This window comes from Mesorhizobium sp. 128a (assembly GCF_053848025.1).
The window spans coordinates 22,501-132,680 of the sequence record NZ_JBSPKY010000002.1 but is presented as its reverse complement, the minus strand read 5'-3'; the positions used below and the strand labels follow the sequence as shown (position 1 = coordinate 132,680).

The following is a 110,180-nucleotide window of genomic DNA, read 5'->3' as shown; positions in this document are numbered from 1 at the left end:
GAATTGCTGCGCGAGGCGAATTTCACACCGGCGTCCTGGTCAGACGCGCTGTTCTTCCCGCCATCGCCGCGGCGCTTCATGATGCGGTTCCACAATGTGCTGGAGCGCGCCGGCCGGCGGTTCTGGCCGATCTTTTCCGGCGTCATCGTGGTCGAGGCGCAGAAGCGGCTCTATCAGGGTGTGCCGGTCGCGCAGCGCGCCTCGCGCCGCGTCTTCGTCCCGGTGCTGTCGCCGCACGGCGCGACAAGGCTTGGCCGCCGCGCCGATGGGGTGACGTCGACCAAGCGTCAGGTGACACCTTCGTGATCACGATGAAAACTGGTGTTGCGTGGGGTTTTCCCACCTATCTGTCGCAGATGCATTCGCAGCCCGTTTGAGCGGCGGATGCCTTCTAGTCCCTCCATCCGGTTTCAGCACCGCTGTTGAACGTAAGGACCCCAGGCCATGGCTGATCAACTGGACATCAACACCACACCCCAGCCGGTAACCGTCGAAGCCAGCAGCCTGCGCGACCAGGTGGCAACGATCAAACGGGCGCTGGTGGGCTCGCCGGTACGCAAATGGCTGCTATGGACGTCGGTCGGCATCATGGTGGTCATCGTCGCGACGTCGATCGGCCAGGTTCTGCTCAACCGCTGGAACCAGCCTTTCTACGATGCGCTGGCGCGTCGTGACATGGCAGCCTTCCTGCATCAGCTGATGATCTTTGCAATGATCGCCGGTACGCTGCTGGTGCTCAACATCGCTCAGACCTGGCTCAACCAGATGATCCGGTTGAGGCTGCGCGAGGCGCTGACGCTCGACCTGATCGACCAGTGGATGCGGCCGGCGCGGGCCTTCCGGCTTGCCAATGCCGGGGCCATCGGCGTCAATCCCGACCAGCGCATGCAGCAGGATGCCGCGCATCTCAGCGATCTGACGACGGATCTCGGGGTTGGACTGCTGCAATCCTTCATCCTGCTTGTGTCCTTCGTCGGCGTGCTGTGGCAATTGTCGTCGGGCTTCGTCTTCCACATCAACGGCTGGTCGCTGGCGATACCGGGCTACATGGTCTGGGCCGCGTTCCTCTATGCCGGCATCGCCTCCTGGCTGAGCTGGCTGGTCGGCCGGCCGCTGATCCGCCTCAACAGCGATCGCTACACGCGCGAAGCCGAGCTGCGCTCCTCGATGGTGCGGGTCAACGAGAATGTCGACGCCATTGCGCTCTATCACGGCGAAGCCGATGCGAGGCGCCGGCTCGAAATCGACCTCGGCACGGTGCTGGGCGCGATGCGCAATATCTACAAGGCGCAGATCAATCTGGCGTGGGTGACAGACACTTATGGCTGGATCACCGTCGTGGCGCCGATCCTGGTGGCGTCGCCGGTCTATTTCTCGGGCGATATCAGCTTTGGCGGGCTGATGATGGCGGTCGGTGCCTTCAACCAGGTGCATTCGTCGCTGCGCTGGTTCATCAACAACATCGGCGGCATCGCCGACTGGCGCGCGACACTGATGCGTGTCGCCGACTTTCGCATTGCACTCGATGAAACCGACGTGCTGCATGACAAGGAAAGGCGCATCGAGGTCAGCGACAATGCCAATGGCAGCATGACCTTCGAGAGGCTTGAAGTGGCCTCACCGGAAGGCTGCACCAAACTTGCCGAAAGCCATGTCGAAATCCATCCCGGCGAGCACGTCATGATCACCGGCGAGCCAGGCGCCGGCAAGACGCTGTTCTTCCGCGCCATTGCCGGCCTGTGGCCGTGGGGGAGCGGACGGATCGGCCTGCCGGCGGGAGAGGCCCCGATCTTCGTGCCGCGCGTACCGTATTTCCCGGCCGGCACGCTACGCGAGGTGCTTGACCATCCGAACGGCCTCGCGCCAGCCAGCGATGCCGAAATTTCGGCAGTGCTTGCCGAGGTCGGCCTCGAGCGCCTGTCATCCTCGCTCGACCGTTCCGCACGCTGGGGGCGTGAACTCGGCGATGACGAACAACGCTCGCTCGCCTTCGCCAGGCTCGCCTTGCGAAAGCCAAAATGGGTGATCATCGACGAGGCGATGGATGCGTTCGACGGGCCGTCGCTGCGGCGGGTTCTGTCGATGCTGGAAAAACGCCTGCCCAGGACCGCGATCCTCAACATCGGGCGAGGCCTGCACAGCAATCAGTTCTTCCCCCGCGCGCTGAGCATCGTGAAGGATTCCGGTGCGCCGGCGCTGAAACCCGCCCGCGTCAGGGCCGGCGCTATCGACCCGCCGCCGAAGGCGACTGTACGGCGAAAGACCTAGCCGGGGCTTTATTTCGCCGCGATCGCGGCGAAGATTCGCGGATCGAAACATCCGTGGTGCGGCCATGCTCGATGCGCTCAGCCTGCTAGCCTGCCTTGCTTGCACTCCGGTCACGCCCGTGGCGGCCCCGGCAAACAGCGTTGCTGTCGATGTCGAACTGGTACTGGCCGTGGACATCTCGCAGTCGATGGACGAGAGGGAGTTCGCGCTGCAGCGCGCCGGCTATGTCGAGGCGCTCAGGCATCCCGATTTCATCAAGGCTGTGCGCTCGGGCACGACCGGCCGCATCGCGCTTGCCTATTTCGAATGGGCGGGCGTCGTGCGCGAGGATGGCGTCATCGCCTGGCAGGTCATCGACAGCGCAGAGAACGCCAACGCCTTCGCCGACAGAATAGCCGCGCGGCCCTTCCGCAGCTTTCGCGGCACCTCGATTTCCGGCGCGCTTGCCTTCGGTGCCGGGCTGTTCGACGGCACCGGGTTTGATGCGCCACGCAGCGTCATCGACATTTCCGGCGACGGTCCCAACAACACCGGACTGCCGGTCGCCACCACACGCGATGCCGCGGTGGCCAAGGGCATCGTCATCAATGGCCTGCCGATCCTGATCAGCCCGTCGCCGACCTTCAGCCATCTCGACCAGTACTATGACGACTGTGTCACCGGCGGGCCCGGCTCCTTCGTGCTGCCGATCTACGCCGCCTCCGAATTCGCTACCGCCATACGCCGCAAGCTTATCATGGAGGTGAGCGGTATTGCCGATGCGACCGTGGTCACGATCGACGCGGCCGCACCGATGGATTGCCTGCAGGGCGAACGCGACCGGCGGTTTTATTCCGATCCGTATTTCCCGGAACTCGATAAATGAGGTTTTGAGGCAGTTCCGGAGGGAAGGCCGCTGCGCGGCTTCCAGGGGGCTTCAGGCCGGCCGCGCACCGTATTTGTCGCGAAATTCGGTGTAGAGATCGCGGCGCCAGCGCCGGCCGCCGACATAGCCGCGCAACAGTTGCGGCACCGAATAGCCGAGTGCCTTCGACGACCGGTTGGCCAGATAGCCGGAGAATGCCTGCGAAACCCTGCCCTTGAGCGCGTCGGCGATGAGCTGCCGGGCAATCATGTAGGGCGGAATGTGGGGGTAGCGGTCGGCGATATAGGGGTGCTTGTCGATCAAACTGGCATAGGCTTCGACATAGCCATCGCGCTGTCCGGAGATGGAATTCTCGGAATTGTACTTTTTCCAGTCGATCACTTCGGAGAGTTGCGCGCCGCTGCGGCGGGCAAAGCGCAGCAACAATTCGCGATCCTGCATGCGCGTGACGTCGCTATCGTAGCCGCCGATGGCCAGCAGCGACTCGCGCCGGGCGGTGATTGCCGACCCGGCAATGAAGATCGTCTGCGCGACAAGGGCCCGTTCCAGCGAGTCGCGGCTCAGCAGCGCCTCGCGGTTGACGCAATTGGTGCGGCGATTGCCCTTCAGCGAGACGAAGGAGCTGATCAGCACTTCCAGCGAGGGATTGGCCTCGAACCACTCAAGTGTCCGCTCCAGCCGGTCCGGAAGATAGACATCATCGGAATCGAGAAAGGTCACCACGGGCGCCTGCGCCCGTTCGATGCCGGCATTACGGGCAGCATTGGCGCCGCGCCATTTCGACCCGACATAGACCAGCCGCGGGTCGCGGATTTCGGCAAGGGCTGCGGCCGTGCCGTCGGTCGAGCCGTCATCGACGACAATGTGCTCAAAACGAGTGACGTTCTGCGCCAGAACGCTCTCGACGGCGCGCAGAACCTTGCTCCGCCGGTTGTGAGTCGGTGTGATCACCGTGATTAGCGGAGCGAGGTCGGCAGTCTTCGACATATTGCTTTGGTTCTGCCCTGGATTCCGTGATGATCGGACGAACGGTCGGTTCCGCCTCAGGATTGCGTTCGATTCGACGCTACAAAAATGCAGCAGCAATGTCATCACAAACTGTTGAGCCAGGATTCCCTCAACGATCCGATTACGTCTGACGTAATCGACCAGCTGACGTCATCGCGGCAGATTGCGCCCACGAAGGCCGGTTGGTCGGCTTCGACTACATAGGGAGTTCAGCCATGACCGCCTACGCCGTCGCCCATATGCGCCAAGTCACGATGGGCCCGCAGATTGTCGAGTATCTGCAGAAGATCGATGCAACACTTGCACCGTTTGGTGGCCGCTATCTTGTTCATGGCGGCGAGCTGGACGTGATTGAGAACGATTGGCCCGGGCACCTGATCATCATTGAGTTTCCAGACAAGGAACATGCGCGCGGCTGGTACGATTCATCAGCCTATCGGGAGATTCTGGCGTTGCGTACCGACAACTCCCACGCCGATGTGGTCCTGGCTGACGGTGTCAGGCACCCGCACAAGGCCACGGACGTGCTGGGATAGGTGGGGATCAATCGGCAGCTATCGAGAATTCGATTGCCGCGTAAACCGCAGTTTTGCGATGGTCAGACAGGCGCACGCGGAAACTGCCGCTCCAACTGGGGGCAAACGCCGTCACTGGGAGGCCAGATTTCCATGTCGATACAGACGATTCGCGGCGATCTGCTGCAACTTGCACTCGATGGGCAATTCGATGTCATCGTGCATGGCTGCAATTGCCAGTGCGCGATGGGCAAAGGCATTGCGCTGTCCATTAAGCAGCGCTTTCTCGAGGCCTATGCGGCCGACCGCGCGACCGTGAAAGGGGATCCCGCCAAGCTCGGACGCATATCGGTCGCCGAGATCAGGCGCGGGGACCGAACCTTTCATATCGTCAACGGCTACACGCAATTCCACTGGCAAGGGCAGGGTGTGAAAGCCGACTATGAGGCGATCCGAAAGGTCATGCGGGCAGTCAAGGTCCAATTCACCGGCAAACGCATCGGGTATCCGAAAATCGGCGCTGGCCTGGCCGGTGGCGACTGGGAAAAGATCGCCTCCATCATCGCGGGCGAGCTTGCTGGCGAAGATCACACCTTTGTCGAGTACGCCGGGTAGCGTCTCCGGCGAAATCAGCGCTTCAGCAAGAACACCGCCTGCTGGCCGAAGAAATTCCAGAACCACCATGGCATCGACAGGCCGATCTTCTGGCCGTTGCCGTCGAGCGCGGTCGCCCTTTCCACCGAGGCACCGAGCTCCTCGACCAGGTTGACGAAGTCGCGGATGGTGCAGAAGTGGATGTTGGGCGTGTCGTACCAGGAATAGGGCAGATCCTCGGTCACCGGCATCCGTCCCTTGAAGAACAGCGACAGCCGCACCCGCCAATGGCCGAAATTGGGGAAGGAGACGATGGCGCGGTTGCCGATCCTCAAGAGTTCGTCCAGCACCAGCTTCGGGTTGCGGGTCGCCTGCAGCGTCTGCGACAGGACGACGAAGTCAAACCCCTTGTCGGGATAGAATTCGAGGTCGGTGTCGGCGTCGCCCTGGATGACCGAGAGGCCGCGCGCCACGCACTCGTTGACGCCGCGCTGCGACAGTTCCAGCCCGCGACCGTCGACCTGCTTGGTCTCCTGCAGGAGTTCGAGCAGCAGGCCGTCGCCGGAGCCGACGTCGAGCACCCGCGAGAGCGGCGGGATGAGGCCGGCGACGACCTCGAGGTCGACGCGCTGGGCGCGGTTGACGCTCATTGCTTCGATCCCTGGCCGAAAAGTCTGCAACTTCTAGGGGTCATGCGCTGAGCCCTCTCGCCCTTGCAGCGGAGCCGATGAAGCCGTTGATGGCAGCAAACAGTTCCGGCTCGTCGAGCAGGAAGGCGTCATGGCCGCGGTCGGTGTCGATCTCGACGAAGGAGACGGAAGCGCCTGCGGCGTTCAGTGCATGCACGATCGAGCGGCTCTCCTCTGTCGGGAACAGCCAGTCCGAGGTGAAGGAGACCAGGCAAAATCGCGTCTTTGTGCCGGCGAAGGCATCGGCCAGCCGGCCGCCATGGTCGGCGGCAAGGTCGAAATAGTCCATCGAACGCGTCATGTAGAGGTAGGAGTTGGCATCGAAGCGGTCGACGAAGGTCATGCCTTGGTGGCGCAGATAGCTTTCGATCTGGAAATCGGCATCGAAACCGAAGGTCAGCGCTTCGCGATCCTGCAGATTGCGGCCGAATTTCCTGTGTAGGGCGGCCTCCGACAGATAGGTGATGTGGGCGGCCATGCGCGCCACCGCCAGGCCCTTTTCCGGGCGCGCACCATGCTCGAAATATTTGCCGCCGTGCCAGTCTGGGTCGGCCATGACAGCTTGGCGGCCGACCTCGTGGAAGGCGATGTTCTGCGAGGAATGGCGCGCGCCGGTAGCGATCGGCAGCGCCGAGAAGACGCGCTCGGAATAGCACGATGCCCATTCCAGCACCTGCATGCCGCCCATCGAGCCGCCGAGCACGCAAAACAGCTTTTCGATGCCGAAATGGTCGACCAGCATCAACTGCGCCCGCACCATGTCGCGGATGGTGATGATTGGCAGGTCGAGCCCATAGGGCTTGCCGGTGGCCGGATTGGTCGAGGCCGGACCGGTCGAGCCGAGGCAGCCGCCGATGACGTTGGAGCAGATGACGAAGAAGCGGTTGGTGTCGATGATCCTGCCGGGGCCGATCAGCACCTCCCACCAACCCGGCTTGCCGGTCACCGGATTGGTGTTGGCGACATGCTGGTCGCCGGTCAGCGCATGGCAGACCAGGATGGCGTTGGAGCGGGCGTCGTTCAGGGTGCCGTAGGTCTGGTAGGCGATCTGGAACGGCGACAAAAGCGTGCCGGCGTCGAGCTTCAGCGGCTTGTCGGCGCCGAAATGCAACACCGGGCTCGACGGGTTGTCGGCCTCGTTGTTGGTTTTTGCAGCGCGGAGCGCGGTCATGTGACTCTCCTTGCCCGCCGTCAGGCAATAAAAAACCGGCAATGCGATCGCAAAGCCGGTTACGTCACGCAAACGGCCCTTTAGCGAGTTGTTTAACGTGGCTGCAAGCCGACCGGCCAAATCACCACGGAACGTTGCGTTCTTCTAGAACTCGTGCGGCCCGGCGTCAACGGCAAGCTATTGCCGAGCCTCTCGACATTCGAAGCCACGGCTTGTATTTCCGCTGCGGCCTCCGGACGGCGGCATTTCAGACGGATTTGCGACATGGACAAGACAGCGGACAAGGCACGGCCGACGCCCCGCGCGGGCATCATGGACATAGAAGCCTATGTGCCGGGCAAGAGTACGGCGCCGGCTGGCGTCGCCAAGGTCCATAAATTGTCGTCCAACGAGAACCCGCTCGGGCCCTCACCGAAGGCAATCGAGGCCGCGCGTGAAGTTGCCGCCAGGCTCGACGTCTATCCCGACGGCACCGCAAGGCGGCTGCGCGAGGCGATCGCCGAAGTGCACGGCCTCAACCCGGCAAACATCATCTGTTCCAATGGCTCGGACGAGATTTTGGGCCTGCTGGCGCAGACCTATCTGGCGCCGGGCGACGAGGCGATTTTTACCGAACACGCCTTCATGGTCTACAAGATCTATATCCAGTCGGCGGGGGCCAGGCCGGTTGCGGTCAAAGAGACCGAGGAGCGCGCCGACGTCGACGCGATCCTGGCTGCGGTTACGCCGGCCACGAAGATCGTGTTCCTCGCCAATCCCAACAATCCGACCGGAACCTATCTGCCGTTCCAGGAGGTGCGTCGGCTGCATGCCGCGCTGCCGGGCAATGTGCTTCTGGTGCTTGACGCGGCCTATGCGGAATATGTGCGACGCAACGACTATGAGGCCGGCATCGAGCTGGCGGGCAGCGCGCAGAATGTGGTCATGACCCGCACCTTCTCCAAGCTCGGCCTTGGCGGCGCGCGCATCGGCTGGATGTATGGCCCGCTGCACATCGTCGATGCGATCAACCGCATCCGCGGGCCTTTCAACGTCAATGCAACGGCGATCGAGGCCGGCATCGCGGCGATCCGCGACCGCGCCCATGTCGAGCGCAGTTCGTTGCACAACGAGACCTGGCTTACCTGGCTGAATGAAGAGCTGACGAAGCTTGGTCTCAGGGTGACGCCGAGTGTCGGCAATTTCGTCCTCATCCACTTTCCGCAGGACAAGAAGCATTCGGCAGAGGCAGCTGACGAATATCTCACCCAGCGTGGCTATATATTGCGGCGGGTTACCGGCTATGGCTTCCCCAACGCGCTGCGCATGAGCGTCGGCACGGAAGAAGCCAATCGCGGCGTCATCGACGCGCTCACGACCTTCCTGAAAAGTTGAAGCACATGACATCACCGATGTTCGAGAAAATCGCGCTGGTCGGCATCGGCCTGATCGGCTCGTCACTGGCCCGCGTCATCCGCCGCGAAGGTTTGGCCAAGCATGTCGCCATCGCGACGCGCAGCCCGACCACGCTGGCGCGCGCGAAGGAGCTTGGTCTCGGTGAGTCCTATACTGCAGACGCAAAGGAAGCGGTTCGCGATGCCGACCTTGTCATCGTTTCGGTGCCGGTTGGCTCTTCGGGCGAGGTGGCGGAGGAAATCGCGCCGGCGCTGAAAAAGGGTGCCATCCTCACCGATGTCGGTTCCACCAAGGCCTCGGTCATTGCACAGATGCAGCCGCATGTGCCGGAAGGCGTGCATTTCATACCTGGGCATCCGCTGGCGGGTACGGAGAAGTCGGGCCCGGATGCCGGGTTTGCCGAGCTGTTCGAAAACCGCTGGTGCATCTTCACGCCGCTGCCGGGCACCGATCCGGCCGCGCTGGAAAAGCTGTCGGAGTTCTGGCGGCGCTGCGGCTCGAACATCGACACGATGGACCCGCAGCATCACGACATGACGCTGGCCATCGTTTCGCATCTGCCGCACATCATCGCCTACAACATCGTCGGCACCGCCGACGATCTGCAGTCGGTGACCAAGTCGGAAGTGATCAAATATTCGGCCTCGGGTTTCCGCGACTTCACCCGTCTTGCCGCTTCCGACCCGACCATGTGGCGCGACGTGTGCCTGCACAACAAGGACGCCATCCTCGAGATGCTGGCGCGCTTTTCGGAGGACCTCGCCTCGCTGCAGCGGGCGATACGCTGGGGCGACGGCGAAAAGCTGTTTGATCTGTTCACCCGCACCCGCGCCGTGCGCCGCTCGATCATCGAGGCCGGCCAGGATATTGACGTGCCGGATTTTGGCCGTCAGGCGGTGGAGCATCCTACAAAAGGCTAGTCTGTTTCAGGCAGGCCAGGTTGCGGCGACCATGGCCATTGTCTCGGCCCGGTCCGGCGCGCCCAGCCGGCCGCCGAAGCGCTGGCATTTAAGCGCGGCGGCGGCACTGGCAAAGCGCAAGGCCTGCTCGATCGGCATGGCTTCGGCGAGCCCGACGGCAAAGGCGCCGTGAAAGACGTCGCCGGCGGCCAGCGTATCCACCGCCTTGACCTTCGGCGCCGCGATGTGGCGAACGCAGGCGCTGGACCGGTCATGCCACCAGCTTCCCGCCGCGCCGCCGGTGACCGCGACGAAGGCATCGGTGCGGCTGGCGAGGTCGGCACAGGCGGTTTCAGGGTCCAGCGCATGGCCGCAGACAATGCGCGCCGCCGTCTCCGAAGCGACGATGTGCGAGGCCAGCGGCAACAGACGCTCCAGCACTTCAAGCGGCGCGGTGTCGGCGTCGAGGATCGCCGGGCGGCCGGCGTCGCGCGCGGCGGTCAGGGCAAGGGCGGCAGCGCCCGGCCAGCGGACGTCAACCAGAACGGCGTCGAAGCCGGAAAGATCGGCGACAGGCAGCGCCTCGGGGTCAACCTGCGCCTTCGGGTCGTAGAATGGCACTATGATGCGCTCGCCATGGGCGTCGATCAGGATCGAAGCCAGCGCAGAACGCGCGCCTTTGACGCGGCGGACAAAGCTGCAATCGACGCCCTCGGCTTCGACGCCGGCCAGCAGCTGGTCGCCAATCGCATCGTCGCCCGCACTGGCCCACAGGAACACCTCCGCGCCGAGACGGCGGGCAGCGCAGGCCGCACTTGTCGCCATGCCCGCAGCGAGCTGGGCGCCATCCGATGCGATGAACTTGCCCTGATGCGTGGGCAGGGTTTCCAGACGCAGGATGGTGTCCAACGTCAGCGCGCCAACGCTGAGCAGTTTTACTGCCCGGCTCATGTGTTGGCTTGGCATAGATCTTCCCCCAAAGCGGTTCGTGCTTTGAGATCATGGTCTAATCGACCGGCTTGAGCTTGCCCAGCGGAATGAAGCCGAGCGAGGCCTTGCCCCTCACCACCTTGAGCGGCATCGACGGTTCGTTGCCGAGCAGCGCCAGGCCGGCAAAGCCTTGCTCGATCTGGCTCTTCTGCTCGGGGATTGCGGTGGCGAGGATTGCCGCCACGGCTTTGGGATCCTTGAGCTTGATCGTCAGGTCGGCGTTGATCAGTCCGTTGGCGTCGACCGACACCGGGCCGGAGACGGTGATGCGCGCAGTTCCCGACGACAGGTCGAGCTTGTGGATGTCGGCGGCCTGGCCGCGCAGGCTCTTGGCCTCCGTCTTCATCAACGCCACGCCGTTCTTCAGAGTAGCGTCACCGCTGCCGTCGAGCGGCGGCAGTACGCGCCCGCCGATCGCGTCGGCGTCGATCTCAAGATCGGTGAAGCTTCCGACATAGCCGATGTCCTGGCCGTCGGGCTGCAGCTCTCCCGCTGCAGTGCCGGCACTGAACAGCGAGACCGGGTCGGTGTCATCGGCCGGGTCGGTCTGGCCGGATAGGCCCTCGGCCTGCAACGAAATGCTGCGGGGCAAGGGCCAGGAGAGCTTTGCGTTGGCCTGCAGATTGTCCCAGTCGATCCATAAAGGCATCATCCCCGGCACCGATGTGCGCAGCGGTCCGCGCAACTCGGCGACAGGCGACAACGGCCGGGTGATCTCGGCCATGAAGTTGAAGCTGCCGGTCGAGGCCGCGACGTTCCTGGTGTCGTCCTCGTAAGCCAGCGTGTCACAGGAGACGGCGAAGCTCAGTGGATAGCCACTGACGGTGAGATTGGCGCAGCCGGCCTCTATACCTTTGGTGTTCAGCTCCGCGACCGCCTTGTCGGCTTCGCTTCTAACGCGGCCGGCGACATAGAACCAGGCCGCGCTGTAGACGCCGAACAGCATAACGACCAAAGCGGCGATCCAGAACAGCCGGCGGCGAAACTTCGACGGACGCTCGTCAGTTGACGTCATGCTGCGGCTTTCATTAACGCGGGCGTGTTGCGGGTGGACTGTTGCTTACGCAACAAGCAAAAAGACAGAAGAGCACCGATTCCGATGCGGCGGCGTCACTCTCGTGCAATCAGGCTTGGCGATATGGGCGATTTTTGGGTTTTTGGCTACGGCTCGCTGATCTGGCGGCCGGGATTCGCGCATGTCGAGACCCGCCGCGCCCGGCTTTACGGCTACCGGCGGTCGCTCTGCGTCTATTCCTTCGTGCATCGCGGCACGCGTGAGCGGCCGGGCCTGGTCCTCGGCCTCGACCGCGGCGGGTCCTGCATCGGGCTGGCGTTTCGCGTCCCGGGCGAGTTGCGCGATGAGGTGCTGACCTATCTGCGCGAACGGGAACTCGTCACCAGTGTCTATCTCGAGCGTGTGCTCGATATCAGCCTCGACGGGAACGGCTTGGCCGAGCGTGAGACTTTGAAAGCGGTCGCCTACATCGTCGACCGCCAGCATGAACAGTATGCCGGCGGGCTCGATGCCGCGCATGCGGCAGGCGTCATCCGTGGCGCCGTCGGCCAGTCCGGAAACAATGAGGACTATGTGGTAAGCACGGTCGAGCATCTGAAGGCGCTCGGCATTCGCGATCACTGGCTGGAAGAGGTGGCTAGAGGGGTCGCGCCCAACGCTACATCGTGAAAATCTGTTTTCCCAGATCGGCGCGATCCAGGCTGTTTGCGACGGCAAGCTTGAATTGGGTCAGCGGGTGGATACCGCCGACAGGGATATGGAAGCCGGGCTGGCCGAAGATGTCGACAATCTCGCGCAGCATCGGCCGGTCGGCTTCGACGGGCGGCGAAAAGAAGTAGCGATAAATGTTTGCCCTGATTTCGGCGCCGCTCAGCAGCACGTCGAAATTATGCAGTTCGAAACGCTCCGCGCTCATGCCGCCATTGATGACCATCTGCCCCCCAAGGGCAAGGGTGCGGATCAACTCGCCGCTGACAGGCCCGCCAACATTGTCGATGATGCCGTTCAGTCCTGCGCCGCCGGTCATGTCCATGACGGCCTCCCGGATGTCGCCATTTACGTCCGACAGGTCGAGGATGGCGGTGGCGCCAAGCTCCTTCAAGTCCAGCCTTTGATGCTGACGTCGCACCACCGCGATCACGTTGATGCCGCGCCGTTGGGCGAACTGCATCACCATGGTTGAAATCGAGGAATAGCCAGCCGTGACCGCCAGCCATTGGCCAGGCTGCACCCGGGAATCCACCAGCAGGTCCCAGGCGGTGATCGGGTTCACCATTTGCCCGGCACGTTCGGCGGGATAGTCGGCGGGCAAAGGGATCAGCCATTCAGCGGGAATGGCCGCGTACTCGGCCCAGGTGTTGTAGTGGCTGAAGGCGACAAGCGTGCCGGGTTGCAGCGCGACTCCTGTCCCGACCGCCTCGACGATGCCGGCACCATGATTTCCGGCGATCTGCCGGGGAAAATGCGGCTTCTTCGGTTCGGGATAGAGGTTCTGGATGAACAGAAAGTCGCCTGGGTTGACCGAAGCCGAGACGATTCTGACCAGCACCTCGCCGTCGCCGATCCGCGGCGTGGGGACATCATCGAGATAGAGCACGTCCCGCGGCGAGCCGATCTCGTCGAATACAATTGCTTTCATGTCGGTCTCCACATGGGCCAGCGGCCGGGACGCGACCGGCCAAACACGCCGATACGTGCATCGGCGCGGCGACCTTATGGACGGTCGCCGAAAATCAGAATTGGCAGATTTGACAATCTGTGTGCTAAATTTGCCATATCTTGTTTATGCACGAGGAGGCATCTTGGCCAACCAACCCCTCCACGCCGTAATCTGGCTGCCGTCGACTTTCTATTCCGCAGTCGCCGCCACGCTCGTCGAAATGTTCGACCTGGTGAACACCATCCGCGGCGCACCGGCGATTTCCTTCGAATTCGTGGCGCGGCAGGCTGACGCCACGACGACACCGGGAATTTCGTTTCACACCAGACGCGAACCCTCGCAGCGTATGGACCTGCTGATCCTGCTTGCCATGCCCGGCATGCAGGTGCCGGAACTGGTTGCCGCGTTGGCGCAAGAGAGAGCGGGAATTCATATGGCGCCTGGCTGTGGCGCGATGGCGGCAGCACCAGCAGCTTTCGAACCAACCGCTCTTCCTTGACGAAGCCAAGTTCCTTTAGAAGCGCCTTGCCGAGTTCCAGGCCTGAAAAACCACCGCCGCAAGTATAGATCCGACCGTCCCCGACCAGGACGCGGGAAGCGTCCCAGCGCACTTTCGGAAAGCGGCGCTGGGCATCGTCCTTCAGCCACCAGGAGATAGTTGCGCGTTTTCGATCGAGAAGGCCGGCATCGGCCAGGAAATAACCGGCGCCGCAATGCGCGGCGATAATGGCGCCGTCACGCTGTGCCCTGGTGATCAACGGCGCGGCATGGCGGCTGATTTGCTGCCCTTGCATGAGCCGTTGCGCGACCGCCTCGAAACCCTGGCAAGAAACCAGCTCAGAACGCTCGACCTTGCCTTGCTTGGCGCGCAGCTCGGCCTGTCGCCACGAACACTGGCGCGCCGGTTTGCCGATGAATTGCGCACGACTCCCGGCCGATGGATTCAGGACCAACGGCTCGAGACCGCCAAGACGCTTCTCGAAAGCACCAGGCTTGGTGTTGCGGAGATATGCTATCAGGTCGGCTATCAGGATGCGGCCTCGTTCAGCCGGCTTTTCAACCGCACAGTCGGACTGCCACCCGGCGAATACCGGCGTCAAAGCCAGTAGACAATGGCGAGGTTATAGGCGGGCAGGTCGCGCCTTTGTGACGCGCTGGTCCGCTGGAAAATTGGCTGAGGCCTTTGACCTCGGCGCAGCGAGACCTAGCTTAGCTGCGGCCCGAAGCATTCGGGTTCGCCCGCCGCCGCCAGCATCACGGAGCCCCATCTTGCAGAAACGTCGTCTCGGTCAAACCGACCTTTCCATCGCGCCGCTGGTTCTGGGCGGCAATGTCTTTGGCTGGACCGCCGACGAGAAGACCTCCTTCGACCTGCTCGACCGGTTCGCCGGCGCCGGCCTCAACGCCATCGATACGGCGGATTCCTATTCGCGCTGGGTGCCCGGCAACAAGGGCGGCGAGTCCGAGACGATCATCGGCAAATGGATGAAGAACCGCGGCAACCGCGACAAGATCGTTGTCGTCACCAAGGTCGGGTCGGATATGGGACAAGGCAAGAAGGATTTGTCGGCCGCCCATATCGAAAGGGCGGTTGAGGCGTCGCTCAAGCGGCTGCAGACCGACGCTATCGACCTTTATCTGTCGCATTGGCCTGACCCGACGACGCCTTACGAGGAAACGCTCGGCGCCTATCAGAAGCTGCTTGCCTCGGGCAAGGTGCGCCATATCGGCGCCTCGAACCTCGACGCCGGCCAGTTGCGCGCCGCGCTCGATGTGGCCAGCCTGCGCGGGCTGCCGCGCTATGCCGTGCTGCAACCGGAATACAATCTCTACGACCGCTCTTCCTTCGACGGGCGGCTGCATGATCTGTGCGCGGCGGAGGATATCGGCGTCATCACCTATTTCGCCCTCGCCAAGGGGTTCCTCAGCGGCAAGTACCGCAGCGAGGCCGATCTTGGCAAAAGTGAACGCGGCGGTGGCGTGAAGGCCTATCTCAATGCGCGCGGCATGCGCATCCTGGCGGCTCTCGACAATGTCTCGGCGCGGCATTCGGCCAGCCAGGCTGAAGTGGCGCTCGCCTGGGTGATAGCGCAGCCCGGCATCACAGCGCCGATCGCCAGCGCGACGACGCTCGACCAGGTGGACAGCCTGGTGCGCGCGGCATCGCTGAAGCTCAGCGCGGAGGATCTTGCTGCGCTGGACAAGGCCAGCGCCTAGCCGCGCGAACTTAGCCTTTGTGCCGCCGCACAATCGTTCAAGACGCACTGCGTCGCCCGACATATCGTTTCTCGCATCGTAGCAAGGTGCGGGAAGCCCAGATGGCCGGACAGGTTCTCTCCCAGTCGTGGCAGCAATTGCTGGCTCTGGTGCTGGCGGCGACCGTCGTCATGGGCAGTCCGGGTCCGGCGACGATCAGCGTGACGGCAATAGGCGCGGCCTTCGGCCTGCGCAATTCGCTTCGCTATGCCTGGGGTATCGTTCTTGGCACTGTCGCTGTGCTGCTGGTGGTGGCCACCGGCATCACGGCTATCCTCACTTCGATGCCAGGGGTTGCGCCGATGCTGGCGGTCGCTTCCGCCGCCTACATCCTCTATCTCGCCTTCAGAATAGCGACGGCGCCGCCGCTGGCGGCACGCGACAGCGGCGCTGTGTTGCCAACCTTCCTCGGCGGCTTCCTGCTCGCCGTTGCAAATCCGAAGGCCTATGTGGCGATTGCCGCCGTGCTTGCCGGCTCCGCGACGGCGGCCGGCGCCGATGCGCTCGGCGTTCCGGCAAGGCTGGCGATTCTCGGCCTGATGATCGTCGCCATCCATGTGCTGTGGTTGCTCGCCGGCGCGGCTTTCGCCGTCTACCTGCGCCAGCCGCTCACGTCGCGGATCATCAATCTGGTGTTCGCGGCAACGCTGGTGGTGACCACGGCATTGGCCGCGTGGCCGTAAGCTGAATAGATCAGGCCTTCGCCTTCGCGGCGGCGAGTTCAGCCAGTCGCTTGACCGCCGTCGGCGGCATCGACGGCGAGTTAGGCGCCTGTGACGCCTCGACGAGCAGCTGGTCGCAGGCGGCTTCCGTCTCGCCGATCAGCCGGTCCATGAATTCGTCCTTGCCGAGCCCGGGCGGAATCGGCGGCAGGAAGCGGGCCTTGATGGTGCCGGGAAAGCGCAGGAATTTGCGGCGCGGCCAATAGAGGCCGGCGACATGGGCGACCGGCACCACCGGAACGCCAAGCTGCGCATAGAGTTCGACTATGCCGTATTTGTAGTTCGGCTCATCGCCCGGCGCGCGGCGCGTGCCTTCGGGATAGATGATCAGCTGGCGGGGGTTGCGCGCCATTTCCTGCTTTGTCGAGGCAACGACCTGCTTCAACGCCTTGGAGCGGCTGCCGCGATGGACCGGGATCATCCGCATCTTCAGGATGTACCAGCCGAAGAAGGGGATCCAGGTGAGCTCGCGCTTCAGGATGTAAAGCGGGTCGTGGAGGAACGGAAAGAAAGCGATCGCGTCCCAGAATGACTGGTGCTTCGGTGCCAGGATGAAGGAGCCCTCCGGCAGGTTCTCGACGCCGGTGATGTCGCTCCTGGTGCCGGCGATCTTGGCGTAGAGCCAGAGGCTGGTGCGCGACCAGAATTTCGGCACGAACCATGCGCGGTGGCGCGGCGAGAGGAAATAATACGGGGTCCAGAGGATCATCTGGACGATCAGATTGACATAGAAGACGAAGTTGAACGCCAGCGAGCGGATATAGAGCATGCGGGGAAGGGCCTGTTGAGGAGGTGTGCGTTGGTTACACCAAGCGCAGACAAAAAGGAAACGCCGCAATGGCCTGATATGGCCCGGCTTGCCATCGATCCGCAGTCCGCCTCAGCTCACCACGTCGCCTGCAGCAGCCGTTGCTTCAGCCGCGGGGCGGCGAAATCGAGGAAGGCACGCAGTTTCACCGGCAGCAGGCCCTGGCCGGCATGGACGAGGCTCACCGGCCATGGCTGCGGCTCGAAGGGCCGCAGGACCGGGACGAGCACGCCGGAGCGTACCGCGTCGGCGATCTGGTAGGACAGCACCCGCGTCACCCCGGCGCCGGCAATCGCGGCATCGATCGCCGCTTCCGCGGTGTTGACGCTCAGCCGCGAGCGGATCGGGACGATGAGCTCACTCTTGCCGCCGGCAAAGGTCCAGCTGGCGAGCGCCGGGGGCCCCTCGAAACTGATGCATTCATGTGCAGCCAGATCGTCCGGCGCCTGTGGCATGCCGTGCGCGGCGATATAGCCGGGGCTGGCGCAGACGACGCGGCGGATCGCGCCGACGCGGATGGCGACCAGGCTCGAAGGCGCAAGCTCGCCGATGCGGATGGCGAGGTCGAGATGTTCCTCCGCCAGCTGGGTAATCCGGTCGGCCAGCGTTAGACGGATGTTGACTTGGCGGTAGGCCGCCAGGAACTCGGTGACGACAGGCAGCACGTGCAGGCGGCCAAAGACGATCGGCGCGGTGATGAACAGGTCGCCGGTCGGCGTGCTGTATTCGCCGGCGGCGGTGCGTTCGGCCTCGCTGACCTCGCCGAGGATGCGCCGGCAGGCGGCAAGATAGGCCTGGCCGGCATCGGTCAGCGTCAGCTGTCTTGTCGTGCGGTTGAGCAGGCGCGTCTTCAGATGCTTTTCGAGGTCGGAAACCTTGCGGCTGACCGTCGCCAGCGGGATGCCGAATCGGCGGCCGGCGGCGGAAAGGCTGCCGGCTTCCACGGCGGCGACGAACAGCGACATGGCTTCGAGGCGATCCATAGTTTCTTCCGAATATTGGAAGGGCGGGTTACGTATATGCCATCTACATCCAAAACTTGGAAGTCTCTATCTCTGGTGTACAGCGGCCAGAGGTTCGGCCTAGCGGAGGCTTCCATGAATGCCCATACCTTCACCAGCGATGTCGCCTTCACGCCGACAGTCAAGGCGATCCAAACCCGCAAGGGATCGCGAAAAGGCTATGCAAGCGCCGAGGAGCGTGGCGGCTGGCGCGCCCATATCACGCCGGACCTCGCCGATTTCATCGCGGCGCAGACAAGCGTCTTCCTGTCGACCGCCAATGGTGAGGGCCAGCCCTATATCCAGCACCGCGGCGGGCCTGCCGGTTTCCTCAAGGTGCTGGATGAGAAGACCATCGGCTTTGCCGACTTCTCGGGGAACAGGCAGTTCATCACCCAGGGCAACCTTGCCGACAACAACCAGGCATTCCTGTTCCTGATCGACTATGCGCATCGGCAGCGCGTCAAGATCTGGGGCACGGCGCGCGTCGTCGAGAACGATGCCGAGCTTTTGGCAAAGCTGATGCCGCAGGACTACAAGGCGCGACCCGAGCAGGTCATCCTGTTCACCGTCTCGGCCTGGGATGCCAACTGTCCGCAACACATTCCGCAGCGTTTCGAGGCTGCCGACGTGGCGGCCGCACTTGCCGAACGCGACAAGCGGATTGAGCGGCTCGAACAGGAGATTGCGCGGCTGCGCGGCGCCTCGGACGGCGCGGCCGAGGGATAATCGACTCAGTCCTTCGCGGTCGAAACCTCGGCCAGCGCGACGCTGTCAGGGGTCTGGCGGATCGGGACGATGCCGCGCGCCAGCGCCAGCAGGTATTTGCTGTATTCGGTCAGAAGCACGCGGAGCGCTTCGGGTTTGGTCAGCCAGTCGCCATTGTCGAGGTTGGTGTTGACCACCGGATAGGGTTCAAGCCTGGCGCCGTGCAGCAGTCGGCCCATTTCCAGGAGGCTGCGTGGCATGTGGTAGTTGTTGGTGACGAGGATGACGCTGCCATAGGCGTGGCTCTCCACCCATTTGGCGCTTTCCTCGGCATTGCCGATCGTGTCGAGCGCGGCGCGGTCGATGTCGATGCAGCAGGAAAACAGCGCTTTGTCGCCGCCGGTCGCGGCCTGTAATTGGCGGCGGCTGGCGGAGGGATGGACGCCTGAGATCAGCAGCCGCTCGCCCTTGCCGGAGGCAAGCAGATCGAGTGCGGCGTCGAGGCGTGCCTGGCCGCCGGTCAAGACGATGATCGCATCGGCCTTGGCGGGGTTGGCGGGCGTGGTCATATGGCTGACCTTGCTGGCGAACCAGCCGAAGCCGCCGGCAAACAGCGCCACCAGCAGCAGCAGACAGAGGGAGGCGAGACGCAGTGCTGTCCGCAATCGGCTCGGGCCGGTGCGCACGTGCGAACGCGCACCCACCACTGGCATCTGTCCAGCCGTCCCGGTCGAGTTCCGCGCGTCCATCATCCTATGGTTAATCCTGAAATGCCGCTTTGATAAGGAAAAAAGCGCACATTACGTTACGTCGTTTTTCGATCCGTGATCGCCCCGGTGTTCCTGTCCCTAGGCCCCCGAACTGTTTTCGCTTCTGCTCCATGGTTCAGCCCGCGTCCGGCTGGCGGACGTCGATGTCGCTGAGATAGGCAACGACGGTGGCGTGCGATGTCGCCGCCGTCAGCCCACCGATCACCAGCACCATCAGGCCGACGCCGAGATAACCCGCCGATCCGATGGCGAAATTGCCGAACAAAGCGGTGGCCTGGTCGGCCTGCGGCGTTGCCATGTTGCGCGACGACCACCAGGAAAAGACGATGAAAACGAGGATCGCGGCGGCGCCGCCGGCGGCAGCGCCTTTCATGCCGGTGACGAGGAAATGCCAGCGGAATTCACGCGCGATGAAACGCGCCTCGGCGCCGACGAAATGCAGTACTTCGATGATATGGCCGTTGCCGGCCATGGCGCCCCGGGTGGCGAACACCACCGTCAGCACCGTCGCCGACAGCATCAGCACCAGAACGGCGATGCCGATGGTGACGGTGGTGCGGGCCATGGCGACCAGCCGGTCGACCAAGGTGCGATGATCGTCGAGCGATGCGCTGGGCAGCTTGGGCGTGATCGCCGCGCGGATGGCGGCAAAGTCGGGCGGGCTGGTCTCGTCGATGGTGACGATGATCAGACGCGGTACCGGCAGTTCGTCGATGTTCAGGCCCGAGCCCAGCCACGGCTCCAGCAGACGCGCCGTCGCATCGCGGTCGATGATCCGGGTCGCCTTCACGCCGGGGAATTCGCCGGCGATCTGCGACGCCTGGGCAAGGGCGGCCTCCATGTCGAGGCCGTCGACAGGCTTGATCTGGATGGTTGCCTCGCGCGAGATCTGGTTCTCCCACACCGAGGCGGTGTCGCGCACCAGCGTCACGGCGCCGAAGGTCAGGCAAGACAGGAAGGTCATGATGGCGATGACCAGCACCAAGGCGCGGCCGGCAATGTTCTGCGCCGGCACGATCGGCGCCATGCGGCGCTGGACGCGCTGCGTCGTCGTCGCCGGCTGGGCGGCCTCTTCATGCAGCTGTTCGGCGGACAAGTCAGTCATAGACGTCAAGCCTTCCGCCGGCCAGGATCATGCGGCGCGCGTCGACCTGCTCCATCAGGCCGAGATCGTGGGTGGCGATCACCACCGCGGTGCCGAGGCGGTTGAGCTCGATGAACAATCTGAGTAGCCGGCGCGCCAGCGGCGGGTCGACATTGCCGGTCGGCTCGTCGGCGAGCAGGATCTCGGGCTGTTCGATCAGCGCACGGGCGATGGCGGCGCGCTGCTTTTCGCCGCCCGACAGGACCGGCGGCAGAACGTGCATGCGCTCGCCAAGCCCAACCCATTTCAAAAGTTCGGTGACGTCGGTGCGATAGCTCGCTTCCTCGCGGCCGCGCACACGCAGCGGCAGGGCGACATTCTCATAGGTGGTCATGTGGTCGAGCAGTCGGAAGTCCTGGAACACGACGCCGATGCGGCGCCTCAGATGCGGCAGTTCGGCGCGCGAGATGCGCGAGCGGTCCTTGCCGAAGATGGTGATCAGCCCGCGTGTCGGCTTCAGCGACATGAACAGAAGGCGCAGAAGCGTCGTCTTGCCGGCGCCGGAGGGCCCGCTCAGGAACTGGAAGGAGCTCTCCGGAATGTGCAAGGAGATGTCGCGGAGGATTTCCGGACCCATGCCATAGCGGAGGCCGACATTTTCGAAGCGGATCACGTGCGACGACCTGAAATGTATGGCGGCGGCGTGCCAGCCCTTTCTGTCCAACGACCATCGGCCGCCATGGTTAACCGTCGGTTAATTTTCGCTGTTTTTGAATGCGTCACAAGAGTTCCGGTGGGGAAGCGTTAACCATTTCCATTTACGCAAAAGAAACGAAGAGCGAACAGCGGGGCCGTGATGGCTGACCAAAGAACCGCGCGCCCGGTTTCCGGCGAAATCATGACCGGGCTGTGGACAAATGGCGCGCCGGAATTGCGTCCTGTGGCGACCGACATCGTCGATGCCGATTATGAGGTGCTGCCCCGCCTGGTTCCAAGCGTGGAGGCCGCGTCGTCGCCGGCGCGGGGCATGGCCACGCCGTCGATCGAAGGCATGGACATGCTGCGCAAGCCGGAAGCCGCAACGGTGCGGCCGCCGGCCTCCCGTGGCGGGCCGATCTTCTGGATCGCCGGCGTTGGGGCGGCACTCGCCGCCTTCTGGGTCTCGGGCGGCCACGCTCTGGTGCGCCAGACGCCATTCCTTGCGGCTGAGCAGCCGGCCGGCGCCGCGCTTACCATTGCCGGCGTCACCTCGCGCGTCGATTCATCCGGCGCCACCCCGGTTCTGTTCGTGGATGGCGAGGCCGTAAATGACGGTGTGAAGGCGGGATCATTGCCGCCACTGGAGATACGCGTCACCGGCAATGACAGCCGCATCACGCGCTATACGTTGGGGACATCCAACCGTTCGCTGGCACCCGGCGAAAGATTCGGCTTTTCCAGCCGTCTCGACGTGCCTAGAAACGGTGTAAAGGCCGTCTCGGTCACTTTCGCCGGCTAGGCGACGATCTCTCGGAAAGGTTATTGATGCCAGTTGTGCGCGGCAAGGACATCGAAGTCCTGTTTTCGGCGTCCGCGATCGCGCGGCGCAATCTTGAACTCGCCAAGGAGATCGCCGAGCACGACTATCACGACCTGCTGGTGATTTCCGTGCTGAAGGGCTCCTTCATCTTTGCTGCAGATCTCATTCGGGCCATGCACGATGTCGGGCTGTCGCCAGAGGTCGAATTCATCTTCATTTCCAGCTATGGCGCCGGCACCACCAGCGGCGAGGTGAGGGTGCTGCGCGACATCGACAATGAGGTCGCCGGCCGCGACGTGCTGTTGATCGACGATATCCTCGAATCAGGCAAGACGCTGTCCTTCACCCGCAATCTGATGCTGTCGCGTGGCGCCAAAAGCTGCGCTATCGCGGTGCTGCTCGACAAGCGCATGCGCCGCCAGACCGAGCTCAACGCCGATTATGTCGGCTTCGATTGTCCCGATTATTTCGTCGTCGGTTACGGAATGGACGTCGCTCACGCTTTTCGCGAATTGCCGTTTGTCGGCGTCGTGAAAGGCGACGCCTGAGAAAAGACCTCCGACGTTTCAAATTTTCAGAAAAAGTCAACTTTTGCCCGCCAAATTCCGGCCCATGGCAAAGCTTCTGATCGTCGAGGACGATGAGTCCGTCCGCACCCTCGCCGCCCGCGCGCTCGAACGCGCCGGGCACACTATCGACATTGCCGCAGACGGCGCACAGGGGCTGGCGATGATCAGCGCGGCGGGCGGCGGTTACGACCTCGTCGTCTCCGACATCCGCATGCCGGAGATGGACGGCATAGAGATGGCGATCGCCGCGGTCAGGCTCTTTCCGGCGATGAAGATCCTGCTGATGACCGGCTATGCCGATCAGCGCGAGCGCGCCGAAGAGCTGAACGGCATCATTATCGATGTCGTGCAAAAGCCGTTCACGCTGGCCGAAATCCGCGCGCGGGTCGATCAGGCGCTGGCCTGCTTCGCCTGATACGCCTCACGCGGCATCCTGGCTTGCAGCAAGGACCGGGCCAGTGCTCCTGCGCCGCTCGGTGTTGAGCGCGAGCAGCCCGGCACCAATGATCAGCACCGCACCGATGGCGGTGGTCGAGCGCGGCACCTCGTCGAAGAACAGGAAGCCCCACAGCGGCGACCAGATGATGCCTGTATATTCGAAGGTGGCGACGCGGTTGGCCGGTGCCAGCCGGTAGGCCTGCGACAAAAGGATCATGCCGGCCGAAGCGACGAAGCCGCAAGTGGCCATCTTGAGGAAATCCGGTGTCGTCGGCCAGACCCATGGCCGCACCAGGAATTCGAGGCTGGGATGGACCGCGTGGGTAACGCCGGCAAGCCAGAATGAGCCGGCAACCGCGGCAGCACCCACGAGGTAGGCGCCGTTCTGGTAGAATGCCATGACGGTGGAGGATTCGGTGTCGCCGATCTTGCGTGCCATCAGCTGCGAAAAACCGTAGAGCAGCGCCGAACCCAGCGACAAGAAGGCCGCCCAGTCGAACAGGCCGGCGCCCGGGCGCAGCATCACGACCACGCCCAGCATGCCGATCAGCACGGTCGTCAGCGTCTGCCAGGAGACACGTTCGCCAAGATAGGGTCCGGCCATTGCCATGATGAACAGCGGCGCCATGAAATAGAGCGCCACCGCGTCGGCCAGCGGCAGAGCGGCGATCGCCAGATAGTAGACGGTGTAGGAGCTGAACTGGATGAAGGCGCGGATCGTCAACAGACCAAGCCGCTTCGAGGCGATGGCCCGCAGGCCGACATCGGCGTGGACGAGAACGATCAGGATCGGCAAGGCCACGATCGAGCGGATCCACATCACCTCGGTGACGGGATAGCCGCCCGACACCGCCTTGACCAGCGGGTCCTGGAGCGAGAACACCAGCACGCCAAGGCACAGGCTGATGATGCCGAGAACGATCCGGTTGCGCATGTCGTCTTGCTGGCCCCTTGCGTTGCCTGCCCGCAGCCGCCCGGCTGCGGGGTAAAAAGAACCCGCCACCGTTTCGGGCAGCGGGTATGAGTGAGGACTCTTGATTGGTCCGCAACCGATTTCGCGGCCGCATATCCAATGGGTAGGCTGACTATCATCCGGCGTTTGACATGTTGCAAACGAATTGGAATGATACCAGCGATCAAATTTTCTTATGACGGATTCGATGCGGCCAACCCTCGACAGCGATCTCCTGCGTACCTTCGTCGCCATTGCCGAAGCGGGCAATTTCACCCGGGCGGCGGAGCAGGCCGGCCGTACCCAGTCGGCTGTGTCGATGCAGATGAAGAAGCTCGAAGAGCTGGTCGGCGACAGCCTGTTCGAACGCGGCTCGCGCGGTGTTGCGCTGACGCGCCGTGGCGGCGAGCTGATCGTCAATGCCCGCCGCATCGTCTCGCTGCTCGACGAGACGGCGGCCTCGATGGCGGCGGCACCGCTCGGCGGGCCGGTGCGCATTGGCATTCCCGAGGAATATGGCCACGCCATCCTGTCGCGCGCGCTCGGCGCCTTCTCCAAGCGCCACACCAAGGTCGAGGTCACGGTGCGCTACGCGCATTCGGGCACACAGCTGGCGGCGCTGGCTGCCGGCGAGCTCGACCTCGCCGTGGTGTTCGAATGGCAGGATCCTGGCGGTGGTGAGGTGCTGATGCACGATCCGACGGTGTGGGTGACATCGAGCCTGCATCACATGCATGAGGAACGGCCGGTGCCGATCGCGCTCTACAACCGGGCCGGCTGGTGCAAGGACTTCGCCATCAAATCGTTGGAGCAGCGTGGGCTGGCCTACCGTGTCGCCTATACCAGCGACACCACCGGCGGTCTGAAGCTCGCCGTCACCTCTGGCCTGGCGATCGCGCCGATCTCGCGCAGCAACATTCCCGATGGCTGTCGCGAGCTTACCGCCGCCGATGGGTTCGGCCACATCGATTCCTCGAATGTGGTGATGCACCGCAACCCGAGCGCGTCAGGCGAGGCGATCGACGGCATGCAGGAAGCGATCCGCGACGCTTTCGTCAACAGGTCCGATTTGGAACGGCTCTTTCCTGGAACTGCCTAGCTTGCCGCATCCTCGTAGAAATGCAGGCGATTGCCGAAGGGATCACCAACCGATACCTCGCGGGTCTCCCACGGCGTGGTTTCCAACCCTGGTCGGGCATAGCGGTATTTCTTGCCGATCAGTTCGCGATGCAGCGCCGCAATGTCCTCGACGTTGATGCGCATGGCGATGCCTGGAGCGCCGTCGCCATGATGTTCGCTCAGATGCAGGACGCAGCCGTCGCGAACAACCGCCATGTAAAGCGGTGCATTGTCGTCGAAGCGATGCTCGAACTCGACCTCGAAGCCGAGGAAGTCGAGATAGAATTCGCGCGCCTTGGCGATGTCGAAGATGCGCAGGATGGGCGTGACGGCCCCGAGTTTCGGCATGGCGCTGATACCATTCAGTTCGAAGGATATTGCCCTGGAGGCTACTTGAGCTCCAGCAGCCGCTCAAGGTAGCTGCGCTCGATGTCGGGGCTGAGCGCGTTGCCGAGCCGCTTGCGGATTGCTTCGAGGATCTGCCGGGCGCGCTGCACGTCGATCTCGTCGGGCACCTTCACCGAATCGCCGAAATCGGGTCCGCGGCTGGCGCGTGGCCGACCCAACGGATCGCGGTCGGCGTCCTGTTGGCGGCCGCCTTCCTGGCTACCGCCCTGGTCGCCCTGCATCGCCTGCAGCTGCTTCATCATCTCCTTGGCGCCCTTGCGCAGCGCCTCCAGCGCGCGACCCTGGTGGCCGACTGCCTGGTCGCCTTCGCCTTCCCCAAGCGACTTTTCGGCATTGCCCATGGATTTGCCGGCATCGCCAAATCCCTCGTTGGGCTGCATGCCCATGCCTTCCAGGCCCTTCTTCAGCTTGTCGAGTTCGCTCTGCAACTGGCCCTGGCCTTCTTGCAGCTGCTTCATCGCATCGGCGAATTCCTGCGCCGTCATTGGCTTTTTGCGGGCAAGCGGATCGCGATCGTCACCGAGGCCGGGTTTGTCCTCATCCTGTCCGCCGAGCTGCTGGTCGCCATCCTGCTGCTGGTCCTGATCTCGCTGGCCCTGACCGCGCTGCATCTGGTCCATGCGGTAGGTGTCGTTCATCATCTCCTGCTGGCGGCGCATGATCTCACCCAGCTTGTCCATCTGCTGGCGCATCTCGCTGTCCTGCTCGCCGCCTTGCTGCTGACGGCCAGCCTGCAGGTTGTTCATCATGTTTTCCAGCTGCGACAGCAGCTCCTGCGCCTTGTCGCGGTCGCCCGATTTCGCCAGGTTCTCGATCTGGTCCATCATGCGGTCGATGTCGCTCTGGCGCAGCTCGCGGCCGTTCTGCTGCATCTGCGGCGCGTTCGGGTTCTGCTTGGCGCGTTCGGCGAATTCCTGCAGGAATTCGTTCGTCGCCTCGCGCAGCTCCTTCATCGCCTTTTCGATCTCTTCGTCGCTGGCGCCGCGCTTGATGGCGTCCTGCAGCGCCTGCTGCGCCTGGCGCAGGCGCTTCTCGGCGGCCGAGAGATTGCCTTCCTCAATGCCGAGCGCGATTTCCCAGAGATAGGCAACCTCGTTGCGCAGCTGGTCGTCGCTGTCGGACATCTTCAGCCGGCTGCGGGCGCTCATGATGGCGAGGTAATGCGACATGTTGGCGAAAGTATCTTCGGGCCGAAGCGTGATCGCGTCCATCAACTCGCGCACGCGCGGCTTGGCATTGGCATCGAGCGCCAGCAGACGGCGCTGCTCGATCACGGCCCGCGCCAGCGGGTTGGCGAAGGGCCGCTCGGGCATCACAATAGTCTTGGTTTCGCTGGTCGCGGTGTGTCCGGCATCGTCGGTGGCGACAAGTGACAGCTTGATTCTGGCCCCAGCCCAGACGTGTTCGGTGAGATCCTTGGTGGTCTTGGCAGCGTTCGCCTTACCGCCGCGACGCGGCAGCGTCAGTGGCATTTCAGGCGGGCCGTAGAGCGGATGCGCATCGGGCGCGGCCGGATCGGCCAGCGCGAAAACCGCCTTGGCGGTGGCCGCGCCATAGTCGTCGTCGATCTGGTAGTTGAGCTCGAAGGCGCCGTTGACGGCGCGTTTGGGCTCGCCGACGAAGCTAATGGTCGGCGGCTTGTCGGGGATCACGGCGAAGGCCCACTGACCGAGATCGGCTTCGCCCGATTTAAGCGTCAGCGTGCCGTCGGTGGTCAGCTTGCCGGTGAACTGGCGCAGCTTGGGTGTTGCCGGGTTCACTGCTGCTGCCTTGACGGCGGCGGCCTGCGGCCCGGTCGGGTCAATGGCGCGAGCGTTGCCGTTCTTGTCGGCGAAGTTGAGCGTTTCCTCGCCGGAGCCGCCGGTGACGCGCAGCGAGACGTCGCTGCCTTGCGGCACGGTAAAGGTGGCGGTTGCCTGCTTGGTGTTGCCATCGAGAACTGGCGTGGTCAGGAAAATGGGCGGCTTGCCGGTATAGGCCGGCGGCGTCACCCAGGCATCGATGCGCGGCGGCACGACGTCGCGCGCCGCATGGGCGCGGAAACCATCGGATACCCTGCCGCCGGACGGCCCAAAGGAAAAGGCAAAAGCGGTAACCAACAGCAGCGCCGCCACGGCGCGCAGCCCCCAAGGGTCGCGCTCCGGCACGCGGGTGCGAGGCAGATCGGCGCCGAGGCTGCCAAGCTTCTCGGCCATGCGCTTTTGGTGTTCGCGCCACAGCGCCTGGGAAAAGATGCTCTCCTTGCCGCTCGGACGGTCGGTCTGCACCAACACCGGGCTGTGCTGCAACTGGTTGGCCGCCTCGATGCGGCGGTCGACCTCGGTGGCGGATGGAAGCTTGAAGAAACGCAGCGGATAGAGCGCCGCGAGCGTGGCAATGCCGAACGCGGCGACCATGACAATGCGCGCAATATCAGGCAAGCGGGGAAAGAGGCCGAGCCAGGAGAGGCTGAGAAACAGACTGACGACGATGAGCAGCGGCAGAAGCAGCGGCCACCCGCGCTCGACCGTTATCGAGACCCGTGTTGCCAGCCGGCTCAAGGCAAGCCGCCCGGCCAGGCTGCGATCGCCGCTGGAAATGGGGCGTTCCGTCATCGGCCCTTCCTGCCCGGGCGGAATAGCCCGGACTCAACAAGCGGAAGTTTACCAGCAAACACGGCAAAGGCGAGGCGGTTCCGCAAAACTTGAAGAGCTTTGGCGGGTTTCCGTTCGCAACTGCGTCAAGGCGACGGTTTTAGAATTTCGCCGGATCGGTGTTGGAACCGCAGACCAGCACGGCAACCCGTTCGCCCGGCGCCGGGGTGTAGCGGCCGGACAAGAGAGCCGCGAAGGCCGCAGCGCCGCCCGGCTCAGCGATGATCCGCACACGCTCCCACAGCGCCTTCTGCGCGGCGATGATGGCGTCATCGGTGACCAGGATCGAGCGTTCGACGAAGGCCTCGGCGATTGGGAACATCATTTCGCCGACGCGCTTGGGCGCGAGCGAATCGGCGGCGACGCCTTCGGCAGGCGCATCGACGGGGTGGCCGGCCTCGAAGGCGCGATGCAGCGTTGGCGCACCCTCGGGCTCGATGGCGACGACCCGGATGCGGCCGGCAAACCAGGCGGCGATGCCGCCGATCAGGCCGCCGCCGCCGACAGCGACCAGAAGCGTGTCGATTTCGGGCAAGTCCCGCTCGATCTCGAGGCCGAGCGTGCCCTGGCCGACCAGCGTTTCTTCCTGGTTGAAGGCATGGATCTGCATCGCGCCGGTCTTCTCGGCAAAGGCCTCGCTGGCGGCCAGCGCTTCGGCATAGCGGGCGCCGCCGACGATCAGTTCGGCGCCGTAGCCGCGGATGCGTTGAAGCTTGGCCGGCGGGCTGACTTCAGGGACGAAGATCGTCGCCTTGTGGCCGAGCCGCATGGCGGCATAGGCGACAGCGGCGCCATGATTGCCGCCCGACGCCGCGACGACGCCGGCCTCGGGCACCGGCCGTTCCAGCAGATTGGTGAAGGCGCCGCGCGCCTTGAACGAGCCGGAATGCTGCAGGCATTCGAGCTTGAGGTCGACCGCCAGCGGCGGCCGGTCGAAATCGGCCATGTCGACGCGCAACACCGGTGTGTGTCTGACATAGGGGCGGATGCGTGGCTCCATCGCGGCAATGCGTTCGGGTGTGATGCTCTGTGACATTGCGTTCTCCAAGTCGCGTGCAGGTCCGGCGAGGTGCCGCCTATGTCAGCCAGTCGGGCACCGAATCCAAGCCGATGAGCTCGTCGTAGGTCTGGCGCTGGCGCACGATATGGAAACGGTCGCCATCGACCAGCACCTCTGGCACCAGAAGCCTTGTGTTGTAGGTGCCGGATTGCACCGCGCCATAAGCGCCGGCCGTCGAGACGGCAATCAGGTCACCAGACTTCAGCCGGGGCAGGTCACGGTCGAGGCCGAGATAGTCGCCGGTCTCGCAGACCGGGCCGACGACATCGACCGCCATGCGCGGGGTGTCAGCCGGCGGCTGCACCACAGGCTTGATGTCGTGGAAGGCATCGTAGAGCGTCGGCCGGATCAGATCGTTCATGGCGGCGTCGACGACGAGGAAGTTCTTGGCGTCGCCTTCCTTCACGAAGATCACTTCGGAGACCAGGATGCCGGCATTGCCGACGATCAGCCGGCCCGGCTCGAACATCACCTTCACCCCAAGCTCTGTCAGATGCTTCCTGACGATCTCGGCATAGGCATCGGGCAGAGGCGGCGGGCTGTTGTCGGTGCGGTAAGGAATGCCGAGGCCGCCGCCGAGATCGACATGCTCGACGGCGTGGCCATCGGCGCGCAGCGCGCCGACCAGTTCCGCCAGAAGCGCGAAGGCGTCGTCAAAGGGCTGCAACTCGGTGATCTGGCTGCCGATATGGGTATCGATGCCGATCGGCTTGATGCCCGGCAGTCCAGCGGCGCGGGCATAGACCTGCCGCGCCCTTTGCCAAGGAATGCCGAACTTGTTCTCGGCCTTGCCGGTGGAGATCTTCCTGTGCGTCCTGGCGTCGACATCCGGGTTGATGCGCAGCGAGACCGGCGCCACCTTGCCGAGTGCCGTGGCGCGGGCCGACAGCAACTCCAGCTCCGGTTCGGATTCGACGTTGAAGCAGAGAATGCCGGCCTCGAGCGCGAAATCCATTTCGCGCGCGGTCTTGCCGACGCCGGAAAACACGATCTTGTTGGCCGGGATGCCGGCGGCGAGCGCACGGCGCATTTCGCCTTCCGAGACGGTGTCGGCGCCGGCGCCGAGCCTTGCCAGCGTGCGCAGCACCGCTTGGTTGGAATTCGCCTTCAAGGCGTAGCAAACCAGCGTGTCGAGCCCGGCAAAGGCTCCGGCGAACACCCGGTAGTGTCTGGTCAAGGTGGCCGTCGAATAACAATAGAACGGCGTGCCGACGCCTGCGGCGATGTCTGGTATCGCCACGTCCTCGGCATGGAGCACGCCGTCGCGGTAGTCGAAATGGTTCACGGGAGCGGTTCCGAAAAGTTGGGGTACGGCGAGATCGGGCTGAGAAGACCAGCCCCGGTCTCATCGATCCTAGAGCAGCGGGTCGAGGATGAACTTCTTGTCCACAACCGGTTTTTCCGGCTCCGGCGGCACCGGCTGCTTGGCTCGCTCGGCGTCCTTGCGGGCCTGGACGGCTGCTTCATAGGGCGTGTCGAGGCCGGCCTTGCGGCCGCAGGCGGTCACGGCAGCCATCGCTGCCAGCAGGGTCAGCGTCACCAAAATCCTGCGTGCGGTCATCGATCCATCCGTCCGAAACTTTTATGTGCTGCCGCTTTTAGCCGAGTTTTCGGCGCATTGCACCCCGGCATCATGCCTTGGCGATGCGCTTTTTCCAGGCGCGGATCTGCTTACGCACTTCCGAGGGTGCGGTTCCGCCGAAGCTGGTGCGGCTCTTCACCGAGTTCTGCACGGCAAGCACCGAGAAGATGTCCTCGGTGATGCCCGGGTTGATCGACTGCAGATCCTCCAGCGACAGCTTCTCAAGGCTCACCTTCTTCTCTTCGGCCAATGCCACCGCGCGGCCGGTGACATGGTGCGCCTCGCGGAAGGGCAGGCCCAGCGTGCGCACCAGCCAGTCGGCGAGGTCGGTCGCGGTCGCATGGCCGGAGCCGGCGGCCTTTTTCATGGCGGCGGCGTTCACCGTCATGTCGCGCACCATGCCGGTGATCGCCGCCAGCATCAGGTCGAGCGTTTCGGCGGCGTCGAAGACCGATTCCTTGTCCTCCTGCATGTCCTTGCCATAGGTCAGTGGCATGCCCTTCATCACCGTCAGCAGGCCGACCAGATGGCCGGTGACGCGGCCGGTCTTGCCGCGTACCAGTTCGGCGGCGTCCGGGTTCTTCTTCTGCGGCATGATCGAGGACCCGGTGGAGAAGGAATCCGACAGTCTGACGAAGCCGAATTGCGGCGTCGACCAGATGATGATCTCTTCGGCGAGCCTAGACAGATGCGTGGCGCAGATCGCTGCCAGGCTCAAAAACTCAAGCGCAAAATCGCGGTCGGAAACGCTGTCCAGCGAGTTGCGCATCGGTTCGCGGAAGCCGAGCGCGTTTGCGGTCTGGTGCCGGTCGATCGGGAAGCTGGTGCCGGCAAGGGCAGCCGCGCCCAACGGGCTTTCATCCATTCGCTCGATGGCGTCGCGGACGCGCGACAGGTCGCGCGAGAACATCTCGACATAGGCCATGCAGTGGTGGCCGAAGGTCACCGGCTGCGCTGCCTGCATATGGGTGAAGCCCGGCATGACGGTTGCCGCGTGCTCCTCGGCCCGCTCGAGGAAGGCCGATATCAGACCCTTCAGCGCCTCGGCGACGCGGAAGCACTCGTCCTTGACCCAGAGCCTGAGGTCGACTGCAACCTGGTCGTTGCGTGAGCGGGCGGTGTGCAGGCGGCCGGCTGCCGAGCCGATCAGATCGGCGAGCCTGGCCTCGACATTCATGTGGATGTCTTCCAGCCGGGTCGAGAATTCGAACGTGCCGGTCTCGATCTCTTTCAGGATCGTGTTCAGGCCGTGAGCGATTTTTTCTTGATCGGCTGCCGAAATAATGCCCGTTTCAGCCAACATCTCGCTATGGGCGATCGAACCTCTTATGTCCTGCGCATAAAGTTTGCGGTCGAACGAGATCGACGCGTTGATCGCTTCCATGATCGCGGCCGGACCCGAGGCAAAACGTCCGCCCCACATCTGGTTGCTGGCCTTCTTGTCGCTCATCGCTATAACCCGTGCTCCGGAGCAGTTTTAAAAAAATGGCAGACGGCAATAGATACTTCCCGGCCCCGCGCCTGATCCTTGCCGCATTGGTGGCAGGCGTGCTGGCGGGCGCGGTCGCGGTATATGTCAGCGAGAGCCGTTCTGGCAACAACGCAGCCTCCGGCAGCGCGCCAGCGCAAGCTGCCGCCGGCGGCAGCAAGGACGACGTCGCCTGCGCCGCCAAGAGCGACCGTGCCAAGAAGGTCGCCGCCGCGGCCACGGGCCAGGTTGCCGCATTGTTGCCTGCCGATCCGCCGCAATCGCTGAAAGCCCTTGCCTTCAACGGCCCCGACGGCAAGCCGATGACGATCGCCGACCACGCCGGCAAAACGGTGCTGCTCAATCTGTGGGCGACATGGTGCGCGCCTTGCCGCGCTGAAATGCCGGCGCTCGACGCGCTGCAGAAGGAGAAGGGCAGCGACGCCTTCGAGGTGATCGCGGTCAATGTCGATGCCGGCGACGATGTGAAGCCGAAGAAGTTCCTTGGCGACATCGGTATCGAGAAGCTCGGTTACTACCGCGATCCAACGCTGGCGCTGTTCAACGACGTCAAGACTCGCGGCCTGGCGCTCGGCCTTCCCGTCACCATGCTGATCGACGGCGAAGGCTGCCTGGTCGCGCATATGAACGGGCCGGCCGAATGGTCGGGGCCGGATGCCAAGCGGCTGGTCGAGGCCGCGCTCGAACCTTCAAGTTGAGCGAAGAGCCGCCGCGGGTTCGAGCATCAGGATGCTGCCGCCGCTGCGCGGTTTGATCGTGGCTTCTTCCGGCACTGCCGTCGCGGTGACGCCGGTCAGTTCGCTGAAGTGCTCGATCGCGCTCGGTCGGCCGAGATAATAGCCCTGGCCGATCTCGCAGGCCTCGGCGTCGAGGAATTTCAGTTCGCCCAGCGTCTCGACGCCCTCGGCCAGAACCGGCAGGCCAAGACCGCGACCGAGCCCCAGCACGGCGCGCACGATGGCCGCCACCTGGCCGTTGCTGTCGACCGATTTGATGAACGAGCCGTCGATCTTGATCTTGTCGAAAGGGAAGGCGCGAAGGTTGGACAGCGAGGAGTAGCCGGTGCCGAAATCGTCCATCGCCACACGCACGCCCAGCGCCTTGACCTGCCGCAAGGTGGCGAGCGCGCGCGGCATGTCCTTGACCAGTGCCGTTTCGGTGATCTCGAGTTCGAGCCTGCCGGGCGCCAGGCCGGAGCCGAGCAGGACTTCGTGCACCTTGCGGCTGAAATTCGGGTTGTGGAGTTGCACAGCCGAGACATTGACCGCGACGGTGAGAGGGTTCTTCCAGCGCGCTGCATCGGCGCAAGCCGTCGCCAGCACCCATTCGCCGATCTGGATGATGACGCCGCTGTCTTCGGCCACCGGAATGAAGGTTGCCGGCGACACGTCGCCGCGCTGCGGATGACGCCAGCGGATCAGCGCTTCGAACCCGACCATCCGCCCGCTGCTGATCTCCTTCTGCGGCTGGTAGACGAGGCGAAACTCATTGCGCGCTATGGCCTGGCGCAGTTCGTGCTCCATCACGCGCCTGTCGCGCGCCTCGGCGCCCATCGAGGCCTCGAAGTAACGGTAGGTGTCCTTGCCTTCGGCCTTGGCGCGATAAAGCGCGGTGTCGGCGTGGCTGACCAGGGCTGTCGGCTCGTCGGCGTCGAGCGGATAAAGTGCAATGCCGATGCTGGCCGACACCAGGCCGCCACCGACCGACAGCCGGTTTTCCTCGCGCATGGCCGCCAGCACCGCCTCGGCGATGCGGCCGGCTGCCTGCGGATCAGAAAGGTTCGGGGCGATGATGGCGAACTCGTCGCCGCCGAGACGCGCCAGCATCTGTCCGTGGCGGAGCACGGCGGAGGCGCATAGCGCCACCTTCTGCAGCATGGCGTCGCCGGCGCCGTGCCCGAAAAGGTCGTTCACTTCCTTGAAGCGGTCGAGGTCGAGCAGCAGCAGCGCAAGATACCCGCCCTTGCCGCCGTGGCCCATTGCGGCAATTTCGGCCTCGAGCCGGCCCGAGAAACTGCGGCGGTTGGGGAGCCCCGTCAGCGGGTCGAAGTGGGCGAGGCGCACGATCTCCTGCTCGGCCTTCTTGCGTTCGCGGATGTCGCGCACGGCGATGACGTTGTGCGGCTTGCCGCAATAGTCGATGCTTCTGGCAATCAGTTCGACGGGGATGGCGGTGCCGTCATGGCCTCTGAGTTCCGCCTCCTGTGCCTGTCCGCTGCTGTCGGACATGCTGGCCGCGGTGCGTTCGCCGAAGAGGTCGCCGAGCAGCATCGCGTTCAGCGCTTCCGGCGCCATGCCAGTGAGGGCAGCGATGCTGTCATTGGCGCTGACGATGCGGGCGCCGTCGCAGACGATCAGGCCCTCGACGGCGGCGTTGGCGAGGCCGTGCATGCGCTCGGCCTCGAGCTTGTGACGACGGAAGCGCAGGTCGATCCACAATGCTGCGGCTGAAAGCACCAGGATAGCCAGGCTGACTGCAGCGGCGGCGAAGGCCTGCGACACCGGTTCGACCGTGAACCGTGATATTTCGATTGAGGAGTCCGGGAAGATCGACACTGCGGCCATAGCGATGAAGTGCAGTGTGCAGATCGCCAGCGTCAACAGGACGGCGGCGGCGATGGTCGCCTGCATGGACGGGCGCCGCAGCACGACCAGCAGCGCCATCGCGGCGAGGGTGATGCCTGCCAGCAGGGAGACGGCGACCAGAAGCGTGTTCCAGACGATGCGTCCCTCGACCTCGAAAGCGGCCATGCCGATATAGTGCATGGCGGCGATGCCGGCACCGAGGATGGCGCCGCCGACCAAGGCGTAGTCGATGCGCCGGCGCAAGGTTGCAATCCACATGCCGGCGGCCGTCAGGGCGACGGAAGCTGCGAGCGAAAGCGCCGACAGTTCCGCATTGTACGCGTTGGGGATTCCCGGAGAAAAGGCAAGCATGGCGATGAAATGTGTCGCCCAGATACCGAAGCCGGTGGAAGTGGCTGATATCATCAGCCAGGTATAGCGGTTGCGCCGGCTTGAGCGGTCGACATGGCGAAGCAGATTGACCGCCGAGAAGGAGGAAATACCGCAAATAAGGGCTGCCAGTACGACCAGTCTCAGATCGTGCTGGTGCACGATGCAATTATAGACCGTCAGCATCTCGCGCCACCTGCCCTCCCGCAGCAATCAGCCATGGACTTTGATTAGTACGGGACGGTTGAAGAATCAATTATGCGCACCACAACTATAGCGGGTTTTCCGGGTTGTACCTCGCGGCGATCTTATCTCATACTAGGCGCACGGTCACGAGCAGCGCTTCCTGATCGGAGCTCGGGCAACCATCGGCAAGCACTGCGGGCAGGACCGTAGGGGCGCTTGCCGCAAGGCCACGGGTGAAGAACCAGTCGATGCGGCCGATCGGTGCTGGATCGCCGGCCTCGCGGCGCTGTGTCGGCAAATCGAGATTGTTGACGGCCTGCCAACCATAGCCACGCGAGCCTTCGCGCATCGCCTGGCGGTTGGCGGCGGGCGCATGCGTGATTGCGGGACCAGCATTCATCTCTCCACTCAAGCCCGTCATCTGACCCGTCATCTGGAAAGACATCTTAGCCGGATAATCATTCGTGCGGCTGGGTCTTTACGCCATTCCGAGGCGCCCTAGCTACCTAGAGCGCCGATATGACGGTTTCATGCCGGCGTGGCCGTCGAGGAGGAGAGACCGGCTGTCTACAAGCCCGAAAAGGCACAACAGAACTGTCACATACCTTCTCTATGAGAGCGGCAAGGGACTTGCGCAAAGCCTTATGTCATCAGCCACTCAAGAGGGATAAAATCCATGTCGATCTTCAAGCGGGGCCTTGCGGCCCTTGCCGCCGGGGCCTTCAGCATCGCGCTGGCGCAGCCGGCTGCCGCGGAGCCGGTCAAATTCGATTTCTGGTTCGGCCTGTCGGGCGACCTCGCCCGCGTTGTCGATACGCTGTGCAAGAACTTCAACGCATCGCAAGCCGACTATGAAGTCGTCTGTACCAGCCAGGGCAATTACGACGCCACGCTGCAGAACACCATCGCCGCCTTCCGCGCCGGCAAGCAGCCCGCCGTCGTGCAGGTCTACGACGTCGGCACCGCCACCATGATGCTGTCGGGCGCCTACAAGCCCGCCGACAAGCTGATGGAAGAAAACGGCTACAAGATCGACTACGCCGATTATTTCCCCGGCATCGCCCGCTACTACGCGACGTCGAAGGGCGAGATGCTCTCCTTCCCGTTCAATTCGTCGACGCCGTTGATGTACTGGAACACAAGGACGCCTTCGCCAAGATCGGCAAGACCGAAGCGCCCAAGACCTGGGAAGATGTCGCCACCGACCTTCAGGCCTTGAAGGACGCCGGCTATGAATGCCCGATGGCGATCAACATCTCGGCCAATGAAAGCTGGCAGCTGATGGAGCAGTTCTCGGCCATCCACAACCAGCCGATCGCCACCAAGAACAACGGCTATGACGGTCTCGACGCCCGTCTTGAAGTCAACAAGACCAAGTTCGTGCAGTACGTCACCGATCTGAAGAAGTGGTATGACGCCGGCCTGATCAAGATCAAGTCCAAGGATCTCGGCCAGGATATGGTCCAGGCCTTCGCCTCCGGCACGTGCCAGGTCATCATGACCTCGGTCGGCGACCACGGCACCGTCGGCAAGACGCAGAAGGAAGGCATGAACTGGGATGTCGCCGAGCTGCCGGTCTATGCCGGCACCGAGCGCAAGAACTCGCTCGTCGGCGGCGCCTCGCTGTGGGTGCTCTCCGGCAAGTCGGACGCCGAGTACAAGGGAGCCGCCGCTTTCCTGAACTTCATCCACGACCCCAAGACCGCTTTGTTCTGGTCGACCAACACCGGCTACATCCCGGTGACCAAGTCGGGTTTCGACTACCTGAAGTCCCAGGGTTTCTACGACAAGGCTCCCTACAAAGGTCGTGAAGTCGCGATCGCCAGCCTGACCGCGTCGGAGCCGACCGAAATCACCCGCGGCATCCGTCTGGGCAACTTCACCCAGATCCGCGCCGAGTTCGGCACCCAGATGCAGGCCATCTTCGCCAACAAGGTCAGCGTCCAGGAAGGCCTCGACACGCTGGTCAAGAACGGCGATGCCATCCTCGACCGCTTCCAGCAGACCTATCCGGGCAAGACCCTGCCCTGATCGCCCGAGAACTTGAGGGCCGCCCGTCACTTCCGAGCATCTTGCTTAGGGTCGACGGGCGGCCATTTCGTTATTAACCTCACCTTGCTCTAAGCCAGCTGTCAGGCGGGCGTCGGCGGACCGATGGAAAAACGCGTTACCTTCAGCAGGTGGACTATCGGCATCCTTTTCGCGGTGCCGCAGCTCCTGCTGATCTTCACCTTCTTCTACTGGCCGGCTGGCCAGGCCGTGTACTGGTCATTGACGCTGCAGCAGCCCTGGGGCGGCGGCAACATCTGGGTCGGGCTCGACAATTTCCGCTCGATCCTGTCCAACGCCGACTACTGGAACTCGATCACCGCCAGCCTCATCTTTGCCGGCATCAGCACCGGGCTGGCGATGTTCATCGCGCTTGTGCTTGCGGCGCTCACCGACCGCCAGCTTGCCGGCTCGCGCCTCTACCGCGTGGTGCTGATCTGGCCCTACGGCATCGCAGCCCCGGCGCTGGCGATGGCGTTCCGCTTCATCCTGGCGCCGGAAGCCGGCTTCATGGCTGTCGTCAACCAGGTCTGGCCCGGCTTCTGGGACCCCGGCCTCGACGGCGCCGACGCGATGGCGTCGATCATCGTCGCCTTTTCGTGGAAGTATGTCGGCTATAACTTCATCTTCTTCCTCGCCGCGTTCCAGGCCATCCCGCGTTCGCTGATAGAGGCGGCGGCGATGGACGGCTCAGGCGTCATCAGGCGCTTCTGGGACATCCAGTTCCCGCTGATCACGCCGACCATCTTCTTCCTTTTGGTCATCAACATCACCGAAAGCTTCCAGGATTCCTTCGGCATCGTCGACATCATGACCTCGGGCGGCCCGGCCAATGCCACCAATCTGATGGTCTACAAGATCTATTCCGACGGCTTCAAAGGGCTCGATTATTCGGGCGCCGCCGCACAGAGCATCATCCTGATGCTGCTTATCGTCGTGCTGACCATTTTCCAGTTCCGCTTCATCGAGCGGCGCGTGCACTACAGGTGAGGCGGATATGGTAGAGCGCACCCCATTCCTCAATTTCTTCACGCATGTGATCTTGTTCATCGGCTTCGTGTTTTGCATCGCGCCGTTCGTGATCGTGGTCATCGCCGCGTCGCACAACCTCAAGGACGTCAACGACGTGCCGATGTCGCTGCTGCCCGGCAGCGACTTCTGGCTCAACATCAAAGCGGCGTGGACGACAGCCGACCTCGGCCCCAAACTGTTCAACAGTTTTGTCATGGCGGCCGGCGTCGCCGCCGGCAAAGTGATCATCTCGGCGCTGACCGCCTTCTCGATCGTCTATTTCCGTTATCCCGGCCGCACCTTCATCTTCTGGCTGATCTTCGTGACGCTGATGCTGCCGCTGGAAGTACGCATCGTGCCGACCTATGCGGTCGTCGCCAACGTGCTGTCGCCCTACCAGACCATCCTCGACATTACCGGCCTGACCTGGCTGATCGAGAAGGTGTCGGGCGTCCAGGTTTCGCTCAGCCTCGGCCTGCTCAATTCCTACACCGGGCTGATCTTGCCGCTGATCGCCACCGCCACCGGCACCTTCCTCTACCGGCAGTTCTTCCTGACTGTTCCGGATGAACTGACCGAAGCCGCGCGCATGGACGGCGCCGGGCCGCTGCGTTTCTTCATCGATATCCTGTTGCCGCTGTCGCGCAACAACATGGCCGCGCTCGGCACCATCATGTTCCTGTGGGCATGGAACCAGTATCTGTGGCCGCTGCTCATCACCACCGACCAGTCTCATGCGACGGCGGTGACCGAACTCAAGCAACTCATTCCCAACGTCGGCGGCATTCCGGAATGGAATATCGCCATGGCCGGAACGCTCATCGTCATGCTGCCGCCGCTGGTCGTCGTTGTCGCCATGCAGCGCTGGTTCGTACGCGGCCTGATCGCCACCGAAAAATAAGGAGCAACCAATGGCCTCCATCACCATCCGCGACCTCACGAAGAGCTACGCCAAAATGCAGGTCGTGCATGGCGTCGATCTCGACATCGCCACGGGCGAATTCGTCGTCATCCTAGGGCCGTCGGGTTGCGGCAAGTCCACGCTGCTGCGCATGATTGCCGGGCTGGAGGACATTTCGGGTGGCACGATCGCTATTGACGGCACGGTGGTCAACAAGCTGGAGCCGCGCGAGCGCGGCTGCGCCATGGTGTTCCAGAACTATGCGCTCTATCCGCATATGAGTGTTTCGCAGAACATCGGCTATTCGCTGAAAGTATCGGGCGTTCCCGCCGCCGAGCGCACCCAGCGCATCCAGGCGGTTGCGCGCACGCTGGAGCTCGAACATCTGCTTGACCGCAAGCCGATGGCGCTGTCCGGCGGCCAACGCCAGCGCGTCGCCATGGGCCGCGCCATGATCCGCGAACCGAAGGTGTTTCTGTTCGACGAACCGCTGTCCAACCTCGACGCCAAGCTGCGCGTGCAGATGCGCTCGGAAATCCGCAAGCTGCACCGCCGGCTCGCCGCCACCTCGGTGTTCGTCACCCACGACCAGGTCGAGGCGATGACTTTGGCCGACAAGCTGGTGGTGATGAATGGCGGCCGTGTCGAGCAGGTCGGCACGCCGGCCGAAGTCTACAGCCGTCCGGCGAGCCGCTTCGTCGCCACCTTCGTCGGTGCGCCGGCAATGAACATGCTCGAAGGGACAGTCACGCTTGACGGCCTGTCGCTGCTCGGCGACAGCCGCAAGCTTAGCGTTTCGCGCACGGGCCTGCCGGTTGGTAGCAAGGTCGCGGTCGGCATCCGACCGGAGGCGGTGCGCCTGGTCGCGCCCGGCACGCCGGGCGCTCTGGCAGCGACCGTCGACCTGGTCGAGGAACTGGGCGCTGGACGCGTCGTCTATGTCGATCTCGACGGCGCGCCGTTCTCGGTGGTGACATCGGAGGTCGTCCATCCGGTTCCGGGCAGCGCCGTCGGCCTGCAGTTCTCCGAGGCCGACCTGCATTTCTTCTCTTCCGAGACCGGCAGCCGGCTCGACGTGTTCAAGGCCCGGGTGCCGGAACCGGCGCTCTGACACTTGCAGCTTACAGGTCACATCATGAAAATCATCCAGGTCACGGACGTCCATCTCTGCCGCCGCGGGGAAATCCGTTTTGGCGCGGATTTGCATGAGCGGCTCGACCGCTGCATCGAGCACATCAATGCCCGCCATGGCGATGCGGCTCTTTGTGTTTTCAGCGGTGACCTGACCGAGACGGGTGCGCCCGAAAGCTATGCCGATCTCAAATCGAGCCTGAAACGGCTTTCCCTGCCGTACCGGCTGCTGCCGGGAAATCATGACCGGCGGGCCAATCTCGTGGCGGCATTCCCCGAAAATCCGACCGACGACTACGGCTTCGTGCAGTCTGTCTTCGATACACCGCAAGCATCGCTCGTATTCCTGGACAGCCTGGTCGAAGGCCGCGTCACCGGTGAGCTCTGCGACAAGCGGTTGGCCTGGCTCGACGCCCGGCTTGGCGAGGCGGCGGAAAAGCAGGCCTACATCTTCCTGCATCATCCGCCGGTCGAGCTCGGCCTGCCGCTGCTCGATCCGCTCGGGCTGGAACAGCCGCAGCGCTTCCTCGACCTTTTGACGCGCCACGGCAATGTCGGCCATATCTTCTTCGGCCATGTCCACCGCGACATTGCCGGCACGGTCGCCGGCATCCCGTTCACCGCGCAGCGCGGCCTGCATGCCCGCTTCATGCTCGATCTGGTCGGCGATGAAGTGGTCGAGGAGGCGCCGCCGACCTACGGCATCGTTCTCATCGACGCCGCCGCCCGGCGACTGGTCGTGCACAACAACGATTTCCTTGAGACATGGCCGCTCTGGTCACCGGCAACGGGCCAGAGGGTTCGCTAGCCTTGGGAACTAACTATTCGGCAGGTCCGGCCTATCGACTGGGCGATAGCATCCGCTTCAATGTGCCATCGCGAAGCCAGAACTGATGAAACAGTGCGGCTAAGGCGTGGGTGGAAATCAGCACGACAAAAGCTGGTTTGTTCATAGAGTGAATATCGCCCCACGGATCACCGACATAGAAAGCCAGAAGGCCAAGGATAGGCGTCGCCAGCAATAGCAGATAAAAAAGCCCGTGTGAGCCGCGAGCCGCGATCTTCATCCAGCCAGGGCCGCTCTCGGCCGGTTTGGGTGCACCCGAAACCAACCGCATGACGAGCCTGAGCACAACCAGAGCGAGGATCGCTATCCCTACCCAATAATGGGCTGAGCCTAGCATTTGGTCCGTTGCTGATACTGAGGCTCCGTCCTCGGCGGCATCCACCACCGTTGTCATGTTCTCGCCAAAGAAAAGCTGGAATAACACGAGCGCAGCAATGATCCAGTGCAATGCTATTTGATAAAATAAATAACCTTGTCTAATTTCTTCCACGTCGATATCCCTTTATTACGAAGTGCCAATTCCTCGCAATATTGAATTGGTTGGGGACCGTGGCTTAATTTGGGTAGAAACCTCCCGGAAATATGGCGGAAACCTTACATTTTCGTATTGAGGTCAGCCGTCCGCAGCCAATTCCTGAATGGCTTCAGGCGAAGACATGCGCCTTGCCGGAGACGGTCAGCCGCACGATCTCGCCGACTGCCGGCGCGTCGATGCCCGGCTTGCGCAGCATCAGTGGCGTGTTGCCTATTGCCGCGGCGTCTGGCGGATCGGGGTTGTTCAACAACCGAACCGCGATGGTGCACATCGAGCCGGCGAACTCGGATTCCGTCACCTCGGCGAAGATCGTGCCCGGCGGGCCCGACATGCCTTCGCGCGCGGTGCGGCTCACCTGCACCTGCTCCGGCCGCAGCATGATGCGGGCGACATCGCGCCGCTCCTTCGAGTCGACGGCGATGCGGCCGAGCGAAGAGGTGGCGAAGCCGCCTGAAATCTTTGCCGGCAAGATGATGGCGTCGCCGAGGAACTCGGCGACCATGCGGTCCTTCGGCTGCAGGTAGAGTTCGCGCGGCGTGCCGATCTGCGAGAACTTTCCGTCACGCATCACCGCGACCTGGCTGGCGAAGGACAGCGCCTCGGCCTGGTCGTGGGTGACCAGGATGGTGGTAATGCCGGCGGCTTCGAGCAATTCGGCCACTGCCTTGCGCATCGAGGCGCGCAGACCCGTGTCGAGCGCCGAGAACGGCTCGTCGAGCAGCATCAGCCTGGGTTTCATCGCCATGGCGCGGGCCAGCGCCACGCGCTGCTGCTGGCCGCCAGAGAGCTGGTGCGGTCGGCGTTTGAGGATCGCCTTGTCTAGTCCGACCGTGTAGGCCAGTTCGGCGATGCGCTCGGCGCGCAGGTCCTCGCCGCGGGTGATGCCGAAGCCGATATTGTCGGCGATGCTGAGATGCGGGAACAGGGCGCCGTCCTGCGCCACCAGGCCGATGCCGCGGCGGTGCGCCGGCACCGCATGGCCGCCATTGGCTAGTACTTCGCCGTCGAGCACGACGCGCCCTTGGTCCGGCGCCTCGAAGCCGGCGATCAGCCGAAGCAACGTCGTCTTGCCGCAGCCGGAGGGGCCGACGATCGCGGTGCGGCTGCCGCTGGCGACGCTGAGGTCGACGCCGGCAATTGCGGAGACCGGGCCGTAATGCTTGGTGAGGCCGTTGATTTCGAGAAAGCTCATCGTCCGGCCATCCGTTTCGACTGGACATAGAGCAGCCATGTCAGCGGCAGCGACATCGCCACCATGATGAAGGCGTAAGGGGCGGCCGAGGCATAGTCGATCTCGCCGCTGTAGGACCAGAATGCCATGGCCAGCGTGCGCGTGCCATTGGGCGCCAGCATCTGGGTGGCGGTCAGCTCATTCATGATGCCGAGTGCCACCAGCGCCATGCCCGCCGCGGCGCCCGGCGCCGACAGGCGGATCGTCGTCGACCACAGCGCCTTCAGCGGCGGCCGGCCAAGGCTGGCGGCGGCACGTTCAAGCTCGATCGGCGCCTGTGCGATTGATGCCCGGAGGCTGATCAGGGCGCGCGGCAGGAACATCAGCGCATAAGCGACCAGGATGGTGAACAGCGTCTGGTAGAGCGGCATGGCGATGCGCACGGTGATGGTGACCAGCGCCAGCGCGATGACGACGCCCGGCAGCGAGCCGACAATGTAGTTGCAGCCCTCGAGCAGCCGCTGCAGCGGCCCCGGTGCGCGGATCGAGATCCATGCCATCGGCATGGCGGCGATGGTCGCAAGCAGGGCGCCGGCGAGCGCCAGGAACAGCGTCTGGCCAAGCGCCAGGCCGATCTCGTCGAAACGCCAGACATCGGCGCCGCCGGCGACCAGCCAGCGGCCGATGGTGACGAAAGGCACGCCAATCGCGAGCAGTGTGGTGATGGCAGGCAGAGCCAGGCAGGGCAGCGTGGCGCGTCCGAGCCTGCTGCGCTGCCGGTGGCGCGCGGCGCCCGAGCCGACGCGAGCGTAGCGCTCTTCGCCGCGCACCAGCACCTCCAGCGCGAGCAGCACGAAGCAGCATGTCACCAGCACGCCGGCCAGCATGTTGGCGGCAGGGCCGTTGAAGGTCGACTGGAACTGGTCGACGATCGCGGTGGTGAACGTGTCGAAGCGGATGAAGACGTAGAGGCCATATTCGGCAAGCAGATGCAGCCCGACCAGCAGCGCGCCACCACAAATGGCGAGCCTGAGTTGCGGCAGCACCACGCGTGCGAATACGCGCCACGGTCCGAGGCCGAGCGCTGCGGCTGCGTCTTCCAAAGCGGGATCGAGCCGGCGCAGCGACGCCGCGATCGGCAGATAGAGGAACGGGAAATAAGCAAGGACCGACACCAGCACGCCGGCCCACAGGCCGTGCAGTCCCGGCACCAAGGTAATCCAGGCATAGGAGTGCACGAAAGCGGGGATGGCGAGCGGCGCCACCGCAAGCCAGGCCCACAGCCGAGCGCCGGGCAGGTCGCTGCGCTCGGTCAGCCAGGCCAGCGCTATCGACAACACAAGCGCGATCGGCACGGTGAGCGCCACCAGCAGCACGGTGTTGACCAGGAGCTCGCCGACGCGGGGCCGGAAGATCAGGGCCGAGACGGTGTCCCAGCCGGTCTGCACGGCGATCCAGATGATGAAGGCAAGCGGCAGCAGCGACAACAGCGAGACAACAATGGCGGCGAGCACGATCCAGGACATGGGCTGCCGGCGGGACCGCCTGGCTGCCGTGCTCGGGTCTGCGAGATCGACCGCAGATTGCATCAGCTCGGCCGCGCCACTGCCGCCGGGGCGAGGGCGTCCGTAGCGCCGGAGGCGCGGCTAGAAATGCAATGTGTCGTCATGGACGATGCCATCTCGAAAACAGAGCGCTCCTGCGGAAAGCCCCGCAGGAGCGCAATCGTTGCCCTTTTAGGACGAACACGGACTAAAGCAAGCCGGCTGCCGTCATCAGGTCCGTCACCTTCTTGGAGTTCGGTGTCGCCGGATCGACCTTCGGCGCCTGCAGATCGGCCAGCGGCACCAGCTTCGGGCTGGACTGAGCGTCCTTGCCGACTGCGTATTCGAAGGATGTGCCGGTCTTCAGCACGTCCTGGCCGCCCTTGCCGGTCACCCATTTCAGGAACGCCTGGGCTTCCTTCGGATGCTTGCTCGAGGCCAGCACGCCGCCGCCGGAAATCGAGACGAAGGCGCCGGGATCCTGGTTCTTGAAATAGAGCAGCGCGACATTCTTGCTGTTTTCGCCGGTCTTGGCCTGATCGCCGAAATAGTAATAGTGGTAGATGACACCGCCTTCGATCTCGCCGGCATTGACCGCCTTCATCACAGTGCCATTGCCTTTGTAGGGGGTGAAATTCTCCTTCATCGCCTTCAGCCAGTCGGCGGTTGCGGCTTCGCCCTTGAGCTCAAGCAGCGCGCTGACGATGGCCTGGAAATCGGCACCCGACGGCGAGGCGGCCCAGCGGCCTTTCCAGCTCGGATCGGCGAGATCGAGCATCGATTTGGGCAGCTGGTCGGCGGTGAGCTTGGTCTTGTTGTAGGCAAAGACGGTGCTGCGCGCCGCGACACCCACCCATTTGCCGCTGCTCGGCTGGAATTCAGCCGGGACCTGGGCCAGCGTGTCGGCGTCGACCGGCGCGAAAAGGCCCGCTGCCTCGACCAGGGTCATGGCCGGGGAGTTCTCGGTCAGGAACACGTCGGCCGGCGAAGAAGCGCCCTCGGCGACGATCTGGTTGGAGAAATCGCTGTCGCCGCCATTGCGCAGCGTGACCTTGATGCCGGTTTCCTTGGTGAAACCTTCGACCCACTCCTTGGCGAGGCTCTCATGCTGGGCATTGTAGACGATGATGCCGGCGTCCGCGGCCATTGCCGGGCCGCAAATCAAGCTCACGGCCAGCGCGGCAGCGCCGGTCAAAGTGGAGAGGGCATATCTCATGGGCGTCGTCCTCGATCTGTCTGGTCTGGTTACGCCTGCACCTACCAATACCTGATTAGCATAGTCAACATTGGCGGGCTGCTTCAATCGGTCGCCGCCCCCGCAAACTTTCGTGATTTTGCGGCACTTTGGCTTGGACATTATTTCGTTGGCCACGTAACAAATCAGCGCCGAGGCGCGAAGATCGGGGAGTGAACTCTTGTGAGCGGCAAGGATGAGGCCGAGCTTTCCCGGCTGATGCGGGCCGCGATCGCGGGAGATGAAAGGGCTTACGCCGACTTTCTGCACCGGATCGCCGCGCTTGTTCGCGGCTTTGTCAGGCGCAAGATCGTACAGGGCGGGGTCGATCCCGAGGATGTCGTGCAGGAAACCTTGCTGGCCATTCATGTGAAACGGCATACCTGGCGCCAGGACGCGCCGGTGCTGCCGTGGATCTATGCGATTGCTCGCTTCAAGCTGATCGATGCCTTTCGGCGGCGCGGACGGCGTATCGAGATCGAGATCGACGAGATAGCCGAAACTTTTGCCGAGCCGGAAGCCGAGACCGTCAGCGAACGTGACATCACCAGAGCGCTGGACGGTCTGCCGCCGGCGCAGCGTTCGGTTGTCTCGGCCATATCGGTCGATGGCCGCTCGATCGGCGAGACGGCGGCCAAGCTCGGCGTCAGCGAGACGGCGGTCAGGGTATCGCTGCATCGCGGGCTTGCCGCGATCGCCAAACGTTTCGGGCGGCAGTGACATGAGAACCGAAGATCTCATCAAGGCGCTTGACGCTGACGTGCGCAGCAAGGCGATGCCCCTGCGCTCGGCCTGGTGGATGGCGGCGGCTGCCGCTGCGGTGATCGCCGCGGTGGTCTTCTTCCTTACCATTGGTCCGCGCCCCGACATCATGATCGCAATGCACACGGTGCGGTTCCTGGCGAAATTCGTCTTCACGCTGGTGCTGGCCGCCACAGCCTTCGCACTGATCCGGGCACTGTCGACACCGGGCGCTTCGACGGCGAGAGCGGCAGCCTGGATGCTTGCGGCGCCGCTGCTTGTGGCCGTGGCCGTGGCTCTCGAACTGTTCATGGTGCCGGAGCCGATGTGGAGCACGCGCATGGTCGGTTCCAACATGATGATCTGCATGGGGTTCATCCCGCTGATCGGCATCGGGCCGCTTGCCGTATTCCTGTGGATGCTGCGCTATGGCGCGCCGACACGGCCGGTGCTTGCAGGCGCGGTCGCGGGCCTGCTAGCCGGGGGGCTGGCGGCGACCTTCTACGCCGCGCACTGCTTCGACGATTCGCCGCTTTTCGTCGCCACCTGGTATACGCTCGCGATCGCAGTCCTCGCCGGGCTCGGCGCGCTCGGAGGAAGGTTCTTCGTGCGCTGGTAACCGGGCCGACTGAGATCGCCGGCAATAATCACCGATCCTTAATCATGCCGGCAATTGTTTGCGGGCTAACCGTGTTGCCGATGGCTCTGGCGCAACCTTTCCTTAAAATCGATCATCCAAGATTTTCCGCAGAAATGTGTTGCGCACGGGGTGGCATGCACAGTGACGCGATGGAAACGAAAAAGCCTGCGGGCTGACAGTCACGTGGCTTTGGTGCTCGCGGCCGGCGGTTTTTGCGCCGTCGTCGTGGCGATGCTGCTGTCGCGGCTCGACGTCAGCGCCGAAGTGCTCAAGCTCTGCCTGCTGATATCGGTGCCGGTCGCCGCCGTGGCGCTGATCCTCGCCGCCCTGTTCATTTACCGGATACTGGACGACCGCCGGCAGATCGCCGAGAGCGAGCAGCGCTTTCGTCGCGCCATGGAGGATTCGGCGATCGGCATCGCCATCGTCGGCCTCGATGGCCGTATCCACGAAACCAATCCGGCCTTCGCCGCCATGCTCGGCTACAGCAAGGCAGAGATCGAGGCGCTCACCTTCTTTCAGATCACGCATCCCGATGATGTGCAGATCGGCCGCGAGACGATGGACGGCATACGGGCGGGCACCACCAACGCCTTCCAGTTCGAAAAGCGCTACCTCAAGAAGGACGGCACCCCGGTGTGGGCGCATCTTGCCGGTTCCGTCATCCGCGACGAGAAGAGCGGCCGCCCGCTCTACCTCGTCTCGCAGATCGAGAATATCGACGCGCGCAAGCAATCCGACGCGCGCATAGCCGAAGCCGAAACGCGCTGGAACTTTGCCCTGGCCAGTGCCGGACAAGGCGTCTGGGATCTCGACATGCGCAAGGGCGGCACCACCTACTCCGCCACCTGGGTGAAGATGCTGGGCTATGCCGATGGCGAACTGGACGGCGATCCCGACCGCTGGCTGGAGATGATCCACCCCGACGACCAAGAGAAGGTGGCAGAGGCCGATCGCGCCCATCTGGAGGGCAAGACGCCGTTTTTCGAAGCCGAGTTCAGGATGCGTCACAAGGATGGCCACTGGATCTGGATCCTCGATCGCGGCAAGACACTCGAGCGCGACAGCGAAGGCCGGCTGATCCGGGCCATAGGCAGCTTGACCGACATCACCCAGCGCAAGCAGACCGAGGAAAGCCTGATTGTGTCGGCAGCGGCGCTGGCGGACGAGAAGGAGCGGTTGAGGGTGACACTGCAGTCGATCGGCGACGCCGTCATCTGCACCGATGCCGCCAACCGCATTACCTTCATGAACCCGGTCGCCGAAAAGCTGACCGGCGTTGCCGGCGCCGAGGCGCTCGGCAAGACGCTTGGCCATGTCTACTGGGCAGTGGACGAGGAAACCGGGCAACGAATCGGCATGACGCGGCCGGCGCTCGGCGTCGCCAGCCCCGCCGATCAGAACAGCCGCGCCGTCCTTATCCGCCGCGACGACACGCGCTGCAGCATTCGCCAGGTGGTGTCGCCGATCATGAACGAACGCCAGGAGTTCTGCGGCCTCGTCATTGTCTTCCAGGATTTCACCGATGCGCGCGCCTTGCAGCGCCAGCTGGCCTACGCCGCCGCGCATGACGCGCTCACCGGCCTCGCCAACCGCTCAAGCTTTATCCGCACCATGGAAGAGCTGGTCGACCAGAGCCGCAAGGCCGGCGCGGCAAGACCTGCGGGCGAGCATCATTTCATGTTCATCGACCTCGATCATTTCAAGCTGGTCAACGACACTGGCGGCCATGCCGCGGGTGACGCCCTGCTGAAGCGGGTTGCCGACGCCATTCGCGGTGCGCTTGGGCCGGAGGATATCGTCGCCCGGCTCGGGGGCGACGAATTCGCGGTCATCCTTAAATCCGGATCGAGCCCCGGCGCCAGGATTGCCGCGCGCTCGATCATCGACGCCATCCGCAGCCTGCAGTTCACCTGGGACGGCCGGCCGCATGCGATCGATGCCAGCATCGGTTTGGCGCCGATCCGTGCCAGTAGCGGTGAAGTCGACGAGATCATCGCCCGTGCGGATGCCGCCTGCTATGCGGCCAAGGCCGCCGGCCGCGGCTGTGTTTCCGTGGCAGCTGAAGACAATGGGTCAAAGGACCGGGCCGGGCCGCCGCTCGCGGCGGCGTCCTGAGGCAGCGCTGGCTCTTCGTTCTGGTGGTTAGCGCGTCGGAACCGGGTGTTCGCCGCGATAGTCGTAGAAGCCGCGTCCGGTCTTGCGGCCAAGCCAGCCAGCTTCGACATATTTCACCAGCAGCGGGCAGGGGCGATACTTCGAGTCCGACAGGCCGTCATGCAGCACCTGCATGATCGACAGGCAGGTGTCGAGGCCGATAAAATCGGCCAGCTGCAGCGGTCCCATCGGATGGTTGGCGCCGAGCTTCATGGCGGTGTCGATGGCGTCGACCGAGCCGACACCCTCGTAGAGCGTGTAGATGGCCTCATTGATCATCGGCAACAGGATGCGGTTGACGATGAAGGCGGGGAAATCCTCCGAGACGGTGATCGTCTTGTCGAGTTGCTTCACATAGGCCTTGGCGGCCTCGAAGGTCTGGTCTTCGGTGGCGATACCGCGCACCAGTTCGACCAGCTTCATCAGCGGAACCGGGTTCATGAAATGTATGCCGATGAACCGCTCGGGACGGTCGGTCTGCGCGGCCAGCCGGGTGATCGAGATGGAAGAGGTGTTGGTCGCCAGGATCGCTTCGGGGTTTAGCTGCGGACAGAGCTGGGCGTAGATCTTGCGCTTGACCGTCTCGTCCTCGGTCGCCGCTTCGATCACCAGATCGGCACCAGCGAGATCGGCCATGGCGGGAGCCGCCGAAATGCGCGCCATCGCATCGTTGCGCAGCTTTTCGTCAAGCTTGCCGGAGCCGACCTGGCGGGCCATGTTGCCGCTGACGGTGGCGATGCCCTTTTCGATTCGGTCGGGAGAGACATCGTAGATCAGTACCTTGTAGCCCGAAAGCGCCGACACGTGGGCGATGCCGCCGCCCATCTGGCCCGCGCCGATGATGCCGATCGTCTCGATCTTGGCCATTTACTGCGATCCCGTCGAAAAAGGCCTTTGCGGCCTGCTTTTTGTGCAGTGCAAACTAAAAGGGTGGGGCAGCTTCGTCTACCCCACCCCTTTACAATTTAATACGCTTTGGCAGAGAGCGTCAAAGCGCCTTTTGCAGCTCCGGCAGGATGACGAAAAGGTCGCCGACCAGGCCGTAATCGGCAACCTGGAAGATAGGCGCCTCCTCGTCCTTGTTGATGGCGACGATGACCTTCGAATCCTTCATGCCGGCAAGGTGCTGGATGGCGCCGGAGATGCCGACCGCGATGTAGAGATCGGGAGCCACGACCTTGCCGGTCTGGCCGACCTGCCAGTCGTTGGGGGCATAGCCGGCATCAACCGCGGCACGGGACGCGCCGACGGCGGCGCCGAGCTTGTCGGCGACGGGCAGGATGACTTCCTGGAATTTCTCCGAGGAACCGAGCGCACGGCCGCCCGAGATGATGATCTTGGCCGAGGTCAGTTCCGGACGGTCGTTCTCGGACAGTCTGTTCTCGACGAAGGAGGAGAGGCCGGGATTGGCCGCCGCCTTGACGGTCTCGACCGTGGCCGAGCCGCCCTCGGGCGCCGCCTGGAAGGAGGCGGTGCGCACGGTGATAACCTTCTTGGCGTCGGTCGACTGCACGGTCTGGATGGCGTTGCCGGCATAGATCGGCCGCTTGAAGGTATCGGGCGAAACCACTTCGATGATCTCGGACACCTGTGCGACGTCGAGCAGGGCAGCGACGCGCGGCGCGACGTTCTTGCCCGAAGAGGTCGCAGGCGCAATGATCGTGTCGTAGGCGCCGGCCAATGAGACAACGAGTGCCGCAGTCGGTTCGGCGAGGCGCTCGGCCAGTTCGTCGGCCTCGGCGAGCAGCACCTTGCTGACGCCCTTCAGCTTGGCGGCGGCGTCGGCAGCGCCCTTCGCGCCCTTGCCGGCAACCAGCACATGCACGTCCGAGCCGATCTGCAGCGCCGCCGAGAGCGCCTTGGCGGTCTGGTCGGAAAGCGTTGCATTGTCGTGTTCGGCGATGAGGAGAATGGTCATTTGTCTGTTCCTTTCCCGATCGCTTACAGCACGCCGGCTTCGTTTTTCAGCTTGTCGACCAGTTCGGCGACGCTCTTGACCTTGACGCCAGCCTTGCGGCCGCTCGGCTCCTCGGTCTTGACCACTTTGAGGCGCGGCTTGACGTCGGCGCCATAGTCGGCCGGGCTCTTTTCGTCGAGCTGCTTCTTCTTGGCCTTCATGATGTTGGGCAGCGAGGCATAGCGCGGCTGGTTGAGGCGAAGGTCGGCGGTGACGATGGCCGGCATCTTCAGCTCCACCGTCTGCAGGCCGCCGTCGACTTCGCGCGTCACCTTGGCCTTGTCGCCGTCGAGCACGACCTTGGAGGCGAAGGTGCCCTGCGCCCAGCCGAGCAGGGCGGCCAGCATCTGGCCGGTCTGATTGGAATCATCGTCGATCGCCTGCTTGCCGAGGATGACGAGGCCGGGCTGTTCCGCGTCAACGACGCCCTTCAGCACCTTGGCGACGCCGAGCGGCTCGGTCTGTTCGTCGGTCTTGACCAGGATGGCGCGGTCGGCGCCCATGGCGAGCGCGGTGCGCAGGGTTTCCTGCGCCTGCTGCGGGCCGATCGAAACAACGATGATCTCTTCGGCCTTGCCGGCTTCCTTAAGCCGGATCGCCTCTTCCACCGCGATCTCGTCGAACGGGTTCATCGCCATCTTGACGTTGGCGAGTTCGACCGCCGAACCATCGGCCTTAACGCGAACCTTGACATTCGCATCCACAACCCGCTTCACGGGCACAAGGATCTTCATTTGCCTGTCACCTCTCCTGAGATATTCGGGCGCGCTATAGCAGCGTGCGCCACTGCAGAGTTGTCGAAAGCCGACATTCCTGACTGAATTCCGGCCAAACGGAATTCTGGCCGAACGGAATTCTGATCATCTGCCGCCTAACGGTGGCGCCCTCCGTAGTTGCGGTGACCTTGCGCGTCAATACATGTGCGCCACTCAAATCGGTTCAGTCCTGACCGGAAGCGCCACCGCGGCCCCAGTGCGTCGCCGGTTGCGTGGGCGGGGGATCGGCTGGCGACAGCCCGGTGGAAACGGCCGGCTGATCGGCGGGCTCCGGTTCGTCGTCATCGCCGGCAAGTAGAGGCACGCCCCGGCTGCGCATAATGAGCACCAGCATGCCGCCGGCGATGATGCCGCCAATATGGCAGGCCCAGGATATCTGGTTTTCGCCGCCGGCGGCAAACATCACCACCTGGAAGCCGATCCACAGGATCAGCGGAATGAAGGCCGGGATGCGCAGCGGAATGCGGGCAAAGACCAGCACCCACACCTTCACCCGGGGATAAAGGACCAGATAGGCGGCGACGACCCCGGCGATGGCGCCGGAGGCGCCGATCAGCGGCACTTGCGAATCCCAGGCGACGAGCCCCTGGAAAGCGGCTCCGGCGATGGCGCACAGCAGGTAGAAGATGAGGTAGCGGATGTGGCCGAGCGCGTCCTCGACATTGTCGCCGAACACCCACAGGAACAGCATGTTGCCGCCGAGATGGAAGATATCGGCATGCAGGAAGGCATAGGTGAGGTAGCTCAGGCTCTCCGGAATGACGACGAATTCAGGTGAGAGCTCTGCCGTGTTGTGGACAACCGAAGGAATGAAGCCGAGACCGAGCACGGCTGCGTTGTTGAAATTTTCGCCACCGATCGTGGTGATGAGAAAGACCAGCGCATTGGCCACGATCAGGCAGATCGTCACATATTGCAGCCTTATGTGGCGCAACCTGTTGGTGTCGTACAGCGGGATGAACATGTCCCAGGCCCTCGTCCGCTTTCGAGAAAATTCAGCGGTTCTTGCCGGGCACCCATAACACGTCGGCATTTCCGTTGTCATTGACCGCACGGGCGGCCACGAACAGAAAGTCCGAGACGCGGTTGATGTATTTCAACCCCTCGCGATTGACGTGCTCAGCCGGGTTCTGCGCCAGTGACACCATGATACGCTCGGCCCGTCGCGCCACGGTTCGGGCGAGATGCAAAGCGGCGGCCGCCGGCGTACCGCCGTTGAGCACGAAGGATTTCAGTGGCTTAAGCTCCTTGTTGAGGAGGTCGATGTCTTTTTCGACGCGGTCGGTCTGCGAGGCGATGATGCGCAGCGGCTCGTAGCCGAGCGGCTTGCCGTCATCGGGAACGGCGAGATCGGCGCCGAGATCGAACAGGTCGTTCTGGATGCGGGACAGCATGGCGTCGATGGCCGGATGGCTAGCCGCCGTGTGCAGGCGGGCGATGCCAATGCAGGCATTGGCTTCGTCGACCGTGCCATAGGCATCGACGCGCAGGTCGGATTTCAGCCTGCGCTCACCGGTGCCGAGGCCGGTGGTGCCGTCGTCGCCGGTGCGGGTGTAGATCTTGTTGAGCTTGACCACGCTCTGTCCCCCAATGCCGTCACTTGCGGGTGAAATACACCACCAGAAGGATCAGCGCCAAGGCCAGGGCCTGCAGCAGCACGCGCGCCTGCATCAGCTTGTTCGATGTCACGCTGGAGCCGCCGCGCATCATGTTGATGAGGCCGCGTATAAGCACAATCAGCACGGCTGCCATGGCGAGAGCGACGAGAATTTTCAAGCTAGTTGCCATGGTCTGTTCCCAGTTCTGTTGCGGTCAGGCGCGTCTGGCCAGAACGCGGTAGAGCATCGATGCCGGCAGGATGCGCTTGAGCACCACGCCGACCTTAGCCGGCACTGTTACCACATAGTGCGGGCGCGGGCGCCGCGACAGAAGTGCATGGCGCAAAGCCGCATAGACCACCTCCGGCCCCTTTTTCAGCCGTGACTTGCTGCCGCCGGCCCTGAGCCGCGCCAGTTGCGCGGCATAGGCGACGCGGTGGACTGAAGTCTCGTGATCGATGTTTTTCAGAAACCAGAACAGCCCATTGCTGGCGATTTTCGACGTCACTGGCCCCGGCTCGATCAGCGAGACGTGGACGCCGCTGCCGATCAGTTCCTGGCGCATGCACAGCATCAGGCCTTCCAATGCGTGTTTGGAGGCCGCATAGGCGCCGCGAAAAGGCACCGGCGTCAGGCCGAGGATCGAGGAGCAATGGACCAGGCGACCGTGCCCCTGGAGGCGCATCACCGGCACGATGCGCTGGGTGAGGTCGTGCCAGCCGAAGAAATTGACCTCGAACTGCTCCCGCAAAGCCGCAACGGGCAAGTCTTCGACGGCGCCGGGCTGGGCATGGGCGCCGTTGTTGAACAGGGCGTCGAGGCGTCCGCCAGTACGCTCCAGCACCGATGCCGCAAGGGCTGCGATGGAGTCCGGCTCGCGGTAGTCGAGGTAAAACGCCTCGATGCCGTCGGCCTCGAGCATGGCGATGTCTTCAGGCTTGCGCGCCGTTGCGAACACGCGCCAGCCATCGGCCTTCAGCGCCCGGGCGCAATAGGCGCCGATTCCGGACGAGGCGCCGGTGACGATGATGGTGCGCAACTCTTTCGCCGGCGGGATCGTGGTTTGAGCAAGGGTTGCCATTTGACACAATCCCTTCCCATATTCGCGGCGTCGAGACAATCGAAGGGAACGCGGCTCTTGATGCGGAATATCGTCGTGCTGCGCCGCGTGCTCTATGACGCGCTCGGCCATTTCAACACCGACGACGGCTGGGCTATGGCCAGCCATCTGGCGATCACTTCGCTGATGGCGCTGTTTCCGTTCCTGATCTTTGCAACCACACTGGCGAGTTTCCTCGGCGCGCAGGCGTTCGCCGATACCGCCGTGCATCTGGTGTTCGACACCTGGCCCGAGCAGATCGCCAAGCCGATCGCACGCGAAGTGCTCAACGTGCTGACCGTGCGGCGCACCGACCTTTTGACCTATGGCGTGTTGCTGGCCGCCTATTTCGCCTCCAACGGCATCGAGGCGCTGCGCACCTCGCTCAACCGCGCCTACCGGGTCGCCGAGACGCGCGGCATTATCTACCGGCGGGTGCAGAGCATTTTCTTCGTGTTGATCGCCACGGCAGGGTTCCTGGCGATCAGCCTGCTGCTGGTCTTTGCGCCCTTACTGGCGCGGCTGGCGGAAGCCCATTTCGAGTGGATCAAACCCTATACCGGCACGATCACGCTGTGGCGCTACGTCATCGCCTCAGCGGTCATCATCGGCGGGTTGTTTGCTGTGCATTACTGGCTGCCGGCGGGCAAGCGCCGCTTCGTCTCACTGGTGCCTGGCATCGTTTTCACCCTGGCCGCATGGCTTATCGGCTCGACGATGTTTGCAACCTACCTCGACCATTTCTCGTCCTATGTGACGACCTATGCGGGGCTGGCCTCGATCATGATCGCAGTGGTCTTCCTCTATATGCTGTCGGCGATCTTCATCCTCGGCGGCGAACTCAACGCCGCGATCAGCCGCTTTCTCGAAGCGCGTGCCCGGGTCGGATGAGTCGATACCGGCCGGATTGAGGAACTGGAGAACTGGAGAAGGAGCACACAGCGCCAGATTTCCTCAGGTTCCCCAGTTCTTCAATTCCTCAGTTCTCCCCTTGGCGGGCCGAGCCGTGGCCAGGCCAACGCCGAACGTCGCGATGGCCATGCCGACAATCTGTACGACGCTGAGCTGTTCGCCGAACAGCGCCCAGGCGATAACAGCGGTGACGGCCGGCACCAGGTAGAACAGCGAGGCGACTTTCGACATCTCGCCGTCGCGGATCATCACCATCAACAGGAAGATGGCGCCGATCGACAGCACCAGCACCAGCCAGGCCATGGCAAAGATCAGCTCACCATTGATGATGACCGTGTGTGTTTCGAAGGCGAGCGAAGCCAGGATCATCAGGGCACCGCCGCCGATATACTGCCACATCGTCGCTGCCACCAGGTCGCCGCCCGAGGCATAGCGCTTCTGCCAGATGGTGCCGGCGCTCATGCCCAGCACCGAGACCAGCGAAGCGGTCAGCGTTTCCGGCGTAACGCCGCCGCCGAGCGCGCCGAGCTTCGGCCACAGCACGATGACAACGCCTACGAGTCCGACAGCGAGGCCGGCCCAGTGGCGTGGCAGGATGGCCTCGCCGAGGAACTTGCCGGCAAGCACGGCGGTGATCAGCGGCTGCAGGCCGACGATCAGTGCCGACAGCCCGGCCGGCATGCCCCTGTGGATCGCCCAGAACACCGCGCCGAGATAGACGCCATGCATAAGGATGCCGGCGATGGTGGAGTGAAGCGCTTCGGCCCTTGTGGCTCGCTTCGAGCCAAGCACGAGCATCAGGCCGGCGAGCAGCAAGGCGGCGATGACAAAGCGCACCGCCAGGAAAGTGAAGGGTTCAGCCCAGGGCATGGCATAGCGCGCGCCGATGAAGCCGGTCGCCCACAACACGACGAAAGAGGCGGGGATGAACCGCTTGAGACTGTACATTTTGGGGAAGCCATTTCGCGTCCGGGAGGAGGCCCAATTGGGTGAAGAGTCAACTACGGCAATTGCTCTAATGCGGTTCAATCCGGCAAGCAAAGCGAAACAATTGATCCATAAGCTTGTTGGAATGTAATGGGTGGCCGAATTCACAGGGCGTCGTCGGGGGCAATCGACTTCTGTCGATCGATCCGGCGACACCGCGTTTCGGCTTCGACGGGGAGCGCGCATGCTGTTGCATCTCGACACCAGCTGGCTGTTGATGACGGTTGCGAGCGTGGCCGTGTTCGGCTTCTTCTTCGGCTCGGCGCTCGACGCCATCATGCAGGAGGACGGCTTTGGCTCGACCGGCAACACGCTGCTGTTCACGCTTGGCTTTTTCGTCGCGATCATGGTCGCGAACGAGCATGGCATCGTCCTTAGAGATCTGAAGCTCGCGGTTGCCTGGGGACTGGGCGGTGCCTTCGCGTTTATCGGCGCGTTGGCGCTGCTCAAGGCGGGGCTGGCACGGTTATAGCCAGAGACCGACGAGTTGCCTGACATCGTCCGGCGAAGCGCCGGCCTGCCTGAGCGCGGCAAGGCCGGTGTCGCCAAAACTTTTCGACAGTTTACGCCCGTCCGGTCCGAGCACGAGACGGTGGTGGAAATAGTCCGGCCGGCCGAGGCCGAGCAGTTCCTGCAGCAAGCGCTGGATGCCGGTCGCGGAATACAGATCCTGGCCGCGCACGACATGGTTGACGCCCTGCAGCGCGTCGTCGACGACGACGGCCAGGTGATAGCTGGTCGGGGTGTCGCGACGCGCGAGAATGACGTCGCCCCAGTCCTGCGGCCGCGCCTCTATAGTTCGCGTCGCCGATAACGTCTCGTCGGTGAATTCGCGCCAGGACAAATCCGTGCCGACGCGCGCCCGCGCCGCTTCGACGTCGAGACGCCAGGCGAAGGGCGCATTGTCGGCGATCCGGCGGTTACGTTCGCTGATCGGCAGCGCCTTGTCGGCGGCGGGATAGAGCGGCACGCCGTCGGGGTCGCGCGGCCAGTCGCGGCCGCGCTTTTCACTGTCGGCGATGAAGGCCCTGATCTCGCCACGGCTCATGAAGGCGGGGTAGACGAGTTCCTCGCGGATCAACCGGTCGAGCACAGCCTGATAGTCGGCGAAGTGCTCGGCCTGACGGCGCACCGGTCGTTCCCATTCGAGGCCTAGCCATTCGAGATCACGAAAAATGCCGGCCTCGAATTCCGGCGTGCAGCGGATCGTGTCGATGTCCTCGATGCGCAGCAACAGGCGGCCGCCGGCGGCCTTTGCCAGCTTTCGGTTGAGCAGCGCCGAATAGGCATGGCCGAGGTGCAGTTCGCCATTCGGGCTCGGCGCGAAGCGGAATGTCAGGAGCGTCATCTCTGAGGCGGCAATCCGGTTGTGCAGCGGTTTTGCCAATTGCTACTTTGCTGTTCATCGGCGGACAAGGATACCATGCAACGCATCGCGACACTGGACGACATTGCGCGGGGGCTGGATGCGCTCTGCACAATCGACCCGCGCCTGGAAAAGGTGCGCGGCATGGCCGGCGAGGTGCCGTTGCGGCTGTCGGAGCCGGGGTTTCGTAGCCTTGTCTCGATCATCGTTTCGCAGCAGGTCTCCCGCGCCAGCGCCGATGCCATTTTCGGCCGGCTGGTGAAGCTGGTCGATCCGTTGACGCCGCAGGCCGTCCTTGCCGCCGGCGAGGACACGTTTCGCGAGGCCGGGCTGTCGCGGCCAAAGCAGCGCGGCCTGATCGCGATTGCCCAGGCCGTGGCCGACGGGCTTGACCTGCATCACCTCTGCTCGCTCGACGCCGAAGAGGCGATCGCGGCCATGACAGCGGTACCCGGCATCGGTCCGTGGACGGCGGAAGTCTATCTTCTGTTCGCCGCCGGCCACCCCGATATTTTTCCCGCGCGCGACGTCGCGCTGCAGAGCGCGGTTGGCCATGCGCTTGGCATCGAGCCGCGTCCGCCGGAGAAAACACTCATCGCTCTGGCCGAATCATGGAGCCCGTGGCGAGGTGTCGCATCGCGGCTTTTCTGGTCCTATTATCGCGAAACCAGGGGCAGGGACGCCGCGCCGCCGGCCTGAAACCGCAAAAAAGCATGAAAATCCTGCATTTTTGCCGCTTTTGGCAAGCGACAATCCGCTTCACATCCCTGTCATGTCGGGCTTACAGTATCCGCGCCGATCGGTTACCGCGCCGCGCGTCCAGTGGATGCGCAAAGGACGCGGTAGAGCTTTTGAAGTTGCACATGATCCTTTCCGAAAATCGACTTCGATTTTTGGGGTCATGTGCGAAACGAGGAGGTCAAAAAGGTGACGGTTGCCGTATCTCCGGATGGGCTTCCTGCGCTGGTGCTGAATGCGGATTATCGTCCGCTCAGCTATTACCCCTTGTCGCTCTGGTCCTGGCAAGACGCCATCAAGGCGGTGTTTCTCGATCGGGTCAACATTGTCGCCGAATACGAGCATGCGGTGTCTTCGCCGACCTTCTCGATGAAGCTGCCCAGCGTCGTCAGCCTGAAGGCTTATGTGAAGCCGTCGAGGCATCCAGCCTTCACCCGCTTCAACGTCTTCCTGCGCGACCGCTTCCAGTGCCAGTATTGCGGTACGCCCGAGGATCTGACCTTCGATCACGTCATCCCGCGCCATCGCGGCGGGGCGACGACATGGGAGAATGTCGTTGCCGCCTGTTCGCCCTGCAATCTCAGGAAGGGTGGCATGATGCCGGCGCACGCCAAGATGTGGCCGCTGCAAAAGCCCTATCAGCCGACCGTGCACGATCTGCACAACAATGGCCGGCTGTTTCCGCCCAACCATCTGCATGAAAGCTGGATGGATTATCTGTACTGGGATGTCGAACTCGAACCTTGAGATCGTTCGAGAATTCGGGAGGCAGGCCGTCTGGAGCAATTGTCTGCGCTTCCGATGCTCACGTACTTGCGTACGCTCCGCTTCGGTTCTCGACAATCACTCCATACGACTCAGCCTGCCGAATTCTTTAGAACGATCTCGCGTCGGCGCTCTTGCGCTCTATCAGTCCTTGGCCAGCGCGCCACGGAAGGCGACGGCGGCGAGGATGAAGCTGGCGATGGCGTTCCAGCCGGCCAGCGACAGGCCGAGGATGCGGAGTGCTGCCTTGTCGCAGGACGGCGGCACGAATTTGTCGAGCGCGTCGAGCACGCCCTTGCCGCCGGTGTCGACCGGGCCGGCGCCGGCGGTGCAGTCAGCCGGGCCCTGCCACCAGGCCCATTCGACGCCCGAGTGATAGACGCCGAGATAAAGGCCATAGAGCATCAGCAGGCCACCGATGGCGAGCAGGCCGCGCGTCAGCCATGCAGGCGCGCTGAGCATCGAGGCGATCACGGCCAGAAGCATCAGCGGGGCGCCGATGTAATAGGGCGTGCGCTGCTCCAGGCAGAGATGGCAGGGGATGTAACCGCCAATGTGCTGGAAGGCGAGCGCGGAGCCGACAGTGGCGGCCATGGCGACGGCGAGAAACAAGGCGGTGCGCGTCCGCTGGCGTCCGGTGTCGGCAGTCATCGTAGCTGTCATGTTTCGTCCGTTGAATTCGCCGTCCGCCGGCATGTTCTGAACCACCGCCCGCCTTGGGCGGTCAGAAGGCGTATTTGACCACGATATAGAGCAAAATCAGGGCGGCGGCGCCGGCGCCGACGATCAATCCCAAACGCTTCTCGATGAATTCCTTGATCTCTTCGCCATAGCGGCGCAGCAGCCAGGCAAGAAGCAAGAAGCGAGCGCCGCGCGCCAGGATGGCCGAGATGATGAAGACAACAAGATTGACGTGAAGGGCGCCTGCCAGAATGGTGACCACTTTCATCGGCGGCAGGTGGGCGGCACCGGATGTGACGAGCAGCACCAGCATCAGCCCGGTGCCGGACGACTGCCACCTCTCGAACGTGTCGAGGCCGCCGAAGTGCTCCAGCATCGGCCGTGCTATCGTGTCGTAGGCATAGTAACCGATGAGCCAGCCGGCAATGCCGCCCAGCACGGACGCAACAGTGGCGGTCAGCGCGTAGCGATAGGCGCGTTCGGGCCGTGCCAACGCCATGGGCAGATACAAGACGTCGGCAGGTATGAAAAACACCGAGCTTTCGACGAAGGCGATGAAGGCCAGCCACCATTCGGCGGATTTGCGGGCCGCAAGCGACAGGGTCCAGTCGTAAAGTCCGCGAAGCATCGGCTCTCCTAATGCATGTCGCCCAGACGCAACGCGCTTTGATGCGAGCCTGTCTAGAAAGATTTTCCGCGCCGCACAATGGCAGGAGCTTCATGAAACCGAAAGGCGGGCTTTTGCCGCAAGCAGGGCACGGCGGCGCATTTGGCCTGTTGACGAACAGGCCTCCAACCGTATAGTCCGCGCCCATCCAGGCCGTCCGGCCTGAGCCCCTATGGCGGAATTGGTAGACGCGCTCGACTCAAAATCGAGTTCCGCAAGGAGTGCTGGTTCGATCCCGGCTAGGGGCACCATTGACCACTGACAAGCCCAGTAATCGCAAGGCGTTCAAGGGCTTAGACGTCCCCCGAGGTACATCCTAGAGGTACATCAAGGGATCCAACAATGAGCAGCGTGATCGTGGAACATTGGCAAGAGCGCAAGAGCAAGAATCTGGGCAGTTCCAGCTATCGCTACCGGCGCGTCGAACGGCTGTTGCCGGGGATGGCTGAGGAGATCGCCGCAGCGTTGCCCGTCAGGTTCGTTGAGGTCGGCGCAGAAGGGGGAACAGGCCACTCTTAATACTTCGGTGGCCCCCTGTAGATACACCAGAGCGGATACGCCACAAGACCGAGCAGGATTGCGATCAATCCACCCCAATAAAAGAGCGGGTGTTGGATCCGATCTATGAGATAGATGCCACTGCCATAGATTGCGGCGATGCCTTTCCCCGTCCAAAGGGAGGTGGCCACGGCAATACCACCAATCAGGATCTCTGCTATGAGAATGCCCTTGAGGATTGGTGAGTGCCTACTGCTTCCGGCCATAGGTGTTTCCCCCTGTAAGCGCCTATGCCTGCTATGGCGATCGCGAGGTTGGCGGCAGCGAGCGCTTTGTAAGCCCATGGCAGCGGATGATCATTCATATAGATACCCCCGATAGGCACCAACCGTTGCTGTCGTACCCATTCCATTCACCACGGCTAACACGGCTTGGTTGCACCAGAGTTAAGCGGGCGGCTTGACCCGAGGTACATCGCCGGATACCCGTTGAGGTCCATTGAGACTATCGGACTTCGGGGGCGACATGCCCATAAGGTATTGTTGTTGCTGATAGATTATTCGGTCTAAGCGCTGGTTCGATCCAACCCCAGTACCCTGGTTAGGGGCACCATATCTTTTGATGTCTCCCGACAATTTGAATGGCCTTGATGCGGTTCGATAGGCCGCATTCCGCTCGTCACGCAACCAGTCTGCAAACACGAGTCTGGGACAGCGCGGCGGTCTTCATCCCGCTGGGGATTAGAATGGCCTGCAGGGGCTGCGAGGAGCCAAACGCGGTTCGAAACGTCTCGCCGAAGCCTGCCAGCGGCCTGCCGCAGCGGCGCCTGCAGCGAATGATAATACCGGTATTTCGCGCGCTCCGGCCCTAACCCAACGGGCTGTCATAGGTTCCGCAACAGCCGAAGGCCACAAATCCACACGACAGGGATCTTCGTCCAAGGCCTCCTGAGCGGGGAGTTTTGGCACGTCATGCCCCATTCCGCCGATTGAGCCGAAAGGGCTTTACTTTTCGGAAATTACGGATATTTTGTATCCATAAGGATACTAGATATCCTTAATTAGATAGAGCCGCGACCAGCACCTGAAACCACGTCCGCATGGGTGGCTGCGAACGGGGTACGAAACATTGCCGGTGGAGCCGGCCTCCGTTCCAAACCGGTCAAAGGAGATAAGCATGAACCTGAACAACACCCCCCAACCCGGCAGGGCGGTACCCGAAGAGCTGGTTCCGTCGCGCTACGCGGTACGGGTCGGAGAGATTGACGTGCTGGTGATCAGCGATGGAGTGCTACCGCTGCCAACCAAAATGCTGGGCCATAACGTGGAGACCGCCGTGCGGACAGCCTGGCTGGACGAGATGTTCCTGCCGCCGGACGCTTTCGACTGGTCGCTGAACGCGGTCGTGGTGCATAGCGGCGCGCAGACCATACTCATCGACGCCGGGCTGGGGTTGGACCCTAACCTGAACCTGCCGCGGGCCGGGCAGTTGATCAAGCGGCTGGAGGCCGCCGGCATAGATATCTCGTCCGTGACCGACGTGATACTGACCCACCTGCACATGGACCACGTTGGCGGGCTGCTCGTCGACGGGGTGAAGGAGCGCCTGCGTCCGGATCTGCGGGTCCACGTGGCGGCTGCCGAGGTCAAGTTCTGGGTATCGCCCGATTTCTCCCACGTGGTCATGCCGACAGGGTTCCCGGACGCGCTTCGGGCGACCGCCACCCGGTTCGTGAAAGAGTTCCGCAGCCAGCTGCAAACGTTCGATGACGAATACGAGGTAGCGCCGGGTGTGGTCGCCACGCGCACCGGCGGCCATACACCCGGGCACAGCGTGGTCCGGGTGGCATCCGGCGGCGATCGCCTGATGTTCGCCGGCGACGCTGTGTTCGCGGTCGGGTTCGAACATCCCGACTGGTACAACGGCTTCGAACACGACCCCCAAGAGGCAGCCCGCGTTCGGGTCCGTCTTCTGACGGAACTGGCGGAGACCGGAGCGTCACTGGTGGCCACCCACCTGCCTTTCCCATCCGTCGGCCGGGTGGCGGTCGACGGCGATGCTTTTCGTTGGGTGCCGGCTTTCTGGGACTACTGACCGCTTGTTGGATTAAGATCGAACCGGCGCGCGGAGGCTTCAAGGCCGCGCCCCGGTCGGCCGTCGGCCACAACCAAACCCTTTGCCCCCGGACGTGTCGAACGACGCGCGTCGCACGGGCTGCAAAAACGGAGACAGTCTATGAAAATCGTCATCATCGGCGGAACCGGCCTGATCGGTTCCAAAACCGCCGAACGCCTGCGCAAGCATGGCCATGAAGTAATTGCCGCTTCGCCGAACACCGGCGTCAACACCATCACCGGCGAAGGCCTCGCAGAGGCGCTCAAGGGAGCCGAGGTGGTGATCGACCTGGCAAATTCACCGTCTTTCGAGGACAAGGCCGTGCTCGAATTCTTCCAGACGTCGGGCCGAAACCTGCTTGCGGCCGAAAAGCAGGCCGGCGTAAAGCATCACGTTGCGCTTTCCATCGTCGGCACCGATCGCCTGCCCGACAGCGGCTATCTGCGAGCCAAGGTGGCTCAGGAAAAGATCATCCGGGAAGCCGGCATTCCCTACACGATCGTGCGTTCCACGCAGTTCTTTGAATTCCTCGGCGGCATCGCCCAGGAGGGTACGGTCGGCGATACGGCGCGCCTGGCGACGGGCTATCTTCAGCCGATCGCCTCCGATGACGTGGCCGACTTCGTAACGGACGCAGCCCTTGCCGCACCGGTCAACGGCATCATCGAGATTTCTGGGCCCGAGCGCGAGCGACTCTGCGATTTCGCCGCCCGTTATCTCAAGGCGATCGGCGACAAACGCACCGTTATTGGCGATCCGGAGGCGCGCTATTTCGGCACCAAGCTGCAAGACGGTTCCCTGGTCTCAGACAAGAACCCTCGCATTGGCCGCGTCGGCTTCGATCAATGGTTCGCCACAACAGCCAGAAGGTGACCCACATGCACCTGCCGTATTCAACGGCGCGACAACGGCGCTTTTGCCAGGCGGCCGCTGAAGATGCCCGTTCTTGGTCTTGGCGCGTCGGGAGGATTGGGGGATACGATCGGGATCGTGCTGCGTAACGTCGCAAGCAAGGTGAAGACGGTTATCATCGCGGATTCGGGCCACTGGATCGCGGAGGAACAGCCGAAGCAGGTGATCGCGGCGTTGACCGCTTTCATCCCGGCGCCGCCGAGTTGAACCGCGCCGTCGGCCGCAACGAAGCGCGCTCATCCCGCCCGGTCCAGGACCCATTCAAAAGTGTCGTTCCATAGTGCAGGAAGCGTTTCCCGCGACAGCGTCTCCACCAGCTCGGCGAGGGTGACGCTGCGCAGTTTCTGGCGCCAGGCTTCGTCGGCTTCCCCCATGATGCGCGCCACTGCGCACGGGCCGCTGTCGCAATGACCCTTTGGGCGGCAGGGGTTGTTGGCGCGGATGTTTGCGCAGATGAAGGTCTGCGCTTTGCCTTCCACGGCCTCCACGATATCTAGGAAAGTCATTTTGGCCGGCGGTCTTGCGAGGCGGTAGCCGCCCGACGGACCCAGCGTCGAATGAACAAGCCCGGCCTGAGACAGAGACTGCAATGCCTTGGAAAGATATTCCTTCGGAAGCCCGTGCAATTCCGCCAATGCCTTGGTCGACAGATAGCGCCCCTCCGGCAGGCCGGCGAGGATGGCGCAGCAATGCAATGCCCACTCGACTTGGCTCTTTAGAATCATAAATCCGTTCCGAAAGTGGGAAGTCAATTCATAATACGGATATTAAATATCCCTATTTTGACCGCCTGTAAACGCGGGGTAAACCCTCCCGCTTCCAAGAGCCGCCGAGGTGGCGCGACGCCTACCGCATATTTCCCGTATGGCCCTGCGAATACCGTCCTGGCTGCGGCCAGACCGTCAGGCCGTGCGGCTCGGCGCCGACGCGGGATTTGGTGACCGCTCCTGATGTCGTGTCGATCATGTAGGCGGCGCTGTCGAAGCGGCCGGACAGCCATAGTTGTTTGCCGTCGGCGCTGACATTGCCCATGTCGGGGCTGCCGCCGCCGGGGATCGGCCAATGCGCTACGACCGCGCGGGTTGCGAAGTCGATCACCGTGACGCTGCCCGGACCCTTTGCCGTGCCCTGCTCCATCTTGTGCGAGCCGCGATTCGACACATAGAGCCGCTTGCCGTCGCGGCTGACGACAAAGCCATGAGCCCCGATGCCCGTCGGGATGAAGCCGATTTCCTTGAAACTGTCGCCGTCGACGAGGAAGACGCCGTCATTCATCATGTCGGCTATATAGAACACCTTGCCGTCGGGCGAGAGGCGGATGTCCTGCGGCATGCCCATTTTCGAGAAATCGAGATGGCCGAGCACCTTCTGGTTCTTCAGGTCGATCTTGGCCAGCCCGCCATTGCCGTATTCGCAGGTGAAGATCGCGTAGGAACCGTCGACCGAGAAATCGGCGTGGTTGATGCCGGCGCAGGTCGGTGTCGGCAGGCTCGACTTCAGCGCCATGGTGTGTGGGTCGCGGAAATCGAGCTGCTCCATGGCTTCGTCGACGATGATGGCCGCGCTGCCATCCGGCATGAAGTACAAATTGTAGGGATCGTCCACCGCGATCTGCGGGCCGGGCTTGCCGGTCATCGGATCGATCGGCGTCAGGCTGCCATTCTTGCCTGTGCCATTGTTGGCGACCCAGAGCGTCTTCAGGTCCCAGGACGGCACGACGTGCTGCGGTTTGCTGCCGACCGGAAATCTGTCGACTTCCTTCAGGGTCATGGTGTCGATCACCGTGACGCTGTTGGAGGAGCGGTTGGGCACATAGACGCGCGGCAGTGCGCCCAGCGTGGCCGGGCCGAGATGGCCGGCGCCGGTGTGGCTATAGATGTTGGTGGGCGGCGCGGGCTCGCTGCAGTCCTCGGGACAGCTATCGGCCCAGGCTCGAGCGGGCAGCAGTGCAAGCAGGAGGACGGCCGCACAGGGACCGGCGTGACGCAAAAACGTTTTGATCATTGGATGCTTGTCGTGAAGGTCGGCAGAAATTGCCGCCGCGACCCATAGCTTGGGTTTTGCCATTGATCCAGCGGCTTTTCTCAAGGCTCCCGCGGGGTGCACGGCCTAGCGTCGTCCCAGCAGACTCTTCATGCGGTTGCGCAGGATGCGCGCCATGTTGCGGGTCTCGCGGTAGAGATGCAGCTGCGAGGCGGCCTGGCGGGCGAGGCGGTCGGCATCCGGCGTCAGCCCGATCACCAGCGATCCCATCGGCTTGCGCTCGCTCCACAGCCGGCTCATCACCGGATGGTCGGGCACCGCGCAGGAATCGGTCATCATGATATTGGGGTCGTCGAGATGCTGTCTGGTCACCTCGATCATCAGCAGCGTGCCCGGCGAATAGGTGGCCAGCGTCTCGTCGTAGGCGGTCTTCCAGGTGTAGGCGACGCCGGCCTCGACGAAAACGACCAGGCAAGCGATGGTGCGGCCGTCCAGAGTCAGCGAATGGATGCGGCACATATCGTGTTCGGCCAGCCGGTGCACGGCCTCGCGGGCGAAGGCGGCGCGGTAGCGGTCGATGGCCATGGCGGTGCGCTCGCGGCCCTTCCAGCCGGCGGCCTCCAGCGTCAAAAAACTTTCGATGGCGTAGCGGATCTCGTCGGGGCCACGCGCCACGATGTGTTCCAGTTTGCCGAGATCGCCCAGGCGCCGCTTCAGGCGGCGGAATTCGCGATAATGATGCGCGCGCAGCGATGCCTTCAGATAGGCTTCGCCGTCGGCCTCACTTTCGAGCACCGGCCGGTCCGCCTTGCCGGTGGTGACCATCGTCAGACCGCGCGTCTCGGCAACGGTGGCAAGCACGCTGGCCAACGGGCCGTCGAGCCTTATGTCGGGCAGCACGAAGACTTTCGGCAGCTTCAGGTGCGGCCGCGACAGCATGCCGAAGAAATCCTCGACGACGCCGATCGGGTCGTCATGGTCGACCAGCGGTGTGCCGATCGGGCCGAACGGGCTCGACCATGTGCGCATGACCGGAACGCCGAGCGGCACGGCTGGCCGTTCGACCGAGAACGGCACCAGCAGCCGCAGCCGGTTGCGGTATTCGTCACCGTCGCGGATCACCGCCAGCCGCACCTCGCGGTCTTCCAGCCGGGGCATGGCCGGCGCCAGGAAGCGCGGGTTGAAGAACACGTTGGGCTCGACCGTGCGGGTACAGAGAAAGTCGAGTTCCTCGACCAGGTCGAAGCCGGCCGAGGCCGGATAGACCGCGAGCTTGCGCTGCGGCCGGTTGTTGGCGGGGATTTCGAGATGCGCCGGATCGGCATCACGCGCCAGGCCGGCAAGGCCCGACACCATGGCGCCGGCAGTACCGCCACTGGTTTCCTCGATCAACGGGATGGCGGCCATCAGGCGGCTCGCTTGGCTGCGGGAACGAAGATCAGCATGACGATACCAAGCTTGCGCCAGACGGTGAAGGACAGAGCGCTGGCCTCGAAGACCATGGCAAGGCTGGTGGCGATCGCGGCCCCCCACAGGCCGAAAAGCGGGATCAGCACTATGTTGAGACCGATGTTGAAGGCCAGCGTCATGGCGTAGACGGCGGCACAGATGTTCTGGTTGCCGCTCATCGTCAAAAGGCTTTCGCAAGGGCCGACAGCGGCGCGCGCCACGACGCCGAACACCAGCAGGAACAGCAGCGGGTAGCCGGCGGTGAACTCAGGGCCGAACAGCACCAGCATGGGCTCGCCCAGCGCCAACACCAGCAGTGCCATCAGCAGCGACGGCCAGAACGTCCACGACACCGTCTCGCGGGCGAAGGCGGCGAGCTTTTCCGGTTCGCCGTGGGTGAACTGCGCATAGCGCTGGGCAACGCCGGCCTTGACCGAGAAATAGACGAAATGCACCAGCGCCAGCGTCTTGACGGTGGCGAAATAGACGGCGACGTCGTTGGGTTGGAGATAGGCGCCGACCATCAGCACGTCGGCGTTGGTAAGGAGGAAGAAGAAGCTTTCGACCAGGAAGATCGGCAGCGAGACGATGAACCACACGCCGAAATGCACCTTCATCGGCCCGGCCGGGATATTCTTGCCCATGCGCGAGGTGACGCCGATGAGCTGGCCAAGCGTGGTGGCGTAGGTGGCGGCGATCGAGGCGAAGATCGCCGTCCTGGCATCGGGCGCATAGCCCATCGCCAGCATCAGCGCCATCAGCACCAGGATCAGCACCGGCCGCATGAGGTAGGTCGGCGACAGCGCAAACAGCGCCCAGGAATTGGCCCGCGACTGGCCTTGCAGCAGGTCGCCCATGGCGATCATCGGCAGGCAGAACAGGCCGAGGATGAAGGGGATGACATAGTAGCTCTCGATCCAGTCCGAGCACAGCCAGACGCCCAGTGCGCCAAGTCCAGCGATTGCGGTTGAGGCAATCAGCACGAACAGGCGGCTGGCGACCACGATGCCGCGCAGTTCGGCCAGCATGTTGCGTTCGCGGTATTCGGGGATGAAGCGGATGACCGAGGTATGGAAGCCGAGGCAGGCCAGGTTGCCGACGATGACCATCGTCACCCAGACGAGGACGAAGATGCCGTATTCGAACGAGCCCATCCAGCGGGCCATCAGCACCTGGCTGATGAAGGCGATGACGGCGCTGACGATGCGGATGGCAAAGGCGATCAGCGACATGCGCCCGGCTTCGCCGCGCTCGTCGGCGGTGAACAGCACCGCATCGATGCGGCCAAGCAACGGCCCCACGCGCAGCGCCAAGCGCTGCGGCAAGAACCGCCCGGCCGTCGTCGCCGCGGAAAAGCGCACCCCGATGTCTCTCCGTTTTCCGCTTCGTTTCAAGGTTTTCGGTGTATCGGAAACACCTTAAGAAAGGGTGGGTGGGTGCGGGTGCACAGAGCGGGCAAGCACAGTCGCATGTGCAAGGTACGTCGCTCGTCGTGCTCGTGCAAAACAGAAGGCGAGCGAACGCCGGGGAAGACTGGGGAGCCGGTCGGCGTGCGCTCGCCCCTCCCCCCGCCAAGGGGGAAGGCCAGGCACCGGGGTTTGTCCGGTGCCGAGGTGTCGCATGGGGAGCGTTACATCCCCTTCATCGCATCGCACGACACTTTGGGGTTCATGTCGGCGAAGGCGCCGGTCGGGTTCTGTTTCCAGGCCCAGACATGCAGTTCGTAGAACGGGCCGAGGCCGTAGCGGTTGGGGGCGCTGTTGAAGTTGAACAGCTGGCCTTCGAGCGAGGCCGGCCCCTTCGAGGTGATGTATTCGACCGCTATCAGCTTGAGGCTGCCGTCGGCCATCGGCTCGTACATCACCGCCTCGGGCTTGGCGACATCGACGGCATCGTCCTTGAGATAGGCGCCGTTGACATAGTGGATGCCCATGGCGCCGCCGGTGATGCCGCTGGCGCAAGGGATCGGGGCGTAGCCTTCGGCTGTGGCGGCTGCCACATTCTCGAAGCGGCTGTTGGCGTCGCGCACCTTTTCGGCCAGCGGATTGCCGTCGCGCGCCTGGGCGGTGCCGGCCGCGATCGAGATGGCGGCCAGGGCCGCAAAGCGTGTCGTCCAAAGAGTTATGGTCATGGTGTTTAGTCCGTTTGTTGAGGCGACGGCGGCCGATCGGGCCTGCCGAAACGCCAGCGGCGTTGGGTTGGCGGGACGGTTTTGTTCGTCCCGGTTCATGTGATGGCTATGCGGCGACCGGTTGCCGAACTTCTGGCTGTCGCCGCTAAAAATCGAGCAGAATCAACGATCCCAAAAGTAGTATTGCCAATATTCCTGCGGCACTTCCCGCTCCGCCAGCCCGATGTCGCGCCTCAGATAGTCGCCTTCCGGGGGCAGGCGCCGCCTTTCGGACAGATGCGCAGGCAGCTTCGTCGCGAACCGCCATAGACGGCCGAGCAGGGAATGGCCGGTCTTTCCCAGGACAGGCTCGGCTCCACAGACCGGCAGGCCGTCAGGCAGTTCGCCATGGCTGCGAAGGGCAGTTTGATTCTCATCATTGTAGCGACCGAGCCTGTGATCAGAGGTAAAAGTAAGGGTCAAGAACCCGCACCTCCGTGATCCTGTCGACCGGCAGCGAGTTTTTCTGGGCGGTGCTGCGGATCGCTTCGGGCGAGGGCGCTTCGTAAATGCAGAAGCTGCGCTTCTTGTCGGGTGTGACGAAAGACTGGATCCAGGTGACGCCCTTTTCGGCATTGCGCATGACGACGCCACCCACCGCGGTGGCGCCGATGTCGGTCATCGGTATGTTGAGGCCGTCCGGAAATGTCCGTTCAATCAGATAGCGAGGCATGGAAGGCTTCCTTTTCCATTGATTCACGCTCGATCGGAGCGCAGCTGGACGTTGACCACGCCGTGCCGGCCCGCGCATCGGAACGATTCCCCATATTTGGCGGGACGATTCCCTATGTTGGCGTCGTTCTTTGTGGAGAGAGTCACGGCAATGTGTGCAAAGTCACATTGCGCCGCTCTCTTCCCGGGCTATCGAGAGCGGCCCGCCATGGTGGGAAAACTCCGATCATACGAGACGATGATGATGATGCTTCTGGAACGGCAGACGCAGCTGCAGCAACTGGAGAGCCTGCTTGGCGATGCAATAGGCGGCCATGGCCGCGTTGCGGTGCTGGCGGGGGAGGCGGGGGCCGGCAAGACGGCGCTTGTCGAGGCGTTCGCGGCCCGTGTCGGGCAGAGCGCGGCGACGTTGCGCAGCGCTTGCGAGGATTTGTCGATTCCCGATCCGCTGGGGCCTCTCTACGATCTGGCCCGTGAGGCGCAATGGGCGCTGCCGCGCGCCATCGACACCCGGCATGGACAGAGATTGCCGCTGTTTTCCGATGCGCTCGACGCCTTCGCGGCGAAAGGACCGAGCCTGCTGGTGATCGAGGACCTGCATTGGGCCGACGATGCGACTCTCGATTTCGTGCGCTTCCTCGGCCGGCGTATCGCCAACACCCAGATCCTGCTCCTGGTGACCGCGCGCACCGACCGCAGCGAGGCGCAGGTCAGGGTCCGCCGCGCGCTGGGCGAAATCCCTGCAGGCAGCGTGGCGCGCATCGACGTGCCGCTGCTCAGCGAGGCGGCCGTGCTGTCGCTGGCCGATGCAGCCGGCCGCGACGGCGACGCCATCTACCGGGCGACCGCCGGCAATGCCTTCTTCGTCACCGAACTGCTGTCAGCCGAAAATGAATCGGCGTTGCCGGCAAGCGTGCGCGACGCCGTACTGGCGCGGGCAGAGCGGCTGTCGCCGGGGGCTCGCGCAATGCTCGACGCGGTGTCGGTGTTTCCGCGCCGGGCCGACGCCTGGGCCCTGCAGGGCCTGTGTGGCGTGGCCAGCGCCGGCCAGCTTGCCGAGTGCGTCGCCAACGGACTGCTCGACGATCTGGGCGACAGCTACGCCTTCCGCCACGACATTGCGCGGCGCGCCATCGAAATGATGCTGACAACCTCGCACAGACGGCAGTTCAACCAGCGCGCTTTGGCTGCGCTGCTCGAAAATGGCGACGTTTCCACCGGCCGCCTGGTCCATCATGCGGTCGAGGCGAACAATCTGGAGGCAGTGCGTGCACTCGCACCGATTGCCGCCCGCGAGGCCTCGCGTGTCGGCGCCCATCGCGACGCCGCCGGATACTATGAGGTCGCGCTACGGCATGTGGACTGCCAGTGGGCGGAAGACTGCGCGTCGCTCAACGAGAGTTATGCGTTCGAGTGCCATCTTATCGGGCGGATCGACGAGGCGATTCAGGCGCAGACCCATGCGCGCAATCTGCATCAGGCGAACGGAAACAGGGCGAAGGAAGGCGACAGCCTGCGGTGGCTGTCGCGCCTTGCTTATCTCGCAGGCGACCGAGGCGCCGCCGACAGATTTGGCGAAGATGCGGTCGCGCTGTTGGAAACCGTGCCTGCCGGCCCTGAATTGGCTATGGCCTATTCCAATCTGTCGCAACTGGCGATGCTGGCCGAGAGGCCGGACAAGGCGCTGAAGCTTGGCGAGAAGGCCGTCAGCCTGGCCGAGCGCATGAACAGGCCCGACATCGTCTGCCATGCGCTCAACAACGTCGGCGCCGCCGGGCAATGGCTGAATTTTGCCAAGGGGCGTGCGGATCTCGCCCGCAGCCTGGAAATCGCGCTGGAGCAGAACCTTCAGGAGCATGCGGCGCGCGCCTTCACCAACAGCGCCTGCACCGAGATGAACCAGCTCGGCTTCAGCCAGGCGCAGGCCTTTCTTGAACGCGGCATCGATTACTGCGTCGACAATGATCTCGTGACCTGGCGCGACTATATGCGCGGCGTAAAGGCGCAGCTGTTGCTGCGCCAAGGCCATTGGGAAGACGCTGCCAGCGAGGCGCTTGACGTGCTTTCCAGCGGCCAGACTGCGATGCTGGTTCGCTATCCCGCCGTGGTGGCGCTGGCGAAATTGCGGATGCGGCGTGGCGATCCGTCAGCCGAGCCGCTATTTGCCGAAATGATGCTGTTCCTGGAAAAAGGCACGGAGCTGCAGCGGCTGATGCCTCATGCGGCTCTCATGGCTGAGCAGGCATGGCTTGGCCAGGGCGACAGGGACGCGGCCTTGCTGCTGATCGATCGTGCCGAAGCCATGGCGCCGACAAGGGCGGTTTTCGCCGAGCTGGCCGCATGGCGGCGAATGCTGGCTCCAGACCAGGATCCGGGCGACATATCAGGCATGGCCGAGCCCTACCGCCTGCTGCTGGCCGGCGACTGGCAGGCGGCCGCGGCACTCTGGGACGAATTGCATGCGCCGTACGAACGCGCGCTTGTGCTCACCCAGGGCGACGAGGAGGCGCAGCGCACGGCGCTGGAGATTTTCGAGAGGCTCGGAGCCAGGCCGGTCGCCCAGCATGTGCGTGAAACGATGCGTCGCAACGGCGTCAACAACATTGCCCGTGGCCCACGCCGCTCGACGCGCGCCAACCTGGCCGGCCTCACCTTGCGCCAGATGCAAGTGCTGCAGCTGATCGAACGCGGCCTCTCCAACAAGCGGATCGCCGAGCAATTGACGATTTCGCCCAAAACGGTCGATCACCATGTCTCGGCCGTGCTGGGCAAGCTGGACGCGGTGTCGCGCGGTGAAGCGACGGCGGCAGCGCGCGATTCAGGGTTGTTGTGAGAAGCTTGTTCCAAAGTTTCGACTGAGAGATCAGCGATCCTTCGCGCCCCCCGACCTAGTCTAGTCGAGCGCGGCCGCAGGCAATCACGGCATGAGGCCGGTGGCGCGATACGCCCTGATCGTTCGATCATAGATGCCGATGTCCTGGCAACCGCGCGCCACGAGCTGTGCTCCCTCGATGGCGGCGAAGATCGCCATCGCGTGGTCGCGCAAATCATGCTCGCTCGCCGCAGGGTTTGCCTGCGCCAGAACCTGGGTGATCCAGCCGACATTCGTCTCGGCAAACTTGTCGACCTCGGTTCGCACCTCCGTGGGAAGGTCGGCGAGTTCCGCGCTCATCATCCCGCACAGGCACATGCGATTGTCATTGGCCAACGCCGAGCGAAAGATTTCCGTATATCTGTCCATGCGCCAGGTCGCGTCGCTGGAATTTGCAAGCAGCTCCGACAGATAGTTGGCCCCATCCTCGGTATAGCGACGCGCCAACGCGGCCCCCAGGTCGCCTTTGGTGGGGAAGTGATAGTGCACGCTGGCGCTCTTGATCCCGACCTCTTTGGCAAGCTCGCGAAAGCTGAGGGCGTTGTAGCCATGCGCCTGCACTGTCGCTTTTGCGGCCGCCATAACCGCCTCGCGCATGTCAGTTTTCGTTTTAGCCATCTTCATCCTCTGTCTACCACTCGATAGATAGTTGTTGACGCAGCGAAAGGAAAGGCCTAACTGCTGTGTCGTTATCTACCTATCGATAGACAGCTAAAGGGCCTTTCATGACAATCCTTGATCGCCCCGGCTTCTGATTCCACTCCGAACTTTTCTGCCAACCACCGGGCAGACCGGTTCTTCTCCCGACCATTCACCAATCCCGCCGCCGCAAGCGGCTTCTTTTCACGGAGTTCACCATGTCCACGATCTCGACACCTGACAGCGCTTTCCGGCGCAACCTCTTGAAAGGCGTCGCCGCTGGCGTCGGCCTTGCCGCTGCCAGCGCCGGTGCTGCCGGTGCAAAACCCTGGTGCCTGCAAATGCCGGCGAGCCGACAGCGAACCATCTCACCACCAAGGACGGCACCAGCCTCTACTACAAGGATTGGGGCACGGGACCGGCCGTCGTCTTCAGCCACGGCTATCCACTCTCCTCCGATGCATGGGAGGACCAGATGTTCTTCCTGCTGCAGAACGGCTATCGGGTCATCGCCCATGACCGTCGTGGCTTCGGACGGTCAAGCCAGCCGGCGAACGGTTACGATTACGACACGTTCGCCGACGATCTGGCACAACTGGTCAATGCGCTCGACCTCCGCGAGGCGACATTCATTGGTCATTCGATGGGCGGCGGCGAAGTCGCCCGTTATGTCGGACGCCATGGCCAGGGCCGCGTCGCCAAGGCCGCCTTTGTCTCCGCGGTGACGCCATTCCTGCTCAAGACCGAGACCAATCCGACGGGGGCCCCCAAGGAGGTGTTCGACGGTTTTCGCGCGGCTGTGCAGGCTGACCGTTCGCAATGGAATATCGACGTCACCATGCCGTACTACAGCTTCAACCGGCCGGGCGCGAAGATCTCCGAGGGCTTGCGGCAAAACTACTGGCGGCAGGGACAGGCAACCGGGCTGCTCGCCGCCTATCACGCACTTGGTGCCTTCTCGGAAACCGATTTCCGCGAGGACCTCAAGAAGATCACTGTCCCCGCGCTTGTGGTGCACGGCAGCGACGATCAGATCGTCCCGCTGGAGATCTCCGGGAACCTGACCGCCAAGCTCATGCCGCAGGCCAAGCTCGTGGTTTACGAGGGTGGGTCCCACGGCTTGCTTCACGTCGATAAGGACCGGCTGAATGCCGATCTGCTGACGTTCCTTCGCAGCTGACGCCGCCTGCCTTCAAAAATCGGGGCCGGCCCATAACCGGCCCCGACACCCTAGTCTAGCGGTCGAAATCAGGCAAACGCGCCGTGGCAGTGCTTGTATTTCTTGCCGGAGCCGCAGGGGCAGGCCTCGTTGCGGCCGACCTTGCCCCAGGTTGCCTGGTTGTTCGGGTCGCGGTCTTCGGGAGCGACGATGGCGTTGCTCTCCTGGCGGACCAGAAGCGCCGTTTCGCCGCCCTGGAAGTCGTCCTCGCCAGTGGTGCCGTCGATGTGGCTGCCGAACATGTCCGGCGCTTCCGGAGGCGGGGCTTCGGCGGCCTGGCGGACCAGTTCGACGCGCATCAATTGCGCGGTGACGGCCTGGCGCAGATTGCCGAGCAGCGCCTGGAACAGCTCGAACGCCTCGCTCTTGTATTCCTGCAGCGGATCGCGCTGGGCGTAGCCGCGGAAACCGACGACCGAACGCAGATGGTCGAGGTTGACAATGTGCTCGCGCCACAGATGGTCGAGCGTCTGCAGCACCACCGAACGTTCGACATAGCTCATCACGTCGGGCCCGAAACGCTCGGCGCGCTCCTTGGCGGCGGCGTCGGCGGCCTCGGTCAGGCGCTCGCGGATATCATCCTCGGCAATGCCTTCTTCCTTGACCCAGTCCTCGACCGGCAGATCGAGATTGAGGAACTCGGCGACTTCGGCCTTGAGGCCGGCGACGTTCCACTGCTCGGCATAGGCGTTTTCGGGGATGTTCTTGGTGACGATCTCCTCGATGACGCCTTCGCGCATCTCGGCGATCGTTTCGGACAGGCCTTCGCCGTCCATCAATTCGATGCGCTGCTCGAACACCACCTTGCGTTGGTCGTTCGAGACGTCGTCGTATTTCAACAGGTTCTTGCGGATGTCGAAGTTGCGCGCCTCGACCTTCTTCTGCGCCTTTTCCAGCGCTTTGTTGATCCACGGATGGATGATCGCCTCGTCTTCCTTGAGGCCGAGCTTCTGCAGCATGCCGTCCATGCGCTCGGACCCGAAGATGCGCATCAGATCGTCCTGCAGCGACAGGAAGAATTTCGAACGGCCAGGGTCGCCCTGGCGGCCTGAGCGGCCGCGGAGCTGGTTGTCGATGCGGCGCGATTCATGGCGCTCGGTGGCGAGCACGTAGAGGCCACCAGCGGCTAGCGCCTTTTCCTTCAGGCGCTCGACATCGGCATTGATTTCCTTTTCGCGCGCCTCGCGCTCGGGGCCCGCAGGCATGTCGCCCAGTTCTTCCTCGATGCGCATCTCGGCGTTGCCGCCGAGCTTGATGTCGGTGCCGCGTCCGGCCATGTTGGTGGCGATGGTGATGGCGCCGGGCTTGCCGGCCTGGGCAACGATGGCCGCCTCGCGCTCGTGGTGGCGGGCGTTCAGCACCTCGAAATCCTTGAACCCTTCCTTGCGCAGGCGCTCGGCCAGCTGCTCGGATTTTTCAATGGATGTGGTGCCGACCAGCGTCGGCTGGCCTTTGGCGCGCGCTTCCTTGATCTCCTTGACGATCGCCTTGTACTTCTCCTCGACCGTCCGGTAGACCTCGTCGTCCTCATCCTTGCGGATGACAGGCAGATTGGTCGGAATCTCGGTGACCTCGAGGCCGTAAATGTTGCCGAACTCCTCGGCCTCGGTCAGCGCCGTACCGGTCATGCCGGACAGCTTCTTGTAAAGGCGGAAATAGTTCTGGAAGGTGACCGAGGCCAGCGTCTGGTTTTCCGGCTGGATCGCCACATGCTCCTTGGCTTCGAGCGCCTGGTGCAGGCCTTCCGAATAGCGGCGTCCCGGCATCATGCGGCCGGTGAACTCGTCGATGATGACGATCTCGCCATTGCGGACGATGTAGTCCTTGTCCTTCTGGAACAGCCGGTGCGCCTTCAGCGCGTTGTTGACGTGGTGAACGATGGCGACGTTTTCGACGTCATAGAGCGACTCGCCCTTGAGCAGACCGGCCGCGCGCAGCAGGTTTTCCAGCTTCTCGGTGCCTTCCTCGGTGAAGATCGAGGTCTTCTGCTTCTCGTCGATCTCGTAGTCGGCCGGGCCGAGCTGCAGCATGAAGGCGTCGATGGTGTTGTACATTTCCGAACGGTCCTCGAGCGGACCGGAAATGATCAGTGGCGTGCGCGCCTCGTCGACAAGGATGGAATCGACCTCGTCGACGATCGCGTAATTGTGGCCGCGCTGCACCATCTGGGCGCGCTCGTACTTCATGTTGTCGCGCAGATAGTCGAAGCCGAGCTCGTTGTTGGTAGCGTAGGTGACATCGGCGGCGTAAGCGACGCGGCGCTCCTCGTCGGACAGACCGTGGACGATGACGCCGACCGAGAGGCCGAGGAATTTGTAGACGCGGCCCATCCATTCGGAGTCGCGCGTGGCGAGGTAGTCGTTGACGGTGACGACATGGACGCCCTTGCCGGCCAGCGCGTTGAGATAGACCGGAAGGGTGGCGACCAGGGTCTTGCCTTCGCCGGTGCGCATTTCGGCGATGCCGCCATTATGCAGCACCATGCCGCCGATCAGCTGCACGTCGAACGGGCGCATGCCGAGCACGCGGCGGGACGCTTCGCGGGCGGTGGCGAACGCCGGGACCAGCAGATCATCGAGGGTGGCGCCGTTGGCGAAGTCCTGGCGGAATTTCTCCGTGCGCGCCTGAAGGTCGGCGTCGGACAATGCCCGCATCTCGTTTTCCATGGCATTGATCGCCTCGACGCGAGGCCGGGTCGATTTGACGCGACGATCGTTGGAGGAACCGAAAACCTTACGGGCGAGACCGCCGAGACTGACCATCCAATGGTCCTTTCGATAGAATTCTCAATCTTGAGATGAGCGCCGGCCGGCCCCATCAATTCCGCGTGAAACGCAGACAAACGCAAAAAGCGCCCGGAAAACGGTTCTGGACGCAAAGTCGTTGGACAGATAAGAGGGGGCTCAACTGATGTCAACGCCGCGTTAGCCCCATGGGCAGCGCCAAATTCCGCCACAATCCGGCTGATCTGCAAGCCCGACCAATCCCCCTTGGAGTTAATCTTGATGTCCTTACTGTTTCGCCGTGCGTCGCTCGCCAGCCTTGGCCTGGTCTTCGGCCTGTCGGCTCTTTCGCTGTCGCCTGTCATGGCGCAGGAAGCCGCTCCCGCCCCGGCCGATGCTGCCGCGCCGGCCGCCGCACCCGTCGATCCCAACGCGGTCGTCGCCACCGTCAATGGCGAGAAGCTGACCGAGGCGGACCTTGGGCTTGCGGAGGGTGAGCTGTCGCAGCAGTTCGCGCAGTTGCCGCCCGAGCAGCGCCGCGCCGCCGCCCTCTCGGCGGCCATCGAAATCCGCGTCATGGCCGCCCAAGCGGTCGCTACCGGGCTCGACAAGGATCCTGAATTCCAGCGCCGCATGGCGTTCCTGCAGCAGCGCGCGCTGCATGGTGAGATGGTCGAGAAGGGCGTCGTCAACAAGGTCACCGACGCCGAGGTGCGCGCCCGCTACGACCAGGAAATCGCCAGCACGCCGCCGGTCAATGAGGTTCATGCCCGTCACATCCTCGTGAAAACGAAGGAAGAGGCCGAGGCGATCATCAAGCAGCTCGACGGAGGCGCCGATTTCCAGAAGCTCGCCAACGAGCACACCAGCGATCCCTCCGGAAAGACCAATGGCGGCGATCTCGGCTGGTTCGGACCTGGCCAGATGGTGCCCGAGTTCGACAAGGCGGCATTCGCGCTCGACGTCGGCAAATACACCAAGGAGCCGGTGCAGTCGCAGTTCGGCTGGCACGTCATCAAGCTCGAGGACAAGCGGGTCAAGCAGCCGCCGGCCTTCGACGACGTCAAGGACCAGGCCAAGCAGGCGGTCATCCGCGACAAGTACTTCGCGTTGGTCAAGCAGCTGCGCGGCGCCGCCAAGGTCGAAATCCCCGACGCCAATCTGAAGAAGGCTGTCGACACGATGGAAGCCGGCAAGTAGGCCAGCATCGAAAAGCCATGCAAAAGGGCGCCGTTTGGCGCCCTTTTCGTTTCGAGCCTTGGCTGGCGGAAGTCAGCGATAGTGGGTGGAAGCCTTGAACGCCGCCGGATCGCCTGCGGCAAGGGCACCGATGAATTCGGGGATGCGCACCAGGAGCATCATCGCCCAGAACAGCGGCCAGTCCGTCCAGCGGCAAAACGCCGTGCCGACGGCCTGCGCCGTCTGCTGGTTTTCCTTGAAGGACGTTCTCACCGCCCGGCAGGCGAGGCCCAACCTCGAACATCGGCCCTTCGACAGCAAATCCATGCGCGCGAATTGGTAGCCCTTGTTGCGCCTGACATCCCAGATGAAGCCCAGCCCCTCATAGGCATGGATCGAGACCGCCTCGGTGGCCACCTCCATCGCCACGCCATCCTTCAACATCTCATGCTGCCGCAGATGCGAGGAGACGAAAGGTCCGTGGTCGGCTTCGAAGCGGTGGCGTTCGAGAACCGACCGCCGGTACAGAGCGCCATTGTTGCTGACATGGATGATCTGGCCGTTGCGGTTGCGGCGTTCGATGAAGCCGCGGTCGAGCAGGGACATCACCCGCATCATCATGGTGTCTTGGTCATAAATGGTACGACCGGAAACCGCATCGATCTTCGGGTTCCTCTCGAAAGCTTCGTAGAGGATCGCCAGCCATCCGGGCCGCGTCAGGCAGTCGGCCTCGACGACAGCGACGAGGTCATGGCTGCAATAGGCCAGCGCGGCGTCTTTCAGTTGCGAGGACTCGTCGCTGTCATGCGTCGCGACGATCACCGAAGGGCAGGAAAAGGCCGGTTTGCCGGACAGTTCGGCTTCGATCGACGATGCGTGGCCATGCGGCAGCATGATGATGATTTCACCGGGCACGCCACGCGCATCCTGCGCATAGGCGCGCACTGCCCGACGCAGTTCGTCATCGCCATCGGGCGTCAGATAGTCGGAAACGATGACCAGGCTGACGGGCAGAATTGGTAACGCGTTTTCGGTCAAGTCGCCCCCCGGCGATAAGTCAGCGATTAGCGAGAGATGCCAGATATCACATAGCGGACGGTGGTACGGATTGTAACCTCGTCTTCGTCGAGACGGTTGGTCAAAAGGTGTTTCCAGGCATAGGAAGCCATGAGGTCGGCGACCAGCGCTGCATCGATATCGGCCGCAACCTCGCCTCGCGCCTTGGCGCGCTCGATGATCCGGGCGGTGTGGGACCGACGCCCATCGGCATAGCCAGTCAGGGCCATGGCCGCCGCTTCATCGGACTGCGCTTCGGCGATCAGCGAGCGGAACACGCTGCCCGAAGATGTATCGCGCCAGTGCGAGAAGAGGTTTTGAAGGAAACCGACGATATCGTCTTCGAGATTACCGGTATCGGGCACGGAGACGCGCTTTTGCCGCTTGTAGACCTCCAGCAGCAAGGCCGCCTTGCTCGGCCACCAACGATAGATCGTGGGTTTGCCGGCGCGTGCACGCCGCGCGACGGCTTCGATGGAAAAGCCGGCATAGCCGGCCTCGACCAGCACTGCCTCCGCAGCCTCGAGAATGGCCTCGGCGCTGTCTGGGTTGCGCCGCGCCCCTATCGATCTGCGCGCCGGATCCTCGCCCATGTCTGTCCTCGCCAACAATTCGCCGGCAATATAGGTGAGACGGCAGTCAAACGAAACGGCCCGTTTCAAGCGATAGGGTGGAAGTCGGGAATCGCGGCGCAGCAGATACGCTTTGGGGCAGGAGGGCGCATGCCCGAGGCTCGCCCTCGACAGCGATCAGTTCATCGCTTGCGAGGTTTCCGACGCGATCCGCCATTGGCCGCCGCTCTTCACCAGCCCAAGCGTGACTCGAGCCTTGCCGGTCATGCGTGCCGCCGATTTGTCTTTAGACACATAGTCATAGCTCATCGCGAACGCGGCTTCGGCGCGGTCCTCGCCCTGCGGTGTCACTTCGAGGCTGCCGGGCTCGAGACCGAACGACCAGGATGCAAATTGCGCGAACCAGTCAGTCTTGAGCTTGACGACGGCGTCGCTGTCATAGCGCGTGCCGAAGATGGTGGCGGAAGGAGCATAGAGCCGCTTGACGGTTTCGCCGATCGCTGCTGCATCGGGCGCCAGATAGTCGTCGCGCAGGAATTTCTCGATCGCGGTCTTGTCGTCGCCGACGGATCGTTCGAGTGCCGCGACCTTTGTCTCTGGCGCCGGGGCGACGGCAGGCTTCGGCTGCGCCACCGTTTCGCCGCCAGGCACGAACTCGAACCGCTCGAGCAGCGAACCCTGTTCCCAAGGGCGCTGTCCCTCGCGAGTTTCGGAGACTACGTCGCGGCGCACCGCGATCATCATGTCGTTGATGCTCTGGCCGGGTTGGGCCATGTGCCGCAGCAGGGCGGCGGCAAACGGCGAATTGCGTCCTGTTCCGTCCATGGCAACAGCACCTGGGGCCGTCGAGAAGGCGATGAAGGAGCCGCGCGTCGAATCGAACTGCGCCAGGCCGGCAAGCGCCGTCGCCGAGCGCGTCGTGGCGGTGCGACTCAGGCTGCGGGCAAAGGGATTGTTGCGGCAGGCATCGAGGAACACCAGGCTGACCTTGGTATGCTGCTCCATGATGTCGAGGACTTCGTCGATCGGCACGGCTTCGAGCTGCAGCTTCACCGGCATGTCCAGCCGGGCGTCGACCGGCACGATATAGTTGCGCCCTTCGACCTGCAGGCCGTGGCCGGCGTAGTAGAAAAGCCCGACGCCCGCACCTTCCAGCGCATCGGAAAATTCGCCGATCTTGCGCTCGAGCTCGCGCTTGCCGAGGTCGTTGCCCTCGATGACGTCGAAGCCGATCGAGCGCAGCTTGCCGGCGATGTCTGTTGCATCGTTGACCGGATTGGCGAGCGTGCCGGCTTCGGCATAGGTGCCGTTGCCGATGACCAGCGCCACGCGCCGTTCCGGCTGCGCATCGGCGCTCAGGAGCAAAAGCCCCATAAACGCCACTGCCAAGATAACCAGCCTGCCCATGGCCGATATCATAACGCCAGAGGCCGCGGTGACGCCAACGGATTTGAAATGCAAGCTTAATCCAAGGTGGCTTGCCGACGCCGACAAGGCGAGAAAACGCCCTTGCGCCGGGCCTTGGTATCGGGCAAACCGGCCTTCCCCAGCGTTTTCCGTCGCCCGAGGTCCCCCATGTCCGCAACGATTTCGCCGCTCGCGCCGAAGAAATATCCCAAAATGCCTGCCATTGAGGGCGTACGCATCGCCACTGCCGAGGCCGGGATCAAATACAAGAACCGCACCGATCTCCTGGCCATGGTCTTCGATGACGGCACAGCTGTCGCCGGCGTGTTCACGAAATCGAAATGCCCCTCGGCGCCGGTCGATTTCTGCCGGCAGAACCTCGGCGCCGGCAAGGCGCGGGTGCTGGTCGTCAACTCCGGCAATGCCAACGCCTTTACCGGCAAGAAGGGCCGCGCCTCCACCCAATTGACCGGAGAGGCGGCGGCCAAGGCTGCCGGCTGCACGCCAGGCGAAGTGTTCCTCGCCTCCACCGGCGTCATCGGCGAGCCGCTCGACACCACCAAATTCAGCCATTTGCTGGCCGGACTGGTCAAGGACGGCAAGCCAGACCTTTGGACCGAAGCGGCCAAGGCCATCATGACCACCGACACCTATCCGAAAGTGGCGACCGCGACGGTCAAGCTCGGCGACGCCGACGTCATCATCAACGGCATTTCCAAGGGCGCCGGCATGATCGCGCCCGACATGGCGACGATGCTGTCCTTCATCGCCACCGACGCGCCGATCGCCGCCCCCGTGTTGCAGGATTTGTTGTCGCGCGGCACGACCAAGACCTTCAATGCGGTCACCGTCGACAGCGACACCTCGACCAGCGACACGCTGCTGTTGTTCGCCACCGGTGCTGCCGCCAAGCGCGGTGCGCCCGCCATCAGCGATCCCAAGGACGCGCGCCTCGGCGCCTTCCGCCGCGCACTTGGCAAGGTGCTGAAATCGCTGGCGCTGCAAGTGGTGCGCGACGGCGAGGGCGCCCGCAAGCAGGTCGAAGTCACCGTCACCGGCGCGAAATCGGCGCGCTCGGCCAAGCGCATCGCGCTGTCGATCGCCAATTCGCCGCTGGTCAAGACGGCGGTTGCCGGCGAGGACGCCAACTGGGGCCGCGTCGTCATGGCCGTCGGCAAGGCCGGCGAGCCGGCCGACCGCGACCGCCTGTCGATCTGGTTTGGCGACAACCGGTTGGCGCATGAAGGCGAACGCGACCCCGGCTACTCCGAGGAAGCGACCTCGGCCTATATGAAGCGCGACGACATCCGCATCCGCGCCGATATCGGTATCGGCCGCGGCAAGGCGACGGTGTGGACCTGCGATCTCACCAAGGAATATGTCGCCATCAATGGCGACTACCGGAGCTGATGAAATTGGCTTCCAGGCATCCGGCAAGCATGCTCGCCATCGTGCGCCGCTACGAGGCGGCGGGTTTTCGCGCCTGGCCAGCTGCGGCCGTCCATTATGACGGCACCTGGGTGGTGCGGCTGACGGCAGGTCATCCGGCCAAGCGGCTGAACTCGGTCAACCCGCTCGATCCCGGCGACACCCAGCACATTGCCGAGCGCATCGGCCGCGCCAGCCGGCGCTTCGACGCCTATGGCAGGCCGCTGACCTTCCGCATCTCGCCGCTGTCGGGGCCGGACCTGGCCAGGCATCTCGACAATGAGGGCTGGAGCACATTCGACGAATCGCTGGTGATGCGGCTGCCGCTGGCGGACGCGCAGCTGGCGCCGGCCATGGACCAGATTCCGCTGAAGGATATCAGCCGCTTTCTTGGTGCCTCGCTCAAGGTCAGCGGCTCGGATGCATCGCTACGGCCAGGTCTTTCGGAAATCATCGGCGCGATTCAACCCGAGGTCGGACTGTTTGCGCTCGAGGAGGGGGCCGACCCGCTGGCGGTGCTAATCTGCGTTCATGACGGCGATCTTGCCGGCTTGTTCGAGATCGCTACCGACAAGTCGGCGCGCAACAAGGGCCATGGCCGCAACCTGATCCTGTCGGCGCTGAAATGGGCCAGGCTGCGCGGGGCGCGGGAAGCCTGGCTGCAGGTCGAGGCCGGCAATGCGCCGGCGCTGGCGCTCTATCGCTCGCTGGGATTCGAGGAAGTCTATCGCTACCACTATCGACGGCCGCCGGGCGCATGAGCCAGATTCTCACCGGCAAACGCCTGCTCCTGGTCGCCGCCTGCGCGCTGGTCGATACCGATGGCCGCGTGCTTTTGGCGCAGCGGCCGGAGGGCAAGCAACTTGCCGGCCTGTGGGAGTTTCCGGGCGGCAAGGTCGAGCCTGGCGAGACGCCGGAAGAATGCCTGATCCGCGAGTTGCAGGAAGAGATCGGCATCGAGACCGACATACCCTGCCTGGCGCCGCTCACCTTCGCCAGCCATTCCTATGATGATTTCCATCTCTTGATGCCACTCTTCGTCTGTCGCCGCTTTCGCGGTATCGCGCAGCCGAAAGAGGGGCAGGCGTTGAAATGGGTGCGGCCAAAGCAGATGCGCGACTACCCGATGCCGCCGGCCGACGCACCGCTGATCCAGTTCCTCATCGACCTGCTGTGATCTCAGCCGTTTCGCCGCCTGATGTAGCCAGCGTTAATGGAAGATTTATCTCGTCGTGAAAAATTGCGGCAAAGCGGATTCGCCGGAGCGATTGCATGAGCCTCGACAGGGAATGGGACTCGATCCGGCCGGATCGCAGCTTTCGAGCCGCCAATGCCGGCATCAGCGTATTGCGCATCACGCTGTTGTTCGGCTCGGCCGCGGTGGCGCTGGCCCTGATTGCGGTCCCCGTCCTCGATAAACAGACGCGATTGTCCAGCCGCGATGCTCTTGCAAGCGGCCTGGACACGATGAGCACCGGCTCGGTCGGCTCGCGCGCCACCTATACGCTGCGCAGGAGCGTGCTGCAGCCGTCACCCAGTTCGGTCTGCATCATCCGCGCCGACGGCCGGCGCAGCGGCGACTGCTGACGAAGAAGGTCAACAAAAGCTTATTGATTTCCTTAACGCAGGCCCCGTTTCACCGCCTGTTAAGCTTGTGCCGTTAACCTTTCTTAACAGGTCGGCGGTATGGTCGTGACAAGAGGGATCGATGATCATGAAGACATTGTTGCAGCGATTTTTGGAAGACGAGACTGGCGCCACGGCCATTGAGTATGGCCTGATCGTCGCCGTGCTGTCGCTTGCCATCGTCGGCGGCGTCGGCAAGGTCAGCAATGCGATCCAGTTTCTGTTCAGCGACACCAACAGCAAGCTTGCCAACGCCTTCGCCGAGCACTGATCCGGAGCGGCGTCACCGCCCGCCGGGATTTTCCAGTATCGTCTTCAGCGAGACCTTCGCCGAGCCCGGTTTCAAGGGTTTTTGCTGCGAGGCATCGGGCGCCCAGCCCGACATCCAGACGACAGAGAAACTTGCCCTGATCCGGCCATCGGCGTCCGAAAAACGTTCGGCATAGATTTCGGCGGCACGGGCAAACAGCTTTCGCGCACCCGGCCGCCGGCTGCGATCGGTCAGCGCGCTGGTTTCGCCCATCGCCCTGAGATCGGCGATGAGGTCGAAAAGAGTATCGTAGCGCACGGTCACCGTTTCGACGTCGGCCACCGGCAGCGCAAGGCCGGCGCGCTGCAGCAGCGCGCCGGCGTCGCGGACATCGGTGAAGGGGATGACACGCGGGCTGGCGCCGCCATAAAGCTCGGTCTCGGCGGCGAGCAGGCTTTCGCGCAGTTCGGAAAGCGTGCCGGCGCCGGCGAAGGCACCAAGGAAAAGCCCGTCGGGCCGCAGGGAGCGGCGGATCTGCACCAGCATGCCTGGAATGTCGTTCATCGCCTGCAGTGACAGCAGCGAGACGGCGAGATCCAGGCTTTCCGGCGGAAACGGCACGGTCTCCGGCGGTGCGACCAGCCCTGGCCGGTCGGCCAGAAACGCCGCGTCAGCCTCGACGCGCACGATCTCCGCTGCCTTGCCGCTTGCGGCAACAACGTCCGTTGCGTCCTGCGTCTGGCAAAACAGCACGGCGGCCTTGCCGAATTTTCGTTCGACCGCGCCGAGCCGGTCCGCAAGATCTTCCGCTGCCCGTCGCATCAGAAAATCGGCGCCGGCCACGGGATGGCCCAATGCCCGGCGCTTGTGTGCCAGCCAGAGCTCTGTATCGATGATGGGCTGCAAGGCAAACATCCCTGTTTGTCCGCCTTGTGATAAAAGTGGCGCGGACGACAAACCACGTGGCCGATCCGGTGATGGAGATCAAGAGCCTCGCTCAAACGATGTTGGACTGGCCGGCGCGGGTGCTGTTCCCGCCGGTCTGCGCCGGCTGCCGCAGGCATGTCTCTCAGCCCGGCGTTTTATGCGGCGCCTGCTGGCCCAAGCTCCGGCTCCTGGAGCGGCCATGGTGCGCGGTGATGGGCACGCCATTCACCCACGACATGGGCGAGGGGTTCCTGTCGGCCGAAGCGATCGCCGATCCGCCGCCTTTCGAGCGGGCACGGGCGGCGGTGGCCTATTCGGGCGTCGCCCGCCAGATGGTGCAAGGGCTGAAATACCAGGATCGCACCGATCTCGCGCCATGGATGGCGCGCTGGATGCTGCGCTCCGGCGCTGAACTGATCGCGGACGCCGATGTCGTCGTGCCGGTGCCGCTGCACTGGCGGCGCTTTTTCAGGCGGCAGTTCAATCAGTCGGCGGAACTGGCAAGGGCGGTCGCGCAGCTCAGCGGGGTGCCTTTCTCGCCCTCGGCGATCCGGCGCGTCAAGCTCACACGCCAGCAGGTCGGGCTGGAGCGGCAGGAGCGCGAGGATAATGTGCGTGCGGCCTTCCGTGTGCCCACCGAAGCGGAAATCGAGATCGTCGGCCGCCGCGTGCTTCTGGTCGACGATGTCTACACCACCGGCGCCACCGTGCGCTCGGTCGCCAAGGCACTGAAAAAGGGCGGCGCAGCAGCGGTTGACGTCCTGACCTTCGCGCGTGTCCTGCCGGGGGACTTTCGGGCCGACGAGTCCGCGACTATATAAGATCAGGGAAAGACAGGATTGCAGACTGATGCTCGATGTGACGATTTACACCCGCATGATGTGCGGCTATTGCGCGGCGGCCAGGCGGCTGCTCGACCGCAAGGGCGTCGCCTACACCGAGCATGACGCTTCCTTTTCGCCGGAATTGCGCCAGGAAATGATTTCGCGGGCGCATGGGCGAACCACCTTTCCACAGATTTTCATCGGCGACACGCATGTCGGCGGTTCCGACGAACTCCACGAACTGGAGGCGCGGGGGCAGCTGGACAGGCTGCTTGCCGACGGCTCGACGACGCAGACCGGTTCGTAGAACCGCTCTTTTCTTTGTTTTACGCAATTCCGGACGGAAATCCGCTACACGCTTTTCCTGGAATTGCTCAAAGGGGACATGACCATGGGTGTTTTCAAGGCGGCGGCGATCCAGATGCGTTCGGGCGAAAGCCCCGAGCGCAACGCGGTCGATCTGGAGCGGCTGGTGCGTGAGGCGGCAAGCCTCGGCGCAACCTACATCCAGACCCCGGAAATGACCGGTGCGCTGATCCGTGACAAGGAAGCCAGGGCTGCCTCGTTCACCTCGGAAGAAAAGGACATCGTGGTTTCGACCGCGCGCAAGCTCGCCAGCGAACTCGGCGTCTTCCTGCATATCGGCTCGACCGCCATCCTGCGCGCCGACGGCAAGCTCGCCAACCGGGCGCTGCTGTTTGGACCGGACGGCGCCACGCTTGCCACCTACGACAAGATCCACATGTTCGATGTCGATCTCGACAATGGCGAGAGCTGGCGCGAATCCGCCGCCTATGAGCCGGGCACCGAGGCCGTCGTCACAGAGATCGATGGCGCCAGGCTGGGCTTTGCCGTCTGCTACGACCTGCGCTTTCCGCAACTGTTCCGCGCCGAAGCGCTGGCCGGTGCCGATCTTTTGTCGGTGCCCGCCGCCTTCACTCGCCAGACCGGCGAGGCGCACTGGCATGTGCTGCTGCGGGCGCGCGCCATCGAAAACGGCGCCTATGTCGTCGCCGCGGCCCAGGGTGGCCTGCATGAGGACGGGCGCGAGACCTATGGCCATTCGCTGATCGTCGATCCATGGGGCCGCATCATCGCTGAGGCGGCGCATGCCGAGCCTGGCGTGATCGTCGCCGAGATCGACACCGCACAGTCGTCGGCCGCGCGCAAGAAAATCCCCAACCTCAAGAACGCGCGCGACTTTGCCATCAATGCCGGCACGGCCGAGGCGCCACGGCTCAGGGGCGCCGCCTCGTGATCCGTTTCTCGCTCATTTGCGAACACGAGCACGAATTCGAGGGCTGGTTCCGCAGCAATGACGATTTCGACACGCAGAAGAAGCGTGGCTTTGTCGATTGCCCAGCGTGCGGTTCGCACAAGGTGCAAAAGGCGCTGATGGCGCCGGCTGTCTCCACGGCGCGCAAGCAGGAAACAATCGCGCTGGCCATGGGCGAAGCGCAGAAGCAGGCGCTGGCGCAGCTGAAGGCGATGGCCGACAAGGTGCGCGAGAATGCCGACTATGTCGGCGACAAATTCGCCGAGGAAGCACGCAAGATCCACTTCGGTGAAACCGATGCGCGCGGCATCTATGGCGAGGCGACGCTGGACGAAGCCAAAGGCCTGGCCGAGGATGGCGTGGAGTTTATGCCGATCCCGAGTTTTCCGGAGGACCGCAACTGAGTTCCAAGGGAGTTTTGCGCGACCTGGAAACGATTGAGCGGCAACGCGGAATAAATGGTGTTATCAGCCGGTTGGCCCGCTGGGCCATCGTCAGGTTCAACACCAGTCGAACGATCGACGGTGTAGTGATCATTGGCGACAAAGGTGTCGACAAGATCGTCGAAGCGCTCGGCCTTATCAAGAATTTCGATCCCATCCGCTACACGCACCTGCGCCGCGATGTCGGGCAGATTCTCGTCACAACCTTGCCGGCATCGGTCGCTCAATGGGGAGAGTCTTTAAAGGCTTGCGAACTGGACGAACGCTATCTTACCCGCGAGGGGACGACACCCGCACACATTGCGTCGACAATTGTCCATGAAGCCACGCATGCGCGGTTGATGCGATGCGGCATCGGCTATGAAGAGACATTGCGGGATCGGGTCGAGCGGGTTGCCTGCGCCGAGAGATCGCTTTCGCAGCTAGGTTGCCGGCAGGAAAAGATCGGCTTGAAGACGTTGAGGCGACACTTGCCGCCATGCCCGATCTCTCCGACAGGGCAATAAGCGAACGCGACCTGGAGGGGTTGCGAGACGCCCTTCTCTACCTCAACATGCCCAGGTGGATGATCAGTCTCGCAATATCTTATCAGCGGCGGAAAGACCGACGCCGTTTGGCGCGGCAGCGAGCGAGCTGAAGGTCTAGACGCTGCCTCCGATCAGCTTTCCAAGCAACTGAGCCAGCGTCTCCCGTTCGGCGCCAGTCAGGCCGGCGAGGATTTCATGCTCGTTGGCGACGTGGGCGGTCAGGGCCTCATCGATCAAGGCCAGACCGTTTTCCGTGAGCTGCACCACAATGCCGCGCCGGTCGTTGGGGTGCGGGCCGCGCAGGATCAGTTCGGCCTTTTCCAGCCGGTCGAGCCGGTTGGTCATGGCGCCCGATGTCACCATCGTCGCCTCGTAGAGCGCGGTCGGCGTCAGCGCGTGCGGCGATCCCGATCGCCGCAGTGTCGCCAGAACGTCGAATTCTCCGGCTTGCAACCCGAAGCGGGCGAACAGCGGCGCCAGGCGTTCGCGGGCGATCAGCGACGAGGCCTCGTTCAATCGCCCAAGCACCAACATCGGCGAAACATCCAGGTCCGGCCGTTCCCGCTTCCACTGCTCGACCGCCTTAGCCGCGCGATCCATTTGTCTCACCGTTAAATATCTTGACGTTAAGAATCATTGCGTTATCTTATCGGAAAATACAGGGCTCGCCGAATGCCGCAAGTGCCAATTTCTCAAGTGAGTGGACGGGACCATCCGATGAAACTTCTCTGGGCATCGGCGCTCGGCCTCCTGGTGGTCACCGGCGGCCTGCTCGGCCTGACGCTGCCGTTCGGCAAGCTGGCGACGGCTGCCGGTGTTCCGGCCATGGTCTGGGCCTTCGTCATCTCGTTCGGCGCAGGCGGTGTCCTGTTGTGCGCGCTGCTCGCCAGCGGCCAGCGCATGCGGCTCACCCCGCACAGGCTGCGCTATTTCTTCATCACCGCGGCCGTGTCCTATGCCGCGCCAAATCTCTTGATGTTCTCGGCCATCCCGCATCTCGGCGCCGGCTACACCGGCATCATGTTCACGTTGTCGCCGGTCATCACGCTGGTGTTTTCGATCCTGCTGCGCGTCCGGCGGCCCAGCATGCTCGGCATTGTCGGCATCGCCGTCGGCTTCATCGGCGCGGTCATGGTGGCGGTGACGCGCGGCGAGGCCGGCCAGCCGGCTGATTTCTTGTGGGTGGTGGTTGGGCTGCTGATCCCGGTCAGCCTTGCCGCCGGCAACATCTACCGCACCGTGGACTGGCCTGAAGGCACCGGTCCGATCGAACTTGCCGTCGGCAGCCATCTGGCTTCGGCAACGCTGTTGCTGATCGGCATTCTCGTGCTGTTCGGCCTCAGTGCCTTCGCCCCGCTCGCCAGCGTGCCGCTGGTCGTCGTCGCGCAGGTCGCCTCAGCCTCGGCGATGTTTGCTTTCTTCTTCCGGCTGCAGGCGGTGGGCGGACCGGTCTATCTCAGCCAGATCGGCTATGTGGCGGCGGCCGTCGGCCTGTTTGCCGGCACGATCTTCCTCGGCGAGCGCTATCAGCTGCTGACCTGGGCCGGCGCGGTGATCATCACCATGGGTGTGATCATCACCACCAAGGCGCAAAGCCAGAAGGCGTGAGGGCCAGAAAGCGTGAGGGCCAGAAGGCGTAAGGGCCAGAAAGCGTGAGGGCCAGAAGGCGTAAGGGGTCAGACCGACCCCTTCTCGGCCAACACCATATAGTTGACGTCCATGTCCCTGGAACGCTGCCAGCGGTCGGCGAGCGGGTGGTAGATGACGCCGGTGCGGTCGATGACGGTCATGGCGGCGCTGCCGAGCGCCTTTTCCAGCTCTTCCGGCCGCACCAGCTTGCCGAACTGGTGGGTACCGCGCGGCAGCCAGCGCAGCACATATTCGGCGCCGATGATGGCGAGGCCGAGTGCCTTCAGCGTGCGGTTGATGGTGGCCACGAACATGATGCCGCCGGGCTTCACCATCTCGGCGCATTTGCCGATGAACAGGTCAATGTCGGCGACATGCTCGACCACTTCCATGTTGAGGATAACGTCGAATTTCTCGCCGGAGTCGGCAAGGTCTTCCGCCGTCGTTGCGCGGTAATCCACCGTCACGCCGCCTTCGGCCGCGTGCAGCTTGGCCACCTCGATGTTGGTTGCCGATGCGTCGGCGCCGACCACTTCGGCGCCAAGCCTGGCCATCGGCTCGCACAACAGCCCGCCGCCACAGCCTATGTCGAGGAAGCGCAGCCCTTCGAACGGCCGAGCCGCCCGCGGGTCACGGCCGAAACGCGCCGCCACCTGGTCCCTGATATAGGCCAGCCGGACCGGATTGAACTTGTGCAGCGGGCGGAATTTGCCGTTCGGGTTCCACCATTCGGCGGCAAGGGCTGAGAAGCGTTCGACTTCTCCGGCATCGATCGTCGATCGACGGGGCTCTGGCATGGGCGGGTCTCCTAGAGCTCTTTTATTCTGACGCAATTTCGGACGGAAAACCGGTTCCCACTTTTCCTGGAATTGCTAGGGAGCGCTAGGAAGTCGGGTGTGAGGCCGCGAATGTCAAGGCAACAATTTTCCGTGCTGACATCGCGGCACACTCTGTCAGGGGCATGTCAGCTGCCGAACGCCGCGATGAAACACGGTTGGCATGCCACGCGAAAGAGGAGCATCGTTTTTGAATTCGAATTCGACGGAGTGGATCCATGACATCAACGCCAGCGTCGATTCTCTGGCGTCGGCTGGATGTGGAGGGCCACGATTCCTGCCAGCTTTCGCAGATCACGGACGGCTACTGCCTTAGGGGGCAGGCCATTTTCGTCCAGGACGGCCAGCCATGCTGCCTTGCGTATCAGGTGACCTGCGATGCCGGCTGGCAGACAAAGTCGGCGCGGGTCGATGGCTTTCTTGGCCTGCGCGCGCTGCGCTATGAGATCGAGCGCGCGGCCGACGGCCAGTGGACTTTGAATGAGGAAATCCAGCCGGACGTCGCAGGCCTGGTCGACGTCGATCTCGGTTTCACGCCGGCATCGAACCTTCTGGCGATCCGCCGGTTCGACCTCGGCGTCGGTCAGGCAAGGCCCGCGCCGGCCGCCTATCTGACGTTTCCCGAATTCAGGCTGACGCGTCTTGAGCAGAGCTACCAGCGGCTCGATGAAGGCCGCTATGCCTATGCCGCGCCGATGTTCGGTTACGAGGATATCCTCGTCGTCTCGCCGGCCGGCTTTGTCGTCACTTATCCCGGCCTGTGGACAGCCACGGCTGCTTCGCCCTGAGCGTGTCCGGTACGGCTACTCCGCGTCCAGCACGTCGCGCAGTTTTGCTGCCAGTTGTTCGATGGTGAAGGGCTTGGCCAGGAAATGCACATCATGGTCGAGCACGCCATTGTGGACCACGGCGTTCTTGGTGAAGCCGGTGGTGAAGATCACCTTCAGCTGCGGCAGGCGCGCAAGCGCTTCCTCGGCGAGCTTGCGGCCGTTCATCACCGGCATGACGATGTCGGTGAACAGAAGTGCGACACCTGGATTATCCGCCAGTTTCTGCAGCGCTTCCTGGCCGCTGCCGGCATGGATGACGGTGTAGCCGAGTTCGCATAGCGCATCCGTGGTCGAAGCGCGCACGCGTGCGTCGTCCTCGACGACAAGGATCGTCTCGGTGACCGCGGCGGGATTGTCGCCTCGCCCGGTGGGCAAGACAGCCTCTTCCGCGCCGAAGAAACGCGGCAGATAGATCTTGATCGTCGTGCCTTCGCCGGGTTCGGAATAGATCTTGACGTGGCCGCCCGACTGCTTGACGAAGCCGAACACCTGGCTCAGCCCCAGGCCGGTGCCTTTGTTGACCGGCTTGGTGGTGAAGAACGGCTCGAACGCCTTGGCCATGACGTCAGCCGGCATGCCCTCGCCGGTGTCGCTGACCGCGATCATCACATACTGGCCGGCTTTGACGTCGGCATGGGTGGCGGCGTCGTCGAGATGGCTGTTGGCGGTCTCGATGGTCAGCTTGCCATTGTCGTCCATGGCATCGCGGGCGTTGACCGCCAGGTTGAGGATGGCGTTCTCGATCTGGCTCGGATCGGCATGGGTTTTCCACAGACCGCCGGCCAGCACGGTTTCGATGCGGATGGTTTCGCCGAGCGCGCGTCGCAACAGGCCCGACATTCCGGTAACCAGACGATTGGTGTCGACTACTTGCGGCGCCAAGGGCTGCTGGCGCGAGAAGGCAAGCAGCCGAGCTGTCAGATTGGCGGCCCGGGTCGCCGCGTCGGTCGCGGCTTCGATGAATTTCGCGATGTCGTGCTCGCCGCGCGCGAGCTTGCGCTGGGCGAGGTTCATGGCACTAATGATCACCGCCAGCATATTGTTGAAATCGTGGGCGATACCGCCGGTCAGCTGGCCGACCGCCTCCATCTTCTGCATCTGGCGGATCTGCGCTTCGGCTGTTTCGCGCGTCCTGATCTCGTTGCCGAGTTCGATGTTCTTGCGCATCAGCTCTTCCTGGGCGACGAGGACGTCGCGGAAGCGGCGGCGTGACAGCCGGATCGTGTAGGCGCCAAGCAGGAAGATCGCCAGCAAGGCCGCCAGCGATCCGATACGTAGCCAGCTTTCGACCCGGTCGGTATGTTCGTCGCGGGCAGCGACGGCCGCGCCGCCGATGCGCCGGATCGTGTCCATGCTGGCCCGGATCTGGTCCATCGCGGCCTTGCCCTGGCCGCTGCGCACCAGTTCCAGCGCTTTCGCCGCATCGCCGCGATCGTAAAGGGCAATCGTCTGTGCCAGTTCAGCCTGTTTCAGCGAAAGCGCGTCCTTGATGCGATTGACCTGCTGGACGAGTTCGTCGTCCGCCGAGGTCCTGCTGTCGATGCGGGCAAGCTGGCCCGGAATGGCCTCGACGGCCTGCCGATAGGACTGGAGGTAGGATTTCTCGCCGGTCAGGAGATAGCCGCGCTGGTTGGTCTCGGCATCCTGCGTGAGCGAAAGCAAGCCCGAAAGCGATTCCTGGTACTCGATTGCCTGGCGCGCCGCTTCGCGGTTGGCCCTCTGGCCCTCGACCAGCACGGCGCGCGTGCCGACGATCAACCCCAGCACGGCGAAGCCGATGAAAAGCGGCAGCGATTGCCATCGCATGGCACGTCGAAGACGAGCAATCATTTGATATGCCGGACCAAAAGGAGTTCCCCGCAGGCAGCATTTCGTAAGCGGCGGCGGGGCGGAACGCAATATGCCCCCGTCCTGAAGCCGGCAATCCGTGGCCAGCCTTGCGAAACCGTGATCATTTGGCTAAGGAGGCCGCGCATTCAGCGGCCGGCTTCTGCCGGACGTTTTTTCCCTTTCGGCCCCGGGCCGGCTTCAGTCAAAGGCATTTCGCTTCCATGGCGCGCATCGTGATGAAATTCGGCGGAACCTCCGTCGCCGACATCGCCCGCATCCGCAACGTGGCGCGTCACGTCAAACGCGAGGTCGATGCCGGCCATGAGGTGGCTGTCGTGGTCTCCGCTATGGCCGGCAAGACCAATGAACTGGTCGGCTGGACCCGCGAAGCCTCGCCGATGCATGACGCGCGCGAATACGACGCCGTCGTCGCCTCGGGCGAACAGGTCACCGCCGGCCTTCTGGCGATCACGCTGCAGAATATGGGCGTGCATGCCCGCTCCTGGCAGGGCTGGCAGATCCCGATCAAGACCGACAACGCGCATGGCGCGGCTCGCATCCTCGACATTGACGGCGCGTTTCTGATCAAGCGTTTCGGAGAGGGCCAGGTTGCAGTTGTCGCCGGCTTCCAGGGCATCGGGCCGGACAACCGCATCGCCACGCTCGGCCGTGGCGGCTCCGATACGAGTGCGGTGGCAATCGCCGCCGCGGTCAAGGCCGACCGCTGCGACATCTACACCGATGTCGACGGAGTTTACACCACCGATCCGCGCATCGAACCCAAGGCGCGGCGGCTCAACAAGATTTCGTTCGAGGAAATGCTCGAAATGGCCTCGCTCGGCGCCAAGGTGTTGCAGGTGCGGTCGGTCGAGCTTGCCATGGTGCACAGGGTGCGTACTTTCGTGCGGTCGTCCTTCGACGATCCCGATGCGCCCGGAATGGGGGATTTGCTCAATCCTCCGGGAACGCTCATTTGCGACGAGGAAGAGATCGTGGAACAGCAGGTCGTCACCGGAATTGCCTACGCCAAGGACGAAGCGCAGATTTCGCTGCGCCGCGTCGGCGATCGCCCGGGCGTTGCCGCCGGCATTTTCGGCCCGCTGGCCGAGGCCAACATCAATGTCGACATGATCGTCCAGAACATCTCCGAGGACGGCAAGTTCACCGACATGACCTTTACCGTGCCGTCCGGCGACGTCGACAAGGCGCTGGCCGTGCTCGAGCGCCTGAAGGCTTCGATCGGCTATGACGTGGTGCAGTCGGAAGCCGGCATGTCGAAGGTCTCGGTCATCGGCATCGGCATGCGCAGCCATGCCGGCGTGGCCGCCACGGCCTTCAAGGCGCTGGCCGACAAGGCCATCAACATCCGCGCCATCACCACCTCCGAGATCAAGATTTCGATACTGATCGACGGTCCCTACACCGAACTGGCGGTTCGCACTTTGCATTCCGTCTACGGTCTGGATAAGCAGTAGCGAGAACGATTTGAGTTGTTGCGTGTGCGCCGGTCGCAGTGGAAACTGCGGCGGGCAAAATGCCCATTGGAGAAGAAGCCGCGATGCGTGATACGGCCAGTGGCCCGCGCGTTCTGCTGAAACGGCTCCGCGAGCTCATGCAGGAGCCGCTGGAGCCGCAGGAGCGGCTCGACCGGATCGTGCGCGACATCGCCTCCAACATGGTCGCCGAAGTCTGCTCGCTCTATGTGCTGCGCGCCGATTCGGTGCTCGAACTCTACGCCACCGAAGGTCTGAACCCGAACGCCGTCCATTTGTCTCAGCTGCGGCTGGGACAAGGCCTGGTCGGCACCATTGCCGCCAGTGCGCGGCCGCTGAACCTCTCCAACGCGCAGGAACATCCGGCCTTCGCCTACCTGCCCGAGACTGGCGAAGAGATCTACAATTCCTTCCTCGGCGTCCCGGTGCTGAGGGCGGGGCGCACGCTGGGCGTGCTCGTGGTGCAGAACAAGACCATGCGCCACTATCGCGACGACGAGGTAGAGGCGCTGGAAACGACCGCCATGGTGATCGCCGAGATGATCGCCACCGGCGATCTCGCCCGGCTCACCCGGCCCGGCCTCGAACTCGACCTGCGCCGTCCCGTCAGCTTCACCGGCCTGTCCTTCAACGACGGCGTCGGCCTCGGCCATGTGGTGCTGCACGAGCCGCGCATCGTCGTCACCAATCTGTTCAACGAGGACAGCGAGGAGGAGGTGCGCCGGCTGGAAACCTCGCTTGGATCGCTGCGGCTTTCCATCGATGACATGCTGGAGCGTCGCGATGTCGCCTTCGAGGGCGAGCATCGCGAGGTGCTCGAAGCTTATCGCATGTTCGCCAACGACCGCGGCTGGGTGCGGCGGCTGGAAGAGGCGATCCGCAACGGCCTGACGGCGGAAGCGGCGGTGGAAAAGGTGCAGAGCGACATGCGCGCCCGCATGCTGCACATGACCGACCCTTATCTGCGCGAGCGGATGAGCGACTTCGACGATCTCGCCAACCGCCTGCTGCGCCAGCTGATGGGCCGCGGGCCGGAGGATGTCGCGGCGTCCTTGCCGAAGGACGCTATCCTGGTCGCCCGTTCGATGGGCGCGGCCGAATTGCTCGATTATCCCCGGGACAAGCTGCGCGGCGTGGTGCTCGAAGACGGCGCCGCCACCAGCCACGTCGTCATCGTCGCCCGCGCCATGGGCATTCCGGTCGCCGGCCAGATGAAGGGCGCCGTTTCCATGGCGGAAAACGGCGATGCCATCATCGTCGACGGCGAGGAAGGCACGATCCATCTGCGGCCGCAGCCGGACCTCGAAGCCGCCTATGCCGAAAAGGTCCGCTTTCGGGCGCGCCGGCAGGAAGTCTACAGGGAACTGCGTAAAAAGCCGTCTGTAACCAAGGACGGCGTCCAGGTCGATCTGTTGATGAATGCGGGCCTGGCCGTCGATCTGCCGCAGCTGGCCGAAGCGGGTGCGGCCGGCATCGGCCTGTTCCGCACAGAATTGCAGTTCATGGTCGCCTCGACCTTCCCCCGCGCCGAAGCGCAGGAGAAACTCTACCGCGACGTGCTCGACGCGGCGCGCGGCAAGCCGGTGACCTTCCGCACCATCGACATTGGCGGCGACAAGGTGCTGCCCTACTTCAAGGGCGCCATCCAGGAAGAAAATCCGGCGCTCGGCTGGCGGGCGATCCGCCTGACGCTCGACCGGCCCGGCCTGCTCAGGACGCAGATCCGCGCTCTGCTCAAAGCCTGCGGCGGGCGTGAATTGAAGCTGATGCTGCCGATGGTGACGGAACTCGGCGAAATCGCCCAGGCGCGCGAAATCATCGACCGCGAGGTCAGGCACCTCTCGCGCTTTGCCCATCATCTGCCGACCAGCCTCAAGCTCGGCGCCATGCTTGAAGTGCCGTCGCTGCTGTTCCAGCTCGACGATCTGATGAAGGCGGTCGATTTCGTCTCGGTCGGCTCCAACGATCTGTTCCAGTTCGTCATGGCGGTCGATCGCGGCAACACACAGCTGTCCAACCGCTTCGACACGCTGTCGGCGCCGTTCCTCAGGGTGCTGAAGCAGATTGCCGACGCCGGCGCGCGCAATCACACGCCGGTGACGCTGTGCGGCGAACTTGCCGGCAAACCCATATCCGCCATGGCGCTGATCGGCCTGGGCTACCGTTCGATCTCGATGTCGCCGGCCTCGATCGGTCCGGTCAAGGCGATGCTGACCGAACTGCCGCTGGAGGAACTGGAGGCCTTCTTTGCCGACAATCTGATGGCGCCGGCGCATGGCCTGCCGATGCGGGCGCTGCTGCAGGCCTTTGCCGACGACCGCTCCATCCCGCTATAGCATCAGCCCATGGTCAACCTTCCCCGCGAGCGTATGGATCAGGTCGTCAAGCGTTTCGAGATGCTCGAAGCGCAGATGTCGGCTGGGCCGGCGGCCGATGCCTATGTGAAGATGGCATCGGAATATGCCGAACTTCAGGACATGGTGGCCAAGGTCAGGGAATTGCGTTCGGCCGAGCATGAACAGGCCGACCTCGAAGCGATGCTTGCCGACAAAAGCACCGATGCCGAGATGCGGGCGCTGGCCGAAGCCGATCTGCCCGGCGTCGAGGAGCGTATCGAGGAACTGCAGAAGGATATCCAGATCCTGCTGCTCCCCAGGGATGCCGCCGACGACAAGAACGCCATCCTCGAAATCCGCGCCGGCACCGGCGGCGACGAGGCCGCGCTTTTCGCCGGCGACCTGTTTCGCATGTATGAGCGCTATGCCGCCGAACACGGCTGGCGCTTCGAGACGGTGTCGGCGAGCGACGGCGACGCAGGCGGCTTCAAGGAAATTATCGCCACCATTTCCGGCCGGGGCGTCTTTGCCCATCTGAAATTCGAATCCGGCGTGCATCGCGTGCAGCGCGTACCGGCGACCGAGGCCAGCGGGCGCATCCATACCTCGGCGGCGACGGTTGCCGTGCTGCCGGAAGCCGAAGAGGTCGACATCGACATTCGCGCCGAAGACATCCGTATCGACACGATGCGCGCCTCGGGTTCAGGCGGCCAGCACGTCAACACCACCGATTCAGCGGTGCGCATCACCCATTTGCCGACCGGCATCATGGTGGTGCAGGCGGAGAAATCGCAGCACCAGAACCGGGCCAAAGCCATGCAGATCCTGCGCGCGCGGCTCTATGACATGGAGCGCAGCAAGGCGGATGAAGAGCGCTCCGAAGCGCGCAAATCACAGGTCGGCTCGGGCGACCGTTCCGAGCGCATCCGCACCTACAATTTCCCGCAGGGGCGGCTAACCGACCATCGCATCAACCTGACGCTCTACAAGCTCGACCGGGTGATGATGGGCGAGCTCGACGAGGTCATCAACGCGCTGATCGCCGACCACCAGTCGAAGCTGCTTGCCGATATCGGCCTCGATGGCTGACACCCTGCCCGGCACGCTCGGGCCGCTGCTGCGGGCAGTGCGGGAGCGGCTTGCCACGGCCGGCGTCGCCGTTCCGGCGCTGGACGCCAGGCTGATCGTCGAGCATTTCTCCGGCACGGGCCGCACGCAGGCGATAGCCGAGCCACAAAGTGCGGTCGACGCTGGTGCCGTTGCCGCGATCGACGCCGCCTTGCGCCGCCGCCTGGCCGGCGAACCGGTGCACCGCATCCTCGGCTATCGCGAATTCTATGGGCTGCGGCTCGCGCTGTCGCCGGAAACGCTGGAGCCGCGGCCGGACACCGAAACGCTGGTCGAGGCGGTCCTGCCCTTTGCCAGCGAAACGGCTGAAAGGCTGGGGGAATGCCGCATTCTTGATCTTGGCACCGGCACCGGCGCCATTGCGCTGGCTTTGCTCAGCGCCGTTCCCGCCGCGACCGCCACCGGCGTGGATAGTTCACAGGATGCGCTCACGACCGCGACGCGCAATGCCAGGCAAACCGGGCTGGCCGGCCGGTTCGAGGCGCTGCACTCCGACTGGTTCGCAAAAGTTTGCGGCCGGTACCATGTAATTGCCGCAAACCCTCCCTATATACGGTCCGAAGACATTGGAAATCTGCAGGACGAGGTCCGCGATTTCGATCCGCACGGAGCCCTCGATGGCGGTGTGGACGGTCTTGGCCCTTACAGGATCATCGCCGCCGAGGCGGCAAGGTTTTTGGAAGCACAAGGCAAGATTGCGGTCGAGATCGGCCACACGCAGCGCAATGAGGTCAAAGACATATTCGCGGCAGCCGGCTACAGGCTGACCGGGGCATTTGTCGATCTTGGCGGAAACGACAGGGTTCTTATGTTTGAACAGGGAAAGCCTTGACGCAGTGCAAAAAAGCGCTTGGCAATGCCGGGGAATGCGGCTAGGGTCCGCCTTAACCGGATGAGACGAAGCAGGCAGTGCTCTTAGCGATTCGGTTTTCCTTGGAAATAGCTGCCTTCTTGCGCAAACGACGCCCAAGCTTCGTGCGGGAATCGTCCGGCAAGTGATGTAACCGGAACAGGATGACACGTGGCGCCAACGCAATTGATGCGGGCGAACGCCGGTGAAGAAACGAAACGGCTGGCTGCATGAGCGCCTCCGTTCGTGAAACGTTTTTCGAAAATTTCAAAATGAAGAGAGTCTTATGAGGCCACAACAGCAGAACAGGCGCATGCGCGGTCGCAACAACAATGGCGGCGGCGGTGGCAACAACAATAACAACAACAACCGCAAGGGTCCCAATCCCCTGACGCGTAACTACGAGAGCAACGGCCCGGACGTGAAGATCCGCGGATCGGCTCAACAGATCGCCGAAAAATACGCCACTCTGGCCCGTGACGCGCAAAGCTCCGGCGACCGGGTGATGGCGGAGAACTACCTCCAGCACGCCGAGCACTACAATCGCATCATCGCCGCCGCGCAGGCGCAGTTGCCGATCCAGAATACCCAGCAGAACCGCGACGATTTCGACGATGACGAAGATCGCGACGATTTCGACAATGCCGGCAACGGCAATGGGGGCGAGACGCAAGCTCCGCAGGCGAACCTCGGCAACGGCCCTCAGCCGACGATCGAAGGCACACCGGCCGAACTGGCATATGGCCAGGAAAACGGCCGCGAGAACAATAATGGCCGTGACAACAATGGCCGCAACAATAACGGGCGCGACAACAATGGCCGCAACCGTGACCGTCGTCCTGGCGGTTATGGCCAGAACGAGCAGCGTGGCGACTATGCCCAACGCGGCGAGCAGAACGGCCAGCGCGGCGACCAGCAGCGCTTCACCGAGACGCCGGCGCAGGGGGAGACCGTCGCTGCGGCTGAGCCTGCGGCCGAGACCGGTTTCTCCGAGCCGGCACCGCTGTACGAAAACCTGTCGCCGGCGGCTCTTGCTGCCCGGGCCGAACTCAATGAGGCTGCGGCCGAGAGCGGCGCTGGCCGCCGCCCGCGGCGTCCGCGCCGCCCGCGCACCAATGCCGATCACGTCAGTGACAACCAGTCCGGTGGTGAACAGGCGGATAGCGCCAGCGAAACCGCCGCAGCCACCGAGGTGGTGGATGCGGCACCGGCTGAGAGCCCGGCCGGCGACCCGTTCGTCGTCGACGCCAACAACTGACCGAACAAGACGGTAATCCTTGAAACGGCGGAGAGAAATCTCCGCCGTTTTCGTTTGCACCGGCATGCAATATCCTGTCCGGCGAGTCTTGAGCGGCAATGGCTTGCGCCCCATATCTGGCGGGAACTGGACCTGGCTCCGATGAGCGGGTCCGTCACCGCAATCTGATCCGGTGCCGCAAAGCGGGCCGGTGATGGAAGGAGACAGACATGAACCTCGAGAAATACTCCGAGCGCGTCCGCGGATTCATTCAGTCCGCCCAGACCATGGCGCTCTCGCGCAATCACCAGCAATTCACCCCCGAACATATGCTGAAAGTCCTCGTCGACGACGATGAGGGGCTGGCCGCTTCGCTGATCGAGCGCGCCGGCGGCAACGTTCGTGACGTCAAGCTCGGCGTCGAGACCGCACTTGAGGCAATGCCCAAGGTGGAAGGCGGCAACGGCCAGCTTTACCTGGCGCAGCCGCTGGCCAAGGTGTTTTCGACTGCGGAAGAGCTGGCCAAGAAGGCCGGCGATTCCTTTGTCACCGTCGAGCGGCTGCTGCAGGCGCTGGCCATGGAGAAATCTGCCAAGACGGCCGATATCCTGTCCAAGGCCGGTGTCACCGCGCAGGCGCTGAACCAGGTCATCAACGATGTCCGCAAGGGCCGCACCGCCGATTCAGCGAGCGCCGAGCAGGCTTATGATGCGCTGAAGAAATACGCCCGCGACCTGACCGCCGACGCCCGCGCCGGCAAGCTGGACCCGGTCATCGGCCGCGACGACGAGATCCGCCGCACCATCCAGGTGCTGTCGCGGCGCACCAAGAACAATCCGGTGCTGATCGGCGAACCCGGCGTCGGCAAGACGGCGATCGCCGAAGGCCTGGCGTTGCGCATCGTCAATGGCGACGTGCCGGAATCGCTGAAGGACAAGCAGTTGATGGCGCTCGACATGGGCGCACTGATTGCCGGCGCCAAATATCGCGGTGAGTTCGAGGAGCGGCTGAAGGCCGTGCTCAACGAAGTCACTTCTGCGGCCGGCGGCATCATCCTGTTCATCGACGAGATGCACACGCTGGTCGGCGCCGGCAAGGCCGATGGCGCCATGGACGCTTCGAACCTGTTGAAGCCGGCATTGGCGCGCGGCGAGCTGCACTGCGTCGGCGCCACCACGCTCGATGAATACCGCAAGCATGTCGAGAAGGATGCCGCACTTGCCCGTCGTTTCCAGCCGGTGTTCATCGACGAGCCGTCGGTTGAAGACACGGTTTCGATCCTGCGCGGCCTGAAGGAAAAATACGAGCAGCACCACAAGGTGCGCATCTCGGATTCGGCGCTGGTGGCGGCGGCAACCTTGTCCAACCGCTACATCGCCGACCGCTTCCTGCCGGACAAGGCGATCGACCTCGTCGACGAAGCCGCGTCGCGGCTGAGGATGCAGGTCGATTCCAAGCCCGAAGCGCTGGACGAGATCGACCGCCGTATCATGCAGCTCAAGATCGAGCGCGAGGCGCTGAAGGTCGAGACCGACGACGCTTCGAAGGACCGGCTCGCCCGCCTGGAGAAGGAACTCGTCGGCCTCGAGGAGGAATCGACCGAGATCACCACCAAATGGCAGGCCGAGAAGCAAAAGCTTGGGCTCGCCGCCGATCTTAAGAAGCAGCTCGACGAGGCACGAAACGAGCTTGCCATTGCCCAGCGCAAGGGTGAGTTCCAGCGCGCCGGCGAGCTTGCCTATGGCAAGATCCCGGAGTTGGAGAAGAAGCTCCGGGAAGCCGAGGCCCAGGACGACAAGGCCGGCATGGTCGAAGAGGTGGTCACGCCTGACCACGTCGCCCATATCGTGTCGCGCTGGACCGGCATTCCGGTCGACAAGATGCTGCAGGGCGAGCGCGACAAGCTGCTGCGCATGGAAGACGAGATCGGCAAGCGTGTCGTCGGGCAGGGCGAGGCAGTGCAGGCGGTGTCCAAGGCTGTGCGCCGCGCTCGTGCCGGCCTGCAGGATCCGAACCGGCCGATCGGCTCGTTCATGTTCCTCGGACCGACCGGCGTCGGCAAGACCGAGCTGACCAAGGCGCTGGCCAACTTCCTGTTCGACGACGAGAGCGCTTTGGTGCGCATCGACATGTCGGAGTTCATGGAGAAGCACTCGGTCGCCCGGCTGATCGGCGCGCCTCCCGGCTATGTCGGCTATGAGGAAGGCGGTGCGTTGACCGAAGCGGTGCGGCGCCGGCCCTATCAGGTCGTGCTGTTCGACGAGATCGAGAAGGCGCATCCGGATGTCTTCAACGTGCTGCTGCAGGTGCTCGACGACGGGCGGCTCACCGACGGGCAGGGCCGCACGGTCGACTTCCGCAACACGCTGATCATCATGACGTCGAACCTCGGCGCCGAATATCTGGTCAATCTCGGCGAAGACCAGGACGTCGACGTCGTCCGCGACGAGGTGATGAGCGTGGTGAGGGCCTCGTTCCGGCCGGAGTTCCTCAACCGCGTCGACGAGGTGATCCTGTTCCATAGGCTGCGCCGGCAGGATATGGGCCGCATCGTCGAGATCCAGCTCAAGCGGCTGGAAAGCCTGCTCGTCGACCGCAAGATCACGCTGTCGCTCGACCAGGAATCGATCGACTGGCTGGCGTCAAAGGGCTACGACCCGGCCTATGGCGCGCGGCCGCTGAAACGGGTGATGCAGAAGGACCTGCAGGATCCGCTGGCCGAGAAGATCCTGCTCGGCGAGATCCTCGACGGCTCGACCGTCAAGGTCACCGCCGGCTCCGACAGGCTTAACTTCCGGTCGAAGCCCACCGTGGTGGCGACCGAAGCGGCAGCCTGATACCGTGCCGCGTGTCCTATCGGACGCGCGGCATTTTCTTATGAAATAACAAATTCTTATGAAACAAATCCTTTGTCGGGGTTCAGATGACGCTGGACGACTACAACAGCTTCTGCGCCTCGCTGCCGCAGACGACTCATGTCGTGCAATGGGGCGGCGCCCATGTCTGGAAAGTCGGCGGCAAGGTCTTTGCCATCGGCGGCTGGAATGATGGCGGCCAGCTTTTCGTCACCTTCAAATGTTCTGAAATGGCCTATGACGTGCTGAAGGACCAGCCTGGCTGCCGGCCTGCGCCCTATCTGGCATCACGCGGCATGAAATGGATCCAGCGTCAGACAAGCCAAAGCATGGATGATGATGCGCTGAAGGACTATCTCGGCGAAAGCCATCGCCTCGTCGTCCTCAAGCTGACGAAGCAGACGCGCAAGGAATTGGGCCTGTAGCGACGTGAAATCCGCCATCTTCATGCCCGGTTCATGTTGGAAAGCTTAAGTTCTGGTTTGCTGGCGAAGGGGTTTGCCTGCAAGCTTTTGACGGTCAGGGCGTTCCTTGCGCATCCAAACGGAGGCGAGAGCGTTCTGAAGGGAACACTGCCGGGCGGCGGCGCTTACGGACCGGAGAGTTTGACCACCATGTTCCGCACGATCTTTGCCTTTTCGGTGCTCGCCACCGGGCTGCTTGCGTCCAGCGCCATGGCATCGCCGACGGTGGATGACGCATTGCCGGTTGTTCGCGCTGCCGATAGCGGCGGCATTGTGCTTGCCCAGGACGGCAATCTCGACATCTATTACGACGCCAGGGGCAACCGTGTCATCGTCGATGCCGACACCGGCAAGGTCATCGCCATCCAGCCGCCGCAGACCAGGCTCGACCGGCGCGCGCTGCGCCGTCAGATGCGAACGCGCGAACTCGGACGTGCACCGGTCGAGGATGATGACCGCTACTATCTCGATGATCCCCAGGACATGGCGCGTTTCCGCCGCAAGCAGTTGGAAGAGGAAGGCACCGTCATTCCGCCGTCGGTCGACGAAAACGATCCCTATGGCGACAATTCGGACCAGGTCTTTCCGGATGCGCCACGGGACGAGGGGACCTATGGCAACACGTATCCGGACGCGTCCCAGCCTGAGCAGGACGGCATCAAGCGCCAGCCGCTCGACGAGGCTTCGATAGATCCGGTTCAACCGGCGACACCGGGCGACGAGGCAGCCCTGCCGCCGAAGGTCGACGGCAAGGCGGTCGTCGACCCCTCGCTTTCACTCGGCGCGCGCCAGGATGTGGCGGCATTGCAGGTGCTGCTCGACCGCGCCGGCGCCTCGCCCGGCGTCATCGACGGGCGGTTCGGCTCCAATGTAGACAAGGCGCTGGCCGCCTACAACCAGATCACCGGCAGCAATCTGCGCTCGACCGACGCGGTCGGTATCCAGGCAGCCCTTGCGCAATCCGGCGGCGATGCTTTCGCCAATTATACGATCACGGCCGAGGACGCAGCCGGTCCCTATGTCGCCTCGATACCGGAAGACTACAGCCAGAAGGCGCAGCTCGACCGCATGGCCTACACCTCCGTCACGGAAGCCCTGGCCGAGCGCTTCCACATGGACGAGAATTATCTGAAGTCGCTCAACCCCGACGGCGGCTTCAACCGCCCGGGCACGATCATCAAGGTCGCCAACTTCGGCCGGCTGGTGTCGACCCCGGTTGCCCGCATCGTCGCCGACAAGGACAAGAAGCAGGTCTTCGCCTATGATGACGCCGGCAAGCTGGTCGCGGCCTATCCGGCTACCATCGGCTCCGCCGACACGCCGTCGCCAACCGGCACACACACGGTGTCGCGCGTCGCGCTCGATCCGAACTACACCTACAACCCCAGCATCAATTTCAAGCAGGGCCAGAACGACAAGATCCTGACCATTCCGCCGGGACCGAACGGCCCGGTCGGCTCGGTCTGGATCGCGCTGGACAAGCCGACTTATGGCATTCACGGCACGCCCGACCCCTCCAAGATCGGCAAGACCGAAAGCCATGGCTGCGTGCGCCTGACCAACTGGGACGCGCGCGAACTGGCCAAACTCGTCTCGCCGGGCGTCACGGTGGAATTCGTCGGCGGACCAACAATCGCGGATGTCGGCGGGACCTCAACCGATGAGTTTACGCAGCAATGAGGCGCGCGGCGCGGCGGCATAGATGAGCTGCACCAGCAGGATGAAACCGATGCTGAGCAGCGGCGTGATCAGGCACAGCGCTGCGCCGATCGCCCACAGGATCTGCGCCTTGACGATGCGCATATAGACGGTGTGCGTCGTTTCGGCGTCGAGGTCTTCCGCCAGAAAGCCGTTCTTGTCCGCATACCACCAGCTGCAGCTGCAGAACAGCGTCACGCCGAGCATAAAAAGGTTGAGCCAGTAGACCAGCACCGCGGTCCTGAATTCGAGGAAGTCGGCCAGAAGGTCGGTTGAGAACGGCAGCAGAGCGATGAAGGCCAGAAAACACAGGTTCAGCGTCGCAAGCCGCCGGTCGGACCTGGCGATCAGCCCGTGCTGCGCCTGCTGGCCGAACCAGAAGATGGTCAGCGTCAGGAAGCTCAGCGCATAGGTCAGGAAGCGCGGCGCCAATGCTGCGATCGCCGAAAGCAGTTCGCCTTCGGAGTGGACCATTTGGTGCGCCGGGACCCGGATCTCGAGCACGATCAGGGTCAGCGCGATGGCAAAGACGCCATCGGTGATGCCGACGACGCGTCCGCGCGCCTCCGCCGATGCTTCGAGTGGTCGTTTCATACGGCTTCCCCTTTGCTTGCATCTCTGAACCTAACACGGCCTCGGCGCTTTACATCCGGATTGATGTGACCCTGCCCATGCGGGCAGGGTTTTGCCGGAACTGGAGTCATGACAGTGGGGCGCTGGCTGGTTGTTGCCTGCCTGCAACAAGCCTAAGCAGACGCTCATGAAGTCTCCGAGCGATGCCGCAGTTTCCCCGACCAGCTCTGTTTCCAACGGCACGTTCTGCCCGCCGCCGCAGCGCAAATTCGTGTTGGTCGCGGCGATCCTGGCATCCGCGCTCGGCTTTATCGACGGCTCGATCCTGGCCATCGCCATGCCGGCAATGCGCGTCGATCTCGGCGCCAGCCTCGCCGAAGCGCAATGGATTTCCAACGCCTATGCGCTGACGCTGTCAGCGCTGATTCTGGCGGGGGGTGCTGCCGGCGACCGGTTCGGCCTGCGACGCGCTTTCGTGGCCGGCATTGCGCTGTTCATTGTCGCTTCGCTTGCCTGCGCGATGGCGCCGAATGCGCTGGTGCTCATCGCCTTTCGCGCCATTCAGGGCATCGGTGCGGCTATCATGGTGCCGGGCAGCCTTGCCATCATCGCCAAGGCCTATCCGAAGAAGGAGCGCGGCCGGGCGATCGGCATCTGGGCTGCCGCTTCGGCGTTGACGACGGCGCTCGGACCGGTGCTGGGCGGCTTTGTCCTGTCGGCTTTTGGCGGCGGCATCTGGCGGGCGATCTTCGCCGTCAATTTGCCGCTTGGGCTGATCTCGATCTATCTCTTGCTGGCCAAGATTCCCGCCGACGCGCCGACGGAGAAGCGAAGCCTCGATCTCGGCGGCGCCGCTCTCGCCACGCTTGCCTTCGGGGCGCTTGCCTACGGGCTGACCGCGATGAGCGCCGAAGGCGGTGGGCTGATGTCAGGACCGAGCATCGCCGCGGGAGTGGTGCTGCTCGTCGTCTTCATCGTCTTCGAGCTTCGGCAGAGCGAGCCGATGATCGATCTCAAGCTGTTTCGGATCGGCGCCTTCGCCGGCGCCAATGTCGCCACCTTCTTCCTGTATTTCGCGCTCTCGGCCAATCTGTTCTACCTGCCGATGCTGTTGATCGCCGGATGGGGGCTGAGCACCAGAGAGGTCGGCTTCATCTTTCTGCCGCTGTCGGCGTCGATCGCGCTGCTGTCGGGTCCCGTCGGCCAGTGGTCGGATCGGATCGGTCCGCGGTTTCCGATTGCCAGCGGCTGCCTGGTCGTCGCCATCGCCTTCGCCGGGCTTGCCCTGCTCTCCCATGCCGGCATGCACAATTTCTGGACCGGCACGTTTCCGCTGATGGCGGTGATGGGGCTCGGCATGGCGCTGGTCGTGTCGCCGCTGTCGACGGCGATCATGACGGCGGTCGAGGACAAGGATACCGGTGCCGCCTCCGGCATCAACAATGCGGTTTCGGGCATTGGCGGACTGATCGCGGTGGCCGCGATGGGCTCGCTGGCGGCCTGGGTCTATTCGACGATGCTCGATACCCGCGTCAGGCCCGGCATTCCGGGGTTCGGCGAACCAGTCTCGGCGGCGCTCGCGCCGGAACTCGAAGCGATGCGGCTCGCCGCCAGCGATGCTGCGTTCTCTGCCGTGTCGACGGTGACGGCCGTGCTTTGCCTGCTTGCTGCTGTCATCGCCTGGGCAACCGTTTCGGGGCAAAAGCTGCCTTGGTCACGCGCCGAAGAGAATCAGCCGACCTGATTCGGAGCCGGTCCGATTCGAAATGCTCTGATTTGGGGCAAATATGATTTCGACGGTGTCGAGTGTGAGGGCTCAGCCTTCGATCTTGGCGCTCGCGACCTTCAGCGAATTGCCGTCTTCCTGCTTGAGCAGATCGTCGATGCGCTCGCGTTCGCGCTTGAAGGCGACTAGGTCGTCGCCCTTCAGTACCTTGCCGACCGGCAGGCGCACCCGCATCGGGTCGACCTTGGTACCGTTGACGATCAGCTCGTAGTGAAGATGTGGCCCGGTGGAGAGGCCGGTCTGGCCGAGATAGCCTATGACCTGACCCTGCCGGACGTGGACGCCAGGTTCGATGCCTTTGGCGAAGGCGCTCTGGTGGTTATAGGAGGTCTCGTAGCCATTGGCATGGCGAAGGATGATCTGCTTGCCATAGCCGCCGGCCCAGCCGGCTTTTTCGACGGTGCCGTTGCCGGCGGCAATGATCGGCGTTCCGATGGGGGCTGCCCAGTCGACGCCGGTATGCATGCGGACATAGCCGAGGATCGGATGCCGGCGAGCGCCGAAGCCGGAGCGGAATTTTCCGGCGGGCAGGGGATTGCGCAGCAGGAACTGCTCGGCGCTTGATCCGTCCTCGTCGAAATAGTCGGTCGATCCGTCCTGCATCTGAAAGCGGTAGAAGTTGCGCGTCTGGCCGCCGAAGGTCGACGAGACATAGAGCAGTTCCGATTCGTCGGAGGCCTGGTCGTCGCCGTCCGGCTGCGAGAACAGCACGTCGATGCGGTCCGACGGATTGAGCCTCGACTGGAAGTCGACGCCGGAGGCCAGGAGCTTGACCAGTTGCTGGGTCAGCTTCTTCGACATGCCATAGGAATAGGCGGCGCGGTAAATGCCGTCATAGACGTTCGGCAGGTTGCCGCGCACCACCACCGGCGCCGACGAATCATCGAACGCCGTCAGCAATTCCGGATTCGGCTCCGGTTCCTGCGCCGGCACGTACTGGCCGCGATCGTCGAGCGCTATGGTGACGATGTGCGTTGTCTTGTCATAGACGCTGGTGCGGACCACCTTGGCGGCGTCGCCATGCACTTCGAGCC

The 110,180-nt window shown here is 63.6% G+C and carries 110 protein-coding genes, 1 tRNA gene, 2 pseudogenes and 1 riboswitch (2 of these 114 only partly in view); of the genes and pseudogenes, 59 read left to right on the top strand and 54 right to left on the bottom strand.

Going from position 1 to position 110,180, the window contains the following annotated elements; genetic code table 11:
- From ACWTU9_RS04275 to ACWTU9_RS04265, 3 genes are all read left to right on the top strand, one after another.
- Positions 1 to 306, top strand: partial view of a class I SAM-dependent methyltransferase gene (locus tag ACWTU9_RS04275; RefSeq protein WP_454586224.1) — the 3' end only. The gene continues 477 nt to the left of window position 1, outside the view; the window shows 306 of its 783 coding nt (coding positions 478-783); its start codon lies beyond the left edge, outside the window; its stop codon occupies positions 304 to 306.
- A gap of 138 nt (positions 307 to 444) precedes the next feature.
- On the top strand, positions 445 to 2,268 hold the full coding sequence (locus ACWTU9_RS04270; RefSeq protein ID WP_455857232.1) for an ABC transporter ATP-binding protein/permease: 1,824 nt from the start codon (positions 445 to 447) through the stop codon (positions 2,266 to 2,268).
- A gap of 64 nt (positions 2,269 to 2,332) precedes the next feature.
- Positions 2,333 to 3,133, top strand: coding sequence for a DUF1194 domain-containing protein (locus ACWTU9_RS04265; protein WP_455857231.1), 801 nt, complete (start codon positions 2,333 to 2,335; stop codon positions 3,131 to 3,133).
- A 51-nt stretch (positions 3,134 to 3,184) separates the two neighbouring features.
- Here the strand turns inward: ACWTU9_RS04265 and ACWTU9_RS04260 are convergent, their stop codons facing one another.
- Positions 3,185 to 4,120 carry a glycosyltransferase family 2 protein gene (locus ACWTU9_RS04260; RefSeq protein WP_454586221.1) on the bottom strand — a complete coding sequence of 312 codons (936 nt, stop codon included), beginning with the start codon at positions 4,118 to 4,120 and terminating at the stop codon, positions 3,185 to 3,187.
- A gap of 236 nt (positions 4,121 to 4,356) precedes the next feature.
- Here ACWTU9_RS04260 and ACWTU9_RS04255 point away from each other — a divergent pair, with 236 nt between their 5' ends.
- The gene (locus ACWTU9_RS04255; RefSeq protein WP_455857230.1) at positions 4,357 to 4,677 is read left to right on the top strand and encodes a DUF1330 domain-containing protein; all 321 of its coding nucleotides are present in this window, start codon (positions 4,357 to 4,359) and stop codon (positions 4,675 to 4,677) included.
- A gap of 33 nt (positions 4,678 to 4,710) precedes the next feature.
- Positions 4,711 to 5,271 carry a macro domain-containing protein gene (locus ACWTU9_RS04250; RefSeq protein WP_455857229.1) on the top strand — a complete coding sequence of 187 codons (561 nt, stop codon included), beginning with the start codon at positions 4,711 to 4,713 and terminating at the stop codon, positions 5,269 to 5,271.
- 14 nt (positions 5,272 to 5,285) lie between these two features.
- On the opposite strand, the gene metW is transcribed toward ACWTU9_RS04250, so the two are convergent.
- Both metW and metX read right to left on the bottom strand, forming a co-directional pair.
- Complete coding sequence (gene metW / locus ACWTU9_RS04245) at positions 5,286 to 5,900, bottom strand: methionine biosynthesis protein MetW (protein WP_454586218.1); 615 nt, start codon at positions 5,898 to 5,900, stop codon at positions 5,286 to 5,288.
- A 40-nt stretch (positions 5,901 to 5,940) separates the two neighbouring features.
- Positions 5,941 to 7,110: a homoserine O-acetyltransferase MetX gene (metX, locus tag ACWTU9_RS04240; RefSeq protein ID WP_455857228.1), complete on the bottom strand. Its 1,170-nt coding sequence runs from the start codon at positions 7,108 to 7,110 to the stop codon at positions 5,941 to 5,943.
- A gap of 60 nt (positions 7,111 to 7,170) precedes the next feature.
- Positions 7,171 to 7,248, bottom strand: a riboswitch (SAM riboswitch).
- A gap of 126 nt (positions 7,249 to 7,374) precedes the next feature.
- Between metX and hisC the strand changes: the two genes are divergently transcribed.
- Together hisC and ACWTU9_RS04230 are read left to right on the top strand one after the other, a co-directional pair.
- Positions 7,375 to 8,484 carry a histidinol-phosphate transaminase gene (hisC, locus tag ACWTU9_RS04235; RefSeq protein ID WP_455857227.1) on the top strand — a complete coding sequence of 370 codons (1,110 nt, stop codon included), beginning with the start codon at positions 7,375 to 7,377 and terminating at the stop codon, positions 8,482 to 8,484.
- A 5-nt stretch (positions 8,485 to 8,489) separates the two neighbouring features.
- Complete coding sequence (locus ACWTU9_RS04230) at positions 8,490 to 9,425, top strand: prephenate/arogenate dehydrogenase family protein (protein WP_455857226.1); 936 nt, start codon at positions 8,490 to 8,492, stop codon at positions 9,423 to 9,425.
- Positions 9,426 to 9,431: 6 nt separating this feature from the next.
- Here the strand turns inward: ACWTU9_RS04230 and ACWTU9_RS04225 are convergent, their stop codons facing one another.
- Both ACWTU9_RS04225 and ACWTU9_RS04220 read right to left on the bottom strand, forming a co-directional pair.
- Positions 9,432 to 10,355, bottom strand: a complete 924-nt coding sequence (locus ACWTU9_RS04225; protein WP_455857225.1) for a sugar kinase — start codon at positions 10,353 to 10,355, stop codon at positions 9,432 to 9,434.
- 55 nt (positions 10,356 to 10,410) lie between these two features.
- Positions 10,411 to 11,409 carry a DUF2125 domain-containing protein gene (locus ACWTU9_RS04220; protein ID WP_455857224.1) on the bottom strand — a complete coding sequence of 333 codons (999 nt, stop codon included), beginning with the start codon at positions 11,407 to 11,409 and terminating at the stop codon, positions 10,411 to 10,413.
- A gap of 123 nt (positions 11,410 to 11,532) precedes the next feature.
- On the opposite strand from ACWTU9_RS04220, the gene ACWTU9_RS04215 reads away from it, so the two are divergent.
- A complete protein-coding gene (locus ACWTU9_RS04215) occupies positions 11,533 to 12,078 on the top strand; it encodes a gamma-glutamylcyclotransferase (RefSeq protein ID WP_455857223.1) in 546 nt (181 codons plus the stop codon).
- Here the strand turns inward: ACWTU9_RS04215 and ACWTU9_RS04210 are convergent.
- On the bottom strand, positions 12,068 to 13,048 hold the full coding sequence (locus ACWTU9_RS04210) for a quinone oxidoreductase family protein (protein WP_455857222.1): 981 nt from the start codon (positions 13,046 to 13,048) through the stop codon (positions 12,068 to 12,070). The two genes, ACWTU9_RS04215 and ACWTU9_RS04210, sit on opposite strands and share 11 nt — an antisense overlap.
- 163 nt (positions 13,049 to 13,211) lie before the next feature.
- Between ACWTU9_RS04210 and ACWTU9_RS04205 the strand changes: the two genes are divergently transcribed.
- From ACWTU9_RS04205 to ACWTU9_RS04190, 4 genes are all read left to right on the top strand, one after another.
- The gene (locus ACWTU9_RS04205) at positions 13,212 to 13,568 is read left to right on the top strand and encodes a hypothetical protein (protein ID WP_455857221.1); all 357 of its coding nucleotides are present in this window, start codon (positions 13,212 to 13,214) and stop codon (positions 13,566 to 13,568) included.
- A gap of 214 nt (positions 13,569 to 13,782) precedes the next feature.
- A complete protein-coding gene (locus ACWTU9_RS04200) occupies positions 13,783 to 14,178 on the top strand; it encodes a helix-turn-helix domain-containing protein (RefSeq protein WP_455857220.1) in 396 nt (131 codons plus the stop codon).
- 160 nt (positions 14,179 to 14,338) lie between these two features.
- Complete coding sequence (locus tag ACWTU9_RS04195) at positions 14,339 to 15,286, top strand: aldo/keto reductase (protein ID WP_455857219.1); 948 nt, start codon at positions 14,339 to 14,341, stop codon at positions 15,284 to 15,286.
- Between the two features lie 101 nt (positions 15,287 to 15,387).
- Positions 15,388 to 16,008, top strand: a complete 621-nt coding sequence (locus ACWTU9_RS04190) for a LysE family translocator (protein WP_455857218.1) — start codon at positions 15,388 to 15,390, stop codon at positions 16,006 to 16,008.
- Positions 16,009 to 16,018: 10 nt separating this feature from the next.
- Here ACWTU9_RS04190 and ACWTU9_RS04185 read toward each other — a convergent pair whose 3' ends face one another.
- Complete coding sequence (locus ACWTU9_RS04185) at positions 16,019 to 16,816, bottom strand: lysophospholipid acyltransferase family protein (protein ID WP_455857217.1); 798 nt, start codon at positions 16,814 to 16,816, stop codon at positions 16,019 to 16,021.
- Positions 16,817 to 16,932: 116 nt separating this feature from the next.
- A complete protein-coding gene (locus tag ACWTU9_RS04180; RefSeq protein WP_455857216.1) occupies positions 16,933 to 17,838 on the bottom strand; it encodes a LysR family transcriptional regulator in 906 nt (301 codons plus the stop codon).
- 114 nt (positions 17,839 to 17,952) lie between these two features.
- Here ACWTU9_RS04180 and ACWTU9_RS04175 point away from each other — a divergent pair, with 114 nt between their 5' ends.
- Positions 17,953 to 18,585 carry a pyridoxamine 5'-phosphate oxidase family protein gene (locus tag ACWTU9_RS04175; RefSeq protein WP_455857215.1) on the top strand — a complete coding sequence of 211 codons (633 nt, stop codon included), beginning with the start codon at positions 17,953 to 17,955 and terminating at the stop codon, positions 18,583 to 18,585.
- Between the two features lie 5 nt (positions 18,586 to 18,590).
- On the opposite strand, the gene ACWTU9_RS04170 is transcribed toward ACWTU9_RS04175, so the two are convergent.
- The 3 genes from ACWTU9_RS04170 to ftsE form a co-directional block, all read right to left on the bottom strand.
- Positions 18,591 to 19,316: a YdcF family protein gene (locus ACWTU9_RS04170; protein ID WP_454586204.1), complete on the bottom strand. Its 726-nt coding sequence runs from the start codon at positions 19,314 to 19,316 to the stop codon at positions 18,591 to 18,593.
- Between the two features lie 133 nt (positions 19,317 to 19,449).
- Positions 19,450 to 20,439: a cell division protein FtsX gene (locus ACWTU9_RS04165; protein ID WP_455857214.1), complete on the bottom strand. Its 990-nt coding sequence runs from the start codon at positions 20,437 to 20,439 to the stop codon at positions 19,450 to 19,452.
- On the bottom strand, positions 20,432 to 21,091 hold the full coding sequence (gene ftsE, locus ACWTU9_RS04160) for a cell division ATP-binding protein FtsE (RefSeq protein ID WP_112619244.1): 660 nt from the start codon (positions 21,089 to 21,091) through the stop codon (positions 20,432 to 20,434). The genes ACWTU9_RS04165 and ftsE overlap by 8 nt, the downstream gene beginning before the upstream one ends.
- A 180-nt stretch (positions 21,092 to 21,271) precedes the next feature.
- On the opposite strand from ftsE, the gene ACWTU9_RS04155 reads away from it, so the two are divergent.
- The 3 genes from ACWTU9_RS04155 (at position 21,272) to ACWTU9_RS04145 (ending at position 22,921) form a co-directional block, all read left to right on the top strand.
- Positions 21,272 to 21,916 (top strand): hypothetical protein, encoded by a 645-nt coding sequence (locus tag ACWTU9_RS04155; protein ID WP_454573227.1) that lies wholly within the window; start codon positions 21,272 to 21,274, stop codon positions 21,914 to 21,916.
- Between the two features lie 26 nt (positions 21,917 to 21,942).
- On the top strand, positions 21,943 to 22,485 hold the full coding sequence (hpt, locus tag ACWTU9_RS04150) for a hypoxanthine phosphoribosyltransferase (RefSeq protein WP_023673315.1): 543 nt from the start codon (positions 21,943 to 21,945) through the stop codon (positions 22,483 to 22,485).
- A gap of 64 nt (positions 22,486 to 22,549) precedes the next feature.
- Positions 22,550 to 22,921 carry a response regulator gene (locus ACWTU9_RS04145; RefSeq protein WP_454586202.1) on the top strand — a complete coding sequence of 124 codons (372 nt, stop codon included), beginning with the start codon at positions 22,550 to 22,552 and terminating at the stop codon, positions 22,919 to 22,921.
- A 6-nt stretch (positions 22,922 to 22,927) separates the two neighbouring features.
- Here ACWTU9_RS04145 and ACWTU9_RS04140 read toward each other — a convergent pair whose 3' ends face one another.
- Positions 22,928 to 23,878, bottom strand: a complete 951-nt coding sequence (locus tag ACWTU9_RS04140; protein ID WP_455857213.1) for a DMT family transporter — start codon at positions 23,876 to 23,878, stop codon at positions 22,928 to 22,930.
- A 226-nt stretch (positions 23,879 to 24,104) separates the two neighbouring features.
- On the opposite strand from ACWTU9_RS04140, the gene ACWTU9_RS04135 reads away from it, so the two are divergent.
- The gene (locus ACWTU9_RS04135) at positions 24,105 to 24,995 is read left to right on the top strand and encodes a LysR family transcriptional regulator (RefSeq protein WP_455857212.1); all 891 of its coding nucleotides are present in this window, start codon (positions 24,105 to 24,107) and stop codon (positions 24,993 to 24,995) included.
- Here ACWTU9_RS04135 and ACWTU9_RS04130 read toward each other — a convergent pair.
- The 6 genes from ACWTU9_RS04130 to argH form a co-directional block, all read right to left on the bottom strand.
- Positions 24,992 to 25,363: a glyoxalase superfamily protein gene (locus tag ACWTU9_RS04130; RefSeq protein WP_455857211.1), complete on the bottom strand. Its 372-nt coding sequence runs from the start codon at positions 25,361 to 25,363 to the stop codon at positions 24,992 to 24,994. The two genes, ACWTU9_RS04135 and ACWTU9_RS04130, sit on opposite strands and share 4 nt — an antisense overlap.
- Positions 25,364 to 25,404: 41 nt before the next feature.
- Positions 25,405 to 28,017 carry a TIGR02302 family protein gene (locus ACWTU9_RS04125; RefSeq protein ID WP_455857210.1) on the bottom strand — a complete coding sequence of 871 codons (2,613 nt, stop codon included), beginning with the start codon at positions 28,015 to 28,017 and terminating at the stop codon, positions 25,405 to 25,407.
- Between the two features lie 139 nt (positions 28,018 to 28,156).
- The gene (locus ACWTU9_RS04120) at positions 28,157 to 29,092 is read right to left on the bottom strand and encodes a threonine/serine dehydratase (protein WP_455857209.1); all 936 of its coding nucleotides are present in this window, start codon (positions 29,090 to 29,092) and stop codon (positions 28,157 to 28,159) included.
- Between the two features lie 40 nt (positions 29,093 to 29,132).
- Entirely contained in the window at positions 29,133 to 30,401 is a 1,269-nt protein-coding gene (lysA, locus tag ACWTU9_RS04115; protein ID WP_455857208.1) for a diaminopimelate decarboxylase, read from the bottom strand.
- Between the two features lie 69 nt (positions 30,402 to 30,470).
- On the bottom strand, positions 30,471 to 30,677 hold the full coding sequence (locus tag ACWTU9_RS04110; protein WP_454573235.1) for a hypothetical protein: 207 nt from the start codon (positions 30,675 to 30,677) through the stop codon (positions 30,471 to 30,473).
- A gap of 70 nt (positions 30,678 to 30,747) precedes the next feature.
- Positions 30,748 to 32,148 carry an argininosuccinate lyase gene (gene argH / locus ACWTU9_RS04105; protein WP_455857207.1) on the bottom strand — a complete coding sequence of 467 codons (1,401 nt, stop codon included), beginning with the start codon at positions 32,146 to 32,148 and terminating at the stop codon, positions 30,748 to 30,750.
- Between the two features lie 35 nt (positions 32,149 to 32,183).
- On the opposite strand from argH, the gene tlpA reads away from it, so the two are divergent.
- Positions 32,184 to 32,885, top strand: coding sequence for a thiol:disulfide interchange protein TlpA (gene tlpA / locus ACWTU9_RS04100; protein ID WP_455857206.1), 702 nt, complete (start codon positions 32,184 to 32,186; stop codon positions 32,883 to 32,885).
- On the opposite strand, the gene ACWTU9_RS04095 is transcribed toward tlpA, so the two are convergent.
- Both ACWTU9_RS04095 and ACWTU9_RS04090 read right to left on the bottom strand, forming a co-directional pair.
- Positions 32,877 to 35,327, bottom strand: a complete 2,451-nt coding sequence (locus tag ACWTU9_RS04095; RefSeq protein WP_455857205.1) for a bifunctional diguanylate cyclase/phosphodiesterase — start codon at positions 35,325 to 35,327, stop codon at positions 32,877 to 32,879. The genes tlpA and ACWTU9_RS04095 overlap by 9 nt on opposite strands.
- Positions 35,328 to 35,454: 127 nt before the next feature.
- A complete protein-coding gene (locus ACWTU9_RS04090; RefSeq protein WP_455857204.1) occupies positions 35,455 to 35,727 on the bottom strand; it encodes a hypothetical protein in 273 nt (90 codons plus the stop codon).
- A 276-nt stretch (positions 35,728 to 36,003) separates the two neighbouring features.
- Between ACWTU9_RS04090 and ACWTU9_RS04085 the strand changes: the two are divergent.
- The 5 genes and pseudogenes from ACWTU9_RS04085 to ACWTU9_RS04065 all read left to right on the top strand — a co-directional run bounded on the left by ACWTU9_RS04085 (position 36,004) and on the right by ACWTU9_RS04065 (position 41,227).
- Positions 36,004 to 37,358, top strand: a pseudogene (locus ACWTU9_RS04085) (extracellular solute-binding protein).
- A gap of 123 nt (positions 37,359 to 37,481) precedes the next feature.
- A complete protein-coding gene (locus ACWTU9_RS04080) occupies positions 37,482 to 38,366 on the top strand; it encodes a carbohydrate ABC transporter permease (protein WP_454573241.1) in 885 nt (294 codons plus the stop codon).
- 7 nt (positions 38,367 to 38,373) lie between these two features.
- Positions 38,374 to 39,288, top strand: coding sequence for an ABC transporter permease subunit (locus ACWTU9_RS04075; RefSeq protein ID WP_455857203.1), 915 nt, complete (start codon positions 38,374 to 38,376; stop codon positions 39,286 to 39,288).
- Between the two features lie 10 nt (positions 39,289 to 39,298).
- On the top strand, positions 39,299 to 40,399 hold the full coding sequence (gene ugpC / locus ACWTU9_RS04070; protein ID WP_455857202.1) for a sn-glycerol-3-phosphate ABC transporter ATP-binding protein UgpC: 1,101 nt from the start codon (positions 39,299 to 39,301) through the stop codon (positions 40,397 to 40,399).
- A 24-nt stretch (positions 40,400 to 40,423) separates the two neighbouring features.
- Positions 40,424 to 41,227 carry a phosphodiesterase gene (locus ACWTU9_RS04065; RefSeq protein WP_455857201.1) on the top strand — a complete coding sequence of 268 codons (804 nt, stop codon included), beginning with the start codon at positions 40,424 to 40,426 and terminating at the stop codon, positions 41,225 to 41,227.
- Positions 41,228 to 41,258: 31 nt separating this feature from the next.
- Here ACWTU9_RS04065 and ACWTU9_RS04060 read toward each other — a convergent pair whose 3' ends face one another.
- The 4 genes from ACWTU9_RS04060 to ACWTU9_RS04045 form a co-directional block, all read right to left on the bottom strand.
- Positions 41,259 to 41,756: a cytochrome b gene (locus ACWTU9_RS04060; RefSeq protein ID WP_455857200.1), complete on the bottom strand. Its 498-nt coding sequence runs from the start codon at positions 41,754 to 41,756 to the stop codon at positions 41,259 to 41,261.
- A gap of 154 nt (positions 41,757 to 41,910) precedes the next feature.
- Positions 41,911 to 42,993 (bottom strand): ABC transporter ATP-binding protein, encoded by a 1,083-nt coding sequence (locus ACWTU9_RS04055; protein ID WP_455857199.1) that lies wholly within the window; start codon positions 42,991 to 42,993, stop codon positions 41,911 to 41,913.
- A complete protein-coding gene (locus tag ACWTU9_RS04050) occupies positions 42,990 to 44,561 on the bottom strand; it encodes an ABC transporter permease (RefSeq protein WP_455857198.1) in 1,572 nt (523 codons plus the stop codon). Before ACWTU9_RS04050 ends, ACWTU9_RS04055 begins: the two co-directional genes overlap by 4 nt.
- A gap of 163 nt (positions 44,562 to 44,724) precedes the next feature.
- Positions 44,725 to 45,732 carry an iron ABC transporter substrate-binding protein gene (locus tag ACWTU9_RS04045; protein ID WP_455857197.1) on the bottom strand — a complete coding sequence of 336 codons (1,008 nt, stop codon included), beginning with the start codon at positions 45,730 to 45,732 and terminating at the stop codon, positions 44,725 to 44,727.
- 201 nt (positions 45,733 to 45,933) lie between these two features.
- Between ACWTU9_RS04045 and ACWTU9_RS04040 the strand changes: the two genes are divergently transcribed.
- The 3 genes from ACWTU9_RS04040 (at position 45,934) to ACWTU9_RS04030 (ending at position 49,249) form a co-directional block, all read left to right on the top strand.
- Positions 45,934 to 46,470, top strand: a complete 537-nt coding sequence (locus ACWTU9_RS04040) for a sigma-70 family RNA polymerase sigma factor (RefSeq protein WP_455857196.1) — start codon at positions 45,934 to 45,936, stop codon at positions 46,468 to 46,470.
- 1 nt (position 46,471) lies between these two features.
- Positions 46,472 to 47,110 carry an NrsF family protein gene (locus tag ACWTU9_RS04035; protein ID WP_454573248.1) on the top strand — a complete coding sequence of 213 codons (639 nt, stop codon included), beginning with the start codon at positions 46,472 to 46,474 and terminating at the stop codon, positions 47,108 to 47,110.
- 204 nt (positions 47,111 to 47,314) lie between these two features.
- A complete protein-coding gene (locus ACWTU9_RS04030) occupies positions 47,315 to 49,249 on the top strand; it encodes a PAS domain S-box protein (protein ID WP_455857195.1) in 1,935 nt (644 codons plus the stop codon).
- Between the two features lie 27 nt (positions 49,250 to 49,276).
- Here the strand turns inward: ACWTU9_RS04030 and ACWTU9_RS04025 are convergent, their stop codons facing one another.
- From ACWTU9_RS04025 to ACWTU9_RS03995, 7 genes are all read right to left on the bottom strand, one after another.
- Positions 49,277 to 50,155, bottom strand: a complete 879-nt coding sequence (locus ACWTU9_RS04025) for a 3-hydroxybutyryl-CoA dehydrogenase (protein ID WP_181061792.1) — start codon at positions 50,153 to 50,155, stop codon at positions 49,277 to 49,279.
- A gap of 121 nt (positions 50,156 to 50,276) precedes the next feature.
- Complete coding sequence (locus ACWTU9_RS04020) at positions 50,277 to 51,206, bottom strand: electron transfer flavoprotein subunit alpha/FixB family protein (protein ID WP_455857194.1); 930 nt, start codon at positions 51,204 to 51,206, stop codon at positions 50,277 to 50,279.
- A gap of 23 nt (positions 51,207 to 51,229) precedes the next feature.
- On the bottom strand, positions 51,230 to 51,979 hold the full coding sequence (locus ACWTU9_RS04015) for an electron transfer flavoprotein subunit beta/FixA family protein (RefSeq protein ID WP_455857193.1): 750 nt from the start codon (positions 51,977 to 51,979) through the stop codon (positions 51,230 to 51,232).
- 205 nt (positions 51,980 to 52,184) lie between these two features.
- Entirely contained in the window at positions 52,185 to 52,985 is an 801-nt protein-coding gene (locus ACWTU9_RS04010; protein ID WP_455857192.1) for a rhomboid family intramembrane serine protease, read from the bottom strand.
- Positions 52,986 to 53,016: 31 nt separating this feature from the next.
- Positions 53,017 to 53,598, bottom strand: coding sequence for a cob(I)yrinic acid a,c-diamide adenosyltransferase (locus tag ACWTU9_RS04005; protein ID WP_454573252.1), 582 nt, complete (start codon positions 53,596 to 53,598; stop codon positions 53,017 to 53,019).
- A 19-nt stretch (positions 53,599 to 53,617) separates the two neighbouring features.
- Positions 53,618 to 53,809 (bottom strand): twin transmembrane helix small protein, encoded by a 192-nt coding sequence (locus ACWTU9_RS04000; RefSeq protein ID WP_454573253.1) that lies wholly within the window; start codon positions 53,807 to 53,809, stop codon positions 53,618 to 53,620.
- Positions 53,810 to 53,833: 24 nt separating this feature from the next.
- Entirely contained in the window at positions 53,834 to 54,700 is an 867-nt protein-coding gene (locus tag ACWTU9_RS03995) for an SDR family oxidoreductase (RefSeq protein ID WP_455857191.1), read from the bottom strand.
- 60 nt (positions 54,701 to 54,760) lie between these two features.
- Between ACWTU9_RS03995 and ACWTU9_RS03990 the strand changes: the two genes are divergently transcribed.
- On the top strand, positions 54,761 to 55,609 hold the full coding sequence (locus ACWTU9_RS03990; RefSeq protein WP_455857190.1) for a YihY/virulence factor BrkB family protein: 849 nt from the start codon (positions 54,761 to 54,763) through the stop codon (positions 55,607 to 55,609).
- Between the two features lie 63 nt (positions 55,610 to 55,672).
- On the opposite strand, the gene ACWTU9_RS03985 is transcribed toward ACWTU9_RS03990, so the two are convergent.
- Positions 55,673 to 56,578 (bottom strand): DMT family transporter, encoded by a 906-nt coding sequence (locus ACWTU9_RS03985; RefSeq protein WP_455857189.1) that lies wholly within the window; start codon positions 56,576 to 56,578, stop codon positions 55,673 to 55,675.
- Between the two features lie 223 nt (positions 56,579 to 56,801).
- Here ACWTU9_RS03985 and ACWTU9_RS03980 point away from each other — a divergent pair, with 223 nt between their 5' ends.
- Positions 56,802 to 57,089, top strand: a complete 288-nt coding sequence (locus ACWTU9_RS03980) for a hypothetical protein (RefSeq protein WP_454586175.1) — start codon at positions 56,802 to 56,804, stop codon at positions 57,087 to 57,089.
- On the opposite strand, the gene gluQRS is transcribed toward ACWTU9_RS03980, so the two are convergent.
- Complete coding sequence (gluQRS, locus tag ACWTU9_RS03975) at positions 57,084 to 57,965, bottom strand: tRNA glutamyl-Q(34) synthetase GluQRS (RefSeq protein WP_455857540.1); 882 nt, start codon at positions 57,963 to 57,965, stop codon at positions 57,084 to 57,086. The genes ACWTU9_RS03980 and gluQRS overlap by 6 nt on opposite strands.
- A gap of 75 nt (positions 57,966 to 58,040) precedes the next feature.
- Here gluQRS and ACWTU9_RS03970 point away from each other — a divergent pair, with 75 nt between their 5' ends.
- Positions 58,041 to 58,682, top strand: coding sequence for a DNA-3-methyladenine glycosylase family protein (locus ACWTU9_RS03970; RefSeq protein WP_455857188.1), 642 nt, complete (start codon positions 58,041 to 58,043; stop codon positions 58,680 to 58,682).
- A gap of 228 nt (positions 58,683 to 58,910) precedes the next feature.
- Positions 58,911 to 59,468, top strand: a complete 558-nt coding sequence (locus ACWTU9_RS03965; protein ID WP_008874122.1) for an HNH endonuclease — start codon at positions 58,911 to 58,913, stop codon at positions 59,466 to 59,468.
- 162 nt (positions 59,469 to 59,630) lie between these two features.
- On the opposite strand, the gene ACWTU9_RS03960 is transcribed toward ACWTU9_RS03965, so the two are convergent.
- Complete coding sequence (locus tag ACWTU9_RS03960; protein WP_455857187.1) at positions 59,631 to 60,149, bottom strand: disulfide bond formation protein B; 519 nt, start codon at positions 60,147 to 60,149, stop codon at positions 59,631 to 59,633.
- 61 nt (positions 60,150 to 60,210) lie between these two features.
- Positions 60,211 to 60,795 carry a YqaA family protein gene (locus ACWTU9_RS03955; RefSeq protein ID WP_454573261.1) on the bottom strand — a complete coding sequence of 195 codons (585 nt, stop codon included), beginning with the start codon at positions 60,793 to 60,795 and terminating at the stop codon, positions 60,211 to 60,213.
- 205 nt (positions 60,796 to 61,000) lie between these two features.
- Between ACWTU9_RS03955 and ACWTU9_RS03950 the strand changes: the two genes are divergently transcribed.
- Positions 61,001 to 61,085: transfer RNA gene (locus ACWTU9_RS03950), tRNA-Leu, on the top strand.
- 91 nt (positions 61,086 to 61,176) lie between these two features.
- A complete protein-coding gene (locus ACWTU9_RS03945) occupies positions 61,177 to 61,353 on the top strand; it encodes a hypothetical protein (RefSeq protein WP_455857186.1) in 177 nt (58 codons plus the stop codon).
- Here the strand turns inward: ACWTU9_RS03945 and ACWTU9_RS03940 are convergent.
- Entirely contained in the window at positions 61,350 to 61,598 is a 249-nt protein-coding gene (locus ACWTU9_RS03940) for a hypothetical protein (RefSeq protein WP_455857185.1), read from the bottom strand. The two genes, ACWTU9_RS03945 and ACWTU9_RS03940, sit on opposite strands and share 4 nt — an antisense overlap.
- Before the next feature lie 910 nt (positions 61,599 to 62,508).
- Between ACWTU9_RS03940 and ACWTU9_RS03935 the strand changes: the two genes are divergently transcribed.
- The 3 genes from ACWTU9_RS03935 to ACWTU9_RS03925 all read left to right on the top strand — a co-directional run bounded on the left by ACWTU9_RS03935 (position 62,509) and on the right by ACWTU9_RS03925 (position 64,566).
- Complete coding sequence (locus tag ACWTU9_RS03935) at positions 62,509 to 63,426, top strand: MBL fold metallo-hydrolase (protein ID WP_455857184.1); 918 nt, start codon at positions 62,509 to 62,511, stop codon at positions 63,424 to 63,426.
- A gap of 141 nt (positions 63,427 to 63,567) precedes the next feature.
- Entirely contained in the window at positions 63,568 to 64,320 is a 753-nt protein-coding gene (locus ACWTU9_RS03930) for an SDR family oxidoreductase (RefSeq protein ID WP_455857183.1), read from the top strand.
- Between the two features lie 63 nt (positions 64,321 to 64,383).
- Positions 64,384 to 64,566: an alpha/beta fold hydrolase gene (locus tag ACWTU9_RS03925; protein WP_455857182.1), complete on the top strand. Its 183-nt coding sequence runs from the start codon at positions 64,384 to 64,386 to the stop codon at positions 64,564 to 64,566.
- Positions 64,567 to 64,595: 29 nt separating this feature from the next.
- On the opposite strand, the gene ACWTU9_RS03920 is transcribed toward ACWTU9_RS03925, so the two are convergent.
- From ACWTU9_RS03920 to ACWTU9_RS03890, 7 genes are all read right to left on the bottom strand, one after another.
- A complete protein-coding gene (locus tag ACWTU9_RS03920) occupies positions 64,596 to 65,084 on the bottom strand; it encodes an RrF2 family transcriptional regulator (protein WP_455857539.1) in 489 nt (162 codons plus the stop codon).
- A gap of 121 nt (positions 65,085 to 65,205) precedes the next feature.
- Positions 65,206 to 66,363 carry a YVTN family beta-propeller repeat protein gene (locus ACWTU9_RS03915; protein ID WP_455857181.1) on the bottom strand — a complete coding sequence of 386 codons (1,158 nt, stop codon included), beginning with the start codon at positions 66,361 to 66,363 and terminating at the stop codon, positions 65,206 to 65,208.
- Between the two features lie 105 nt (positions 66,364 to 66,468).
- A complete protein-coding gene (locus ACWTU9_RS03910) occupies positions 66,469 to 67,749 on the bottom strand; it encodes a GNAT family N-acetyltransferase (protein ID WP_455857180.1) in 1,281 nt (426 codons plus the stop codon).
- The gene (locus ACWTU9_RS03905; protein WP_455857179.1) at positions 67,749 to 69,152 is read right to left on the bottom strand and encodes a lipopolysaccharide biosynthesis protein; all 1,404 of its coding nucleotides are present in this window, start codon (positions 69,150 to 69,152) and stop codon (positions 67,749 to 67,751) included. The genes ACWTU9_RS03910 and ACWTU9_RS03905 overlap by 1 nt, the downstream gene beginning before the upstream one ends.
- A 269-nt stretch (positions 69,153 to 69,421) precedes the next feature.
- A complete protein-coding gene (locus ACWTU9_RS03900) occupies positions 69,422 to 69,922 on the bottom strand; it encodes a hypothetical protein (RefSeq protein WP_455857178.1) in 501 nt (166 codons plus the stop codon).
- Between the two features lie 162 nt (positions 69,923 to 70,084).
- Positions 70,085 to 70,384, bottom strand: coding sequence for a hypothetical protein (locus tag ACWTU9_RS03895; RefSeq protein WP_455857177.1), 300 nt, complete (start codon positions 70,382 to 70,384; stop codon positions 70,085 to 70,087).
- On the bottom strand, positions 70,362 to 70,634 hold the full coding sequence (locus tag ACWTU9_RS03890) for a DUF4242 domain-containing protein (RefSeq protein WP_455857176.1): 273 nt from the start codon (positions 70,632 to 70,634) through the stop codon (positions 70,362 to 70,364). Before ACWTU9_RS03890 ends, ACWTU9_RS03895 begins: the two co-directional genes overlap by 23 nt.
- A 207-nt stretch (positions 70,635 to 70,841) precedes the next feature.
- On the opposite strand from ACWTU9_RS03890, the gene ACWTU9_RS03885 reads away from it, so the two are divergent.
- Complete coding sequence (locus ACWTU9_RS03885) at positions 70,842 to 73,466, top strand: helix-turn-helix transcriptional regulator (protein ID WP_455857175.1); 2,625 nt, start codon at positions 70,842 to 70,844, stop codon at positions 73,464 to 73,466.
- A gap of 84 nt (positions 73,467 to 73,550) precedes the next feature.
- Here ACWTU9_RS03885 and ACWTU9_RS03880 read toward each other — a convergent pair whose 3' ends face one another.
- The gene (locus tag ACWTU9_RS03880; protein WP_455857174.1) at positions 73,551 to 74,123 is read right to left on the bottom strand and encodes a TetR/AcrR family transcriptional regulator; all 573 of its coding nucleotides are present in this window, start codon (positions 74,121 to 74,123) and stop codon (positions 73,551 to 73,553) included.
- A gap of 239 nt (positions 74,124 to 74,362) precedes the next feature.
- Here ACWTU9_RS03880 and ACWTU9_RS03875 point away from each other — a divergent pair.
- Positions 74,363 to 75,324 (top strand): annotated as a pseudogene (locus ACWTU9_RS03875) (alpha/beta fold hydrolase).
- Positions 75,325 to 75,392: 68 nt separating this feature from the next.
- Here the strand turns inward: ACWTU9_RS03875 and secA are convergent.
- Entirely contained in the window at positions 75,393 to 78,125 is a 2,733-nt protein-coding gene (gene secA, locus ACWTU9_RS03870) for a preprotein translocase subunit SecA (protein ID WP_455857173.1), read from the bottom strand.
- 243 nt (positions 78,126 to 78,368) lie between these two features.
- On the opposite strand from secA, the gene ACWTU9_RS03865 reads away from it, so the two are divergent.
- The gene (locus tag ACWTU9_RS03865) at positions 78,369 to 79,286 is read left to right on the top strand and encodes a peptidylprolyl isomerase (protein ID WP_454573273.1); all 918 of its coding nucleotides are present in this window, start codon (positions 78,369 to 78,371) and stop codon (positions 79,284 to 79,286) included.
- 72 nt (positions 79,287 to 79,358) lie between these two features.
- Here ACWTU9_RS03865 and ACWTU9_RS03860 read toward each other — a convergent pair whose 3' ends face one another.
- The 3 genes from ACWTU9_RS03860 to ACWTU9_RS03850 all read right to left on the bottom strand — a co-directional run bounded on the left by ACWTU9_RS03860 (position 79,359) and on the right by ACWTU9_RS03850 (position 82,300).
- Complete coding sequence (locus tag ACWTU9_RS03860; protein ID WP_455857172.1) at positions 79,359 to 80,303, bottom strand: glycosyltransferase; 945 nt, start codon at positions 80,301 to 80,303, stop codon at positions 79,359 to 79,361.
- Between the two features lie 26 nt (positions 80,304 to 80,329).
- The gene (locus tag ACWTU9_RS03855) at positions 80,330 to 80,914 is read right to left on the bottom strand and encodes a TetR/AcrR family transcriptional regulator (protein WP_454586160.1); all 585 of its coding nucleotides are present in this window, start codon (positions 80,912 to 80,914) and stop codon (positions 80,330 to 80,332) included.
- A gap of 156 nt (positions 80,915 to 81,070) precedes the next feature.
- Complete coding sequence (locus ACWTU9_RS03850; protein ID WP_455857171.1) at positions 81,071 to 82,300, bottom strand: caspase family protein; 1,230 nt, start codon at positions 82,298 to 82,300, stop codon at positions 81,071 to 81,073.
- A gap of 168 nt (positions 82,301 to 82,468) precedes the next feature.
- On the opposite strand from ACWTU9_RS03850, the gene argJ reads away from it, so the two are divergent.
- The 5 genes from argJ to ACWTU9_RS03825 all read left to right on the top strand — a co-directional run bounded on the left by argJ (position 82,469) and on the right by ACWTU9_RS03825 (position 85,625).
- Entirely contained in the window at positions 82,469 to 83,710 is a 1,242-nt protein-coding gene (gene argJ, locus ACWTU9_RS03845; RefSeq protein ID WP_455857170.1) for a bifunctional glutamate N-acetyltransferase/amino-acid acetyltransferase ArgJ, read from the top strand.
- Between the two features lie 29 nt (positions 83,711 to 83,739).
- The gene (locus ACWTU9_RS03840; protein WP_455857538.1) at positions 83,740 to 84,489 is read left to right on the top strand and encodes a GNAT family N-acetyltransferase; all 750 of its coding nucleotides are present in this window, start codon (positions 83,740 to 83,742) and stop codon (positions 84,487 to 84,489) included.
- Positions 84,486 to 84,905 carry an 8-oxo-dGTP diphosphatase MutT gene (mutT, locus tag ACWTU9_RS03835; protein WP_454573279.1) on the top strand — a complete coding sequence of 140 codons (420 nt, stop codon included), beginning with the start codon at positions 84,486 to 84,488 and terminating at the stop codon, positions 84,903 to 84,905. Before ACWTU9_RS03840 ends, mutT begins: the two co-directional genes overlap by 4 nt.
- Positions 84,906 to 85,000: 95 nt before the next feature.
- Positions 85,001 to 85,315: a hypothetical protein gene (locus ACWTU9_RS03830; protein ID WP_455857169.1), complete on the top strand. Its 315-nt coding sequence runs from the start codon at positions 85,001 to 85,003 to the stop codon at positions 85,313 to 85,315.
- Between the two features lie 127 nt (positions 85,316 to 85,442).
- Entirely contained in the window at positions 85,443 to 85,625 is a 183-nt protein-coding gene (locus ACWTU9_RS03825; protein ID WP_142866391.1) for a Flp family type IVb pilin, read from the top strand.
- A 12-nt stretch (positions 85,626 to 85,637) separates the two neighbouring features.
- On the opposite strand, the gene ACWTU9_RS03820 is transcribed toward ACWTU9_RS03825, so the two are convergent.
- Positions 85,638 to 86,510, bottom strand: coding sequence for a class I SAM-dependent methyltransferase (locus tag ACWTU9_RS03820; protein WP_455857168.1), 873 nt, complete (start codon positions 86,508 to 86,510; stop codon positions 85,638 to 85,640).
- Between the two features lie 56 nt (positions 86,511 to 86,566).
- Between ACWTU9_RS03820 and ACWTU9_RS03815 the strand changes: the two genes are divergently transcribed.
- The 5 genes from ACWTU9_RS03815 (at position 86,567) to ACWTU9_RS03795 (ending at position 89,580) form a co-directional block, all read left to right on the top strand.
- Positions 86,567 to 87,352 carry a ComF family protein gene (locus ACWTU9_RS03815; protein ID WP_455857537.1) on the top strand — a complete coding sequence of 262 codons (786 nt, stop codon included), beginning with the start codon at positions 86,567 to 86,569 and terminating at the stop codon, positions 87,350 to 87,352.
- Positions 87,353 to 87,380: 28 nt separating this feature from the next.
- Positions 87,381 to 87,662 (top strand): glutaredoxin 3, encoded by a 282-nt coding sequence (gene grxC, locus ACWTU9_RS03810; protein WP_454586157.1) that lies wholly within the window; start codon positions 87,381 to 87,383, stop codon positions 87,660 to 87,662.
- Between the two features lie 84 nt (positions 87,663 to 87,746).
- Positions 87,747 to 88,613 (top strand): carbon-nitrogen hydrolase family protein, encoded by an 867-nt coding sequence (locus ACWTU9_RS03805; RefSeq protein WP_455857167.1) that lies wholly within the window; start codon positions 87,747 to 87,749, stop codon positions 88,611 to 88,613.
- Positions 88,610 to 89,035, top strand: a complete 426-nt coding sequence (locus ACWTU9_RS03800) for a DUF1178 family protein (protein WP_455857166.1) — start codon at positions 88,610 to 88,612, stop codon at positions 89,033 to 89,035. The genes ACWTU9_RS03805 and ACWTU9_RS03800 overlap by 4 nt, the downstream gene beginning before the upstream one ends.
- A gap of 14 nt (positions 89,036 to 89,049) precedes the next feature.
- A complete protein-coding gene (locus tag ACWTU9_RS03795; protein ID WP_455857165.1) occupies positions 89,050 to 89,580 on the top strand; it encodes a hypothetical protein in 531 nt (176 codons plus the stop codon).
- A gap of 135 nt (positions 89,581 to 89,715) precedes the next feature.
- Here the strand turns inward: ACWTU9_RS03795 and ACWTU9_RS03790 are convergent, their stop codons facing one another.
- On the bottom strand, positions 89,716 to 90,201 hold the full coding sequence (locus tag ACWTU9_RS03790; protein WP_455857164.1) for a MarR family winged helix-turn-helix transcriptional regulator: 486 nt from the start codon (positions 90,199 to 90,201) through the stop codon (positions 89,716 to 89,718).
- 117 nt (positions 90,202 to 90,318) lie between these two features.
- Here ACWTU9_RS03790 and ACWTU9_RS03785 point away from each other — a divergent pair, with 117 nt between their 5' ends.
- Positions 90,319 to 91,209 carry a DMT family transporter gene (locus tag ACWTU9_RS03785; protein ID WP_455857163.1) on the top strand — a complete coding sequence of 297 codons (891 nt, stop codon included), beginning with the start codon at positions 90,319 to 90,321 and terminating at the stop codon, positions 91,207 to 91,209.
- 68 nt (positions 91,210 to 91,277) lie between these two features.
- Here ACWTU9_RS03785 and ubiG read toward each other — a convergent pair whose 3' ends face one another.
- The gene (ubiG, locus tag ACWTU9_RS03780; RefSeq protein WP_455857162.1) at positions 91,278 to 92,027 is read right to left on the bottom strand and encodes a bifunctional 2-polyprenyl-6-hydroxyphenol methylase/3-demethylubiquinol 3-O-methyltransferase UbiG; all 750 of its coding nucleotides are present in this window, start codon (positions 92,025 to 92,027) and stop codon (positions 91,278 to 91,280) included.
- Positions 92,028 to 92,284: 257 nt separating this feature from the next.
- Between ubiG and ACWTU9_RS03775 the strand changes: the two genes are divergently transcribed.
- Entirely contained in the window at positions 92,285 to 92,854 is a 570-nt protein-coding gene (locus tag ACWTU9_RS03775; protein ID WP_455857161.1) for a putative glycolipid-binding domain-containing protein, read from the top strand.
- 15 nt (positions 92,855 to 92,869) lie between these two features.
- On the opposite strand, the gene ACWTU9_RS03770 is transcribed toward ACWTU9_RS03775, so the two are convergent.
- Entirely contained in the window at positions 92,870 to 94,702 is a 1,833-nt protein-coding gene (locus tag ACWTU9_RS03770; RefSeq protein WP_455857160.1) for a CHASE3 domain-containing protein, read from the bottom strand.
- A gap of 245 nt (positions 94,703 to 94,947) precedes the next feature.
- Here ACWTU9_RS03770 and ACWTU9_RS03765 point away from each other — a divergent pair, with 245 nt between their 5' ends.
- The 8 genes from ACWTU9_RS03765 (at position 94,948) to ACWTU9_RS03730 (ending at position 106,769) form a co-directional block, all read left to right on the top strand.
- Positions 94,948 to 96,201, top strand: coding sequence for an aspartate kinase (locus ACWTU9_RS03765; protein ID WP_023685777.1), 1,254 nt, complete (start codon positions 94,948 to 94,950; stop codon positions 96,199 to 96,201).
- Between the two features lie 83 nt (positions 96,202 to 96,284).
- Complete coding sequence (ptsP, locus tag ACWTU9_RS03760) at positions 96,285 to 98,555, top strand: phosphoenolpyruvate--protein phosphotransferase (protein ID WP_454573292.1); 2,271 nt, start codon at positions 96,285 to 96,287, stop codon at positions 98,553 to 98,555.
- A gap of 9 nt (positions 98,556 to 98,564) precedes the next feature.
- Entirely contained in the window at positions 98,565 to 99,644 is a 1,080-nt protein-coding gene (prfA, locus tag ACWTU9_RS03755) for a peptide chain release factor 1 (protein WP_455857159.1), read from the top strand.
- Positions 99,637 to 100,515 (top strand): peptide chain release factor N(5)-glutamine methyltransferase, encoded by an 879-nt coding sequence (gene prmC / locus ACWTU9_RS03750; RefSeq protein ID WP_455857158.1) that lies wholly within the window; start codon positions 99,637 to 99,639, stop codon positions 100,513 to 100,515. The genes prfA and prmC overlap by 8 nt, the downstream gene beginning before the upstream one ends.
- Before the next feature lie 304 nt (positions 100,516 to 100,819).
- A complete protein-coding gene (locus tag ACWTU9_RS03745) occupies positions 100,820 to 101,791 on the top strand; it encodes a DUF4167 domain-containing protein (protein WP_455857157.1) in 972 nt (323 codons plus the stop codon).
- A 209-nt stretch (positions 101,792 to 102,000) separates the two neighbouring features.
- Entirely contained in the window at positions 102,001 to 104,607 is a 2,607-nt protein-coding gene (gene clpB, locus ACWTU9_RS03740; RefSeq protein WP_455857156.1) for an ATP-dependent chaperone ClpB, read from the top strand.
- A gap of 86 nt (positions 104,608 to 104,693) precedes the next feature.
- Complete coding sequence (locus tag ACWTU9_RS03735) at positions 104,694 to 105,050, top strand: MmcQ/YjbR family DNA-binding protein (protein WP_455857155.1); 357 nt, start codon at positions 104,694 to 104,696, stop codon at positions 105,048 to 105,050.
- Positions 105,051 to 105,239: 189 nt separating this feature from the next.
- Positions 105,240 to 106,769, top strand: coding sequence for a L,D-transpeptidase family protein (locus ACWTU9_RS03730; protein ID WP_455857154.1), 1,530 nt, complete (start codon positions 105,240 to 105,242; stop codon positions 106,767 to 106,769).
- Here ACWTU9_RS03730 and ACWTU9_RS03725 read toward each other — a convergent pair.
- A complete protein-coding gene (locus ACWTU9_RS03725; RefSeq protein ID WP_455857153.1) occupies positions 106,743 to 107,381 on the bottom strand; it encodes a TMEM175 family protein in 639 nt (212 codons plus the stop codon). The genes ACWTU9_RS03730 and ACWTU9_RS03725 overlap by 27 nt on opposite strands.
- Positions 107,382 to 107,547: 166 nt before the next feature.
- Here ACWTU9_RS03725 and ACWTU9_RS03720 point away from each other — a divergent pair, with 166 nt between their 5' ends.
- A complete protein-coding gene (locus ACWTU9_RS03720; RefSeq protein WP_455857152.1) occupies positions 107,548 to 109,104 on the top strand; it encodes an MFS transporter in 1,557 nt (518 codons plus the stop codon).
- Between the two features lie 72 nt (positions 109,105 to 109,176).
- On the opposite strand, the gene ACWTU9_RS03715 is transcribed toward ACWTU9_RS03720, so the two are convergent.
- Positions 109,177 to 110,180: the 3' portion of a M23 family metallopeptidase gene (locus ACWTU9_RS03715; protein ID WP_455857151.1), read on the bottom strand. The gene runs 967 nt beyond the window's last position; 1,004 of the gene's 1,971 nt are visible here — the last part of the coding sequence; its start codon lies off the right edge, out of view; its stop codon occupies positions 109,177 to 109,179.

What these genes read in the sequence shown, in the direction of transcription:
- ACWTU9_RS03920 (WP_455857539.1), bottom strand. Translation starts at nt 65,084, where the DNA reads ATGATTCTAAAGAGCCAAGTCGAGTGGGCATTGCATTGCTGCGCCATC.
- ACWTU9_RS04125 (WP_455857210.1), bottom strand. Translation starts at nt 28,017, where the DNA reads ATGACGGAACGCCCCATTTCCAGCGGCGATCGCAGCCTGGCCGGGCGG.
- ACWTU9_RS04135 (WP_455857212.1), top strand. Translation starts at nt 24,105, where the DNA reads ATGCGGCCAACCCTCGACAGCGATCTCCTGCGTACCTTCGTCGCCATT.
- ACWTU9_RS04035 (WP_454573248.1), top strand. Translation starts at nt 46,472, where the DNA reads ATGAGAACCGAAGATCTCATCAAGGCGCTTGACGCTGACGTGCGCAGC.
- ACWTU9_RS03945 (WP_455857186.1), top strand. Translation starts at nt 61,177, where the DNA reads ATGAGCAGCGTGATCGTGGAACATTGGCAAGAGCGCAAGAGCAAGAAT.
- ACWTU9_RS03955 (WP_454573261.1), bottom strand. Translation starts at nt 60,795, where the DNA reads ATGCTTCGCGGACTTTACGACTGGACCCTGTCGCTTGCGGCCCGCAAA.
- ACWTU9_RS03880 (WP_455857174.1), bottom strand. Translation starts at nt 74,123, where the DNA reads ATGGCTAAAACGAAAACTGACATGCGCGAGGCGGTTATGGCGGCCGCA.
- ubiG (WP_455857162.1), bottom strand. Translation starts at nt 92,027, where the DNA reads ATGCCAGAGCCCCGTCGATCGACGATCGATGCCGGAGAAGTCGAACGC.
- ACWTU9_RS03745 (WP_455857157.1), top strand. Translation starts at nt 100,820, where the DNA reads ATGAGGCCACAACAGCAGAACAGGCGCATGCGCGGTCGCAACAACAAT.
- ACWTU9_RS03840 (WP_455857538.1), top strand. Translation starts at nt 83,740, where the DNA reads ATGCTCGCCATCGTGCGCCGCTACGAGGCGGCGGGTTTTCGCGCCTGG.
- ACWTU9_RS04185 (WP_455857217.1), bottom strand. Translation starts at nt 16,816, where the DNA reads ATGCTCTATATCCGCTCGCTGGCGTTCAACTTCGTCTTCTATGTCAAT.
- ACWTU9_RS04000 (WP_454573253.1), bottom strand. Translation starts at nt 53,809, where the DNA reads ATGGCAACTAGCTTGAAAATTCTCGTCGCTCTCGCCATGGCAGCCGTG.
- ACWTU9_RS03765 (WP_023685777.1), top strand. Translation starts at nt 94,948, where the DNA reads ATGGCGCGCATCGTGATGAAATTCGGCGGAACCTCCGTCGCCGACATC.
- hisC (WP_455857227.1), top strand. Translation starts at nt 7,375, where the DNA reads ATGGACAAGACAGCGGACAAGGCACGGCCGACGCCCCGCGCGGGCATC.
- ACWTU9_RS03885 (WP_455857175.1), top strand. Translation starts at nt 70,842, where the DNA reads ATGGTGGGAAAACTCCGATCATACGAGACGATGATGATGATGCTTCTG.
- secA (WP_455857173.1), bottom strand. Translation starts at nt 78,125, where the DNA reads ATGGTCAGTCTCGGCGGTCTCGCCCGTAAGGTTTTCGGTTCCTCCAAC.
- ACWTU9_RS04025 (WP_181061792.1), bottom strand. Translation starts at nt 50,155, where the DNA reads ATGGCCAAGATCGAGACGATCGGCATCATCGGCGCGGGCCAGATGGGC.
- ACWTU9_RS04190 (WP_455857218.1), top strand. Translation starts at nt 15,388, where the DNA reads ATGGCCGGACAGGTTCTCTCCCAGTCGTGGCAGCAATTGCTGGCTCTG.
- ACWTU9_RS04140 (WP_455857213.1), bottom strand. Translation starts at nt 23,878, where the DNA reads ATGCGCAACCGGATCGTTCTCGGCATCATCAGCCTGTGCCTTGGCGTG.
- ACWTU9_RS03730 (WP_455857154.1), top strand. Translation starts at nt 105,240, where the DNA reads ATGTTCCGCACGATCTTTGCCTTTTCGGTGCTCGCCACCGGGCTGCTT.
- ACWTU9_RS04260 (WP_454586221.1), bottom strand. Translation starts at nt 4,120, where the DNA reads ATGTCGAAGACTGCCGACCTCGCTCCGCTAATCACGGTGATCACACCG.
- prmC (WP_455857158.1), top strand. Translation starts at nt 99,637, where the DNA reads ATGGCTGACACCCTGCCCGGCACGCTCGGGCCGCTGCTGCGGGCAGTG.
- ACWTU9_RS04225 (WP_455857225.1), bottom strand. Translation starts at nt 10,355, where the DNA reads ATGAGCCGGGCAGTAAAACTGCTCAGCGTTGGCGCGCTGACGTTGGAC.
- ACWTU9_RS04130 (WP_455857211.1), bottom strand. Translation starts at nt 25,363, where the DNA reads ATGCCGAAACTCGGGGCCGTCACGCCCATCCTGCGCATCTTCGACATC.
- ACWTU9_RS03930 (WP_455857183.1), top strand. Translation starts at nt 63,568, where the DNA reads ATGAAAATCGTCATCATCGGCGGAACCGGCCTGATCGGTTCCAAAACC.
- ACWTU9_RS04165 (WP_455857214.1), bottom strand. Translation starts at nt 20,439, where the DNA reads ATGACTGACTTGTCCGCCGAACAGCTGCATGAAGAGGCCGCCCAGCCG.
- mutT (WP_454573279.1), top strand. Translation starts at nt 84,486, where the DNA reads ATGAGCCAGATTCTCACCGGCAAACGCCTGCTCCTGGTCGCCGCCTGC.
- ACWTU9_RS04090 (WP_455857204.1), bottom strand. Translation starts at nt 35,727, where the DNA reads ATGAATGCTGGTCCCGCAATCACGCATGCGCCCGCCGCCAACCGCCAG.
- ACWTU9_RS04215 (WP_455857223.1), top strand. Translation starts at nt 11,533, where the DNA reads ATGGGCGATTTTTGGGTTTTTGGCTACGGCTCGCTGATCTGGCGGCCG.
- ACWTU9_RS03940 (WP_455857185.1), bottom strand. Translation starts at nt 61,598, where the DNA reads ATGGCCGGAAGCAGTAGGCACTCACCAATCCTCAAGGGCATTCTCATA.
- ACWTU9_RS03785 (WP_455857163.1), top strand. Translation starts at nt 90,319, where the DNA reads ATGAAACTTCTCTGGGCATCGGCGCTCGGCCTCCTGGTGGTCACCGGC.
- ACWTU9_RS04055 (WP_455857199.1), bottom strand. Translation starts at nt 42,993, where the DNA reads ATGAGCTTTCTCGAAATCAACGGCCTCACCAAGCATTACGGCCCGGTC.
- metW (WP_454586218.1), bottom strand. Translation starts at nt 5,900, where the DNA reads ATGAGCGTCAACCGCGCCCAGCGCGTCGACCTCGAGGTCGTCGCCGGC.
- ACWTU9_RS03720 (WP_455857152.1), top strand. Translation starts at nt 107,548, where the DNA reads ATGAAGTCTCCGAGCGATGCCGCAGTTTCCCCGACCAGCTCTGTTTCC.
- ACWTU9_RS04180 (WP_455857216.1), bottom strand. Translation starts at nt 17,838, where the DNA reads ATGGATCGCCTCGAAGCCATGTCGCTGTTCGTCGCCGCCGTGGAAGCC.
- ACWTU9_RS03985 (WP_455857189.1), bottom strand. Translation starts at nt 56,578, where the DNA reads ATGTACAGTCTCAAGCGGTTCATCCCCGCCTCTTTCGTCGTGTTGTGG.
- ACWTU9_RS03960 (WP_455857187.1), bottom strand. Translation starts at nt 60,149, where the DNA reads ATGACAGCTACGATGACTGCCGACACCGGACGCCAGCGGACGCGCACC.
- ACWTU9_RS03850 (WP_455857171.1), bottom strand. Translation starts at nt 82,300, where the DNA reads ATGGGCAGGCTGGTTATCTTGGCAGTGGCGTTTATGGGGCTTTTGCTC.
- ACWTU9_RS04095 (WP_455857205.1), bottom strand. Translation starts at nt 35,327, where the DNA reads ATGCTGACGGTCTATAATTGCATCGTGCACCAGCACGATCTGAGACTG.
- grxC (WP_454586157.1), top strand. Translation starts at nt 87,381, where the DNA reads ATGCTCGATGTGACGATTTACACCCGCATGATGTGCGGCTATTGCGCG.
- prfA (WP_455857159.1), top strand. Translation starts at nt 98,565, where the DNA reads ATGGTCAACCTTCCCCGCGAGCGTATGGATCAGGTCGTCAAGCGTTTC.
- argH (WP_455857207.1), bottom strand. Translation starts at nt 32,148, where the DNA reads ATGAGCGACAAGAAGGCCAGCAACCAGATGTGGGGCGGACGTTTTGCC.
- ACWTU9_RS04210 (WP_455857222.1), bottom strand. Translation starts at nt 13,048, where the DNA reads ATGAAAGCAATTGTATTCGACGAGATCGGCTCGCCGCGGGACGTGCTC.
- ACWTU9_RS04080 (WP_454573241.1), top strand. Translation starts at nt 37,482, where the DNA reads ATGGAAAAACGCGTTACCTTCAGCAGGTGGACTATCGGCATCCTTTTC.
- tlpA (WP_455857206.1), top strand. Translation starts at nt 32,184, where the DNA reads ATGGCAGACGGCAATAGATACTTCCCGGCCCCGCGCCTGATCCTTGCC.
- ACWTU9_RS04230 (WP_455857226.1), top strand. Translation starts at nt 8,490, where the DNA reads ATGACATCACCGATGTTCGAGAAAATCGCGCTGGTCGGCATCGGCCTG.
- ACWTU9_RS03855 (WP_454586160.1), bottom strand. Translation starts at nt 80,914, where the DNA reads ATGGGCGAGGATCCGGCGCGCAGATCGATAGGGGCGCGGCGCAACCCA.
- ACWTU9_RS03915 (WP_455857181.1), bottom strand. Translation starts at nt 66,363, where the DNA reads ATGATCAAAACGTTTTTGCGTCACGCCGGTCCCTGTGCGGCCGTCCTC.
- argJ (WP_455857170.1), top strand. Translation starts at nt 82,469, where the DNA reads ATGTCCGCAACGATTTCGCCGCTCGCGCCGAAGAAATATCCCAAAATG.
- ACWTU9_RS04050 (WP_455857198.1), bottom strand. Translation starts at nt 44,561, where the DNA reads ATGCAATCTGCGGTCGATCTCGCAGACCCGAGCACGGCAGCCAGGCGG.
- ACWTU9_RS03775 (WP_455857161.1), top strand. Translation starts at nt 92,285, where the DNA reads ATGACATCAACGCCAGCGTCGATTCTCTGGCGTCGGCTGGATGTGGAG.
- ACWTU9_RS04145 (WP_454586202.1), top strand. Translation starts at nt 22,550, where the DNA reads ATGGCAAAGCTTCTGATCGTCGAGGACGATGAGTCCGTCCGCACCCTC.
- ptsP (WP_454573292.1), top strand. Translation starts at nt 96,285, where the DNA reads ATGCGTGATACGGCCAGTGGCCCGCGCGTTCTGCTGAAACGGCTCCGC.
- ACWTU9_RS03970 (WP_455857188.1), top strand. Translation starts at nt 58,041, where the DNA reads ATGCAACGCATCGCGACACTGGACGACATTGCGCGGGGGCTGGATGCG.
- ACWTU9_RS04200 (WP_455857220.1), top strand. Translation starts at nt 13,783, where the DNA reads ATGCGCGGCGATAATGGCGCCGTCACGCTGTGCCCTGGTGATCAACGG.
- ACWTU9_RS03910 (WP_455857180.1), bottom strand. Translation starts at nt 67,749, where the DNA reads ATGGCCGCCATCCCGTTGATCGAGGAAACCAGTGGCGGTACTGCCGGC.
- ACWTU9_RS04255 (WP_455857230.1), top strand. Translation starts at nt 4,357, where the DNA reads ATGACCGCCTACGCCGTCGCCCATATGCGCCAAGTCACGATGGGCCCG.
- ACWTU9_RS04020 (WP_455857194.1), bottom strand. Translation starts at nt 51,206, where the DNA reads ATGACCATTCTCCTCATCGCCGAACACGACAATGCAACGCTTTCCGAC.
- ACWTU9_RS04170 (WP_454586204.1), bottom strand. Translation starts at nt 19,316, where the DNA reads ATGATGGACGCGCGGAACTCGACCGGGACGGCTGGACAGATGCCAGTG.
- ACWTU9_RS03790 (WP_455857164.1), bottom strand. Translation starts at nt 90,201, where the DNA reads ATGGATCGCGCGGCTAAGGCGGTCGAGCAGTGGAAGCGGGAACGGCCG.
- ACWTU9_RS03990 (WP_455857190.1), top strand. Translation starts at nt 54,761, where the DNA reads ATGCGGAATATCGTCGTGCTGCGCCGCGTGCTCTATGACGCGCTCGGC.
- ACWTU9_RS04270 (WP_455857232.1), top strand. Translation starts at nt 445, where the DNA reads ATGGCTGATCAACTGGACATCAACACCACACCCCAGCCGGTAACCGTC.
- ACWTU9_RS04075 (WP_455857203.1), top strand. Translation starts at nt 38,374, where the DNA reads ATGGTAGAGCGCACCCCATTCCTCAATTTCTTCACGCATGTGATCTTG.
- clpB (WP_455857156.1), top strand. Translation starts at nt 102,001, where the DNA reads ATGAACCTCGAGAAATACTCCGAGCGCGTCCGCGGATTCATTCAGTCC.
- ugpC (WP_455857202.1), top strand. Translation starts at nt 39,299, where the DNA reads ATGGCCTCCATCACCATCCGCGACCTCACGAAGAGCTACGCCAAAATG.
- ACWTU9_RS04045 (WP_455857197.1), bottom strand. Translation starts at nt 45,732, where the DNA reads ATGAGATATGCCCTCTCCACTTTGACCGGCGCTGCCGCGCTGGCCGTG.
- ACWTU9_RS03735 (WP_455857155.1), top strand. Translation starts at nt 104,694, where the DNA reads ATGACGCTGGACGACTACAACAGCTTCTGCGCCTCGCTGCCGCAGACG.
- hpt (WP_023673315.1), top strand. Translation starts at nt 21,943, where the DNA reads ATGCCAGTTGTGCGCGGCAAGGACATCGAAGTCCTGTTTTCGGCGTCC.
- ACWTU9_RS04220 (WP_455857224.1), bottom strand. Translation starts at nt 11,409, where the DNA reads ATGACGTCAACTGACGAGCGTCCGTCGAAGTTTCGCCGCCGGCTGTTC.
- ACWTU9_RS04265 (WP_455857231.1), top strand. Translation starts at nt 2,333, where the DNA reads ATGCTCGATGCGCTCAGCCTGCTAGCCTGCCTTGCTTGCACTCCGGTC.
- ACWTU9_RS03995 (WP_455857191.1), bottom strand. Translation starts at nt 54,700, where the DNA reads ATGGCAACCCTTGCTCAAACCACGATCCCGCCGGCGAAAGAGTTGCGC.
- ACWTU9_RS04015 (WP_455857193.1), bottom strand. Translation starts at nt 51,979, where the DNA reads ATGAAGATCCTTGTGCCCGTGAAGCGGGTTGTGGATGCGAATGTCAAG.
- ACWTU9_RS04120 (WP_455857209.1), bottom strand. Translation starts at nt 29,092, where the DNA reads ATGTCACAGAGCATCACACCCGAACGCATTGCCGCGATGGAGCCACGC.
- ACWTU9_RS03825 (WP_142866391.1), top strand. Translation starts at nt 85,443, where the DNA reads ATGAAGACATTGTTGCAGCGATTTTTGGAAGACGAGACTGGCGCCACG.
- ACWTU9_RS03925 (WP_455857182.1), top strand. Translation starts at nt 64,384, where the DNA reads ATGCCCGTTCTTGGTCTTGGCGCGTCGGGAGGATTGGGGGATACGATC.
- ACWTU9_RS04175 (WP_455857215.1), top strand. Translation starts at nt 17,953, where the DNA reads ATGAATGCCCATACCTTCACCAGCGATGTCGCCTTCACGCCGACAGTC.
- ACWTU9_RS03865 (WP_454573273.1), top strand. Translation starts at nt 78,369, where the DNA reads ATGTCCTTACTGTTTCGCCGTGCGTCGCTCGCCAGCCTTGGCCTGGTC.
- ACWTU9_RS03980 (WP_454586175.1), top strand. Translation starts at nt 56,802, where the DNA reads ATGCTGTTGCATCTCGACACCAGCTGGCTGTTGATGACGGTTGCGAGC.
- ACWTU9_RS03935 (WP_455857184.1), top strand. Translation starts at nt 62,509, where the DNA reads ATGAACCTGAACAACACCCCCCAACCCGGCAGGGCGGTACCCGAAGAG.
- metX (WP_455857228.1), bottom strand. Translation starts at nt 7,110, where the DNA reads ATGACCGCGCTCCGCGCTGCAAAAACCAACAACGAGGCCGACAACCCG.
- ACWTU9_RS04110 (WP_454573235.1), bottom strand. Translation starts at nt 30,677, where the DNA reads ATGACCGCACGCAGGATTTTGGTGACGCTGACCCTGCTGGCAGCGATG.
- ACWTU9_RS03770 (WP_455857160.1), bottom strand. Translation starts at nt 94,702, where the DNA reads ATGCGATGGCAATCGCTGCCGCTTTTCATCGGCTTCGCCGTGCTGGGG.
- ACWTU9_RS03900 (WP_455857178.1), bottom strand. Translation starts at nt 69,922, where the DNA reads ATGACCATAACTCTTTGGACGACACGCTTTGCGGCCCTGGCCGCCATC.
- ACWTU9_RS03830 (WP_455857169.1), top strand. Translation starts at nt 85,001, where the DNA reads ATGAGCCTCGACAGGGAATGGGACTCGATCCGGCCGGATCGCAGCTTT.
- ACWTU9_RS04065 (WP_455857201.1), top strand. Translation starts at nt 40,424, where the DNA reads ATGAAAATCATCCAGGTCACGGACGTCCATCTCTGCCGCCGCGGGGAA.
- ACWTU9_RS03805 (WP_455857167.1), top strand. Translation starts at nt 87,747, where the DNA reads ATGGGTGTTTTCAAGGCGGCGGCGATCCAGATGCGTTCGGGCGAAAGC.
- ACWTU9_RS04010 (WP_455857192.1), bottom strand. Translation starts at nt 52,985, where the DNA reads ATGTTCATCCCGCTGTACGACACCAACAGGTTGCGCCACATAAGGCTG.
- ACWTU9_RS03725 (WP_455857153.1), bottom strand. Translation starts at nt 107,381, where the DNA reads ATGAAACGACCACTCGAAGCATCGGCGGAGGCGCGCGGACGCGTCGTC.
- gluQRS (WP_455857540.1), bottom strand. Translation starts at nt 57,965, where the DNA reads ATGACGCTCCTGACATTCCGCTTCGCGCCGAGCCCGAATGGCGAACTG.
- ACWTU9_RS03890 (WP_455857176.1), bottom strand. Translation starts at nt 70,634, where the DNA reads ATGCCTCGCTATCTGATTGAACGGACATTTCCGGACGGCCTCAACATA.